Origin of the sequence: Paraburkholderia sp. BR10923, from assembly GCF_040948765.1 — a bacterium.
Classification (GTDB): Bacteria; Pseudomonadota; Gammaproteobacteria; order Burkholderiales; family Burkholderiaceae; genus Paraburkholderia; species Paraburkholderia youngii.
In genome coordinates this window covers 57,087-171,577 of record NZ_JBFPKO010000007.1, presented here as the reverse complement: position 1 = coordinate 171,577, position 114,491 = coordinate 57,087, and the positions used below count along the sequence as shown (strand labels likewise).

Annotated in this window: 99 protein-coding genes (1 of these 99 only partly in view); 60 read left to right on the top strand and 39 right to left on the bottom strand. The window is 64.9% G+C overall.

Features of this window, described 5'->3' with window-relative positions; genetic code table 11:
• Positions 1–1,023, bottom strand: the 5' portion of a protein-coding gene (locus AB3X94_RS15395; RefSeq protein WP_368611991.1) for an ammonium transporter. 165 nt of this gene lie to the left of the window's left edge; the window shows 1,023 of its 1,188 coding nt (coding positions 1–1,023); it begins with the start codon at positions 1,021–1,023; the stop codon falls past the left edge of the window.
• 422 nt (positions 1,024–1,445) lie between these two features.
• Here AB3X94_RS15395 and AB3X94_RS15390 point away from each other — a divergent pair, with 422 nt between their 5' ends.
• Positions 1,446–3,212: an ATP-binding protein gene (locus tag AB3X94_RS15390; RefSeq protein WP_368611990.1), complete on the top strand. Its 1,767-nt coding sequence runs from the start codon at positions 1,446–1,448 to the stop codon at positions 3,210–3,212.
• A gap of 45 nt (positions 3,213–3,257) precedes the next feature.
• Here the strand turns inward: AB3X94_RS15390 and AB3X94_RS15385 are convergent, their stop codons facing one another.
• Together AB3X94_RS15385 and AB3X94_RS15380 are read right to left on the bottom strand one after the other, a co-directional pair.
• Positions 3,258–3,578, bottom strand: coding sequence for a hypothetical protein (locus AB3X94_RS15385; protein ID WP_176108940.1), 321 nt, complete (start codon positions 3,576–3,578; stop codon positions 3,258–3,260).
• Positions 3,579–3,719: 141 nt separating this feature from the next.
• Positions 3,720–5,309: a winged helix-turn-helix domain-containing tetratricopeptide repeat protein gene (locus AB3X94_RS15380; protein WP_368611989.1), complete on the bottom strand. Its 1,590-nt coding sequence runs from the start codon at positions 5,307–5,309 to the stop codon at positions 3,720–3,722.
• 182 nt (positions 5,310–5,491) lie between these two features.
• Between AB3X94_RS15380 and AB3X94_RS15375 the strand changes: the two genes are divergently transcribed.
• The 3 genes from AB3X94_RS15375 to AB3X94_RS15365 are packed head-to-tail and all read left to right on the top strand — an operon-like array spanning position 5,492 to position 7,200.
• On the top strand, positions 5,492–6,247 hold the full coding sequence (locus tag AB3X94_RS15375) for an SDR family oxidoreductase (protein ID WP_368590699.1): 756 nt from the start codon (positions 5,492–5,494) through the stop codon (positions 6,245–6,247).
• Positions 6,248–6,298: 51 nt separating this feature from the next.
• Positions 6,299–6,778 (top strand): carboxymuconolactone decarboxylase family protein, encoded by a 480-nt coding sequence (locus AB3X94_RS15370; protein ID WP_368611988.1) that lies wholly within the window; start codon positions 6,299–6,301, stop codon positions 6,776–6,778.
• Between the two features lie 23 nt (positions 6,779–6,801).
• The gene (locus AB3X94_RS15365) at positions 6,802–7,200 is read left to right on the top strand and encodes a cupin domain-containing protein (protein WP_368611987.1); all 399 of its coding nucleotides are present in this window, start codon (positions 6,802–6,804) and stop codon (positions 7,198–7,200) included.
• Positions 7,201–7,230: 30 nt separating this feature from the next.
• Here the strand turns inward: AB3X94_RS15365 and AB3X94_RS15360 are convergent, their stop codons facing one another.
• Positions 7,231–7,380 (bottom strand): hypothetical protein, encoded by a 150-nt coding sequence (locus AB3X94_RS15360; protein WP_368611986.1) that lies wholly within the window; start codon positions 7,378–7,380, stop codon positions 7,231–7,233.
• Between the two features lie 144 nt (positions 7,381–7,524).
• On the opposite strand from AB3X94_RS15360, the gene AB3X94_RS15355 reads away from it, so the two are divergent.
• From AB3X94_RS15355 to AB3X94_RS15340, 4 genes are all read left to right on the top strand, one after another.
• Positions 7,525–7,989 carry a hypothetical protein gene (locus tag AB3X94_RS15355; RefSeq protein WP_176108936.1) on the top strand — a complete coding sequence of 155 codons (465 nt, stop codon included), beginning with the start codon at positions 7,525–7,527 and terminating at the stop codon, positions 7,987–7,989.
• 93 nt (positions 7,990–8,082) lie between these two features.
• Positions 8,083–8,532: an Rrf2 family transcriptional regulator gene (locus tag AB3X94_RS15350; RefSeq protein WP_176108935.1), complete on the top strand. Its 450-nt coding sequence runs from the start codon at positions 8,083–8,085 to the stop codon at positions 8,530–8,532.
• Between the two features lie 97 nt (positions 8,533–8,629).
• Positions 8,630–9,277 (top strand): NAD(P)-dependent oxidoreductase, encoded by a 648-nt coding sequence (locus AB3X94_RS15345; protein ID WP_368611985.1) that lies wholly within the window; start codon positions 8,630–8,632, stop codon positions 9,275–9,277.
• A 118-nt stretch (positions 9,278–9,395) separates the two neighbouring features.
• Positions 9,396–12,176, top strand: coding sequence for a mechanosensitive ion channel domain-containing protein (locus AB3X94_RS15340; protein WP_368611984.1), 2,781 nt, complete (start codon positions 9,396–9,398; stop codon positions 12,174–12,176).
• Positions 12,177–12,298: 122 nt separating this feature from the next.
• Here AB3X94_RS15340 and AB3X94_RS15335 read toward each other — a convergent pair whose 3' ends face one another.
• A complete protein-coding gene (locus AB3X94_RS15335; RefSeq protein WP_368611983.1) occupies positions 12,299–12,967 on the bottom strand; it encodes a cysteine dioxygenase in 669 nt (222 codons plus the stop codon).
• A gap of 138 nt (positions 12,968–13,105) precedes the next feature.
• On the opposite strand from AB3X94_RS15335, the gene AB3X94_RS15330 reads away from it, so the two are divergent.
• Both AB3X94_RS15330 and AB3X94_RS15325 read left to right on the top strand, forming a co-directional pair.
• On the top strand, positions 13,106–13,579 hold the full coding sequence (locus AB3X94_RS15330; protein WP_013089133.1) for an Lrp/AsnC family transcriptional regulator: 474 nt from the start codon (positions 13,106–13,108) through the stop codon (positions 13,577–13,579).
• A gap of 173 nt (positions 13,580–13,752) precedes the next feature.
• Positions 13,753–13,962, top strand: coding sequence for a hypothetical protein (locus tag AB3X94_RS15325; protein ID WP_176108931.1), 210 nt, complete (start codon positions 13,753–13,755; stop codon positions 13,960–13,962).
• Between the two features lie 20 nt (positions 13,963–13,982).
• Here AB3X94_RS15325 and AB3X94_RS15320 read toward each other — a convergent pair whose 3' ends face one another.
• A complete protein-coding gene (locus AB3X94_RS15320; protein ID WP_368611982.1) occupies positions 13,983–16,505 on the bottom strand; it encodes an FUSC family membrane protein in 2,523 nt (840 codons plus the stop codon).
• A gap of 214 nt (positions 16,506–16,719) precedes the next feature.
• Between AB3X94_RS15320 and recC the strand changes: the two genes are divergently transcribed.
• Genes recC through AB3X94_RS15305 form a run of 3 tightly spaced genes read left to right on the top strand, consistent with a single transcriptional unit; the run spans position 16,720 to position 25,930 of the window.
• Positions 16,720–20,112 (top strand): exodeoxyribonuclease V subunit gamma, encoded by a 3,393-nt coding sequence (gene recC / locus AB3X94_RS15315; RefSeq protein WP_368611981.1) that lies wholly within the window; start codon positions 16,720–16,722, stop codon positions 20,110–20,112.
• Complete coding sequence (gene recB, locus AB3X94_RS15310; protein ID WP_368611980.1) at positions 20,109–23,834, top strand: exodeoxyribonuclease V subunit beta; 3,726 nt, start codon at positions 20,109–20,111, stop codon at positions 23,832–23,834. The genes recC and recB overlap by 4 nt, the downstream gene beginning before the upstream one ends.
• Complete coding sequence (locus AB3X94_RS15305) at positions 23,831–25,930, top strand: AAA family ATPase (RefSeq protein ID WP_176108927.1); 2,100 nt, start codon at positions 23,831–23,833, stop codon at positions 25,928–25,930. The genes recB and AB3X94_RS15305 overlap by 4 nt, the downstream gene beginning before the upstream one ends.
• A gap of 54 nt (positions 25,931–25,984) precedes the next feature.
• On the opposite strand, the gene AB3X94_RS15300 is transcribed toward AB3X94_RS15305, so the two are convergent.
• A complete protein-coding gene (locus tag AB3X94_RS15300) occupies positions 25,985–26,626 on the bottom strand; it encodes a VC0807 family protein (protein ID WP_368611979.1) in 642 nt (213 codons plus the stop codon).
• 191 nt (positions 26,627–26,817) lie between these two features.
• Here AB3X94_RS15300 and arfB point away from each other — a divergent pair, with 191 nt between their 5' ends.
• Positions 26,818–27,222 (top strand): alternative ribosome rescue aminoacyl-tRNA hydrolase ArfB, encoded by a 405-nt coding sequence (gene arfB, locus AB3X94_RS15295; protein WP_013089140.1) that lies wholly within the window; start codon positions 26,818–26,820, stop codon positions 27,220–27,222.
• A 12-nt stretch (positions 27,223–27,234) separates the two neighbouring features.
• Here the strand turns inward: arfB and AB3X94_RS15290 are convergent, their stop codons facing one another.
• A complete protein-coding gene (locus AB3X94_RS15290) occupies positions 27,235–28,530 on the bottom strand; it encodes an EAL domain-containing protein (protein ID WP_368612091.1) in 1,296 nt (431 codons plus the stop codon).
• Positions 28,531–29,154: 624 nt separating this feature from the next.
• Here AB3X94_RS15290 and AB3X94_RS15285 point away from each other — a divergent pair.
• Complete coding sequence (locus AB3X94_RS15285; protein WP_176108925.1) at positions 29,155–29,445, top strand: putative quinol monooxygenase; 291 nt, start codon at positions 29,155–29,157, stop codon at positions 29,443–29,445.
• Positions 29,446–29,528: 83 nt separating this feature from the next.
• Here AB3X94_RS15285 and AB3X94_RS15280 read toward each other — a convergent pair whose 3' ends face one another.
• From AB3X94_RS15280 to AB3X94_RS15270, 3 genes are all read right to left on the bottom strand, one after another.
• Entirely contained in the window at positions 29,529–29,786 is a 258-nt protein-coding gene (locus AB3X94_RS15280; RefSeq protein WP_368611978.1) for a DNA-binding protein, read from the bottom strand.
• A gap of 235 nt (positions 29,787–30,021) precedes the next feature.
• The gene (locus AB3X94_RS15275) at positions 30,022–30,261 is read right to left on the bottom strand and encodes a hypothetical protein (RefSeq protein ID WP_018432260.1); all 240 of its coding nucleotides are present in this window, start codon (positions 30,259–30,261) and stop codon (positions 30,022–30,024) included.
• 173 nt (positions 30,262–30,434) lie between these two features.
• Positions 30,435–31,073 (bottom strand): YdcF family protein, encoded by a 639-nt coding sequence (locus AB3X94_RS15270; protein ID WP_176110607.1) that lies wholly within the window; start codon positions 31,071–31,073, stop codon positions 30,435–30,437.
• 346 nt (positions 31,074–31,419) lie between these two features.
• Between AB3X94_RS15270 and AB3X94_RS15265 the strand changes: the two genes are divergently transcribed.
• Entirely contained in the window at positions 31,420–31,743 is a 324-nt protein-coding gene (locus AB3X94_RS15265) for a hypothetical protein (protein ID WP_176108923.1), read from the top strand.
• 369 nt (positions 31,744–32,112) lie between these two features.
• On the opposite strand, the gene AB3X94_RS15260 is transcribed toward AB3X94_RS15265, so the two are convergent.
• Both AB3X94_RS15260 and AB3X94_RS15255 read right to left on the bottom strand, forming a co-directional pair.
• Positions 32,113–32,364, bottom strand: coding sequence for a hypothetical protein (locus AB3X94_RS15260; protein WP_176108922.1), 252 nt, complete (start codon positions 32,362–32,364; stop codon positions 32,113–32,115).
• 322 nt (positions 32,365–32,686) lie between these two features.
• Positions 32,687–33,088 (bottom strand): transposase, encoded by a 402-nt coding sequence (locus AB3X94_RS15255; protein ID WP_013089147.1) that lies wholly within the window; start codon positions 33,086–33,088, stop codon positions 32,687–32,689.
• A gap of 406 nt (positions 33,089–33,494) precedes the next feature.
• Between AB3X94_RS15255 and AB3X94_RS15250 the strand changes: the two genes are divergently transcribed.
• The 9 genes from AB3X94_RS15250 (at position 33,495) to truB (ending at position 46,243) form a co-directional block, all read left to right on the top strand.
• On the top strand, positions 33,495–34,397 hold the full coding sequence (locus AB3X94_RS15250; RefSeq protein ID WP_176108921.1) for a LysR family transcriptional regulator: 903 nt from the start codon (positions 33,495–33,497) through the stop codon (positions 34,395–34,397).
• A gap of 186 nt (positions 34,398–34,583) precedes the next feature.
• Entirely contained in the window at positions 34,584–35,804 is a 1,221-nt protein-coding gene (locus AB3X94_RS15245) for a pyridoxal phosphate-dependent aminotransferase (protein ID WP_368611977.1), read from the top strand.
• 376 nt (positions 35,805–36,180) lie between these two features.
• Positions 36,181–37,233: an SMC-Scp complex subunit ScpB gene (scpB, locus tag AB3X94_RS15240; RefSeq protein ID WP_368611976.1), complete on the top strand. Its 1,053-nt coding sequence runs from the start codon at positions 36,181–36,183 to the stop codon at positions 37,231–37,233.
• Positions 37,234–37,296: 63 nt separating this feature from the next.
• Positions 37,297–39,066, top strand: a complete 1,770-nt coding sequence (gene rluB, locus AB3X94_RS15235; protein WP_176108918.1) for a 23S rRNA pseudouridine(2605) synthase RluB — start codon at positions 37,297–37,299, stop codon at positions 39,064–39,066.
• Positions 39,067–39,690: 624 nt separating this feature from the next.
• Positions 39,691–40,149, top strand: coding sequence for a ribosome maturation factor RimP (rimP, locus tag AB3X94_RS15230; protein WP_006052964.1), 459 nt, complete (start codon positions 39,691–39,693; stop codon positions 40,147–40,149).
• A complete protein-coding gene (gene nusA / locus AB3X94_RS15225) occupies positions 40,146–41,621 on the top strand; it encodes a transcription termination factor NusA (protein ID WP_176108917.1) in 1,476 nt (491 codons plus the stop codon). Before rimP ends, nusA begins: the two co-directional genes overlap by 4 nt.
• 94 nt (positions 41,622–41,715) lie before the next feature.
• A complete protein-coding gene (infB, locus tag AB3X94_RS15220; RefSeq protein ID WP_368611975.1) occupies positions 41,716–44,643 on the top strand; it encodes a translation initiation factor IF-2 in 2,928 nt (975 codons plus the stop codon).
• Positions 44,644–44,863: 220 nt separating this feature from the next.
• Positions 44,864–45,229, top strand: coding sequence for a 30S ribosome-binding factor RbfA (gene rbfA / locus AB3X94_RS15215; protein ID WP_008922231.1), 366 nt, complete (start codon positions 44,864–44,866; stop codon positions 45,227–45,229).
• Between the two features lie 78 nt (positions 45,230–45,307).
• Positions 45,308–46,243, top strand: coding sequence for a tRNA pseudouridine(55) synthase TruB (gene truB / locus AB3X94_RS15210; RefSeq protein ID WP_368611974.1), 936 nt, complete (start codon positions 45,308–45,310; stop codon positions 46,241–46,243).
• 122 nt (positions 46,244–46,365) lie between these two features.
• Here truB and AB3X94_RS15205 read toward each other — a convergent pair whose 3' ends face one another.
• From AB3X94_RS15205 to AB3X94_RS15190, 4 genes are all read right to left on the bottom strand, one after another.
• Complete coding sequence (locus AB3X94_RS15205) at positions 46,366–47,928, bottom strand: DHA2 family efflux MFS transporter permease subunit (RefSeq protein ID WP_368611973.1); 1,563 nt, start codon at positions 47,926–47,928, stop codon at positions 46,366–46,368.
• A 34-nt stretch (positions 47,929–47,962) separates the two neighbouring features.
• Entirely contained in the window at positions 47,963–49,204 is a 1,242-nt protein-coding gene (locus tag AB3X94_RS15200) for an EmrA/EmrK family multidrug efflux transporter periplasmic adaptor subunit (protein WP_176108913.1), read from the bottom strand.
• Positions 49,205–49,287: 83 nt separating this feature from the next.
• A complete protein-coding gene (locus tag AB3X94_RS15195; protein ID WP_176108912.1) occupies positions 49,288–50,808 on the bottom strand; it encodes an efflux transporter outer membrane subunit in 1,521 nt (506 codons plus the stop codon).
• A gap of 52 nt (positions 50,809–50,860) precedes the next feature.
• A complete protein-coding gene (locus AB3X94_RS15190) occupies positions 50,861–51,376 on the bottom strand; it encodes a MarR family winged helix-turn-helix transcriptional regulator (protein WP_176108911.1) in 516 nt (171 codons plus the stop codon).
• Positions 51,377–51,702: 326 nt separating this feature from the next.
• Here AB3X94_RS15190 and typA point away from each other — a divergent pair, with 326 nt between their 5' ends.
• The 6 genes from typA to AB3X94_RS15160 all read left to right on the top strand — a co-directional run bounded on the left by typA (position 51,703) and on the right by AB3X94_RS15160 (position 61,534).
• Positions 51,703–53,532 (top strand): translational GTPase TypA, encoded by a 1,830-nt coding sequence (gene typA, locus AB3X94_RS15185; RefSeq protein ID WP_176108910.1) that lies wholly within the window; start codon positions 51,703–51,705, stop codon positions 53,530–53,532.
• Between the two features lie 405 nt (positions 53,533–53,937).
• On the top strand, positions 53,938–56,799 hold the full coding sequence (locus tag AB3X94_RS15180; RefSeq protein WP_368611972.1) for a 2-oxoglutarate dehydrogenase E1 component: 2,862 nt from the start codon (positions 53,938–53,940) through the stop codon (positions 56,797–56,799).
• A 141-nt stretch (positions 56,800–56,940) separates the two neighbouring features.
• Positions 56,941–58,221 carry a 2-oxoglutarate dehydrogenase complex dihydrolipoyllysine-residue succinyltransferase gene (gene odhB / locus AB3X94_RS15175; RefSeq protein WP_176108908.1) on the top strand — a complete coding sequence of 427 codons (1,281 nt, stop codon included), beginning with the start codon at positions 56,941–56,943 and terminating at the stop codon, positions 58,219–58,221.
• Positions 58,222–58,360: 139 nt separating this feature from the next.
• Positions 58,361–59,791, top strand: coding sequence for a dihydrolipoyl dehydrogenase (gene lpdA, locus AB3X94_RS15170; protein ID WP_368611971.1), 1,431 nt, complete (start codon positions 58,361–58,363; stop codon positions 59,789–59,791).
• A gap of 88 nt (positions 59,792–59,879) precedes the next feature.
• The gene (gene zapE / locus AB3X94_RS15165) at positions 59,880–60,977 is read left to right on the top strand and encodes a cell division protein ZapE (protein ID WP_176108906.1); all 1,098 of its coding nucleotides are present in this window, start codon (positions 59,880–59,882) and stop codon (positions 60,975–60,977) included.
• Between the two features lie 98 nt (positions 60,978–61,075).
• Positions 61,076–61,534, top strand: a complete 459-nt coding sequence (locus AB3X94_RS15160; protein WP_368611970.1) for a transposase — start codon at positions 61,076–61,078, stop codon at positions 61,532–61,534.
• 162 nt (positions 61,535–61,696) lie between these two features.
• Here AB3X94_RS15160 and AB3X94_RS15155 read toward each other — a convergent pair whose 3' ends face one another.
• Entirely contained in the window at positions 61,697–62,182 is a 486-nt protein-coding gene (locus AB3X94_RS15155) for a DUF2147 domain-containing protein (protein WP_176108904.1), read from the bottom strand.
• 342 nt (positions 62,183–62,524) lie between these two features.
• Here AB3X94_RS15155 and AB3X94_RS15150 point away from each other — a divergent pair, with 342 nt between their 5' ends.
• Positions 62,525–63,241: a DUF2968 domain-containing protein gene (locus tag AB3X94_RS15150; protein ID WP_176108903.1), complete on the top strand. Its 717-nt coding sequence runs from the start codon at positions 62,525–62,527 to the stop codon at positions 63,239–63,241.
• A gap of 227 nt (positions 63,242–63,468) precedes the next feature.
• On the opposite strand, the gene AB3X94_RS15145 is transcribed toward AB3X94_RS15150, so the two are convergent.
• Complete coding sequence (locus AB3X94_RS15145; protein ID WP_176108902.1) at positions 63,469–63,660, bottom strand: hypothetical protein; 192 nt, start codon at positions 63,658–63,660, stop codon at positions 63,469–63,471.
• Between the two features lie 215 nt (positions 63,661–63,875).
• On the opposite strand from AB3X94_RS15145, the gene AB3X94_RS15140 reads away from it, so the two are divergent.
• Positions 63,876–64,103, top strand: a complete 228-nt coding sequence (locus AB3X94_RS15140; RefSeq protein WP_368611969.1) for a hypothetical protein — start codon at positions 63,876–63,878, stop codon at positions 64,101–64,103.
• 30 nt (positions 64,104–64,133) lie between these two features.
• Here AB3X94_RS15140 and hfq read toward each other — a convergent pair whose 3' ends face one another.
• Positions 64,134–64,607 (bottom strand): RNA chaperone Hfq, encoded by a 474-nt coding sequence (hfq, locus tag AB3X94_RS15135; protein ID WP_176108900.1) that lies wholly within the window; start codon positions 64,605–64,607, stop codon positions 64,134–64,136.
• A gap of 466 nt (positions 64,608–65,073) precedes the next feature.
• Here hfq and AB3X94_RS15130 point away from each other — a divergent pair, with 466 nt between their 5' ends.
• The 5 genes from AB3X94_RS15130 (at position 65,074) to AB3X94_RS15110 (ending at position 68,878) form a co-directional block, all read left to right on the top strand.
• Positions 65,074–65,211: a hypothetical protein gene (locus AB3X94_RS15130; protein ID WP_368611968.1), complete on the top strand. Its 138-nt coding sequence runs from the start codon at positions 65,074–65,076 to the stop codon at positions 65,209–65,211.
• Between the two features lie 26 nt (positions 65,212–65,237).
• Complete coding sequence (locus AB3X94_RS15125) at positions 65,238–65,798, top strand: sigma-70 family RNA polymerase sigma factor (RefSeq protein WP_176108898.1); 561 nt, start codon at positions 65,238–65,240, stop codon at positions 65,796–65,798.
• Positions 65,798–66,706 carry an anti-sigma factor gene (locus AB3X94_RS15120; RefSeq protein WP_176108897.1) on the top strand — a complete coding sequence of 303 codons (909 nt, stop codon included), beginning with the start codon at positions 65,798–65,800 and terminating at the stop codon, positions 66,704–66,706. The genes AB3X94_RS15125 and AB3X94_RS15120 overlap by 1 nt, the downstream gene beginning before the upstream one ends.
• A gap of 99 nt (positions 66,707–66,805) precedes the next feature.
• Positions 66,806–68,383, top strand: a complete 1,578-nt coding sequence (locus AB3X94_RS15115; RefSeq protein ID WP_368611967.1) for an FAD-binding protein — start codon at positions 66,806–66,808, stop codon at positions 68,381–68,383.
• A 63-nt stretch (positions 68,384–68,446) separates the two neighbouring features.
• Positions 68,447–68,878 carry a hypothetical protein gene (locus AB3X94_RS15110; RefSeq protein WP_368611966.1) on the top strand — a complete coding sequence of 144 codons (432 nt, stop codon included), beginning with the start codon at positions 68,447–68,449 and terminating at the stop codon, positions 68,876–68,878.
• Between the two features lie 7 nt (positions 68,879–68,885).
• On the opposite strand, the gene AB3X94_RS15105 is transcribed toward AB3X94_RS15110, so the two are convergent.
• The 9 genes from AB3X94_RS15105 to AB3X94_RS15065 form a co-directional block, all read right to left on the bottom strand.
• The gene (locus tag AB3X94_RS15105; RefSeq protein WP_368611965.1) at positions 68,886–69,851 is read right to left on the bottom strand and encodes a DUF1571 domain-containing protein; all 966 of its coding nucleotides are present in this window, start codon (positions 69,849–69,851) and stop codon (positions 68,886–68,888) included.
• Positions 69,852–69,948: 97 nt separating this feature from the next.
• Positions 69,949–71,751, bottom strand: coding sequence for an AMP-binding protein (locus AB3X94_RS15100; RefSeq protein ID WP_368611964.1), 1,803 nt, complete (start codon positions 71,749–71,751; stop codon positions 69,949–69,951).
• 35 nt (positions 71,752–71,786) lie between these two features.
• Complete coding sequence (locus tag AB3X94_RS15095; protein ID WP_368611963.1) at positions 71,787–73,088, bottom strand: acetyl-CoA C-acetyltransferase; 1,302 nt, start codon at positions 73,086–73,088, stop codon at positions 71,787–71,789.
• A gap of 76 nt (positions 73,089–73,164) precedes the next feature.
• Entirely contained in the window at positions 73,165–74,100 is a 936-nt protein-coding gene (locus AB3X94_RS15090) for a MaoC/PaaZ C-terminal domain-containing protein (protein ID WP_368611962.1), read from the bottom strand.
• A 14-nt stretch (positions 74,101–74,114) separates the two neighbouring features.
• Entirely contained in the window at positions 74,115–75,536 is a 1,422-nt protein-coding gene (locus AB3X94_RS15085) for a 3-oxoacyl-ACP reductase (RefSeq protein ID WP_176108890.1), read from the bottom strand.
• 146 nt (positions 75,537–75,682) lie between these two features.
• Entirely contained in the window at positions 75,683–78,181 is a 2,499-nt protein-coding gene (locus AB3X94_RS15080) for an acyl-CoA dehydrogenase (protein ID WP_368611961.1), read from the bottom strand.
• Between the two features lie 125 nt (positions 78,182–78,306).
• A complete protein-coding gene (locus AB3X94_RS15075; RefSeq protein ID WP_368611960.1) occupies positions 78,307–79,098 on the bottom strand; it encodes a TetR/AcrR family transcriptional regulator in 792 nt (263 codons plus the stop codon).
• 278 nt (positions 79,099–79,376) lie between these two features.
• On the bottom strand, positions 79,377–80,630 hold the full coding sequence (locus AB3X94_RS15070) for an MFS transporter (protein ID WP_176108887.1): 1,254 nt from the start codon (positions 80,628–80,630) through the stop codon (positions 79,377–79,379).
• Between the two features lie 303 nt (positions 80,631–80,933).
• Positions 80,934–81,836, bottom strand: coding sequence for a YihY/virulence factor BrkB family protein (locus AB3X94_RS15065; protein ID WP_368611959.1), 903 nt, complete (start codon positions 81,834–81,836; stop codon positions 80,934–80,936).
• A 178-nt stretch (positions 81,837–82,014) separates the two neighbouring features.
• Between AB3X94_RS15065 and AB3X94_RS15060 the strand changes: the two genes are divergently transcribed.
• Both AB3X94_RS15060 and AB3X94_RS15055 read left to right on the top strand, forming a co-directional pair.
• Entirely contained in the window at positions 82,015–83,424 is a 1,410-nt protein-coding gene (locus AB3X94_RS15060; RefSeq protein ID WP_368611958.1) for a 3-deoxy-D-arabino-heptulosonate 7-phosphate synthase, read from the top strand.
• A 67-nt stretch (positions 83,425–83,491) separates the two neighbouring features.
• Positions 83,492–83,737: a hypothetical protein gene (locus AB3X94_RS15055; protein WP_176108884.1), complete on the top strand. Its 246-nt coding sequence runs from the start codon at positions 83,492–83,494 to the stop codon at positions 83,735–83,737.
• Positions 83,738–83,771: 34 nt separating this feature from the next.
• Here the strand turns inward: AB3X94_RS15055 and AB3X94_RS15050 are convergent, their stop codons facing one another.
• Together AB3X94_RS15050 and AB3X94_RS15045 are read right to left on the bottom strand one after the other, a co-directional pair.
• Positions 83,772–84,185, bottom strand: a complete 414-nt coding sequence (locus AB3X94_RS15050; protein WP_176108883.1) for a hypothetical protein — start codon at positions 84,183–84,185, stop codon at positions 83,772–83,774.
• 27 nt (positions 84,186–84,212) lie between these two features.
• A complete protein-coding gene (locus AB3X94_RS15045) occupies positions 84,213–84,623 on the bottom strand; it encodes a DUF6566 family protein (protein ID WP_368611957.1) in 411 nt (136 codons plus the stop codon).
• A 227-nt stretch (positions 84,624–84,850) separates the two neighbouring features.
• Between AB3X94_RS15045 and AB3X94_RS15040 the strand changes: the two genes are divergently transcribed.
• Positions 84,851–85,225: a phage holin family protein gene (locus AB3X94_RS15040; RefSeq protein ID WP_176108881.1), complete on the top strand. Its 375-nt coding sequence runs from the start codon at positions 84,851–84,853 to the stop codon at positions 85,223–85,225.
• Positions 85,222–85,524 (top strand): hypothetical protein, encoded by a 303-nt coding sequence (locus tag AB3X94_RS15035; protein ID WP_368611956.1) that lies wholly within the window; start codon positions 85,222–85,224, stop codon positions 85,522–85,524. The genes AB3X94_RS15040 and AB3X94_RS15035 overlap by 4 nt, the downstream gene beginning before the upstream one ends.
• A 4-nt stretch (positions 85,525–85,528) precedes the next feature.
• On the opposite strand, the gene AB3X94_RS15030 is transcribed toward AB3X94_RS15035, so the two are convergent.
• On the bottom strand, positions 85,529–86,518 hold the full coding sequence (locus tag AB3X94_RS15030) for an aliphatic sulfonate ABC transporter substrate-binding protein (protein ID WP_368611955.1): 990 nt from the start codon (positions 86,516–86,518) through the stop codon (positions 85,529–85,531).
• 262 nt (positions 86,519–86,780) lie between these two features.
• On the opposite strand from AB3X94_RS15030, the gene AB3X94_RS15025 reads away from it, so the two are divergent.
• Positions 86,781–87,146 (top strand): response regulator, encoded by a 366-nt coding sequence (locus AB3X94_RS15025; RefSeq protein ID WP_368611954.1) that lies wholly within the window; start codon positions 86,781–86,783, stop codon positions 87,144–87,146.
• A gap of 70 nt (positions 87,147–87,216) precedes the next feature.
• Positions 87,217–87,405 (top strand): hypothetical protein, encoded by a 189-nt coding sequence (locus tag AB3X94_RS15020; protein WP_176108878.1) that lies wholly within the window; start codon positions 87,217–87,219, stop codon positions 87,403–87,405.
• Between the two features lie 200 nt (positions 87,406–87,605).
• On the opposite strand, the gene AB3X94_RS15015 is transcribed toward AB3X94_RS15020, so the two are convergent.
• Together AB3X94_RS15015 and AB3X94_RS15010 are read right to left on the bottom strand one after the other, a co-directional pair.
• Positions 87,606–87,908 (bottom strand): DUF4148 domain-containing protein, encoded by a 303-nt coding sequence (locus tag AB3X94_RS15015; protein WP_176108877.1) that lies wholly within the window; start codon positions 87,906–87,908, stop codon positions 87,606–87,608.
• A gap of 163 nt (positions 87,909–88,071) precedes the next feature.
• On the bottom strand, positions 88,072–88,836 hold the full coding sequence (locus tag AB3X94_RS15010; protein WP_368611953.1) for an SDR family oxidoreductase: 765 nt from the start codon (positions 88,834–88,836) through the stop codon (positions 88,072–88,074).
• A 138-nt stretch (positions 88,837–88,974) separates the two neighbouring features.
• On the opposite strand from AB3X94_RS15010, the gene AB3X94_RS15005 reads away from it, so the two are divergent.
• The 4 genes from AB3X94_RS15005 to AB3X94_RS14990 all read left to right on the top strand — a co-directional run bounded on the left by AB3X94_RS15005 (position 88,975) and on the right by AB3X94_RS14990 (position 92,500).
• Positions 88,975–89,883, top strand: a complete 909-nt coding sequence (locus AB3X94_RS15005) for a LysR family transcriptional regulator (protein ID WP_184225618.1) — start codon at positions 88,975–88,977, stop codon at positions 89,881–89,883.
• A gap of 229 nt (positions 89,884–90,112) precedes the next feature.
• Entirely contained in the window at positions 90,113–91,183 is a 1,071-nt protein-coding gene (gene pstS / locus AB3X94_RS15000; RefSeq protein ID WP_368611952.1) for a phosphate ABC transporter substrate-binding protein PstS, read from the top strand.
• 113 nt (positions 91,184–91,296) lie between these two features.
• Complete coding sequence (locus tag AB3X94_RS14995) at positions 91,297–91,944, top strand: hypothetical protein (RefSeq protein WP_368611951.1); 648 nt, start codon at positions 91,297–91,299, stop codon at positions 91,942–91,944.
• A 127-nt stretch (positions 91,945–92,071) separates the two neighbouring features.
• Positions 92,072–92,500, top strand: coding sequence for a YciI family protein (locus AB3X94_RS14990; protein ID WP_176108872.1), 429 nt, complete (start codon positions 92,072–92,074; stop codon positions 92,498–92,500).
• 74 nt (positions 92,501–92,574) lie between these two features.
• Here the strand turns inward: AB3X94_RS14990 and AB3X94_RS14985 are convergent, their stop codons facing one another.
• The gene (locus AB3X94_RS14985; RefSeq protein WP_176108871.1) at positions 92,575–93,306 is read right to left on the bottom strand and encodes a heme-binding protein; all 732 of its coding nucleotides are present in this window, start codon (positions 93,304–93,306) and stop codon (positions 92,575–92,577) included.
• A gap of 296 nt (positions 93,307–93,602) precedes the next feature.
• Between AB3X94_RS14985 and AB3X94_RS14980 the strand changes: the two genes are divergently transcribed.
• The 4 genes from AB3X94_RS14980 (at position 93,603) to AB3X94_RS14965 (ending at position 96,063) form a co-directional block, all read left to right on the top strand.
• Positions 93,603–93,998, top strand: coding sequence for a tautomerase (locus AB3X94_RS14980; RefSeq protein ID WP_176108870.1), 396 nt, complete (start codon positions 93,603–93,605; stop codon positions 93,996–93,998).
• Positions 93,999–94,061: 63 nt separating this feature from the next.
• The gene (locus tag AB3X94_RS14975; protein ID WP_368611950.1) at positions 94,062–94,994 is read left to right on the top strand and encodes a hypothetical protein; all 933 of its coding nucleotides are present in this window, start codon (positions 94,062–94,064) and stop codon (positions 94,992–94,994) included.
• A 145-nt stretch (positions 94,995–95,139) separates the two neighbouring features.
• On the top strand, positions 95,140–95,568 hold the full coding sequence (locus AB3X94_RS14970; RefSeq protein WP_176108868.1) for a nuclear transport factor 2 family protein: 429 nt from the start codon (positions 95,140–95,142) through the stop codon (positions 95,566–95,568).
• A 93-nt stretch (positions 95,569–95,661) separates the two neighbouring features.
• The gene (locus AB3X94_RS14965) at positions 95,662–96,063 is read left to right on the top strand and encodes a GFA family protein (RefSeq protein WP_368611949.1); all 402 of its coding nucleotides are present in this window, start codon (positions 95,662–95,664) and stop codon (positions 96,061–96,063) included.
• A gap of 8 nt (positions 96,064–96,071) precedes the next feature.
• Here the strand turns inward: AB3X94_RS14965 and AB3X94_RS14960 are convergent, their stop codons facing one another.
• Positions 96,072–97,067 carry an alpha/beta hydrolase family protein gene (locus AB3X94_RS14960; protein WP_368611948.1) on the bottom strand — a complete coding sequence of 332 codons (996 nt, stop codon included), beginning with the start codon at positions 97,065–97,067 and terminating at the stop codon, positions 96,072–96,074.
• 267 nt (positions 97,068–97,334) lie between these two features.
• Between AB3X94_RS14960 and AB3X94_RS14955 the strand changes: the two genes are divergently transcribed.
• The 8 genes from AB3X94_RS14955 (at position 97,335) to AB3X94_RS14920 (ending at position 109,305) form a co-directional block, all read left to right on the top strand.
• Positions 97,335–98,447 carry an AI-2E family transporter gene (locus AB3X94_RS14955; protein WP_368611947.1) on the top strand — a complete coding sequence of 371 codons (1,113 nt, stop codon included), beginning with the start codon at positions 97,335–97,337 and terminating at the stop codon, positions 98,445–98,447.
• Between the two features lie 17 nt (positions 98,448–98,464).
• On the top strand, positions 98,465–100,015 hold the full coding sequence (locus AB3X94_RS14950; RefSeq protein ID WP_368611946.1) for an efflux transporter outer membrane subunit: 1,551 nt from the start codon (positions 98,465–98,467) through the stop codon (positions 100,013–100,015).
• On the top strand, positions 100,012–101,148 hold the full coding sequence (locus AB3X94_RS14945) for an HlyD family secretion protein (protein WP_176108864.1): 1,137 nt from the start codon (positions 100,012–100,014) through the stop codon (positions 101,146–101,148). Before AB3X94_RS14950 ends, AB3X94_RS14945 begins: the two co-directional genes overlap by 4 nt.
• Before the next feature lie 7 nt (positions 101,149–101,155).
• The gene (locus AB3X94_RS14940; protein WP_368611945.1) at positions 101,156–102,169 is read left to right on the top strand and encodes a DUF2955 domain-containing protein; all 1,014 of its coding nucleotides are present in this window, start codon (positions 101,156–101,158) and stop codon (positions 102,167–102,169) included.
• Positions 102,170–102,413: 244 nt separating this feature from the next.
• Positions 102,414–105,104: an AAA family ATPase gene (locus AB3X94_RS14935; RefSeq protein WP_368611944.1), complete on the top strand. Its 2,691-nt coding sequence runs from the start codon at positions 102,414–102,416 to the stop codon at positions 105,102–105,104.
• A 134-nt stretch (positions 105,105–105,238) separates the two neighbouring features.
• Positions 105,239–106,021, top strand: coding sequence for a TrkA family potassium uptake protein (locus AB3X94_RS14930; RefSeq protein ID WP_368611943.1), 783 nt, complete (start codon positions 105,239–105,241; stop codon positions 106,019–106,021).
• Positions 106,022–106,035: 14 nt separating this feature from the next.
• Entirely contained in the window at positions 106,036–107,772 is a 1,737-nt protein-coding gene (locus tag AB3X94_RS14925; protein WP_176108861.1) for a SulP family inorganic anion transporter, read from the top strand.
• A 78-nt stretch (positions 107,773–107,850) separates the two neighbouring features.
• A complete protein-coding gene (locus AB3X94_RS14920; RefSeq protein WP_176108860.1) occupies positions 107,851–109,305 on the top strand; it encodes a DUF2252 domain-containing protein in 1,455 nt (484 codons plus the stop codon).
• Between the two features lie 39 nt (positions 109,306–109,344).
• On the opposite strand, the gene AB3X94_RS14915 is transcribed toward AB3X94_RS14920, so the two are convergent.
• From AB3X94_RS14915 to AB3X94_RS14905, 3 genes are read right to left on the bottom strand one after another with little or no spacing between them, the layout of a single operon-like run.
• Positions 109,345–109,812 carry a DUF4440 domain-containing protein gene (locus tag AB3X94_RS14915; RefSeq protein ID WP_176108859.1) on the bottom strand — a complete coding sequence of 156 codons (468 nt, stop codon included), beginning with the start codon at positions 109,810–109,812 and terminating at the stop codon, positions 109,345–109,347.
• Between the two features lie 54 nt (positions 109,813–109,866).
• Positions 109,867–111,963: a glycogen debranching protein GlgX gene (glgX, locus tag AB3X94_RS14910; RefSeq protein WP_368611942.1), complete on the bottom strand. Its 2,097-nt coding sequence runs from the start codon at positions 111,961–111,963 to the stop codon at positions 109,867–109,869.
• Positions 111,953–114,448, bottom strand: coding sequence for a glycogen/starch/alpha-glucan phosphorylase (locus tag AB3X94_RS14905; protein WP_368611941.1), 2,496 nt, complete (start codon positions 114,446–114,448; stop codon positions 111,953–111,955). The genes glgX and AB3X94_RS14905 overlap by 11 nt, the downstream gene beginning before the upstream one ends.
• Positions 114,449–114,491: the final 43 nt, after the last annotated feature.

Below are 114,491 nucleotides of genomic sequence, written 5' to 3'. Positions count from 1 at the left end.
GAACGACACACCGCCCAGCCCGCCGAGCGCGTGAGCGCCGAAGATGCCGGCCGCGATGCCGCCCCATGCGCCGCACAGGCCGTGCAGCGGCCACACGCCGAGCACGTCGTCGATGCGCCAGCGGTTCTGCACGCAGGTGAACATATAGACGAACAGCACGCCGGCGATGCCGCCCGTGACCAGCGCGCCGAGCGGATGCATGATGTCCGAGCCCGCGCACACCGCGACGAGCCCGGCGAGCGGGCCGTTGTACGTGAAGCCCGGGTCGTTGCGGCCCGCGAACCACGCGCTCAGCGTGCCGCCGACCATCGCCATCAGCGAGTTGACCGCGACGAGGCCGCTGATCTTGTCGAGGGTCTGCGAGCTCATCACGTTGAAGCCGAACCAGCCGACCGTCAGCACCCATGCGCCGAGCGCGAGAAACGGAATGTTCGACGGCGGATGCGCGGCGATGCCGCCGTCGCGGTGATAGCGGCCGTGGCGCGCGCCGAGCAGCAGCACGGCCGGCAGCGCGACCCAGCCGCCGAACGCGTGCACCACCACCGAACCCGCGAAGTCATGGAACGGCGCGCCGAACGCGTGCGTGAGCCAGTCCTGAATGCCGAAACGGTCGTTCCATGCGATGCCTTCGAAGAACGGATAGACGAAGCCGACCAGCACGAACGTCGCGAACAACTGCGGGTTGAACTTGGAGCGCTCGGCGATGCCGCCCGACACGATCGCGGGGATCGCGGCGGCGAACGTCAGCAGGAAGAAAAAGCGCACGAGCGCATAGCCGTTATGCTGGGCGAGCGTCGCGGCGCCGTCGAAAAACTGCACGCCGTATGCGATCGTGTAGCCGATGAAGAAGTACGCGATCGTCGACACCGCGAAGTCCACCAGAATCTTGACCAGTGCATTGACCTGGTTCTTCTTGCGCACGGTGCCGAGCTCCAGGAAGGCGAATCCTGCGTGCATCGCCAGCACCATGGCGGCGCCGATCAAAAGAAACTCGGTATCGGCGCCGTATTTCAGACTTTCCATCGATATGTCCCGCTTGTGCCAAAAAAAGTGCGCTATGTGAGCAAGAAGCGGGCCATAGTTGTGCTGGCCGCGTCGGCCCGGTGCAATCGGGCACCGGGATGGGAATCTGGATGGTTTCGAGCGATGCGCCGTCCGAGCGCGCCATGCACCCGAACAGAGAGGCGAGGCACAGCGAAAGTGCATAAATCGTCACGGCTACGCGGGATGCCCCAGAAAAGCGCGAAATATTCGATTTAAATTACATCTTTATTCGGAATCCTGACGCAACGAGATGCTGTCGATGCCCAATCCTGGCGCGCAATCGACCAGCGGGGGTACGGTGGTCGACGGGTTCGTGTCCCTCTTTCTTTTCCCACGCAAACGCCGACATAATGTGCCGACTCCGTGCACGATCCGCCGGCCAACCCCTCCCCTGGGCCCGCATGAGACTGACCACTAAAGGCCTGTTGCTGATCGCGATTCCGGCCGTTTTCGAACTCGCGCTGCTCACTGGCGTCGTTAAGGCGCAGGCCGATGCGACGATGGCCGAGCGTCGGGCGATGCATACCGAGGAGGTGCTGCGCCAGAGCACGGCGATTCTCGATCCGGTGCTGTCCGAATCGGTCGCGCTGCGCGGCGCGGTACTTGCCAACGACATACGCTTCACGACCCCGATCGCAGTATGGATGGACGTCGACCGGCGCATCGACGAACTCGTCGATCTCGTCGGCGACAATCCCGCGCAAGTCGAGCGCGTGGTCGAGGTGCGCCAGGCGGTGCAGGCATACCGCCAGTGGTCCGACCGCATCCAGGACATGCTGCGCGCCGGGCGGCGCGCCGAGATTCTCGCGCGCTTCCACGATCTCGCCCAGGCCGACGTGCTCGATCATTTCCGCTTGCAGGTGAGCGCGTTCCAGGCCGAGGAGCGCCGTCTCGACATGTCGCGCTCGAATGCCGTCGCCGCCGTGCGCGAGCGCGAACAAACGCTGATCGTCGCGGCCGCGTTGGGCTCGCTGCTGTTCGTCGCGCTCGCCATCGGGATGTTCACGCGCGGCGTGCGCGGCCGGCTCGCGCTGCTGTCCGACAACGCGGCCAGGCTTGCCGGCAACGAACCGCTCGCGCCGCTCGGCGCGGGTCGCGATGAAATCGCGCGGCTCGATCTGACCTTGCACGAGACGAGCCGCCGTCTGCTCGAAGCCGAGCGCATCGAGGCGCGTTTTCACGCGGACCTCGAACGCCGCGCCGCCGAGCTTGCCCGCATCAACGAGACGCTGCGCCAGCAGACTCAGGAAAACGAAATGTTCATCTACAGCGTGTCGCACGATCTGCGCGCGCCGCTGGTGAACCTGCAGGGATTTTCGAAAGAGCTGATTCGCGCCTGCGACGAGTTGCGCGACGCGGCGCGCGGCTCGTCGCTCGCGACCAGCACGCGCGAGCGGATCGAGCGGATCGTCGACGAGGACATTGGCGAGGCGCTCCACTATCTGCAGACCGCGGTGATGCGCGCGTCGCACATCATCGACGCGCTGCTGCGGCTGTCGCGCGTCGGGCGTGTCGAGTACAGGCGCCAGAAGGTCAATGTGCGCGACATCGTGCAGCGCGTCGTCGATGCGATGCAGGGGTCGATCCGCGTGCGGCGCGCGCGCGTGACGGTCGGCGAACTGCCCGCGGTATGGGGCGATCCGACCGCGCTCGAGCAGATCTTCGCGAACCTGATCGGCAACGCAGTCAACTATCTGGACCCGGCGCGCGAGGGCCGCGTCGAAATCGGCACGACGCCCGCGCCGCCGGGCGTGCATTCGCTGCGAATCTTCTACGTGCGCGACAACGGCCTCGGCATCCCGGCGATCGCGCTGCCGCGGCTGTTCACCGCGTTCCAGCGCCTGCACGGCAACGCGGCGGCCGGCGAGGGCATTGGCCTCGCGCTCGTGCGGCGGATGGTCGAGCGACACGGCGGGCGAGTGTGGGCGGAATCGAAGGAAGGGGTGGGCACGACGTTCTATCTGTCGCTGCCAGAGGCGGCGGGCGCCGCGGGCTCGGAACCGGCCGCGGCTGGCGCGCCAGCGCTCGTCGTGGCGGCTCCGGCTCCGGCTTCGGCGGCGCGCGGTGCGCGCGAGAGCGCGCAGGGCGCCGCGGGGGCAGGCTTTAGCGCCGGCAGTGGGTTGCCCGCGCCTTCGATCGATGCGGTGCGAGGAATCACTACGCGGTAGGGGCGCTCGATCGTGCGTGCGGTGCGGGTGGCGCCCGCCCGTTCCTCAACCGGCGAAAATCCGTCGCGGCTTCAGCAGTCTCCGGCCGCGCACCGACCAGTAGCAACTGCATGCCAGCAGCACGGCGATGCCGGCGGACGACTCGGCCGGCGTTGGCCGAACGCCGGCGATCCCTTCGACGGCAAACAGGCCGTTCGTGACACCCAGCAGCGCCGCCCACAGCGCGCACGCGGCCTGCATCAGCAGACGGGTTCCCTTCATATGCCGGGCGCGGGAGTCGTGCGACCAGGTGGGCGGCCGGCGCGCACAGAAGACGATCACCATCAGCATGATGACGAGGGTGACGATCCAGTCGATCAGTTTCATCGAAACAGCACTCCCTAAAAGCAGCCGCGACTATAGGGAGGTGTTTCGTCTACAACCGTCGGAAGATTCTGAAATGTGGGGGAGCGTTGAACGATGTCGAGGCGAGCGCCTCTGCATGCAGACGCCCGCTGCAGGATTGCATCAATCCTCGCAGGGTTCAGAATCGAATCCCGCCTTGGCCAAGCCTTCCGTGAAGACGGCAAGGTTTTCGTCGCGCCGGATCGGCATCCAGTCGGTCAAGTTGCCGAGGCGCAAGTCGGGAATCAGCTCGCGTAAGCGAATCGCAGCTCGTCGAGCTTCCGCTGGTTTGCCGAGCCAGGCCTGACTCGCGGCGAGCGTCGCGTAGGCCAGGCCGAAACTCGGTAAATCCCGGATGGCTTTCTCGGCCCACAGAGCGGCTTCGACGAAGTTGCCCATGAACAAATGCGCAGCCGACAAGCCGAACTGCATCCGATAACGCTCTGGATCCAACGGGCTCAATTGCATCGCATGGGTAAATTGCCTGATCGCCTGTTCAGTTTCGCCATGCCACAAGCGGAGAAATGCGCCGAGAAACCACGCGGCGGCAAGATTGGGATTCAATTCGAGCGCCCGATCCAACAACGCGATACCTTCAGGCAGATCGCCGGCCAGATGCGATAGCGCATGACCGCTGCGCGCGAGAGCGACGGCGTCGTATTTTCCCAACTCCACGGCACGACGCGCCCACTGGGCGCCTTCCGCCATTTCTCTTGGGCGATCGTGCATCCAGCCATTGACCTTGCGCCAGCAATGACACCAGGCCGCCATCGCGTACGCCGATGCAAGCTCAGGGTCGCACGCAAATGCGCGCTGAAATAACGGCAACGCTTCGTCGATCGCTTCGCGGCTGCCTTGATGAAGCTGCGCCATGCCACGCAGGTAGTAGTCGTACGCACGCAGACTTTCGGTCGGTTTGAACCGTGCGCGAGCGATCTCGGCCTGTTCGACCTGCGGCGCAATCGCGCCGACCACACTGTCGGCGATCTGGTCCTGGAACTCGAAAATATTGTCGAGCACGCCTTCGAAGCGGCCAGCCCAATGGGTCGCGCCGGTGCCCGCATCGACGAGCTGGCCGGTGATGCGAACGCGGCCCTGTGCCTGCCGCCAACTGCCTTCGAGCACATAGCGCACGCCGAGCTCTCGCCCGATCTGCTTCACATCCACGTTGCGATGCTTGTAAGTGAAGCTCGAGTTGCGCGCGACGACGAACAACCAGCGGTATCGCGACAGCGCAGTGATGACGTCCTCGATCACACCGTCGGCCAGGTAGTCCTGCTCCGGGTCACCGCTGAGATTGACGAAAGGCAGGACGGCGATGGAAGGCTTGCTGGCCTGCGCCGCATCCGGCGATGACGTCTCGGTTGGCGTCGATGTTTTCTCGCTGGCCTGGTCCGATGCCGGATGTTCGATGACGTCGGCGACAAATCGGAATCCTTTGCGCGCCACGGTTTTGATCACCCGCTGCTGCTGACCGTCATCGCCGACCGCGCTGCGCGCGGCGTTTACGTGGCTGGCCATGGTGGATTCGGAAATCACGCGTCCGTCCCACACCGCATTGATCAGCTCATCCCGGCCCACGACCCGGTTGCGATGGCTCGCCAGATAAACCAGCAGATCGAACACTTTCGGCGTCGTGGCGACCTCCTGCGAAGCGCGGCGCAAGTCGCGACGCTCCAGGTCCAGCGTGCAGTCAGCGAAAACCCATTGCATTGGGGACTCCAGGACGAGAAAGCCGCCAGGTATGCGCTACCCGGCGCGCTGATGAAGCGTATGGAGGAATTCTGGACGGAAATACAAGGCGCAGACAAAGCGGCGCCGGCGGCTGGAAATGATACTGCACCCATCGGATCAAGCAGCAAGCGCTTCGTCAACCGAACCGGAGGGAGTGGAACATGAAAGTGGTCGTCATTGGTGGCAGCGGACTGATCGGCTCGAACGTGGTGCGGCGGCTTCGCCGCGATGGTCACGACGTGGTGGCCGCATCCCCGTCGACCGGGGTGGACTTGATGACGGGCGACGGGTTGGCGAAAGCGCTCGAAGGCGCGCATGTCGTCGTCGATGTCGCCAACGCGCCGTCCTTCGAGGACGAGGCCGTGATGAGCTTCTTCCAGACGGCGGGCCGCAACCTGTTGGCCGCCGAACACGCGGCGGGCGTCGAGCACCATCTTGCTCTGTCCGTCGTGGGCACCGAACGCCTGCAGCAAAGCGGGTATTTTCGCGCCAAGGCTGCGCAGGAGACGCTGGTCAAGGCGTCGCCCGTTCCGTACACGCTGCTGCGTGCCACCCAGTTCTTCGAATTCGTCGGCGGCATCATCGAGGCCAGCGCCCAGCGAGGCGAGGTGCGCCTTTCGCCCGCGCTGATCCAGCCGGTCGCCGCCGACGACGTCTGCGCAGTGCTCGCCGATCTTGCGGCGGGAATGCCGCTGAACGACATGACCGAACTCGCCGGTCCGGACCGCTTCCCACTCGACGAACTCGCCCGCAAGTTCCTCGCCGCGCACAACGATCCACGCACGGTGATCGCCGATGTCCACGCTCGCTATTTCGGCGCAGAGCTGGACGACCGCACCCTGGTCGCCGGCGGCGGTCATCGCATCGGCCCGACGCGCTTCCACACTTGGCTCAGCCGCTCCGTCGCGAAGGACTGAACCGCATTCCCGCAACGTTTCTCCTTTCTCCAACCGCACCAAGGACATGCCATGACCCAGCGCATCGACTACCAGCAGCAATCCCCGGAACTGTTCAAGAAGTTCGTCGAGTTCAGCCTCGTGCTCAAGAAGTCCGCAATCGAGGAAACCATCCGCCATCTCGTCGACATCCGCGCGTCGCAGCTCAACGGCTGCTCGTTCTGCGTCGACATGCACGTGAAGGAGGCCACGATCCATGACGAGCGTCCGTTGCGCCTTCATCACGTGGCCGTGTGGCGCGAGTCCAATCTGTTCACGCCTCGCGAGCGTGCCGCTCTAGCCTGGACCGAGGCGCTGACCCAGATTTCGCCGCTGGGTGTGAGCGATGAAATCTACGATCGCGTGCGGACCCAGTTCTCGGAGAAGGAGTTGTCCGACCTGACCTTCCAGGTGATGTCGATCAACGCGTGGAATCGGGTCAACATTGGCTTTCGCATCCCGCCGGGCATCTACGACAAAGCCTTTGGCGTCGACCAGTCGGGCCTCGCCTGAACGACGCGCAACGGAGCACCGTCATGCATATTTCCAGATGGCTGATCGCATCGCTGCTGCTCGCAGCGGGCGCCGCACACGCGCACGAGCCGCCGCAAGCGCAAGTTGCGCCGCTGATGACCAGGGCGCTGGAAGACTATCCGGGCAAGGAAGTCACGGTGCTCTCGGTCGAGTATCCGCCCGGCAGTGCGGACCCGGTACATCGGCACGATGCACACGGCTTCATCTATGTGCTGGAAGGCTCGATCGTGATGGGCGTGCGCGGCGGCCAGACCGTCACGCTGAAGCCGGGGCAAACCTTCTACGAAGGGCCGAACGACGTGCACACGGTCGGGCGCAATGCCAGCAAGACCAAGCCGGCTAAATTCCTGGTTTTTCTGCTGAAGGATGCCGGCGCACCGATACTGACGCCGGCGAATTAACTGGCTCGGTGATATTCGCGCCACGGCGATTCAGGCGAGCAGCGGCTTGGCGAAACGCCGAACGCTGCTTTCTTCGCTTACGCAGCGAAGTCGGTCGATGAAGACAGCTGTTTCCACGCTTCCGTTTCCTGGCCCGGCGATGATCGCATTGGTCGACGCGGGGTTGTGGTTCAGTTGCATGGCCTTGCGGCGAACCGCACCCGAGGTTTCGTCGTAATCGTCGATGGCTCGCCGGGGTGACTCGAAGCGGCCGCGCGGCGCAACGGCGGTATCATGGGCACATCTTCGCAAGTGCGAGCCGCTCGGTGCGGCTCCTTTCTGATCATGATTTCATCTGTTTCCTCATCCTTATTGCGCCGCGCGGCGGTCGTGGTCTTCGTGTTCGGCGCGCTGGCCGCGTGCCAGAAAAACGACGCTTCGGCCGGCCAGGTCGCGGGCAAGCTCAACGACGCCGCGCAGCTTGCCGGTCAGAAGCTCGATCAGGCCGCGAGCTACGTCGGCCAACAGGTCACCGCGACCAAGGACGCCGCACAGCAGAACCTCGACTCGGCCTCCGCGCCGTCGATCAGGATCGACCCGGCCGCGCTCGCGTCGAGCGCGCAGGCCAACCTGCAGAACGCGGCGAGCGCGGCCAACGCACAGCTCGGCAGGGCCGCGTCGATCACGGGCCAGGGCCTCGAAACGGCGGGACGCAAGCTGCAGGCGTGGTCGGCGCAGAATGCGAGCTCGTCGGCTTCGTCGAGCGCATCGGCCGAGTCCGCCGACGCGCAGAAGCAGATGGACAAATGATCCGCGCGCGGTTCGATCCGGCTTTCGCCGTTTGACTTTAGAGGTATATGTAATTACGATGGTTACACATTGTCGTTGCGGGACGGATCTGCCGTGAACACGAGTAGCCGGTTTGCCTTTGCCGTGCATGTGCTCGCATTGCTGTCGTTACAGGGCGGCGTGCCGTTGTCGTCGGAGATGATCGCGGGCAGCGTGAACACGAATCCCGCGCTGATCCGCCGGCTTCTGGCCATGCTCTCGGAGGCCGGCCTCACCACGTCGCAGATGGGAGCCGGTGGCGGCGCGTTGCTCGCGCGGCGGCCGGAACAGATCACGCTGCTAGACGTCTATCGCGCAGTGGAGGACGCGCAGTTGTTCGCGTTGCATCGCGAGGAGCCGAATCCCGCGTGCATGGTGGGGCGCAATATCCAGAGCGTGTTGAGCGGGATCATCGGCGAAGCGCAGCAGGCGATGGAAGCGGCGCTGGCCGCACGCACGCTCGCTGATGCGACCGCCGACGTGGTCCGCTCGGAGAAGCATCGCGAGCGCAAGCGCCGGGCTTGACGGTGACTAACCAATGAACGGGGTGAGAGCCCCGTTTTTTTCTCGTTATATGTAACTATCAGTGTTACATATAAAACAACCTGAGGAGTACGCTGATATGAGCAAGCAACTGAAGATCGCCTTGTTTGGCGCGACCGGCATGATCGGCTCGCGGATTGCCGCGGAAGCCGCGCGTCGCGGGCATCAGGTGACGGCACTGGTGCGCGATCCGGCGCGCGTGCCGGACGGCGTTGCGAATCTGCATGCGGCGCAGGCCGATCTGCTCGACGCCGCGAGCGTCGGCGCGGCGGTGCGCGGTCAGGACGTGGTCGCGAGCGCGTATGCGCCGCCGCAAGGCGATCTCGCCAAGCTGTCGCAAGCCACGCGCGCGCTGGTCGAAGGGGTGCGCGCGGCGGGGCTGAAGCGCGTCGTCGTGGTAGGCGGCGCGGGCTCGCTCGAAGTCGCGCCGGGCAAGCACCTGGTCGATACCGACAGTTTTCCGCAGGCGTACAAGGGCATTGCGCTCGCGCATCGCGACGCCTTGGACTACTACCGCGGCGTGACCGATCTCGACTGGACGTTCTTCGCGCCGGCCGCGCTGATCGCGCCGGGCGAGCGCACCGGCCAGTTCCGCACGGGCGCGAACACGCTGATCGCGGATGCGGACGGCAACAGCCGCATTTCGGCCGAAGACTACGCGATCGCGTTCGTCAACGAACTGGAGCAGGGCCGCTTCGTCCGCCAGATCGCGACGGTCGCGTACTGACGACCGGCGCATCGAATTCGCCGGCCGCGCAAGCGTACTAACATTCGGTTACGCATGTTCGGGCGCGCCGGGCGTAACTGCGGCTACACTGGCGTCTGCCGTTTTCTCACGGATTGCCATGCAGTCATGCCCGTCGCGGCGTGAGTCCGAGGCTGCGCCGTCTGGCGGCGGGCAGCAGCCGGCGATTCTCACCGCCCCTCATCTCTCCTCCGATCGCGCCACTCGCGGCACTGCCAGCGGCGACGCCCACCCGCGCGAGAGCGCATATGTGCCGGGTTGGTTGACCGCGCTCGTGTGCGCCACGCTGATTCTGTGCCTCGGCGCGCTGCCGCGCATCGCGCAGGCCGCCGGCCCCGCGGTCGGCGGCGGCACGCCGGTGATCCCGGCATTGCAGAGCCTGATCAACAGCGCGACGGTGAACGCGACGCCCGCGTCCGCGGCCTCGGGTGCGTCGGTGCCCGAGGCGGCGTCGGCGCCGTCGCCCGCGAACCAGGCGGAGCTTGCGCGCTCGCTCGACAGCGTGATCGCCACGCTCGATAACGACCGCCAGCGCAGCGCACTCGTCGCCCAGCTGAAGAAGCTGCGCGACGTATCGCAAAGCGCCGCGCAAACCGTCGGGCCGCCTTCGCCAGCGGCCGCGCAACCTAGCCCGGGCCTGCTCGGCGCGATCGCATCGGGCATCGCGTCGTTCGAATCCGACGTGCATCAGGGCCGCACGCCAGTGCGCTACTGGAGCGGGCGCGTGACCGCTGCCGGCAATGAGCTGTACACGATCGTCTCCGGCCAGGGGCGCGAGGGTCTCGGCTCGATCCTGCTGGCGATGCTGGGGATGCTGGCCGGCTGGGGCGCCTGTGCCGGCGCGCTGATCTATCTGCAGCATCGGCTGCACCGGCGCTTCGGAGTCGAGCTGGTGCTGCGGCCCAATCCCACCACGCGCGAGCTGCTGATCTTCGCGTTGCGCCGCGTCGGTCCGTGGATCATCGCGTTCATCGCGGCGCTACTGTTCATGCGCGCGATGCCCGATGCGCTCGGCCGCACGCTCGGCATGGTGGTCGCGTATGCGATCGTCGCGGGCGCGGTGTTTTCCGCGATCTGCCTGATCATGTTCTCGCTGTTCGGCTCGGGCCACCGGCGCGTCGCGGTGCGATTGCTGATCGATCATGCGCGCCGCGTGCTGTTCGTGATCGGCGTGTGCGGTGCGCTCGGCGACGCGGCCGTCAATTACGACGTCGAGCATCAGATCGGCACCAACCTCGCCGCGCTGATTTCGACCGCGGCCAACATGACGGCCGCCGTGCTGACCGGCTATTTCGCGCTCGCTTTCCGCCGGCCGGTCGCGCACCTGATCCGCAACCGGCCGTACGAACAGCGCAACGACCACAGGGCGGCGACCGATGCGTTCGAGGTGCTTGCCGCGATGTGGCACGTGCCGGTGCTGGTGCTGGCGGCCGCGTCGGTGGTCGCGACGCTGGGCGGCTCCGGCTCCAGCGAAAACGTGCTGCAGATCTCGATCGTGACCGCGCTGCTGCTGGTGCTGGCGTTTTTCCTGTCGGCGATCGTGCTGCGCATGACGCGCCCTCGCAGTGCCCGCGCACGGCGCCGCTCGCCATATCTGACGCGCCTGTTGCGCTTTTGCGGCACCTTGCTGACCTTGTTCATCTGGCTGTTTTTCTTCGAATTCGCGGCGCGGCTGTGGGACGTGTCGCTGGCCGAGGTGATCGAGAGGAACGTGGCGGCGCGCGGTATCGCGCATGCGATGACGGCGATCGTCGCCACCGTTTTTATTGCGTGGCTGCTGTGGATTCTAGTCGACACCGCGATCACCGAAACGCTCAATCCGGGCAGCCCGCGCAACAAGGCGCGCAGTCCGAGCACGCGCGCCCGCACGATGTTGCCGCTGGTGCGCAACGTGTTGCTCGTGTCGATCATGACGATCGGCGGCATCGTCACCGCGGCGAACCTCGGCATCAACGTGACGCCGCTGCTCGCCGGCGCGGGCGTGATCGGTCTGGCGATCGGCTTCGGGGCGCAGTCGCTGGTGACCGACCTGATCACCGGGCTCTTCATCATCATCGAGGACACGATCTCGGTCGGCGACTGGATCGACGTCGATGGCGGCCATGCGGGCACGGTCGAACATCTGTCGATCCGCACCGTGCGGCTGCGCGACGGGCAGGGCGCGATCCACGCGATTCCGTTCTCGCAGATCAAGATCGTGAAGAACCTGTCGCGCGATTTCGCGTATGCGGTGTTCGAGGTGCGCATGTCGTTCTCGACCGATGTCGACGAGATCACGCAGCTGATCCGCGAAGTCGGCGCGGAGCTGATGGCGGACTTCCGCTACCGGCGCGAGATGCTCGGGCCGATCGAGGTGTGGGGTCTCGACCGCTTCGATCCGAACTGGATGGTCGTCAAAGGGCAGATCAAGACGCGGCCGCTGCAGCAATGGAGCGTCGCGCGGGCGTTCAATTTAAGGCTCAAGCGCAAGATGGACGAGGCGGGCATCGAGATTCCGGTCGCGCAGATGCGGGTGTACACGTCGTCGAAGGATAGCGACGGCGAGCCGTTGCGCGACGATGAGATGACCGGGTTCGTCGCGCCTGTGGATGCGGGTGCCGACGCGCACCAGCGGGCGCGCGACGGCGCGCACGGCAAAGACCATCAAAGGGCGCATGAACCCGCGCGCGAACGAACCCGCGAAGCGGCGCACGAGCATCTGCGCGAAGCGGAGTATGAAGTGGGCGCCGTCGGCCCGTCGGCGCGCGCATCGACACATGTGCCGCTTGCGCCCGCGCGTGACGTGTCGCACGAACCGCGTCCGGCGCCGCCGCCGACCGGACAGACCGCGCCGATTCCGCCGCAAATTCCGACGGCGGGCGATGTCGGCGGGAAGAGTTGAGGCGGGGGCTTGTTGGCGACCGTGCGAGGACGGTCGCGTGCTTGTGTGCTCGCATGACTTCGTAGTCGCGCGAACGCGTCACATCACGTCACGTCACGTGTCGTCGTGACGTGCAACCGTTGTTAAACCATCTCCGCGGCGTCGGCCGTGCGCACGATGTCGTTCACGTGCGTGCCGATCCGCGCGCCTTCGACGCCATAGATATGCAGCGACACCGCCGGCGCATCACTGCTGTTGCCGAGCCGATGAATCGCGGCACGGCCGCCGCGCACGTACGACACCGCGCCGCGTTTGCGTGTCTGAATGCGCAGCGCACTCGCGCATTGCTGCGCGTCGTCCCATTCGAAGACCGTTTCGCTCAGCTTGCCCTCGACCACCGCGTAACCGCACCACGTGTGATGCGCATGCACGGGGCTCGCCTGGCCGGGCTGCCAGACCAGCGCGGCGATCGCATAGCGGCCTTGCGGATCGGCGACGAGCAGATGGCGCCGATAGGTGTCGGCGGAGCCTTCGCGTTGTATCGGTGCGAGCAGCGCCGGATCGGCGGCCGCCTCGGCGAGCGCGAGCCGCATGCTGCGCGCGAAGAACGTCGAATGCGACGGTTCCGGAAATTTCGCGCAGGCTTCGAACATCGCGTCGAGCGTGTCGCACAGGCGCTCGAGCGGTGTGCGCATCATATCGCGCAGCGTGTGCGCAGATAACGCGGCCGCTTCGAGTCGGGCCGGGTCCGGCAGCGACTTCAGGTAGTCGGGAAGGTGCTCGAAAGCGGTGGCGCGAAGGTCGTCGCTCATGGTGTTGATGCAGCTCGGGCGCTGCTGGTCGGCAATTTTCGGTATCGATATTTATACCGGTTTGCCCGGAGAAACAGTTTCCATATAATTTCCTCGACCGTCAGAAAAGTAGAATAATTTCCTATGAGAGGTGGGGGTATGGGTATGGACATCATCGATCGGAAGCTGCTCGAATTGCTGCAGGCGGACGCGACGATGCCGATCGCCGAACTCGCGCAGCGCGTGAATCTGTCACAGACGCCTTGCTGGAAGCGGCTTCAGCGCCTGAAGGAGGCGGGCGTGATTCGCGCGCAAGTGGCGCTGTGCGACGCGCGCAAGCTCGGCGTCGGAACCACGGTGTTCGTGGCGGTGCGCACGAACCAGCACACGGAGACATGGGCCGCCGCGTTCACGCAGGCGGTGCGCGATATTCCGGAAGTGGTCGAGGTCTACCGGATGAGCGGCGAGACCGACTATCTGCTGCGCGTGGTGGTCTCCGATATCGACGACTACGACCGGATCTACAAGCAGTTGATCACGGCCGTGCCGCTGTACGACGTGAGTTCGAGCTTCGCGATGGAGCAGATCAAGTATTCGACGGCGTTGCCGGTGCGTTCGTCGGCGGTAACGTGATGCTCGTGTAGCATCCGTGAGTGCCAGGAGCGCCGCTTGCTGTTTCGATAGCAAACGCGCCACGGCGCATCCATACCGAACCCGTCGGCTGCAAGCCGCGTGCAAGCTCACTGGGCGTAGAATGCCGCCTTCTCCGACCCATCCGCGACTGCTACGCGAACCGAGCCCGCTTCATGACCAGACCGCCGCGCAAGAAGAACCCGACCTTTGGCATCGCCGTCTTTATCGTGGTGGCGATTCTGCTCGTGATCGCAACGCTGATCTACAACGCGATCCGTCAAAAGCACGAGTTCGAGAGCCAGCCCACGCAGGTGCCGCCGGTGGCCTCGGAGGCGGCCGCGGCAGTCAACGCACTGAAACCGGCGAGCGGCGCAGCGCAATAACGCCCGCGCGCCTCGCAGCTTCACTCCTCCGGCAACCGGATGATGCTCGCGTCCTTGCGAATCTGCGCGGACGCCGCGAGCATCTGCTTGCATTGATGCGCGAGCAGCTTCGTGTCGTGCACCGCATCGGCCGTATAGTCCGGCGATTTCTCCGTGTTGACGACCATCGCATCGAGTTCGCGACTCATCAGTTTGATCTGCTCGCTCTGCTCGGCGGGCAACGCGGTGCCTGCTTCGGCGGCGCTCAGGTTGTCGCGCACGAGGCTCAATGCGCGCTGCAGCGGCTGTAGCGAGATGTCCTCGACCTGTTGCTGCTGTTGCGCGGAGGTGCGCAGCAGCGGCGCGGCGGCCGTGATCTGCGACGCGAGCACGTGGCTGCGCACCAGCAGACCGTTCAACTCCGGCACGAACTTCTGCGCGGACTTCGGTTCGAGCATCATGCGCTGGAACGCCTGGCCGAGATTCGCGAACGCAACGTGAACGTTCTTGCGCGCGAGCCGATAGCGGTAATCGCGATCGAGCGCGGTCGCCGCCGCGGCAGCGGCGGCCGATGTGCCGCTTGCCGGGCGCGCGGTCGGATTGCGGATCGTGGTGGTGCCTTGGGCTGCGTCGGCCGCGTTCGCCTCTGCACTAGCGTCGGCGAGCGGCGGTGCACGGCTCGCGCGCTCCGCGCGGCGCGCACCGGCGCCACTCTCCACTTCGGCATCGGCTTCGGCTCCAGCGACAGCGAGCGCCGGCCCGCCAAAGCCGAGCGCCGGGTCCGCCATCGCGGCCGCCGGCGCGCGCGCGCCCGCTTCGGTCACGGCCGCGACCACCGCGGCGGCCGGCTTGCCGCTCCACCACCAGCTCGCTTCGAGATACTGCCGCGTCGCGCTGATCATGTTGTTGACGAGCTTGCCCATCAAGCGGTACTCCCAGTACGGGAACAGGTGGCTCGCCGCGATCGCGATCGCGCAGCCGACCACGGTGTCGATCGCGCGCTCGCCGATGATGCGCAGACTGCCCGGCGCAAGCAGATGGAACAGCAGCAGCACATACGACGACGTGAACACGACGCTCGCCGTGTAGTTGAACAGCAGCAGGCTGTAGCTCATCACCATCGACGCGAACATCACGACCATCAGGATGTGCGGCTCCTTCACGAAGATGATCAGCGCGATGCTCGCCGCGCAGCCGATCAGCGTGCCGATGATCCGCTGCCCGTTGCGCTGCTTGGTCAGCGAGTAGCCGGGCTTCAGGATGATGACGGTGGTCATCACGATCCAGTACGCGTTGGTCAGCGGCAGCAGGCGGCCGAGCCAGAAGCCCACGGCGACCGCGATCGTCACGCGCAATGCATGGCGAAAGCTCGGCGAGGCCATGGTCAGATTCGAGAAGATCTGCCCGAACGGCACGCGCCGGCTCGTCACGAAGCGGCTCAGCGCCTGATCGATGCGCAGTTCCGTTTCGGTCGGACTCGGCTCGGTGGTGAGGCTGCGGCGCATCTTGTCGATCAGCCGCGTGGCGCTCCAGATGCGGCGGAAATTCGACGACACCGCCGAATATGCCTCCGGGTTCTGGGTCGGCAGTTCCTGCTTGCGCATCAGCTCGATTTCATACTCGATCGCGCGCAACTCGGCCTTCACGTTCACGCGCTTGCGCGGCGCCTGGTTCTGCAGCACCGCGAGGCCGATCTCCTCGAGATCTTCGGCAGCCTTGCGGATCAGATCGCGATAGAACACCAGCAGGTCGGAGCCGCCGAACGTGCTGCGCACGAGCGTGTAATCGGTTTGCGCGCCGACGAACAGCTCGTGCAGATCGACGGTATTGATGAACAGGTTGTACAGCATCGCGCGGCGGGGTTCGAGCTTGCCGCGTTTGAGCCTGGGCAGGTTGCGCAGCACGATGTCGCGCGCGGCGTCCTGGCGCTCTACCGCGGAGATCTGCTTGTCGACGAGGTTGCGGTAGCACTCGTCGAGGTCGTTGTCGAGATCGTAGAACGCGGCGCGCGCAAGCAGATAGTCCGCACACGCGAACACACTTTCGGCGAGCGCCTGCTGCTCGATCCGATGCACCATCCAGCGGCTCACGAGGGTCGACCAATACGTGTACCAGAGGCCGCCGAGCAGTATCCACGACGCATTGACGAGCGCCTGCAGCGGCGTGAAGTGCTCCTCCAGCGTCATGATCATCATGAACAGCGTCGCGAAGCTGATCTGCGGCCAGCGGTTGCCGTACACGACGATCAGCGACAGCACGAACGTAAGCGGCACGACCGTGCACCACAGCGCGATCGGATTGACGGTGGCGAGGCCGGTGGCGAGCGCGGACAGAAAGCCGATCACCGAGCAGGCCAGCATCTCGTTGTGCTTGTACTTGAGCGGGCCCGGCATGTCGACGACGCAGGCGCCGAGCGCGCCAGTCGCGATCGTGAAGCCGAGTTCATGATTGTGAAACACGATCAGGCACAGGATGGCCGGTAACGACACGCCGACCGCGATGCGCAGGCCGCCATAAAAGTACTGGCTATAAAGGAATTTTCTTATTTCGACCGAATAGCGCATCGACTACCTGAATCCATTCATCGAGAAAACCGCAGTTGGAAAGACAGCGCGAAACTGCCGTCGAGTCTAACTGATTTTGCGCGCGTTCTGACCTCGCCCATTCGGCCAGGTTATGCCCTGGGGGATCGGTTTGTTATGCTGTCGCTTCAATGTCCGCCGCGGCTCCCGAGCATCACTCGCGGGCCATCAGCGTGCCCAATGTGATCTGGAATTCATGCTTCAGCTCTTCTACTCGAACCGCTACGAAACGCTGGTGGGCGCGCTGCTCGACGACCTCGCGCAAGCGCCGTCCGACCCTTGGACTGCCCGTCCCGTGATCGTGCCGAGCGCGGCCGTGCGCCGGCGGCTCGAACTCGATATCGCCGCGCGCCAGGGCATTTGCGCGAACGTGAACTTTGGTTATCTCGCGCAATGGCTGTGGGCGCAGATCGGCGGCGTGATCGAGGTGCCGAAGCATTCGCCGTTCGCGCCGGACCGCCTCGTGTGGCGCTGCTACCGGCTGCTCGACGACACGGACGAGGCGCTGCCGTGGAATGCGTCGCCGCGTTTGCGCACCTATCTCGATGCGGCCGACGCGTCGATGCGCTACGAACTCGCGCGGCGCGTCGCGACCGTGCTCGACCACTATCTGACCTATCGCCCCGAATGGCTGCTGCAGTGGCAGAAGGGCGGCTCGATCTTCGCGAGTGGCGCGGCAGACGAAACGGGTCCGCGTCTGACCGGCGCGAGCGATGCCGCCCGCGAAGACGAGCGCTGGCAAGCGGCGCTGTGGCGCGCGGTGCTCGCCGAGCTCGCGCAAGCCGGCGGTCATGCGCAAACATCCGCGGCCGCGCTGCCGCCCGCGTATCGGTTTCTCGATGAATTCGGCGCGCTCGATCTCGAGGCAATCTCGAACGCGCGATGGCCCGAGGCGGTCAGCGTGTTCGCGCTGCCGACCATGCCGCCGCTGCATATCGCATTGCTGCGCGCGCTGTCGCGCTGGATCGACGTGCGTCTGTATGTGATGAACCCATGCCGCGAGTTCTGGTTCGACGTGGTCAGCGAAGGGCGCGTGCAGGCGCTCGACGCGGCGGGGCAGCTCGACTATCAGGAAGTCGGTCATCCGCTGCTCGCCGAATGGGGACGGCAGACTCAGGCGCAGTTGCATATGCTGCATGAGCTGACCGAAAGCGCGGCATCGGCCGAGACCGGCGACTTCACCGAGAATCCCGAGCCGAGCTGGCTCGCCGCCGTGCAGAACGGCATCCTCGATCTGCGCAATGAAGCCGATGCCGACGAGTTGCCTATCGAGCGCGGTATCGAGGTACACGTTTGCCATAGCCTGTCCCGACAGCTCGAAGTGCTGCACGATCGCCTGCTCGGCTGGTTCGACGAGTTCGACGATCTGCAGCCGTCCGACGTGCTGGTCGCGGTGTCCGATCTGGCGGCGGCCGGTCCGCTGATCGATGCGGTGTTCGGCACCACGCCCGCCGGCGACACCCGCCGCATTCCGTACCGGATCACCGGCTTGCCGCCGTCGCAGGCCAATCCGGTCGCGCGTCTGTTGCTCGACTGGCTCGCGCTGCCCGAGCGCAGCGTCGGCGCGCCGGATCTGATCGAATGGCTGCGTGTCGATGCGGTCGCGGTGCGTTACGGCATCGACGCGAATTCGCTCGAAGCCGCGCAGGAATGGCTCGCGGCCGCCGGCGCGCGGCGCGGGCTCGCGCCGCTCGAACCGGTCGGCGAGCATGTCCCGGTCGCGCGTCATACGTTCGCCGATGCGCTGACGCGCCTGTACCTCGGCTATGCGATGCCGGCCGGCGGCGAGCCGGTCGATGCGTGGCTGCCGGTCGAAGGCGCGGACGGTTCGGATGCCGAATTGCTCGGCCGTCTGTCGCGCTTCGTCGACGATATCGACAGCTTCGCGGCGAGCTGCGCGATCGAGCGCACGCCCGCCGGCTGGTCGCAGCTGCTGCTCGAAACGCTCGGGCAGTGCTTCGACGGCGGCGTCGAGTTCGCCGATTCGCTCGCGGCCGTGCGCGACGCGCTCGATGCGATGAGCGCTGCGATGCAGGCCGGCGCGCATGATGTGTTGCTGCCGGCCTCGGTGGTGCGCACCGCGCTCACCGAAGCGCTCGACGACCCCGCGCGTGGCGGCGTGCCGTGGGGCAGCGTGACGTTTTCTTCGCTGACGAGTCTGCGCGGTTTGCCGTTCCGTGTGGTCTGTCTGCTCGGCATGGACGACGGCGTGCTGCCGTCGCTCGCGCGCGCCGACGAATTCGATCTGATGGCTGCGTTCGGCAAGGCCGGCGACCGTCAGCGCCGCGACGACGAGCGCAATCTGTTCCTCGATCTGCTGCTCGCCGCGCGCGAGCGGCTCTTCATCGCGTACACGGGCCGCAGCATTCGCGATAACGCGCCGCTGCCGCCGGCCGCGCTCGTCGACGAACTGCTCGATCATCTCGCGCAGGTGTCGGCGGGCGAGGACGCGAGTCCGGCCGAGGTCGACAGCGCGCGGCGCGAGTTCATCGTCGAACATCCGTTGCAGGCGTTCGCGTCGGACTATTTTGCGGCGAAGCCCGATCTGTTCACCTACGACGCCGATCGCGCCGAGCTGGCCACATTGCTCGCCGAACCGCAGCATGCCGCCGCCGCGCCGTTCTTCGATCAACCGCTGCCGCCGGAAGATATGCACGAGGTGCAGTTCGACGACTTCGTGCGTTTCTGGCGTCATCCGGCGCGCGCGCTGTTGCGCGACCGGCTCGGCATTGCGTTGTCGGATGCGCAGGGCGAGCTGCTCGATACCGAGCCGTTCGATCTCGACTATGCGGGCCGCGACGCGCTCGCCGAGCGCCTGCTGCCGGTGCTGCTCGACGCCGACACCGCAGACGAGGTGATGTACAGCCGCGTGCAGCGCGTCGCCGAGGCGAGCCCCGAGTTGCCGGGCGGCGCGACCGGCGCGGTGTGGCGCGCACGCGAACTGTCCGCGCTGCGGCAGTTGGCGCAAAGCGTGCGGCGCGAAGTGGCCGCCGGTGTCGAGCGCTTGCCGTTCGTGCTCGACATCATGCCGCGCTGGCCGCAAGACGGTGATCGCACCGACAGCGCCAATTCGCTGTTCGGCGACTACGACGCGCTGCTGCGCGAGTCCGCCGAAACGCCGCTGCAAATGCGCGGCACGTTGAACCTGCTGACCGGAACGGGACAAGTGATCTTTCGTTATGCCAAAGCCAGCGCGCGCGACTATCTGTCCGCGTGGCTCGCGCATCTGGTCTATTGCGCGGCGCAGCCGGACGGTCCGCGCCGCACCGTGTGGCACGGCAGCGGCGAGAGCTTCGAGCTCGCGCCCGTCGCGGCGCCGCTCGACGAACTCGCGCCGTTGGCGGCGCTCTTCAATGCCGGCCGCCGGCTGCCGCTGCGCTTCTTTCCGAAGAGCGCATGGGCGAGAGTCAGCGAAAGCGAATCGGCGGCACAGGGCGTATGGATCAACGACCGTGTACGCGGCGAATCCGACGACCCCGCGTTACGCATCGCGCTGCGCGGCACGCCGCTCACGCTCGCCGAACCGTTCGGCAGCCTCGCCGCGATCGTCTTCAAGCCACTGATCCAGCATGTGCGGAGCGCCTCATGAGCGAAGCGCTGCGCCATCAAAACCTCGTCGCCGCCGAGCTCGACGTGTTCGCGTGTCCGCTCGACGGCGTGAATCAGATCGAAGCGTCGGCGGGCACCGGCAAGACGTGGAACATCTGCGCGCTGTACGTGCGGCTGCTGCTCGAAAAGAACCTGAACGCCGATCAGATTCTCGTCGTCACGTTCACGAAGGCCGCGACCGCGGAGTTGCACGAGCGCATTCGCGGCCGTCTCGCGGAACTGCATCGCGCGATCGAGATGGACGACGACGGCGACGATCCGTTCATCCGCCGGCTATTCGAAACGACGCTCGCGCCGCAGAACGGTATCGAGCGCGAGGCCGCGTTGAAGGTCGTGCGCCGTGCGCTGCGCACCTTCGATCAGGCCGCGATCCACACGATCCATGCGTTCTGTCAGCGCGCGTTGCAGGAAGCGCCGTTCGCCGCCGCGATGCCGTTCGCGTTCGAGATGGAAGCCGACGACGCGGCGCTGCGCTTCGAACTCGCCGCCGACTTCTGGCGCGAGCAGGTCGAGCCGGTTGCGCATGCGCATCCGGCGTTCGCCGCGTGGCTGGTGGCGAGGCGCGCCGGTCCCGCGTCGCTCGACGAACAGTTGGCGCGACGCCTGAAAAAGCCGCTCGCGCAATTGCGCTGGGGCAGCATCGACGCGGACGGCGCCAGCGCCGATCCGCAGGCCGGCTTCGATGTCGCGTGCGCGATCTGGCAGGCCGAGCGCGACGCGATCGTCGCGCTGCTAGCGGAGGCCCAGGAGCACCTGAGCAAGAGCACGCACAAGCCCGATCACGTCAGCGCCGCGATCGCCGCGTGGACCGACTACTTCGCGCGGGGCGACTGCCATGCGCCGCCGCCGCGCGCGGCATTGAAGCTGACGGCGTCGGCGTTGAAGAAGGCGACCAAGGTCAAGTTCGAGCCGCCCGCGCATCCGTTCTTCGAGCATGCCGAAGCGCTGGCCGCGGCCGTGGTCGCCGCCGAGGCCGCGCAGCGCGCGCGCTGGCTCGGGCTCGTGCAGACATGGCTCGACTTCGCGCCGGCCGAGCTGGTGACGCGCAAGCGCACGCGCCGCGTCGTGTCGTTCGACGATCTGCTCGCGAATCTGTATCGCGCGCTGGCCGCGCATCCGTGGCTCGCCGACGCGTTGCGCAACCGCTATCCGGCCGCGCTGATCGACGAGTTCCAGGACACCGATCCGCTGCAATTCGCGATCTTCAGCCGCATCTTCGCGCCGGCCGGGCCGCTGTTCCTCGTCGGCGATCCGAAGCAGGCGATCTACAGCTTCCGTGCGGCGGATCTGCATACGTACCTTGCGGCGCGCGAGGCGGCGTCCGCGTGCTACACGCTCGCGGTCAACCAGCGCTCGACCGCACCGATCGTCGACGCGTGCAACCGGATCTTCGAAGCGAACCCTCGAGCGTTCGTGCTCGACGGGCTCGACTATCAGCCGGTGCGTGCGGGCGAGCGGCGGCGTGCCCCATTTGCCGATCCGGACGCGGCCGGCGGCGATTTCCGCATCTGGACGTTGCCGCGAGGCGAGACCGCATTGAGCAAACGCGACGCGCAGCGCGCGGCGAGCGAAGCGTGCGCGGCCGAGATCGTGCGGCTGTTGCGAGGGGCGCGTGCAGGCGTCGTGACGATTGGCGACAAGCCGCTCGCGCCGGGCGATATCGCAGTGCTCGTGCAGACGCACAAGCAGGGCAGCCTCGTCAAACGCGTGCTCGCGGCATGGGGCGTCGGCAGCGTGGAGCTTGCGCAGGCGTCGGTGTTCGCGACGCTGGATGCCGAGCAGATCGAGCGCGTGCTGGCCGCCATCGACACGCCCGGCGATCTGCGGCGTCTACGCGCCGCGCTCGCCACCGACTGGCTCGGGCTCGACGCCGCCGCGCTGTGGCGTCTTACGCAGGTCGCCGAGGCGCCAGCGCCTGAGGCCTTTGACGAACCCGCGCCAACACTCGATCCCGCCGACGCGATGGGCTGGGTCGAACGTTTTTCGCGCTACCGGATGCTGTGGCACGAACGCGGCTTCGCCGTGATGTGGCGCACGCTGATGCGCGAGCTGCGCGTTGCGCAGCGGCTCGTCGCGGGTGTCGACGGCGAGCGCCGGCTGACCAACGTGAACCATCTCGCCGAGCTCGTACAGGCGCGCGCGGCCACCCAGCCCGGCATCGCGCCGACCTTGCGCTGGCTCGCCGCGCAGCGCGAGCAGGGCGGCGGGGAAGAGGCGCAACTGCGGCTCGAGTCGGATCGCAATCTCGTGCAGATTGTCACGGTCCATAAATCGAAGGGACTCGAATACGCGGTCGTGTTCTGTCCGTTCCTGAACGATGGTGGCTTGCGCGAGCCGCCGTCGTCGGGCTTACCCGATGCGCGCGAGTATCACGACGACAGCGGCGACGCGGTGCTGCACTACGGTTGCGACGAACAGGAAGCCGAGCGCGCGTCGCGCTACGCGGTGCGCGAGCAGGCGGCGGAACGCGCGCGGCTCGTCTATGTGGCGCTCACGCGCGCGGTGTATCGCTGCTACCTGGTCGCGGGCACCTATCTGTCTTCGCGCTCGACCAAGGAGTCGCGCCGCAGCGTGCTGAACTGGCTCGTCGGCGGCAGCGGCCATACGTTCGACGCATGGCTCGCCGAGCCGCCCGATGAAGCCGCGCTCGCGGCGAGCTGGCATGCACTCGCGGGCGGACCGGTCACGGTGCGGGCGCTGCCCGAGGTGACGCGTTGCGTGCCGCTCGAAAGTCTGCAGGACCAGGGCGCACATCTGCACGCGCGCGCGAATCGGCGGCCGTTGCGCGATCAGTGGCGTATGGCGAGTTTCAGCGGCCTGATCGCGTCCGGCGCGAGGAACGGGGAGGCGCACGCGCATGCGCCGCAGGAAGACGTGCGGCCCGATCACGATGAGATCGCCGACGCGCTACAGGCCGCGCCGTTGCTCGCACCGGTCGCCGCGACCAACGCCCCGGCGCATGCCGACGACGACATCCTCGCGTTCCCGCGCGGTGCGGCGGCTGGCGATTGCCTGCATCGGATGTTCGAGCTCGCCGATTTCAGCGACGCGCGCAGCTGGCCCGATGCGATCCGCGGCGCGCTGCGCGAGCGACCGGCGCCGGCCGCGCCCGAGCTCGCCGCGCGCTTGCCCGCGATGATGCATCGGCTGATCGCCGACGTCGTCTCGACCGAACTGGTGCCGGGCATGACGCTCGCGCGGCTTGATCCGCGCCGGCGCCTGAACGAACTCGAATTTCTGTTCGCGGCGCCGTCGCTTGATTTTCCGGCGTTGCGCGAGCTGCTGATCGAATACGGCTATCCCGACGTCGCGCTGGAGCCGGGCGTGCTGCGTGGATACATCAAAGGATTTATCGACATGATCGTCGAGCACGACGGCCGCTTCTGGATCGTCGACTGGAAATCGAACCATCTCGGCGACACCGTGGCCGATTACGCGGCTGCGCCGCTCGAAGCGGCGATGGCGAGCCACGCGTATCACCTGCAGGCGCTGCTATATACGGTCGCGTTGCATCGCTATCTGAAGACGCGCGTGCGCGACTATGCGTACGACACGCATATCGGCGGCTATCTGTATCTGTTCGTTCGCGGCGTGCGGCCGGACTGGCGCGATGTCGACGGCGCCGCCGGCGTGCATAGGCGGCGCGCACCGTTCGAACTGGTGGCGCTGCTCGACGCGGCGATGATCGGAGGTGGCGCATGAGTACGCGCGGCACGCTTGACGAGCGCGCGGCCGCGCCGCTCGGGCTCGAAGACATCGGCGTCAACCTGCCCGCGCCGGCCGATTTCAGCATCGCGCTGGCCGAAGGGTTCGCGCGTCGGATCGGCATGCTGGCGCGGCGCAGTGGTGCATCGACCGAGGTGGTGAAATGGGCCGCGCGCGGCGCCTTCGCGGCGAGCCGTGCGACCGCCGAAGGGCACGTGTGCGTGCCGCTCGCGGCGCTTGCGCGCCGCTTCGACGCATCGAGCGCCGAGGTGCGCGCGGCGCTGCTCGCGAGCGGCATGGCAAGCGATGGCGCAGCGGACGCGGCCGGCGCGGCGGGCGCGGCGGCGTTGCGGCCGCTCGTGATCGACGCGCAGGGGCGTCTTTATCTCGCGCGCTACTACGACTACGAACGGCGCCTGGCGCACGCTCTGGTCGCACAGGCGACGGCCGACGCGAACACTGCGAATGTCAACGCCGACTCCGCGCCCACCGCGTTGCGCGAACGCCTGCTGCGCTACTTCGGCCCGCCGAAAGACGACGAAGTCGACTGGCAGCGCGTCGCGGCCGTGATGGCGCTGTCGGGGCGGCTGACGATCGTCAGCGGAGGTCCGGGCACCGGCAAGACCACGACCGTGGTCGGCGTGCTCGCGTGTCTGCTCGATGCGCGCGCCGATCTGCGCATTGCGCTCGCGGCGCCGACCGGCAAGGCGGCGCAACGGATGCAGGAAGCATTGCTCGCGCGTGCGGGCGAGCTGCCGGCAGAACTCGCCGAGCGTTTGCCGCAGACGTCGTACACGCTGCATCGATTGCTGGGCTCGGGGCCGGGCGGACGCTTTCGGCATCATCGCGATAATCCGTTGCCGTATGACGTGGTCGTGATCGACGAGGCGTCGATGATCGACGTCGCGATGGCCACGCATCTGCTCGACGCGATCGGGCCGCAAACGCGGCTCGTGATGCTCGGTGACAAGGACCAGCTCGCCGCGGTCGAAGCCGGCGCGGTGTTCGCCGAACTCAGCGCGCGGCCGGCGTTGAGCGCGAGCGGATTGCGACGGGTCGCGCAGGCGCTCGACATCGACGAGGCGCGGCTCGCGCGGGCTTTGCCGCGTGCGTCGCGTCAGGACGATGAAGCGCCGGTGGATGATTTTTTTGTGCCACCCGAGGCGCTGCACACGTTCGAGCCGGATGCATCGGGCGATCTGTTCGCCGGTGTCGCGACGGCGGCGGCTGACGAAGAGGCCGGTCGCGATATGCAATTGGCGAACGAACGCAATCCGCTCGCGGACTGCGTCGTCTGGCTCGAGCGCAACTACCGGTTCGGCCTCGAGTCGCCGATCGGGCGTTTGTCGGTTGCGATTCGCAACGGCTCAGCGAGCGCGGCGCTCGACGTATTGCGGACCGACCCGACCGAGGACTGCGCCGCGGCGCTGCATGAGGACGCGCACACGACGCTGGCCGAGCGCACCGTCACGCGACTTGCCGCCGGCTTCGCGCCGTACGCCGATGCACTTGCGGCGGCGCTCGCCACCGAGACGCCCGATCCATTGCCGCTGTTCGACGCGCTCAACCGCTTCCGCATCCTCTGTGCGACGCGGCTCGGACCGCGCGGCGTCGATCAGGTCAATGCGGCGATGGCGGCCCAGGTGCGCCGTGCTGCGGGCGTCACGCTCGCGGTCGGCGCGCAGTGGTTTGCTGGACGTCCGGTGATGGTTACGCGCAACGACTACGCGCTGGGGCTGTTCAATGGCGACATCGGCATTGCGTTGCCGGGTGCGGGCGGCGCGCTGCGCGTGTACTTCCGCGCCGGCGACGGCGGGGTGCGCGCGGTGTCGCCAGCCGCGCTGCCGCCGCACGACACCGCGTTCGCGCTGACGGTCCACAAGTCGCAAGGTTCGGAGTTCGAGCACGCGGTGCTGGTGCTGCCGTCGGCGTTCAGCCGGGTGTTGTCGCGTGAGCTCGTGTACACGGCGATTACTCGCGCGCGCGAACGCGTCGAGGTGATCGGCGCGCGGGCCGTGCTCGCGCAGGCGATCGCGACGCCGACGCAGCGTGATTCGGGGCTGGCCGCGCGAATCGCGGAGGCGTCGCGTTGATCGCGCGAGCGCGGGCGGAACACGCGGAGTGGGGGCCCAAAGTGCGAGCGCCGCTCAACCGGCCATGCCGCTCGCCCGCTCGATGGCCTCGACGCGGCTGCGCATCGTCTTGCGATACCACAGCGTCCATAGCGCGAGTCCCGCGTAGATACCGTAGCCGATAAAGGGCGACACGACGAGGAAGCGTTCGATCGGCCACGTCAGCGCCATCCACGCGCGTAGCGCGGTTTCGGCGGTCAGGCCGACGCCCCACACGAGCGTCATGGTTCGCATCGCGGGGGCGAGACCGGGGCGTTCGCGCCACAGCGCCTCGAAATGCGCGGCGCCGCCTTCCATTTCGCGCGCGACCGTCGCGCGCGCGAGGTAGAAGATCAGCGGACGGCGCATCGGCAGCGACAGCAGAAACACGACGCCGACCGCGCCGGACACCAGCGACTCGCGCAACAGCAGCATGCGCGGACTGCCGCCGAGCGCCATGGCCGCCACCGACAACACGATGCCCGCAACCACCATCACGCTGAGCGCATCGACGCGTCTGAAACGCGCGAGCTCGGCAGCGCTCCAGATGAGTGGCGGCACGGCGGACGCGATCAGCGCGCCGGTCTCGCCTACCCGCGGTAACGCGAGCCGGTAGGCCAGCCACGGCAGCAGAAAGTTGACCGCCAGTTCGAGCACGAAACCGGGACGGATTTTCATTTGAATTTACGCCGTAAGCGAAAGAGCCAGTATCGATGAACCGGTCGCGCCGACGCAAATGGTTTTTTTCGTAACGCGATCGCAAGCCGGCGCCGCCGAGCACTGCACCTGGCGCTCTGGCGTGCTCCGGCGGCCTCGGGCATCTCGCGCCGAGCGCTTGTACACTGATGCATCTCTCTTCCCGACCGCCCATGACATCCCGCTACCCGATCCCGCCCAACGAAATCGAATTGACCGCCGTGCGCGCGCAAGGGGCGGGTGGGCAGAACGTCAACAAGGTATCCAGCGCGATTCATCTGCGTTTCGACGTGCGCGCCTCGTCGCTGCCGGAAGTGCTGAAAATGCGTCTGCTCGCGCTGTCCGACCATCGGCTCACGCGCGACGGCGTCGTGGTCATCAAGGCGCAGGAGCATCGAACCCAGGAGATGAACCGCGCGGCGGCGCTCGCGCGGCTCGATGAACTGATCGAAAGTGTCAGCGTGACCCGCAAGCATCGGGTCGCGACGCGGCCGACCCGGGCGTCGAACCTGCGACGGCTCGACAGCAAGGCGAAGCGCAGCGAGGTGAAGTCGGGGCGCGGCCGCGTGCACGAGTAGCGGCGCGGGTCGCTAACGCTTTGCGCCGCGTCTGCCAGTGCGCACATCCGGCGGCGATGCCTCCGGCACGAAGTCGACGCACAGCACGTTCGTGCCGTCGCGCTCGAACGCGATCGCCGCGGTGTAGCAGTCCTGACCATCGGCGAGCGAATAGTGCGGCCCCATCATCGCGACGCGGCCCGGCGCCGCGAGCGCGTGCCGGAAATACGCACGACGCGACCAGTTGCTGCGCGTCTCCGTATAGAGCGGTGCGAGCCGCTTCGGGGGCGGCGAGACCGAGGCGGCCGTCACCGAAGGCCGGGTCTGCTCCCCGTGGCCGTCGGTGAGGAATACACGGCGCGCTTCGGGCAGATGCCAAACCTTTTGCGCAGCCTGTTCGAGGTTGCCGGTCGCCTTGTAGGTGTCGGCGGCGGCCAGCACCGCTTCCGCGAAGCCCTCGAAGCCGAGCCGCTGGTGGCCGGCGTGCGCGCGCTCGTAGTCGGCGAACTTGCTCCAGATCGACTCGACGAGCGCGGGCACCTTCGTGCAGGCGGCCCGCACGCTGCTCTTCGGCTGGCCGAACCAGAAGCCCTGCACGAAATCGACGTCGGCCTGCATCAGGATCATCAGCTCCTCATCGGTTTCGACGCCTTCGGCGAGCACCAGCGTGCCCGACTGATGCAGCATCGCGATCAGATGGCTGATCATCGATTCGTCGCCCTCGCGCTTGCCCGCGCGCGCAACGAGCGAACGGTCGAGCTTGACGATGTCGGGGCGGAAGCGCCACACGCGGTCGAAGTTCGAGAAGCCGGTGCCGAAGTCGTCGATCGCGATCAGGAAATCGCGCGGCTGCGACGCGGCGAGCATGCTGGCGACGGCGGATTCATCGTCGGCGGGTTGCTCGAGCACTTCGATCACGATGCGCTCCTGCGGCAGCCCGAAATGCGCGGACAACTCGTCGATGAACGCGCGCTGCGGCCAGCCGGTCTCGAATACCTGCGGGCGCGTGTTCAAAAACAGCCACCCGGTGCTGATGCCTTGCTCCATGAAGTTCGCCACGTGCAGGCAGCGCGCGATGCGGTCGAGTTCGCGCGCTTCGGCGGCCGAGCGCGTGCCGGAGAACAGTACTTCGGGCGAGACGGGCAGGCCGACCGGATCGAACGCGCGCAACAGCCCCTCGTAGCCGACCACGCACTGATGCGTGACCGACAGCACCGGCTGGAACACGCTGTGCAATGTCAATGCGCGCCAGGTCGCGGTCCAGCCCGACTCGCCGCGGACCAGGTGCGGGAGCACGCCGCTCACGGTCAATTCGCTGACGGATGGCATAGAAGCGGGCATCAGAGCTGACATGGGATTGTTGCGGCAAGGGGTGAAGGGGCTCGCAAACCCATTCGGCGCGCAGCGTTCGCACACCCGAAGCGTCGCCGGGACGTCAGGAATGCGTCCCGCGAACACGGAGGGCAGTACCAGCTACGCTGGACTCCGGCGAATTGGTCAAAATGAGTCTAGCAGTTTGCAGCGCGCATCAATGTGCGGGTTATCACAAAGGCATAAGCGCGAAAATAGTCCGCAAAACGGCTGCCAACGGCCGTGCGGCAACCCGTTGCGGTCATGCGCCGGAGCGTTTCGCGCGCTTGCCACGCGTGAAACCGATTCTCAATCGCAATCAGTTGCCGTACCACGCCGAGGGTAGCAGGGCGCCCAGTGGTCGCCCGCCAAACTCCAGGCGCCGACGGTGCACCCATGTTAGCGCCGGTGCGGTGGCTGATGTGGCGGTTCGGGCGGCGGGCTTCGCACTGCTTCGCCGCGCGGATTCTGGCTTGACGCGACGGTGGTCCGGCGTGGCGGGCGGAGGCGAGGTTCATGCGTCGCCAGGCTGGTTAGCGCCGTCGTCGGCAGGTTCGGCGACCGGCGGGTATGCTGCTGGTTTTCTTAAGGAGGAGATCAGGCATGGCGGAAATCGCGGTGGTCGCAATTTCGGTGGCGAAACCGGGGCACGAGGAGCTGTTGCGCGAGGCGCTCGAAGGCATCGTCGGGCCGACGCGCAAAGAAGCGGGTGTGCTGCAGTATGACTTGCACCGCGACGTGCAGGAGCCGCGCCGGTTCGTGTTTGTCGAGCGATGGGAAAGCCAGGACGCGCTCGCGGCGCATGCGAAATCCGCGCATATCCAGGCTTATAAGAAAGCGGCCGCGGATTGGATCGAGCACGCGGAGATTCGCGTAGTGTCGAAGATCGCCTGAGTCCGGGTGCGGGCGTCAGCGGCGCGCGGACAACACGCCGGCCAGGTGCGGCGGCACCGCGGCCGCCGGCGCGCCGTCAGCGATTAGTGAGTTGCTTGCGGGACATCGAGAATCAGGATGATGGTCCAGTCGGCGTCGCCGTCATGGTGATACTGACGCTCCGCGACGATGAACGGCTGCTGCTTGCCCGCCGGGCCGAGAAACAGCACGTCGCCTTCCATCGGCAGGCATTCGACGGGCGGCAGCGCGAGGTACGCTTCCTGACCGACACGCGGCATCAGTTTTTCGATCTTGCGAGATGCTGCTTCGGTCCATTCGATATCAAGCTGGATGTTGCTCATGCTGTCCTCCGCACCAGGGTGCGCACGGGTTAGGGGATGCCGGCGGCTCGCCGGTCGGTGCGCGACTTTAGCATACAGAATGCTGTGCGCCGGAGGCTTCGCCAGACCGGTGTGCGTTCGGAGTGCCTCGTCGGCAGCGAGCCGATCACGCAAATAAAAAAGCCGAAACCGGCGCTGCCGGCTTCGGCTTTTTCACCTTCACGACGAGGCCGCGAGGCGAGATCCGCGAAGTCGCTCAGGTACCCGACGTGTCCGCACCCTTCTTCGGATGATGCGGAGCCATCTTGTGATGCTTGGCCGGGGCGGCGGGTGCGCTTTCCATCGACTGCTCGCGGTTTTGCAAAGCTTGCGCACGCTGCTCGACGTCGGCGGCCTTGGCCGGATCGGTGCTCGTCGTGATGCCCTGGTCCTGCGCGTAAGCTGCGCCGGCCGCGGCACACAGGGAAACCAGGATCGCCATGGACACTTTCTTCATCGTTACCTCCATAGAGTGGTGGTGGACCCGAGTATTGCCCGTCCAGTGGGAAAGACAACTCATTCTATCGAGCAAACTCCGCTGCAGCCGATGGCTTTGTAACCGCGCTCAACATTTGTTACGTTTTGTAATGACTTCATCGATCTGCGAGAGCGGTCGGCCTACATCGTTCGTCAGAACCAGCCGATCGCGCGATACAGGTGAAACTGCGCGAGGCCGATGAGCTCATGCAACGCTATCTCCGCCGCCACGAGATTACCGAAGCGCGGCAGCACGCCGAGCCGCACGCGCCGCGCGCTCGAAATCTGCGGCTGTGGCTCGACGCCGAAACGGCGAAAGTCGAGCAGCGCACGCGGCATGTGATACGCGGAAGTGACGAGTATCAACGTGTCGTAATGTGATTGGCCGACAATGACCGAGACGTTGCGCGCGTTCTCGTAGGTCGTGCGGCTGCTTTTCTCGAGCACGATGTCCGAGCGCGGCACCTGCTGACGCAGTAGATAGGGCAGGTAGGTGTCGGCTTCCGTCGCGCTGTGCCGCTGAGGATTGCCGCCGCTCACGATCACCTGGCAGACGATCGCCGTGCGCTTGCAGGCCGCGTAATTCAGGGCGCTGACTTCGATGCGCGAAAGCACGTCACGCGGTGGCACCAGCACGTGGTCGTGGTCGTAGACCGTGCCGCCGCCGAGCAGGATGATCGCGGTGCGTGGCGCGAAGGTGGCGGCCTCGGCGCTCTGTCGTTGCGGCTGCGCGAGATCGAGCAGTGGCGCGCTCAGCCAGCCGGCCGCGAGCAGCCAGAACAGCGCGATCATGCAGACGATGAGCGGCCGTCGCGCACGTTTCCATAGCACGATTGCTGCAAAAAAAAGCGCTAATAAAGTGAATAGAATCAATTTAAATGGGGTAACGTATGTCTTTCGGGATAAATCCACGGGCCTGCCATCGCGCCGCGGCGGTTGCATCGTCGGTTCGGGGAGAGAACGCTAACATGCCGTTCTGACGGGGGTTCCGAAAACGAGACCAGGCAGCATCTGGCGGAAATCCGCTGTCGAACAGGCGGCGAGCTTCTGACCAGGAGCGGGTGCTACGCGCGTCGCCGGTGGCGCAGCGACGCGTGGGCATGAATGTGTCATAGCTGCACTTTAAGAAAGAAGTGAGATGACCACGTATTCCAACGAAGCGGTACTTGAAGCGCTGCGGCGAGCGCAATATCGCCAGGTTCCCTGGGCCAGAAGGCCGGGTGTCTTCCAATATCTTCGCGCGCTGGGGCTGATGGACACCGTTCGTCAGCGAACCGTCGCACCGGCGCCGGGCTTTCATGCCCCCGTCGACATCGCCGTGCTCACCGAACGCGGCAAAGCGGAGTTTGTGCGGCTCGAGCACGACGAGCGTCTGCTCACATGGACAGCGCAACGCATGAATGATTACGTTCTCGGCGCGGCCGAAACGCAGTCCGCGGCGACAGCCGAAGTCAGGCCTTAGTTCAAGGTTCATCGCTTATCTGAATCACTGTCCGCCCGGGCCTGTCACCCCCACGGCGGGCGGTCTCTACCGTCGGCCGGTCGCTGTGCGCGTCCGCGGGCGACTCTCGGCTTCCCCATCGACGATGCGGCGACGCGTTCCGCGCCGGCCGTTTGCCGTTGCGCGCCTGTCATGCCATCAACGCCACGGGGGCGAAAAAAAGCCCGTATCACGAGGATACGGGCATACCGGAATTACTACTGCCACGCTGTGCTAATGGCGTTGAGTCAGACTGGTGCCGCGTCCGGTGGTTCCCCGCTCGTGCATACGCAATGCGAGAGACTTGGTGCCGCGTCGCCCGACGCGCCATCCGCGCGGCGACACACGACATCAACGCCGTCGCTGTTCCGCGCGCGGCGCATCGGGCCGTGCCCGCACATTGCTGGCGATATCGCCGCGCAGATCGCCTCGCGGCGTGGGCGGCGTGAAGTCGCGATTGTGGGCCTCGCTTTGCTGCCACGCTTCCAGCGTAGCCTGACGGTCCGGGCGCCAGTTCCACCCTTGCGGGCGTTGTTGGGCAAATGCCGGCGCGGCCATCGATGAAATCACAATGCCGCACAACAGCAGTGACATTGGTTTCATTCCAAAATCCCCCTCAACCTCGAGCCCGTCGCGACTCAAGGCCTGTTTGCATAGGTATTAAGTTATGCCGGGGTAAGAAAGGGTGCTGTAATTAATAGTAAATGGATGTTTCACCAGGAGCTGTCGGGGCAGTTTGTTAGTCTGAGGCAGACCGCAACGATCACTCCGTGCGGATGGCGCACCGAAAGCGGGCGCGAAACCAGGGAGCGTCCCGCGGCGACCGTCAAATGCTGGCGGGTCGTGGCGTGCACGCAATCGAGAATAAGGCGGCTGGATAAAAAACCGGGCGCCCGCAGGCGCCCGGTGACAACGTAGTTTCGCGTCAGGCCATCTTGACCGGCGCGCGCCACGATTCCGGATTGGTCCAGAACGCGCCGCGCATACGGTCGCGGCTCGGGGGTGCCGGCGGTTTCGCGGCCGTTGCGCCGATCCTGCCGCGCAACGAGATTTCACGGCCGCTGGTGCCGAGCCGCTTCACAATTTCAGCGAGCGTGCCATCGGCCTGCCACTCGTCGAAACGCCGGCGGCAAGTCGGCGGGGACGGATAGCGGCCCGGCAGCTTGGACCAGCCTTCGCCCGTCGACAACACCCAAAGTACGGCGTTGACCACCGCCCGAGCTTCCACGCGCGGTCGACCGCGCCGTTCGCTGCGCGCCGGCTCGGCACAGAACAAAGCCTCGACCAGCGCCCACTCGTTATCTCTCAAATCGTCGAACAGCATCATGTATCACCTCAGCGAAGCTAACTCCGGTGCGCTGCCCCGCGCCGCGCACTCTTCATACACTCGATAGGCGAGTGCCAAAGGGGACGGGCTTGCCACGGATTGCCATTTCAGTCGGAAATCATGGCGCCGACCCTGCGCGTCTCATAACGCACGAAGTGTGCCAATTTGATATCGATTGCCTGAAAGCCCTGTGGCGGCGGGCCAACGCGGGCGCCAACCAGGGCCGTATATGAATCCAAAAAGCCCATCTCGCAAATCGGGACAATCACCAATCTTGTGCAGATGGGCCCGGCCAGCGGGCGTTCGCGCCTTTTTGCTGCATCGCGGCGACCGTTGTGACTGGCGCTGTGCAGCGCGGATTTAACCTACAATGCGCATTAAATTGCCTTATTGATGAGGTCAGCAAATGAATGTCACGCTGCGACAGCTCAGGGTTTTCATCGAGGTGGCGCGTTTGCAAAGCTTCAGTCGGGCCGGCGATGAAATCGGCCTCACACAGTCGGCGGTCAGTCGCTGCGTGCGCGAGCTCGAAGGCGAAATCGGCCTGAAGCTCATCGATCGCACGACGCGCGAAGTGCAACTCACCGACGTCGGCGGCAATCTGGTGTCGAGCGTGTCGCGGCTGCTGTCGGATCTCGACGACGCGTTGCGCGAGATCCGCGAAATCGGCGAGCAGCGCCGTGGACGCGTGGTGGTCGCGGCGAGCCCGACCGTCGCGTGCCGGCTGATGCCGCGTGTGGTCGCGTCGTGCGGGCAGCAGTTTCCTTATGTGACGCTTAGTCTGCGCGACGACGTGCAAAGCGACGTGGTGCGCAAGGTGAAGTCGGGTGAAGTGGACTTCGGCGTGATCATCGGTCCGTTCTCCGACGACGACCTGCTCAGCGAGACGCTGATGACCGACTCGTTCTGCATCGTGTCGCGTGACGATCACCGGCTCGCCGCGCGCAAACAGGTTTCGTGGAAGGACCTCGACGGCGAGCAACTCGTGATGCTCGACTATGCGTCCGGCAGCCGCCCACTCATCGACGCCGTGATGCAGGCGCAGGGCGTGAACGCCACCGTGGTGCAGGAACTCGGCCATTCGGCGACGGTGTTCGGGCTCGTCGAGGCGGGCGTCGGCATCAGCGTGCTGCCGTGGCTCGCGCTGCCGCTGCCGGCGGGGGCGTCGCTGGTCGCGCGCCCGCTGGTGCCGCGCGCGGAGCGCCGCGTCGAACTGGTGCGGCGGCGCGACCGGTCGCTGTCGCCCGCGGCCGAGGCGGTGTGGAATCTGATCCGGCAGTTGCCCGGGCGGGCCGAGGAGTTGAATTAACGGGCGGGATCGTGTGCGGACTGTCCGACTGGTGGAGGCGGTGGACCTGTGGGCCTGGCCCGCCGCCCAACCGGCGTCTGCTTCGCCGCTGTCCGGTCACCCGGCGCGCTAAACTACCGCCGTCATCGCGCACGCCTTCGCGGTTGCGCCCAGAGCCTCTTATCCTTCACCCTCGCGGAAGCCTCGATGAGCGAATTGGACCTGCCCGTGCCCTCTACTCCGAATGCGCGCGACGCCGTGCGCGCGCTGCGTCCATCGCAAATCCGGGAAGTCGCGAACGCCGGTTTCGGCGTCGGCGACGTGCTGCCGTTCTGGTTCGGCGAGTCCGACCGCGTCACACCCGCATTCATCCGCGACGCCGCGAGCACCGCGCTCGCCGCCGGCGCGACGTTTTACACACACAATCTCGGCATCGCGCCGTTGCGCGCGGCGCTCGCGGGCTACGTCAGCGAGCTGCATGGCGCAACGTCACTGGGGCACATCGCGGTTACGAGCGCGGGCGTCAACGCGCTGATGCTCGCCGCGCAACTGGTGGTCGGCGCCGGTGACCGGGTCGTTGCGGTGACACCGCTATGGCCGAATCTGGTCGAGATTCCGAAGATTCTCGGCGCGCAGGTCGAAACCGTCGCGCTCGGCTACGGTGAACGCGGTTGGGCGCTCGACGTCGGGCAATTGCTTGCCGCGCTGACACCCGACACGAAGATGCTGATGATCAACTCGCCGAACAATCCGACCGGCTGGGTGATGAATCGCGACGACCAGCGCACCGTGCTCGAACACTGTCGGCGGCACGGAATCTGGATCGTCGCGGACGAGGTCTACGAGCGGCTCTACTATCCCGGTGATGACGCGGCGCAGGCGGCCGGCGCACGCACGGCGCCTTCGTTTCTCGATCTCGCGACGCGCGACGAACGCGTGATCTGCGTGAATTCGTTTTCGAAAGCCTGGCTGATGACCGGGTGGCGGCTTGGCTGGATCGTCGCCCCGACCGCCTTGATGGATGACCTGGCGAAGCTGGTCGAGTACAACACGTCATGCGCGCCGTCGTTCGTGCAGCAGGCGGGCATCGCGGCGCTCGAACAGGGCGAGCGCTTTACGCAGGAGCTGGTGCGCGACCTGAGGAGCTCGCGTGATCATCTGGTGCGCGCGCTCTCGACAGTTCCCGGCGTCGACGTGAAGGCTCCGCTGGGTGCGATGTATCTGTTCTTCGCGATGCCGGGCTCGACGCGCAGTCTCGATTTGTGCAAGGCGATGGTGCGCGAGGTCGGACTCGGCGTGGCACCGGGCAGCGCGTTCGGGCCACAAGGCGAGGGGTTCGTGCGCTGGTGCTATGCGTGCGATACGGCGCGGCTCGATGCGGGCGTCGAGCGCTTGGTGCGGTTTCTGGCGCGCCGCGCCGGCGCGTGAGCGCATGGCGTCGCGCGTCCGTCGCGTATTGACCTGGCGCGCCGCAAGCGGCGAAAGGCCGCGAGTCGTGGAAATCTTCTCACTGGCGACCCGGTCCCGGCGAGCGCGGGCACACCGGTCGCCGCCGCGGCAGAAGATGCACGGAGGATCGCGGCTTTACGCCCCGGTCGTTTTTGCGTAATATGGCGCTCAGTTCACGCGAATCCTTTCAGGAATATCGCCGCTCCGTCCGGCTGGGTCTGGCTCGATAAGTCTGTTCGCCACCCCCCGGTGCGTGCTCCCATCAATATGACCGATCAGAATCGGGCGAGCGCGTCTTCAGTTCCACATCGTCTGTTTGATCCGGTTCTTTGACCACAGGGTCTGACCTAGCTGCATGAATACCCAAGAGGCGAAGATCGTCCTCGAGACTGCCTTGATCTGCGCGCAGGAGCCGTTAAAGCTCGGCGAATTGCGCAAGCTCTTTGCCGACGGCGTGTCGGCAGACACTGTTCGGACTTTGCTCGAAGACCTGAAGCGGGATTGGTCCGGGCGCGGTGTGGAGTTGGTCGGGCTGGCGTCGGGCTGGCGGTTTCAAAGCAAGCCCGCGATGCGTTCGTATCTGGATCGACTGCATCCGGAAAAACCGCCGAAATATTCGCGCGCGGTGCTCGAAACGCTCGCGATCATTGCCTACCGGCAACCGGTGACGCGGGGCGATATCGAAGAAATTCGCGGTGTGACGGTGAATACGCAGGTCGTCAAGCAGCTCGAGGATCGCGGCTGGATCGAGGTGATCGGTCATCGCGACGTGCCGGGGCGTCCAGCGCTGTATGCGACCACGCGTCAGTTCCTCGACGACCTTGGCCTAACAGCGCTCGACGAATTGCCGCCGCTGGCCGATCCGTCCGCGCAACTGAACGCGGATCTGCTGGGTCAGCACGCAATCGAATTTGCCGAAGGCGACGCGCATAGCGTGCCGCAGCCAGATCAGGATGCAGGACTCGACACGGCGGGTGACGCGGGCGAGCCGGCTTCGCCGGAAGCGGGGCAGCAGTCGGCGTCGGGATTTGCAGCAGCGCCGCCCGAGACCGTAGCCGCGTCGACGTTCGAGTCGGAGCCCCGTGCAGAAGCGACTGGGCAGTCCGGCACGACGAATGCGTCAAGTGCATCAGACGCGTCGAGCGCGCCGCACGGCACGCAACAACAGCCCGAACCGGCACCCACGGCAACGCAGACCAGCGTCGCCGGTTCGGCACAGCATCAAGATCCGGTCACCCCGACCGATCCGGCAACACCCGCGCACGACTCGGGCGTGACTCGCAATACGGAGCACGCCGCCGAGCCGAACCCGATCGAGGCGGCGCACGACGGTCCCGAGGATCGCCGCGATGCCGCGCAGGACTCAGGTTTTCTGACCGACGACGAAACCGAGTCGCGCAGCGCCTGACGTAACCGAACTTTTTTGCCGCGCCCGCAACGGGCGCGCGCGACCTGACATTTTGAGGTTGTTTTGACACATACCCATGACACCGATTCGTCCGAATCCGAGCGCCCCGTGCCGTCGGCGCGGACCGACGAACGCACTACGCAAGCGTCGGCAGGCGAGGGCGAGCGCCCGGCTCACGGCGCGGAAGCAGAGGGCGAAGAGCGCCCCCGCCGCGGTCTGCGTCGCGGGCCGCGCAGCCTGATCGCGCGACGCCGCGCCGGCGCGAAGACGAAGGCAGCCGAGGGCGCGCCGGTCGTCGCCGAAACACCGCCGGACGGCGAGGTTGGCGCCCAGGCGCGTGCGCCGCGCAAGGACGCGGGCGCGAAACAGGGCGGACGTCGCAATGCCGGCGGCGCGGCGAAGCGCGAGGGCGCGCCGCGCGAAGGCCAGCGCGAGCGTCAGCCGCGCGAAGGTCAACGTGAGGGCCAGCGCCAGAATCGACGCGGCGCCGATGCGGCCCCGGCTACCGAATCGGCTCAGGACGATCTGTTCTCGTACGTGACGTCGCCTGCATTCGATGCCGACAACACCACGACTGGCGGCGTACGCGCGCCGATGCTGCGCCGTGGCAAGGCAGCGGGCCCGAAGCGGGTGTTGTCGCCCGATGACGACGCGCCGAAGCTGCATAAGGTGCTCGCCGAGGCGGGCATGGGCTCGCGCCGCGACATGGAAGAGCTGATCATCGCCGGCCGCGTGTCGGTGAACGGCGAGCCGGCGCACATCGGCCAGCGCATCATGCCGACCGATCAGGTCCGCATCAACGGCAAGCCGGTCAAGCGCAAGCTCGCCAGCAAGCCGCCGCGCGTGCTGCTGTACCACAAACCGACCGGCGAAATCGTCAGCCACGCGGACCCGGAAGGCCGTCCATCGGTGTTCGACAAGCTGCCGCCGATGAAAACCGCCAAGTGGGTTGCGGTCGGGCGTCTCGACTTCAACACCGAAGGTCTGCTGATGCTGACCACATCGGGCGATCTCGCGAACCGCTTCATGCATCCGCGCTATAGCGTCGAGCGCGAATATGCGGTGCGTGTCGTCGGCGAACTGGCCGAGGGTATGCGCCAGAAACTGCTGCACGGCGTCGAACTCGAGGACGGCCCGGCGAACTTCCTGCGCATCCGCGATGGCGGCGGCGAAGGCACTAATCACTGGTACCACGTCGCGCTCGCCGAAGGGCGGAATCGCGAAGTGCGCCGCATGTTCGAGGCGGCCGGCCTGATGGTCAGCCGGCTGATCCGCACGCGTCATGGCCCGATCTCGCTGCCGCGTGGTCTGAAGCGCGGCCGCTGGGAAGAGCTCGAGGACAATCAGGTGCGCGCGCTGATGGCCTCGGTCGGCCTGAAGGCGCCGACCGAGGAACGCGGTGGCCGCAATGCGGCGCCGGAGCGTCGTCAGCCGGATCCGATGCAGACGTCGATGGGCTTCATCAGCCGCGAGCCAGTGCTGATGTCGCATAGCCGCTTCGAGCAGCAGCCGCGCGGCCAGGGCCGCCGCGGCGCGGCGGGCGGCGGCTTCGGCGCGGGCATGGGGAGCGGCGCTGGTTTCGGTGCCGGCGCAGGCAATCGTGGCAGCGGGGGGCAGCGCGGCCGCGACGTCGACGGCAATCGCGCGCCGTCGCCCAACGGCAATCGTGCGCGCACGGGCGGCAAGCGTGCCGGCCCGGCCGGCAACAGCGGCGGCAATCGCGGACCGGGTGGCAATCGTGGCGGCAACACCAACCGCGCCGGTGGTAACGCGGGTCCGGGTGGCGCGAATCGTGGTGGTGGCACGGCGCGCGGTCGCTCGCGGGGCCGTTAAGCGGGACGCTGTACCGATGCGGTCATACCCTTCGGTGCAGTTCGTACGACCTGCAAGGCTACGGCCGCTTCAGACGGCTCGTTCGGCAAACGCGACGCACGTCAATGCGGAGTGCTTGCCGGACGAGCCGTTTTTTGTTCTTGCCGATTTGATGCCGCCTCTCGTTTGCTGCGTTCAAGCGAGCGGCTTTCCGATCCGTCAAACTTCGTGCGAGACGGCGCCGAATACCATAAGCACGATTCACCGCAACGCGCTGGCGTAACCTGCCCGGCTCCCTTTCCGCACGGCTCGCGCGACCTTGCAAAACCCCGGATTTGCCGCCACATTGTCGAAAGATTCCTATCAAATCAAGTGGAAATGCGCATCGCCCGTCGTTCTGCGGATTGCCTTTGGGCCGAAAAATGGCTACAATCGCGAAGTCGCTGGGCGTACGGTTTCATGTGCGGCTCAGGTGCGACCACCGGCAATAAGATGATGGGCGTTCAGCCCATTTTTTTTTGCCGCTCAGTTCATCGTGGTTCGGCATCTCGGGTTCGCACCAACGTGCGCCGGCTTGGCGCGCGGCCCGCATTGGTTGTTTGCAGAAGAGGCGAGGCTCGCTGCGCGAACATCTAAGAGGGCACTGTGCAACTGACGGAACTGATTGAAACCACGGTCGTGGGACTCGGCTACGAGCTCGTCGATCTCGAGCGCACCGGGCGCGGCATGTTGTGTATCTATATCGACCAGCCAGCCGGCATCGCAATCGAAGACTGCGAGAAAGTCACGCGTCAGCTCCAGCACGTTCTGACGGTCGAAAATATCGATTACGAGCGGCTCGAAGTTTCGTCGCCCGGTCTCGACCGCCCGCTGAAAAAACTGGCGGATTTTGAACGTTTCGCGGGCAGCGAAGCGGTTATCACACTGAAAAAGCCATTGGACGGTCGGAAATCGTACCGGGGTATTTTGCATGCTCCGCAGGGCGAGACGATCGGTCTGGAATTTGAAGGAAAAGAAGGCGCCGCGATGCTCGATTTCACGCTCGCGGACATGGACAAGGCGCGCCTTGTTCCGAAAGTTGACTTTAGGAGCCGCAAACAATGAGTCGCGAAGTGTTGATGCTGGTGGATGCGCTGGCACGCGAGAAGAATGTCGACAAGGACGTGGTATTTGCCGCGCTCGAAGCGGCTCTCGCTTCGGCCTCCAAGAAACTCTTCGAAGAAGATGCGGATATCCGCGTCCACATCGACCGTGAAAGCGGCGAGCACGAAACGTTTCGCCGCTGGAAAGTGGTGCCGGACGAAGCCGGTCTGCAGGAGCCGGATCAGGAAATCCTGCTGTTCGAGGCGCGCGAGCAGCAGCCCGACATCCAGCTCGACGAGTTCATCGAGGAGCCGGTACCGTCGATCGAATTCGGCCGTATCGGCGCGCAGGCCGCCAAGCAGGTGATCCTGCAGAAGGTGCGCGATGCCGAGCGCGAGCAGATCCTGAACGACTTCCTCGAGCGCGGCGAACACATCATGACCGGCTCGGTGAAGCGCCTCGACAAGGGCAACTTCATCGTCGAGTCGGGCCGCGTCGAAGCGCTGCTGCGCCGCGACCAGCTGATCCCGAAGGAAAACCTTCGCGTGGGCGACCGCGTGCGCGCGTATATCGCGAAGGTCGACCGCACCGCGCGTGGTCCGCAGATCGAGCTGTCGCGTACGGCGCCGGAATTCCTGATGAAGCTGTTCGAGATGGAAGTGCCGGAAATCGAGCAGGGCCTGCTCGAGATAAAGGCGGCGGCTCGCGATCCGGGCGTGCGCGCGAAGATCGGCGTGGTCGCTTATGACAAGCGCATCGATCCGATCGGCACCTGCGTCGGTATTCGCGGCTCGCGTGTGCAGGCAGTGCGCAACGAGCTCGGTGGCGAAAACGTCGACATCGTGCTATGGTCGGAAGACCCCGCCCAGTTCGTGATCGGCGCGCTCGCGCCGGCAGCCGTGCAGTCGATCGTCGTCGATGAAGAAAGGCATTCGATGGACGTCGTCGTCGACGAGAACGAACTCGCGGTCGCGATCGGCCGCAGCGGCCAGAACGTGCGACTTGCCAGCGAGCTCACCGGCTGGCAGATCAACATCATGACGCCGGACGAATCTGCGCAGAAGCAGAATCAGGAGCGCGGCGTCCTGCGTGACCTGTTCATGGCGCGTCTCGATGTCGACGAGGAAGTCGCCGACATCCTGATCGACGAAGGCTTCACGAGCCTGGAAGAGATCGCCTACGTGCCGCTCAACGAAATGCTCGAAATCGAGGCATTCGACGAAGACACCGTCCACGAACTGCGCAACCGCTCGCGCGACGCGCTGTTGACAATGGCGATCGCGAACGAAGAAAAGGTCGAGAATGTAGCGCTCGACCTGAAGAGCCTGGACGGCATGGACGCCGACCTGCTCGCGAAACTGGCCGAACATCAGATCCAGACGCGCGACGAACTCGCCGAGCTGGCCGTGGATGAACTGGTCGAGATGACTGGGATGGGAGAGGATGCCGCTAAGGCGTTGATCATGAAAGCACGTGAACACTGGTTCCAGTGAGAAATGACCATGGCGCACTGAATTGAACGCGGCCGCGAGGCCGCATGACCCGATGCTAACCGCAAGGAATCGGTCCTTGCATTAAGAGGAATGAATGGCGAGTAACAACGTAGCCCAATTTGCCGCGGAACTGAAAATGCCTGCTGGCGTGCTGCTCGAGCAGCTGCAGGCAGCGGGCGTCCAGAAAGCGAGCGAAGACGACAACCTGTCCGAGGCGGACAAGGCGCGTCTGCTCGATCACTTGCGCAAGTCGCATGGCTCGAACGATGCCGACAAGCGCAAGATCACGCTGACGCGCCGGCATACGTCGGAGATCAAGCAGTCCGATGCGACGGGCAAAGCTCGCACCATTCAGGTCGAGGTGCGCAAGAAGCGCACGTTCGTCCGCCGCGACGAGACCGTCGCGGAAGGCGGGGATGCATCGAATCATGTGGCCGAAAGCGCGGACGTCGAAGATCTCGAACTGCAGCGTCGTGAGGAAGAAGCACGTCACGAAGCCGAGCTGCTGGAAAAGCAGGCGCAGGAGCTAAAGGCGCGTCAGGAGCAACTCGAGCGCGAAGAGGCCGAGCGTCAGGCGCGCGAGCAGGCTGCGGAAGCCGAGCGTCAGCGCGCGGAAGAAGAAGCGAAGAAGCGCGCAACGGCTGCGGCCGAGGCGGCGGCTCGAGAGAAGGCTCAGCAGGCGGCGGCGCAAGCCGCTGCGCCGGTTGCCGCGAAGGCAAGCGTTCAGGACGACGAACGCGCGGCAGCGGAACGCGCCGCGCAACGTGAAGCTGCGAAGAAGGCGGAAGACGCTGCGCGCGTGGCTGCCGAAAAGGCGCGCGCCGAACAGGAGGAAATCGCCAAGCGCCGTGCCGCGGCCGAAGCCGAAGCGCGCGCGATTCGCGAAATGATGAACACGCCGCGCAAGGCGCAGGTGAAGGCGCCGGAACCGGCACCGAAGCCCGTTGAGCCGGCCAAGGGGGCCGAAGCCAAGGGTACGCTGCACAAGCCGGCGCGTCCGGCTGGCGAAGCACCGGCTCGCCCGGCAGCCAGGAAGCCGGCAGCCGCGGCTCCGGCACCCGCAAGCGCTCCGTCCACGGGCGACAAGAAGAAGCCCGGCGCCGGCGGCAAGGGCGGCGGCAACTGGCAGGACGACGCAGCGAAGCGCCGCGGCATCAAGACGCGCGGCGATTCGAGCGGCGGCGTCGATCGCGGCTGGCGCGGCGGTCCGAAGGGTCGTGGCAAGCATCAGGAGCAGACCACCACGTTCCAGGCGCCGACCGAACCGATCGTGCGTGAAGTGCACGTGCCGGAAACCATCACGGTGGCGGATCTCGCGCACAAGATGGCGGTGAAGGCTTCGGAAGTCATCAAGGTGATGATGAAGCTCGGCCAGATGGTCACGATCAACCAGATGCTGGACCAGGAAACGGCGATGATCATCGTCGAGGAACTAGGCCACCGTGCGCTCGCGGCGAAGCTGGACGATCCGGAAGCCATGCTGGTCGAAGGCGAAGCGAGCGATGCCGAAGCGCTGCCGCGTCCGCCGGTCGTTACCGTGATGGGTCACGTCGACCACGGCAAGACCTCGCTGCTCGACTACATCCGCCGCGCTAAGGTTGCGGCAGGCGAAGCGGGCGGTATTACGCAGCACATCGGCGCTTACCACGTGGACACGCCGCGCGGCGTGATCACGTTCCTCGACACGCCGGGTCACGAAGCCTTTACGGCAATGCGTGCCCGCGGTGCGAAGGCGACCGACATCGTGATTCTGGTGGTGGCCGCCGACGACGGCGTGATGCCGCAGACAAAGGAAGCTATCTCCCACGCGAAGGCTGGCGGCGTGCCACTCGTCGTCGCGATCAACAAGATTGACAAGCCGGAAGCGAATCCGGAGCGCGTGAAGCAGGAACTCGTCACGGAAGGCGTCGTGCCGGAAGAGTACGGCGGCGACTCGCCGTTCGTGCCGGTGTCGGCAAAGACCGGCGCGGGCATCGACGATCTGCTCGAAAACGTGCTGCTGCAGGCCGAAGTGCTGGAATTGAAGGCACCGGTCGAATCGCCGGCCAAGGGGCTCGTGATCGAAGCGAAGCTCGACAAGGGTAAGGGCCCGGTTGCAACGATCCTCGTCCAGTCGGGTACGCTGAACCGTGGCGACGTCGTGCTGGCAGGCAGCGCCTACGGTCGCGTGCGGGCCATGCTCGACGAAACCGGCAAGCCGACCAAGTCGGCGGGTCCGTCGATCCCGGTCGAAATCCAGGGTCTGTCGGAAGTGCCGCAGGCAGGCGAAGAAGTGATCGTGATGCCGGACGAGCGCAAGGCGCGTGAAGTAGCGCTGTTCCGTCAGGGTAAGTTCCGCGACGTCAAGCTCGCCAAGCAGCAGGCCGCGAAGCTCGAGACCATGCTCGAGCAGATGGGCGAAGGCGAAGTGCAGTACATGCCGCTCATCGTCAAGGCCGACGTGCAGGGTTCGCAGGAAGCGCTGGTGCAGTCGCTGCAGAAACTCTCCACCGACGAAGTGCGCGTGCAGATCGTGCATGGCGCGGTCGGCGGCATCAGCGAGTCGGACGTCAACCTCGCGACGGCGTCGAAGGCGGTCATCATCGGCTTCAACACCCGCGCGGATGCGCAGGCTCGCAAGCTCGCGGAAGCCAATGGCGTCGATATCCGCTACTACAACATCATCTACGACGCCGTGGATGACGTGAAGGCGGCGATGTCGGGCATGCTGGCGCCGGAGAAGCGCGAAGTCGTGACGGGCACGGTCGAAGTGCGCCAGGTCTTCAAGGTACCGAAGGTCGGCACGGTGGCGGGCTGTATGGTCACGGACGGTTTCGTCAAGCGCTCGTCGTCGGTGCGCGTGCTGCGCAACCACGTCGTCATCTTCACGGGCGAGCTCGATTCGCTCAAGCGCTTCAAGGACGATGTGAAGGAAGTCCGTCAGGGCTTCGAGTGCGGTATGTCGATCAAGAACTTCAACGATATCGTCGAAGGCGATCAGTTCGAAGTCTTCGAGGTCACCGAAGTCGCGCGTACGCTGTAATCCACGCGACACGGCACAACGGGCGGAACGGGCTTGACGCCCGCTCCGCCCGTTGTTTTTGAGTCCGCTGCGTCGAGTTTGTCGCTGGCTTCGTTGCCGCGTTCGTCGCAAATGGACTCTCACTGGCCGCGGCGAGCGCGACGCCGTCGTATCGAACGGATAACGAACACGGCTCGCGCGAACCAATTTTTGCATCCGTTATAGCGGAGCACTTAACACCATGCCTAAGAAACGTACTACTCCCAATCGCAACGTGCAGATCGCCGATCAGATCCAGCGCGACCTGGCCGAGCTGCTGCGCGAGGTCAAGGATCCGCGCATCGGCATCGTCACGTTTCAGAGCGTCGAGCTGACACCCGACTACGCGCACGCGAAGGTCTACTTCACGACGCTGACGGGCGACCCGCAGCAGACGCTCGAAGCGCTGACGCACGCGGCCGGCCATCTGCGCAATCTGCTGTTCAAGCGCCTGCATATCCATACGGTGCCGACGCTGCATTTCCACTACGACAAGACGATCGAGCGCGCCGTGGAGATGTCGCGGTTGATCGACGAGGCAAATTCCACGCGCGCGAAAGACGACTGAGCGTCTGCCATGCCGTCGCGTTCCATGTAGCGCGCGGCGCCGTTTTTCATGTTTCCCGAACGTTCTGCCTCCCTGGACATGACCGCACCTCAACGCCCCCGCGTGCCTCGTCGCGCGCTCGACGGCGTGCTGCTCCTCGACAAGCCGCTCGGCCTGTCGAGCAACGACGCGCTGGTTCGCGCGAAACGTCTCTATCTGGCGAAAAAGGCGGGCCACACCGGCACGCTCGATCCGCTCGCTACCGGCTTGCTGCCGCTGTGTTTCGGCGAGGCGACCAAGTTTTCGCAAGACCTGCTCGAAGCCGACAAGACCTACGAGGCCACGATGCGCCTCGGCATCCGCACAACCACCGGCGATGCCGAGGGCGAGGCGCTCGACATCCGCGCCGTCGACTGCGACGAAGCGGCGGTGCGGGCGGCCTTGCCGAGATTCATCGGCGAGATCGTTCAGGTTCCGCCGATGTACTCGGCGCTCAAGCGCGACGGCAAGCCGCTGTATGAGTACGCGCGCGCCGGCCAAACGGTCGAGCGCGAAGGGCGGCACGTGACGATTCACGCGCTCGAGCCGATTGCGTGCGCGCTGCCGGATGTCACGTTTCGCGTGACGTGCAGCAAGGGCACGTACGTGCGCACGCTTGCCGAGGATATCGGCGAGGCGCTCGGCTGCGGCGCGCATCTGGTCGCGCTGCGCCGTACGGGCGTCGGCGCGCTGACGCTCGATCATTCGGTCACGCTCGACGCGTTGAGCGACGCGACCCTACCCGAACGCGACGCATGGCTGCAACCGGTCGACGCGTTGCTGTCGACGTTCCCGCAGGTCACGCTGAACGACGACGACACGCGTCGCTTCTTGCACGGCCAGCGCCTGAAGCTTTCGTCGTTGACGATCGCCGCCGATGCCGTGAATGCCCCGCGCGTGAGGGTGTACTCGGCGCAAGGGCGGCTTCTGGGGGTCGCGAAACCGGGCGAAGGCGTGCTCGCACCCGAACGTCTGGTCATGACGACGGAGAGCTAGGGGCCGCCGTTTTGCCAGCACGGCGCGGACAATAAAAAAGCGGGAACGCCATCGTGCGATCCCGCTTTTTTATGCCCTACAGTGGAGCGGGTCGAACTCAAGCAACACCGCGAACAACCCACTCAATGCGCCGCAGCCGCCGCCGCCCCCGAGTGACCGCCCGCCCGTTCCGGCCGCGTGATCCAGATCAGCGCGATCAGCGCGACAAAAATACCGGCCGAAATGAAGAACAGATCGTTCACGCCGAGCTGCGCGGCCTGCTGCGTGACCATGGTATTGAAGAGACCATAGGTCTGCTGTTGATCCAGGCCCGCTGCGCCCATCTGATGAATCGACTGACCAAACACCGGGTTGTAAGCGTTCGCCTGCTCGGTCAGTTGTGCGTGATGCATGATCGTGCGGTGATCCCACGCGGTCTGGAAAATCGACGTGCCGATACCGCCGCACATGATCCGCACGAAGTTCGACAGCCCCGAGGCCGCCGGAATCCGATGGCCCGGCAAGCCCGACAGCGTGATCGACACGAGCGGAATGAAGAAGCCGGCCATGCCGATTCCCTGAATCAGCGTCGGCAGCATCAGTGAGTACGTATCGACGCCCGTCGTATAGCGCGAGCGCATCCAGAAACACAGCGCGAAAATCAGGAACGACAGCGTCGCGATATAGCGCGGATCGGTGCGCGGCAACACCTTGCCGGTGATCGGGGACAACAGGGTCGCGAACACGCCGACGGGCGCCATCACGAGTCCCGCTTCGGTCGCGGTGTAGCCGAGATCGGTCTGCAGCCACAGCGGCAACAGCACGAGATTGCCGAAGTAAAGCCCATAGCCGATCGACAACGCGATCGTGCCGCCGGTGAAGTTGCGCCGGCTGAACAGCGACAGGTCAACCACCGGATGCTCGGCCGTCAGCTCCCACACGATGAAAAACGCGAGCGCGATCACCGCGACGAGCGCGAGCACGACGATCGTCGTCGACGAGAACCAGTCGAGGTCCTTGCCCTTGTCGAGCATGACCTGAAGCGAGCCGACCCAGACGATCAGAAGACCGAGGCCGACGCCGTCGATTGGCGCCTTCTTGATCACCGAGTCGCGGTTACGGAAGATCATCCACGTCGCGGCGGCCGCGACCGCGCCGACCGGAATGTTGACGTAGAAGATCCACGGCCACGAGATGTTGTCGGAAATCCAGCCGCCGAGAATCGGACCGGCAACCGGCGCGATCAGCGTTGTCATCGCCCACATCGATAGCGCCATTGGCGCCTTCGCGCGCGGATAGCTCGCGAGCAGCAGCGTTTGCGACAGCGGGATCATCGGGCCGGCCACCGCGCCTTGCAGCACGCGCGACGCGAGCAGGAACGGCAGGTTCGGCGACAGCCCGCACATCCATGACGACAGCACGAACAGCACGATGGACGCCATGAACAGCCGCACCTGGCCGATGCGGTCGGTGAGCCAGCCGGTCAGCGGTACCGAGATCGCGTTGGCCACCGCGAACGACGTGATCACCCAAGTGCCCTGGTCGGACGACACGCCGAGGTCGCCGGAAATCGACGGGATCGACACGTTGGCGATCGACGTGTCCAGCACGTTCATGAACACGGCGAGCGACACCGCGATGGTGCCGATCACCAGTTGCGCGCCCTCGAGCGGCGGGTGAGGGACTTGCGCCTGAGCCTGAGCCATTAAAAGAGCCTTCTAGGAATCGTCGGGCGGAGCGTTAGCTCTTATGGGCTGCCGGTTTCGTGGCGGCCGCGGCGCTCGCCGCGGTCGACTTCTGCGCGCCGCCGTTCGCGTTCTGGCCAGCGTTTTCCGCGATGATGCGCGCGATTTCCGCGTCGGCTTCCGCGCCGTACTTGTCGAAGACGTTGGTCTGGTAAGCCGTGGACGGCGCCTGACCGAGCTGGCCGCCGGTGTCGTCCTTGATGTTCACGTCAGCCTGCATCGACAGGCCGATGCGCAGCGGATGCTTCTCCAGTTCCTGCGGATCGAGCGAAATACGCACCGGCAGACGCTGCACGACCTTGATCCAGTTGCCGGTCGCGTTCTGCGCTGGCAGCAGCGAGAACGCCGAGCCCGTGCCGGCCGAGAAGCCGATCACCTTGCCGTGATAGGGCACCGACGAGCCGTAGACGTCGGCCGTCAGCTCGACCGGCTGGCCGATGCGCATGTGCTTCAGTTGCACTTCCTTGAAGTTCGCGTCGACCCACACGTCGTGCAGCGGCACGATCGCCATCAGCGGCGTGCCCGGCGATACGCGCTGGCCGACCTGCACCGAGCGTTTCGCGACATAGCCGGTGACCGGCGCGGGCAGCGTATTGCGAGCGTGGTTCAGGTACGCGTCGCGCAGCTTCGCGGCGGCGGCCTGCACGTTCGGGTGATTGGCGATCGTGGTGTTCGCGGTCAGCGCGCGGTTGGCCGCGAGTTGCTGTTTGGCGGCGTCGAGCGCGGCTTGTGCGCTCTTCACGGCGTCGCGTGCGTGCGAGATTTCTTCCTGCGATACAGCGCCGGTCTGCGCCACCGTCATCCGGCGCTTCAGGTCGTCCTGGGCTCGCGACAGGTCGGCCTGGCTCGCTGCGACCCGCGCTTCGTACTGGCTGTCGTCGGCGAACAGGCCACGCACCTGGCGCACCACCTGCGCAAGATTGGCCTCGGCCTGTTCGAGCGCGACGCGCGCGTCGGCCGGGTCGAGCACGACGAGCGGGTCGCCGGCCTTGACGACCTGGGTGTCGTCCGCATTGACCGCAATCACGGTGCCCGTGACCTGCGGCGTGATCTGCACGACGTTGCCGCTCACGTAGGCGTCGTCGGTGTCTTCATGGAAGCGTGCGTCGAGGAAGTAGTACAGGCCGTACGCGACCGCGGCAATCAGGATCACGATGACGAGCAGCGTCATCATGCGCTTGCGTTTGCCGTTGTTGGCCGCTTGCGGTGGAGTGGCGGGCTGCTGGGGGGTGCTCATTGATGTGCTCCGGGTTCTTTTGAACGTCGTCGTTTATTCGGGTGTTCGTGTGTATGCGTGTGGGTTGCCGCGGGCGGTCTCGCTCAGTTCGCGGCGGTGCGCGTGGCGTGGTTCGCGGCGTTGGCCGATGCGGGAGCATCGGTCGGCACGACGAGACCGGTCTGGGTCGCGTCGAAGCCGCCGCCCAGTGCCTTGATCAGGCCGATCTGCAGACTGCGGCGGCGCATCTGCAGACCGGTGACCGTCTGCTCGGCGGCGAGGCGGTTGTCGTCCGCGGTCAGCACCTGCAGTTGCGGCGACAGCCCGGCCTTATAGCGGATCACGGCCAGCTGGTACGCCTTGCTCGACGCCTCGAGCGCGCGCTGGGCGTCGCCTTCCTGGCGGTCGATCGAGCGGATCGACGACACCTGCGTGGACACGTCCTGCAGCGCGTTGATCAGCGTCTGGTTGTAGTTCGCGACGTCGCCCTCGAAGTCGGCGTAGCGGCCCTTCAACTGCGCACGCAACGCGCCGGCGTCGAAGAGTGGCAGATGGATCGCTGGGCCGAACTGGATCTGACGGCTCGACGAGGTCAGGAAACGGCCCCAGCCGAAGGCGTCGAAGCCGAAGCCGGCCGCGAGATTCACGTCCGGAAAGAACTCGGCTTTCGCTTCCTTGACGTCGTGCATCGCGGCCTCGACCTGCCAGCGCGCGGCGACGATGTCCGCGCGACGCGCCACGAGGTCGGCCGGGATGTTGTCCGGCAGCGCGACCACGTTGCCGCCGGTGAGCACCGGCTTGTCGATCTGCAGGCCACGGTCCGGGCCTTTGCCGAGCAGCGCGCCCAACTGGTAGCGCACGACGGTGATCTGGCCGTCGAGGTCGGTCAGGTTCGACTGGCTCGTCGCGATGTTGCCGGCGGCGGTCTGCTTCTCGACGTTGGTGTCGAGACCGGCCGTCACGCGGTTATCCGTGATACGGCCGACGTCCTGGCGGTTCGCGATTTCACGCGCGGCGATGTCGCGGAACGCGTACAGCTGCGCGAGCTGATTGTAGGTGCTCGCGACCGACGCGGCGAGCGTCACGCGCGCCTGCTGCATGTCGGCTTCGGCGGCTTTCTGCTGCGACACGGCCTGGCCGAGGCGCTGACGATTCTTGCCCCACAGGTCGAGATCCCACGACGCGCTCGCGAGCACGTTGTTCTCGCTAAACCAGGTGCCGCCGAACGGAGGCGGGAAGAGGGCGTTCGCCGAGTACAGTTCGCGGGTCCACGAATAGCTTAGTTCGGCCTTCGGGAACAGCGCCGAGCGCGAGCTTTCGATATACGACGAAGCCTTCGCGAGCCGCGCCTGCGCCTGGGCGATCGACGGGCTGCCCTCGAGCGCCTCCGCGATCAGCTTCGGCAGTTGCGGGTCCCCGAACTGGTTGGCCCAGTCGAGCGATGGCCACTGGCCGCCCTCGTTGGGCAGACTCTGCGTCGACTCATACTGCGTCGGCGAGGCGATCTGCTTGTCGCTCTTGACGCCGAAGTAGTTCGCGCAGCCTGTGAGGGCGAGCGCCGTCACCGCCGCGGCGACAGCAGCCCGGCTCGACAGCGCGGGCGCGGACAGGGAAAGGGATTTCATCGCTCGACTCTTCTTTGAGTGGAATGTATTGATGGACGCAGCAAGCAAGCTATTACGATTTGTTATCGGGATGGCTTGAGGCATCGCGGGAAAGTCCCGTGTGTTCGCCGGAATTGGCGAGCACGCGGCGCAGCATGCTCTTCAGGAAGCCCACTTCCTCCGGGGTGAACCCGTTCAGCAGGGTATCGAGCACGCCGTTGAAAATTGCCGGCATGCGGGCCGCGATCGCATTGCCTTCCGGCGTCAAGGCGAGGCGCACGACGCGCCGGTCTTCGTTGCTGCGCACCCGCGTGAGCAGGCCGCGCTTTTCGAGCCGGTCGATCAGGCGCGTGACGGCGCTTGCGTCGATACCATATTCACGCGCCAACTCGGCCGCGAGCAGGCATTTGCCGCTCGCCACCATGAACAGGATGCTGCCTTGCTGGCTAGTGATGCCGAGCTCGGCCATGCTGCGCTGCGTAACCAGATTGTGCAGAGTCGATTTCACCCGCGAGATCAGATAACCGACGCTTTCGCCGAGTTGATACTCGCTGAGATCCGGCGTGGGTTCGTTGGACGGCTCCGTCATGATTCTCGTGCGATTGCAATGGTTGACTAGGCATTAGTATAGCTGGCTGTTGATTGACACGACAAGCGTAAATACAGCTTAGGCAAGGATTATTTCCTGCTCAAGTCAGATGCCGTACGGATCGACGTAGGGCGCGGGCGACGCGGTATTCGCGAAGTCAGCGGGGACGCGGAGGGCGTACGGTCTATCGGGGAATACCAGAAAGGATCATCCGCGCGTGCTATAATTTTGGGTTCCCAAAAGTGCGCTTTGGGCTTGTTGTCGTGGTTTGGCTCGTCAACCAGCAGCATAAGCAAGCGGCGCACTCAACCGTCTTCAGGTTTCCTATGACCCGCGCCCTACGCAACATCGCCATCATCGCTCACGTCGACCACGGCAAGACCACGCTCGTCGATCAGCTCCTCCGTCAGACCGCCACGTTCCGCGAGAACCAGCAGATCGCCGAGCGCGTGATGGACTCGAACGACATCGAAAAAGAGCGCGGCATCACGATCCTGTCGAAAAACTGCGCGGTGGAGTACGAAGGCACGCACATCAATATTGTCGACACGCCGGGGCACGCCGACTTCGGCGGCGAAGTGGAGCGCGTGCTGTCGATGGTCGACTCGGTGCTGCTGCTCGTCGACGCGGTGGAAGGCCCGATGCCGCAAACCCGCTTTGTCACGAAGAAGGCGCTCGCGCTCGGCCTGAAGCCGATCGTCGTGATCAACAAGGTCGACCGTCCGGGCGCGCGGGTCGACTGGGTGATCAACCAGACCTTCGACCTGTTCGACAAGCTCGGCGCGAGCGAAGAGCAGCTCGACTTCCCGATCGTCTACGCATCGGGGCTGAACGGCTATGCGGGTCTTACGCCTGACGTGCGCGACGGCGACATGCGTCCGCTGTTCGAGGCAATCCTTCAGCACGTGCCGGTGCGCCCGGCCGACCCGGAAGGTCCGCTGCAACTGCAGATCACGTCGCTCGACTACTCGTCGTACGTCGGCCGTATCGGCATTGGCCGTATCACGCGCGGCCGCATCAAGCCGGGCATGGCCGTCGCGGTGCGCTCGGGCCCTGAAGGCGAAATCCTCAATCGCAAGATCAACCAGGTGCTGTCGTTCAAGGGTCTCGATCGCGTGCAGGTCGATTCGGCTGAAGCGGGTGACATCGTGCTGATCAACGGTATCGAGGAAGTGGGCATCGGCGTGACGATCTGTTCGCCGGAGCAGCCGGAAGCGCTGCCGATGATCACCGTCGACGAACCCACGCTGACGATGAACTTCCTCGTCAACTCGTCGCCGCTCGCGGGCCGCGAAGGCAAGTTCGTCACGAGCCGTCAGATTCGCGATCGCCTGATGAAAGAGCTGAACCACAACGTCGCGCTGCGCGTGCGCGATACCGGCGACGAAACCACATTCGAAGTGGCAGGCCGCGGTGAGCTGCACCTGACCATTCTGGTCGAAAACATGCGCCGCGAAGGCTACGAGCTGGCCGTGTCGCGTCCGCGTGTCGTGATGCAGGAAATCAACGGCGAGAAGCACGAGCCGTACGAAAACCTGACCGTCGACATGGAGGACACCCACCAGGGCGGCGTGATGGAAGAACTCGGCCGCCGCAAGGGCGAAATGCTCGACATGGCGTCGGACGGCCGTGGCCGCACGCGTCTCGAGTACCGTATTTCGGCACGTGGTCTGATCGGCTTCCAGTCGGAATTCCTCACGCTGACGCGCGGCACGGGTCTGATGAGCCACACGTTCGATTCATACCAGCCGGTCAAGGAAGGCGCGGTCGGCGAGCGTCGCAACGGCGTGCTGATCTCGCAGGACGACGGCGCGGCAGTCGCGTACGCACTGTGGAAGCTGCAGGATCGCGGCCGCATGTTCGTGTCGCCGGGCGAGGCGCTGTATGAAGGCATGATCATCGGCATTCACAGCCGCGACAACGACCTCGTCGTGAACCCGATCAAGGGCAAGCAACTCACCAACGTGCGCGCGTCGGGCACCGATGAAGCCGTGCGTCTCGTGCCGCCGGTTCAGCTGTCGCTCGAATACGCGGTCGAGTTCATCGACGACGACGAACTGGTCGAAGTCACGCCGAAGTCGATCCGTCTGCGCAAGCGCTACCTGAAGGAACATGAGCGCCGCAGCGCGAGCCGCAACAAGGTTGCCGGCGAATAAGCGGGTTTCGAATCCGTTTGGATAGCAGGGAACGGAAGCCACCTTCGGGTGGCTTTTTCGTTTTCGGCGCACCGACACTTGTGGCGCTGCATCATGCCCGGCACTTTCCGGGCGGCACAGGTGTAGACACCTATTGCGCAATTCGCCTTCTCATTTTCTACAGAACACTATTGCGCGCTGTGAAGAAGCACCCCGTCATCCGCGAAACGCCCGCCATCACTGGCTTTGCCGCGTGTGCTGTCCGCTATCTGGGCTATTCGTTCTGTGCTATGCTCCCGGGTGCAAAGTTTTAGGTCCTTCCAAGCAAGACTTGATTCGCGCAATCCGCTAAACGGTCAGGCCGTGTCGCGGAAGGTTCTGTAACCCGCTATTTCTCGAGAAACTCGAAGAAAGGTGAGCGTAAAAATGATGAAGCAATTCCAGTCGAACTCTTATCTGTTCGGCGGCAATGCTCCGTACGTTGAAGAAATGTACGAAGCGTATCTCGATAATCCGGCGTCAGTGCCCGAGACCTGGCGCAGCTATTTCGATGCGTTGCAGAACGTGCCTGCATCGGATGGCAGCAACGCCAACGACGTGGCCCACGGCCCGATCGTCGAATCGTTTGCACAGCGCGCCAAGGCCAATGCCTTCCTGCCGCGCGCAACTACCGGCGGCGAAGATCTCGCAACCGCCCGCAAACAGGTTTACGTCCAGTCCCTCATCGGCGCATATCGCTTCCTCGGCTCGCAATGGGCCAATCTCGATCCTCTGAAGCGCCGCGAACGTCCCGCGATCCCCGAACTTGAACCCGCGTTCTACGACTTCACCGAAGCCGACATGGACCAGGAGTTCAGCGCAACGAATCTGTACTTCGGCTTCGAGCGCGCGACGCTGCGCGAGATCGTCAAAGCCCTGCGCGACACGTACTGCGGCACGATCGGCGCCGAGTACATGTACATCAGCGATCCGGAACAGAAGCGCTGGTGGAAGGAACGCCTCGAATCGATCCGTTCGACGCCGAACTTCAGCAACGACAAAAAGAAGCACATCCTGAACCGCCTGACGGCCGCCGAAGGCCTCGAGCGTTTCCTGCACACCAAGTACGTCGGCCAGAAGCGCTTCTCGCTCGAAGGCGGCGAGAGCTTCATCGCGGCGATGGACGAAGTCGTGCGTCACGGCGGTCTGCGCGGCGTTCAGGAAATCGTCATCGCGATGGCTCACCGTGGCCGTCTGAACGTGCTGGTCAACACGCTCGGCAAGATGCCGGCCGACCTGTTCGCTGAATTCGAAGGCAAGCACGTCGACGATCTGCCGGCCGGCGACGTGAAGTACCACAAGGGCTTCTCGTCGGACGTCGCGACCGAAGGCGGTCCGGTTCACCTGTCGCTCGCGTTCAACCCGTCGCACCTCGAAATCGTCAACCCGGTGGTCGAGGGCTCGGCGAAGGCGCGTATGGACCGCCGCGGCGACGAAAACGGCGTCCAGGTGCTGCCGGTGCAGATCCACGGCGACGCGGCGTTCGCAGGCCAGGGCGTCGTGATGGAAACGCTGAACCTTGCGCAAACGCGCGGTTATGGCACGCACGGCACGCTGCACATCGTCATCAACAACCAGATCGGCTTCACGACGTCGGACCCGCGCGATTCGCGCTCCACGTTGTACTGCTCGGACGTCGTCAAGATGATCGAAGCGCCGGTGCTGCACGTGAACGGTGACGATCCCGAAGCGGTCGTGCTGGCCATCCAGATGGCGATCGACTTCCGCATGCAGTTCCACAAGGACGTCGTCGTCGACATCGTCTGCTTCCGCAAGCTCGGCCACAACGAGCAGGACACCCCGGCGGTCACGCAGCCGCTGATGTACAAGACGATCTCGAAGCACCCGGGCACGCGCGCGCTGTACGCTGAAAAGCTCGTGCAGCAGGGCGTCATCAAGGCCGACGAAGGCGATGAATTCGTCAAGGCCTACCGCAAGGCGATGGACGAAGGCCATCACACGATCGACCCGGTGCTCTCGAACTACAAGAGCAAGTACGCGGTGGACTGGGTTCCGTTCCTGAACCGCAAGTGGACCGACGCGGCCGACACGGCCGTGCCGCTCGCGGAACTGAAGCGCCTCGCCGAGCGCATCACCACGATTCCGGAAAACTTCAAGGTTCACCCGCTCGTCGAGCGCGTGATCAACGACCGTCGCGCCATGGGCCGCGGCGAAGCGAAGCTCGACTGGGGCATGGGCGAGCACCTCGCGTTCGCATCGCTGGTCGCATCCGGTTACGCGGTTCGTCTGACCGGTCAGGATTCGGGCCGCGGCACGTTCACGCACCGTCATGCGGTGCTGCACGACCAGAACCGCGAGCGCTGGAACGACGGCACCTACGTGCCGCTGCAGAACATCGCCGAAGGTCAGGCGAAGTTCACGGTGATCGACTCGGTGCTGTCGGAAGAAGCGGTGCTCGGCTTCGAATACGGTTACTCAACCGCTGAACCGAACACGTTCGTCGCGTGGGAAGCGCAGTTCGGCGACTTCGTGAACGGCGCGCAGGTCGTAATCGACCAGTTCATCTCGTCGGGCGAAGTGAAGTGGGGCCGCGTGTCGGGCCTGACGATGCTGCTGCCGCATGGCTACGAAGGCCAGGGTCCGGAGCACTCGTCGGCGCGTATCGAGCGTTTCCTGCAACTGTGCGCAGACCACAACATGCAGGTCGTACAGCCGACCACGCCGGCGCAGATCTTCCACCTGCTGCGTCGCCAGATGATCCGTCTGTTCCGCAAGCCGCTGATCGTCGCAACGCCGAAGTCGCTGCTGCGTCACAAGGAAGCCGTGTCGGATCTGTCGGAACTCGCGAAGGGTTCGTTCCAGCCGGTGATCGGCGAAGTGGACGAAACCATCGACGCGAAGAAGGTCAAGCGCGTGCTGGTCTGCTCGGGCCGCGTGTACTACGACCTGGTCGCGCATCGCCGCGAAGCGAAGGTGAACGACGTCGCGATCGTCCGTATCGAACAGCTGTATCCGTTCGCTCACAAGCAGTTCGAAGCGGAAATGAAGAAGCACGACAACGCAACGGAAGTGGTGTGGGTGCAGGACGAGCCGCAGAATCAGGGCCCGTGGTTCTACATCGAGCACCATCTGAAGGAAGGCATGAAGGAAGGGCAGAAGCTGGCGTACAGCGGCCGTCCGGCTTCGGCTTCGCCTGCGGTGGGCTACTACGCGAAGCACTACGAGCAGCAGAAGGCGCTGGTCGAAGGCGCTTTCGGCCGCCTCAAGAGCGCGTCGATCGCCAAGTAAAGAAACAGACGAGCCCGGGAGAACGCAGTGCGTTTTCCCGCGCCGCGCCGAACGATCCCATGAGATTCAGGCGCGGCGCTCGTGGTTCGCAGGCGGTCGCGATGAAGCGCCGTCACCCGATACGTATTCAGGATACTCATAATGGCTATTGTTGAAGTCAAGGTTCCCCAGCTCTCCGAGTCGGTCTCGGAAGCGACCATGCTGCAGTGGAAGAAGAAGCCCGGCGAGGCTGTCGCTCAGGACGAAATCCTCATCGAAATCGAGACCGACAAGGTCGTGCTCGAAGTGCCGGCTCCGGCAGCAGGCGTGCTCGCGCAAGTCATCTCGAACGACGGCGACACGGTCACGGCGGACCAGGTGATCGCGAAGATCGACACCGAAGGCACCGCAGGCGCCGCCGCTGTCGAAGCCGAAGTGAAGCCGGCTCCGGTCGCCGCAGCGGCTCCCGCGCCGGCGGCTCAGTCGACAACTGCGGCTGCCGCCGCAACGGGCTCGAACACCGCAGCTTCGCCGGCTGCCGGCAAGCTGATGGCCGAAAAGGGTCTGGCCGCTGGCGACGTCGCCGGCACCGGCCGCGACGGCCGCATCACCAAGGGCGACGTGCTGACCGCAGGCGCTCCGGCTGCCAAGGCTGCACCGGCTCCGGCTGCCGCACCGAAGGCTGCGAAGCCGTCGCTGCCGGACGTCAAGGCTCCAGCATCGGCCGACCAGTGGTTGAAGGACCGTCCGGAACAGCGCGTGCCGATGTCGCGTCTGCGTGCGCGTATCGCCGAGCGTCTGCTCGAGTCGCAGCAAACCAACGCCATCCTCACGACGTTCAACGAAGTGAACATGGCGCCGGTCATGGATCTGCGCAACAAGTACAAGGACAAGTTCGAGAAGGAACACGGCGTGAAGCTCGGCTTCATGTCGTTCTTCGTGAAGGCGGCTGTTCATGCGCTGAAGAAGTTCCCGCTCGTGAACGCGTCGATCGACGGTAACGACATCGTCTATCACGGCTACTTCGACATCGGTATCGCGGTCGGTTCGCCGCGCGGTCTGGTGGTGCCGATCCTGCGCAATGCAGATCAGCTGAGCCTCGCCGACATCGAGAAGAAGATCGCCGAATTCGGCCAGAAGGCGAAGGACGGCAAGCTGTCGATCGAAGAAATGACCGGCGGTACGTTCTCGATCTCGAACGGCGGCGTGTTCGGCTCGATGCTGTCGACCCCGATCATCAACCCGCCGCAGTCCGCGATTCTCGGCGTGCACGCCACCAAGGAACGCGCTGTGGTCGAAAACGGCCAGATCGTGATCCGCCCGATGAACTACCTCGCGCTGTCGTACGACCACCGGATCATCGACGGCCGCGAAGCCGTGCTGTCGCTGGTCGCGATGAAGGACGCGCTGGAAGATCCGGCACGTCTGCTGCTCGACCTGTAAGCGCCCGCTCGGACCGCGCCGGCTTGTGAATCCGCAAACCGGCGCCATCTAGTCAGTACGTATCTCGCATTCCGCAGTACAGGAACGGCGCGCGCCACCTTGGGTGGTCCGGCGCCGTTCCGCTATCAAAGGGATTGTCATGTCCAAAGAATTTGACGTCGTCGTGATCGGCGCAGGCCCTGGCGGTTACATCGCCGCCATCCGCGCAGCGCAGCTCGGCAAGACCGTCGCATGTATCGAAAAGTGGAAGAACCCGGCCGGCGCGCTGAAGCTTGGCGGCACCTGCCTGAACGTCGGCTGCATTCCGTCGAAGGCGCTGCTCGCGTCGTCGGAAGAGTTTGAAAACGCGTCGCATCACCTCGCCGACCACGGCATCTCGGTGGATAACGTCTCGGTCGATATCTCGAAGATGATGGCCCGCAAGGACGGCATCGTCGAGAAGATGACCAAGGGCATCGAATTCCTGTTCCGCAAGAACAAGATCACGTGGCTCAAGGGCCACGGCAAGTTCACCGGCAAGACCGACGCCGGCGTGCAGATCGAAGTGAGCGGCGAGGGTGAAACCGAAGTCGTCACCGCGAAGAACGTGATCATCGCGACGGGTTCGAAGGCGCGTCATCTGCCGGGCATCCCGGTCGACAACAAGCTGATCGCCGACAACGAAGGCGCACTGTCGTTCGACACGGCACCGAAGAAGCTCGCCGTGATCGGCGCAGGCGTGATCGGTCTGGAGCTCGGCTCGGTGTGGCGCCGTCTCGGCGCTGACGTGACCGTGCTCGAAGCGCTGCCGGAGTTCCTCGGCGCGGCTGACCAGGCGCTGTCGAAGGAAGCGGCCAAGCAGTTCAAGAAGCAGGGTCTCGACATCCACGTCGGCGTGAAGGTCGGCGAAGTGAAGACGGGCGCGAACGGCGTGACGATCGCCTACACGGACAAGGACGGCAACGCGCAGACGCTCGAAGCCGACCGCCTGATCGTGTCGGTCGGCCGCGTGCCGAACACCGACAACCTCGGCCTCGAATCGATCGGCCTGAAGGCCAACGAGCGCGGCTTCATCGACGTCGACGACCACTGCGCGACGCCTGTGCCGAACGTGTACGCGATCGGCGACGTGGTGCGTGGCCCGATGCTCGCGCACAAGGCTGAAGACGAAGGCGTGATGGTCGCGGAAGTGATCGACGGCCAGAAGCCGCACATCGATTACAACTGCGTTCCGTGGGTGATCTACACCGAGCCGGAAATCGCATGGGTCGGCAAGACCGAGCAGCAGCTGAAGGCCGAGGGCCGCGAGATCAAGACGGGCCAGTTCCCGTTCATGGCGAACGGCCGCGCGCTCGGCATCAACAAGGCGGACGGTTTCGTCAAGATGATCGCCGACGCGAAGACCGACGAGCTGCTCGGCGTGCACATCATCTCGGCGGACGCATCGGACCTGATCGCGGAAGCCGTGGTGGCGATGGAGTTCAAGGCGGCGTCGGAAGACATCGGCCGGATTTGCCATCCGCACCCGTCGCTGTCGGAAGTCATGCGTGAAGCGGCACTCGCCGTCGACAAGCGCGCGCTGAACATGTAAGCGCGCACGCCTGGCCGAAACGCAACCTTGGCATCACCAAAGGCGGGCGGGGTTCACTCCCTCCCGCCTTTCTTTTTGCAGCAACACGATGAACGTCACCGAATACTACGAAAAAGAACTGCAGACGCGCGGTTATCAATCCGATCCGGCGCAGCGCGCGGCGGTCGACCGCCTGCAGCGGTGCTATGAAGAGTGGACCGAATACAAGGCGCGCCGCTCGAACGCGTTCAGGAAGTTGATCATTCACCCGGATCTGCCGCGCGGCGTGTACATGTGGGGCGGCGTGGGCCGCGGCAAGAGCTTCCTGATGGACAGCTTCTACATGATCGTGCCGTTGCATCGCAAAACCCGTCTGCACTTCCATGAGTTTATGCGTGAAGTGCATCGCGAGCTCGAAGAACTCAAGGGCCGCGCCGATCCGCTCGACGAACTCGCGCGTCGCATCGCGAAGCGCTATCGGCTGATCTGCTTCGACGAATTCCACGTGTCGGACATCGCCGACGCGATGATCCTGTATCGCCTGCTCGACAAGCTGTTCGAGAACGGCGTGCAGTTCGTGATGACGTCCAACTACGCGCCCGACACGCTGTATCCGGACGGCCTGCATCGCGACCGCATGCTGCCCGCGATCGAGCTGATCAAGCAGAAGCTCGACGTGGTCAACGTCGATGCGGGGATCGACTATCGCCAGCGCACGCTGGCCCAGGTCGAGGTCTATCACACGCCACTGGACGCCGCTGCCGGCAAGGCGCTGCGCGACGCTTTCGCGCGCCTCGCCGCGGTGCCCGACGAAAGTCCGCTGCTGCATATCGAGAAGCGCGAGCTGAAGGCGCTGCGCCGCGCGGACGGCGTCGTCTGGTTCGACTTCGCGACGCTGTGCGGCGGGCCGCGCTCGCAGAACGACTACCTCGAACTCGCGACCCGGTTTCACGCGGTGATCCTGTCGGACGTGCCGCAGATGTCGGTGCGCATGGCGTCGGAAGCGCGCCGCTTTACGTGGCTCATCGACGTGTTCTACGACCACAAGGTCAAGCTGCTGATGTCGGCCGCGGTGCCGCCGGAGGAGTTGTACGTCGATGGCCCGATGGCCAACGAATTCACGCGGACGGTGTCGCGAATCGTCGAGATGCAGTCGAAGGAGTATCTCGATACACCTCGCCGGATCGTCGACACGTCTCTAACCTGAGCATCGGCGTACGACAGTTTTTAGGAATCGGAGTGGTCTTATATTCCGCGCGCGGGTGACTGGCTATCTTTTGTCGTTGTTCTGACAAAGGAGGAAGCATGAACTCGTACCGCGAAATCACCGATGAAGAATGGCAGCGCGTTGCGCCACTGCTGCCCGAACTCCGGCCGCGTACCGAAATGCGTGGCCGTCCGCTTGCCAATACCCGCTCAGTGCTCAACGGCGTGCTTTGGGTCATGTATAGCGGCGCCACCTGGTCCACCATGCCGCGCCGCTACCCGTCGTATCAGACCTGTCATCGCCGCTTCAAGTCCTGGTACCAATCGGGCGTGCTCAAACACGTCACGGAACAACTGCTCGGTACCGCGAGCGAAGATCTCTGCAGATTGATGGAAGCGCGTATGCGCACGCACGCGAGCGCGCAGCACAAGCGCGCCGCGGCCCGCCGCGCAGCCGCGGCGTTCCGTGTTCCGCCCGCCGTGTATGACCAGGTATCCGCCAAGTCGGTGCCGCCGACGCCGTCAGGTTACGCTGCATCGTTCAAGCAGGCAGCATGACCCTCGCAAACAACTTGCCCCAATGAAGAACGGCCGCGCGATTGTTGATCGCCGGCCGCTTTTTTATGCTGTGCCTGCTGGGGCTGAGCGCGCCATCGTTGCGGCATGAGGCGCTCATTCAGGCAATGTGCGAGGCGCCGTACATGGGCCCCACGTCGAAGCTCACTGCTGCCGGATCCACGTCTGCGAGCGGCCGAGCAGCGCGACGCCAATATAGCCTCGCACCACGAGCTTGTTGCCGCCGTCTTCGAGATGCATCTTGCACTTGTAGACCTTGCCGTTTTCAGGATCGAGAATCTGGCCATGATCCCACGCGTCGCCATCCTTCTTCATGCTGTTGATGATGGTCATGCCGAGGATCGGTTGGTCCTTGCGCGCGTCGGTGCATGCACTACAGCGGCGATCCGGCTGGTCGTTCGCGCCGAGACCCTTGATGACCTTGCCGTTCAATTCGCCATTGGCGTCTTGTGTGATCTGCACGAGCGCTTTCGGCTGGCCCGTATGATCGTCGATGGTTTGCCACGTGCCGATCGGTGTCTCAGTCTGTGCCATCGCGGTCACGGCGCTGGCGAGCAGGGCGCCGGCGAGCGCGGCGTGACGGGCGGTGCGCAGCGCATGCGCGCGCACACGTTGAGTGAATCGAGTCATTACCTTCCTCCTTGATATGAGACGGCGCGATCGTGGTCGCGCGGCATTATGGGCCGTTTGCATCGCCAGCGCAGAATACGCGAAAGTGCATGCGCCGTTTGATAGAGGAGCTTCTAATCGGCACGCGGTACTTCGGAGGTGTGTCATTCAGCTATCGCAAAAGCCTCCCGTTGATGCGCATCAACGACCGCTTTCGCGACGAAAAGATCGAGGCTGTAGTACCGCGCCGCCAAGGGAGCAAACGCGCAACTGCCATATTTTCGACGAAGAGCCCGGAACTCGCAAAATTGAGTAATAATTCCCCGTTTTCTACTAAAACAAGATCTGTTCAACAGGTGTCACATGGACCGAAAGTCAAAGCTACGAAAGATTGCTCTGGCCGCATGCATCGTAATGGGGGCCCTCCAGGGCGCGAATGCACAGGCTCTGCAGAACAGTGATGCGAGCGGTACGATCGTGTCCCAGCCGGGTCCCACGAGCGCGCCGACCGACACGTCGCAGGGCGGCCAGACAGAGACCACTGCGCTGACGCCGGATGAAAGCCGGCAATCCGCCACCGGGAACGTGGCTGAATTGCAGCAGATGATCCACGGCTCGGATCTGAGCGAATTGCGCACCACGTATAACGGCAGCTATGGCGCGAGCCTGCTGTTCTACGGCAAGGAGATGACCTACTACGTCGCGCTGTTCCAACAGAAAAACTTCTGGCGCGTGATCAAGACGCAGGACGCCGGGCGCGCCGAGCTGATCTACAAGGATTTCGCGCGGCAGACGATGCAGTTGTCGGACGTTGAGATCCGCCGTACGCAACTCGAAGCGCAGAAGGCGTTCACGCAGCGCCTGGTCGCGTTGTCGCAGGAACGCGCGAGCCGGCTACAGGCCGACCTCGACGTCGCGCGTCAGCAGCAGAGCATCGTCGCGAGCCAGCAGGAGCAGAAGCGCGCCGAGGCGACCGAACTGGCGCAGCAGAAGGCGGCCGCGCAGGATCAGTTGCGCGTCGCGCAGCGTCAGGTCCGCAACCTGCAGCGTCAGCTCGAGAGCGGCTTGCCGCTGCATTGAGCACGACGATGTGAGCTTCGGTGGAGGGGCGGGACGACGCGCAATTCGATGCGCCGTCCGGCCCGTCCCCAGACGTTACCGTCGTTAAGTCTGATGGGTGCTTTCCGCACCTGCCAACCCGCGCCTCGCACCCTGGCCGCCGGGCTTTTCGGCATTTCCACTCGACATTGTTCGCAAGCCACGATGACTCGCTGCCGCGCCGTCGTGCGACCCAAGACGGCGCGACTTCAATGCCGCTTGCGCGTCTCCGCCTGAGTCTTGCGCATCCGCTCGCGAAACGGCTCCGTCACATCGACGGCGATCGGATCGCTGGCGGGAAAGCTTTCCATCAGCGCTTCATCGAGCCGCGTGTCGGCGGACGTCGGCGGTGTCCGGCGCGTGCGCGCAGGCCGGGAGGCATGCTGGCTTTTGCTGGTCATGGCGCGCTCCATCGGTAGAGGATCAATGATTCAGCATAGCGCATTGCGGCTATCGACGAACGTCGGCCGAATCGCGCAGGCGCGTCGTTCGAAACCGGCCCGCATCGATTCGTTCTCCGAGTGTCCCGGCCGCGCTTGAGCCGCGCTTCAGCCGCGCTTGAGCCGCGCGTTAGCGGCAAGCGACACCTCCATCGATCCATCAGACAGCGAACCACATGAACGGGAAAAAACCGGCGGCTACGCGACGAGTGCTCGCAGCCCACGTCGCGGACGCCGAACTGGAACATCTGGATTGGGCGACGCGGCAACCGGCGCTGCACCTGTTCGACGCCGGCTACTGGCGGCGCCGCGTGCTGGCGGTCAAGGGGAGTTTCGAGCTGACCGAGCGGCAGCTGACCCAACTGGAGAAAATTCTGCAGCGCCTCGGTCTGTCAGCGGACTAGCGAGGCGCGGGCGTTACCGCTTCTTCGTATTTATTCCTGATTGCCGCCGGGGCTGCCGCTGCCGTGGTTGCCGCCATGATTGCCGCCTTCGCCGCCGGTGCCGAATAGACGCCGCCTCCGCGTGACAACGACCGGGCCCTCGGAGTTGCCGCTGCGCTCGCCCGGCGCGCGTTCCGCCGCCGGCGCGCCATACGGTTCACGCCCCTCGCGCGGCTCGCGATGTTCGCGCGAACCATGCGGACCGCGCGCGCCATGTTCGCCATGCGACGTTCGGCCCGTGCGCGGCGCCGGCCGCGTGCCGGTATCGAGCTGGATCGTGGAGATCGCGCGCTTGTAGATGCCTTGCAGGCCAACCGGCGTGCGCAGCATCACCAGGTACTGATCGAACGACTCGATGCATCCGGTCAGGCGGATGCCGTTGACCAGATAAATCTCGACGCGCTTTCGTTCCTTGCGCGCGGCGTTCATGAAGTCGTTTTGCGGATGCGATTCTGCGGAAGCCATGGACAATTCAGGTTAGATAGACGGTGGTTCGCCGCGATTCTACCCTTTCTGTTCCAGGCGGGGCAGTACGCGTCGACAGGGCGAACTTCGTCCACTATAACGGCTTGTGAGCCCATAAGCATCCGATACCGCGAGACTGTAACGTTGCGTTACGAATCTGCTGGTCAATGGCGTCTTCTTCCGGTCTCTCCAGGCATTGCCGGCAAGGTTGGCGGAAAAGGAAGAACATAGGGGTGTGCTGCACGAGCACCTGCGGCGGCGTCGAAGCGCCCGAAAAAACCTAAAAATTCCGGAGAAAGCAGCGCAACCGCAGCGCAGCGACACGGCGCCACGACCGCGGTGGGAATAAACCGCGCGGTCGCAGCGTTAAGTCCAGTATGGCAGCACCGCACTGCGCGGCCTGCCGCCCACCGCCCGCCGCGCCCGTCGGTCGATCGTGCGCAGGGCATCCGTGAGGAGATTCAACATGATGAAAGCATCCCGTATTCTGTCAGCGCTCTTCGTCCTGCTCGCGCTCGCGTGCGGCTCCCATGCTCACGCGGCCGACACCGACAACGCCGCGTCGAGCTCGAGCGGCAACAGCAACAGCAGCGGCGGCTACTAAAGCCGCGACCGGGCCTGGCACACCGGGTGACATTCGAATCGGAAGTGATCGCGTGGCTGCCCCAGCTGCGCCGCTATGCGCGCGCACTGACGGGCGACCGCGCCTGGGCCGACGATCTCGTTCAGGATACGGCGGAGCGCGCGCTTGCGCGCTGGTCGGCATTCCGGCCGAACAGCAACCTGCGCGCGTGGTTGCTGACGATCCTGCGGCATCTGTACATAGACCAACTGCGCGGGCGGCGCGAGATCGCCGTCGACGAGGAAAGCGCGCCGTGGCGCAATCTCGAGGCGCCGCACGGCGAGGTCGACGGTCTGGTACTGCGCGACGTGCAGCGCGCGCTGTACTGCCTGCCACTCGAGCAGCGTGAAGTGCTGCTGCTGGTGTGCGTGGAGGAGTTGTCGTACCAGGAGGCATCGAGTGCGTTGGGGGTGCCGATCGGTACAGTGATGTCGCGGCTGTCGCGGGCGCGCGAGCATATGCGCGCGTTGCTGTGCGAGGAGCCACCGGGGCCAATGCACGGACCGCAGCCCCGTGCGCCGCGGACGGCGCACAAAGTAGCGCCGCTGAAAGTGGTGAGAAACCGATAATGAACAACGATAACCCCGAATCCGGATTGCCCGACGAGCCCGATCTGCGCTCGCTGTCGGCCTATGTCGACGGCGAATTGACGGATGAGCAGCGCGCCGCGGTCGAAACTCAGCTTCGCCAGCATCCGCAGGCCGCCGCGCGCGTCGCGGCGTGGCGCGCGCAGAAGGCGGCGCTGCGGGCGCTGTGCGGCGTGCCGGGCAGCGATGCATGGCAAGCGCAAGCGGGGCACGGGGCCGACTTTGAGCAGCAAGCCGCTGAATCGGGCGAGCGACGCTACACAGGCAGCCAGCGCGCGGAGGCGGAGGAGCCGGCTTTTATCGTGGTGCGGCGTGCGCGGCCGTGGTGGCAGCGCGCGGGTCTCGCCGCCTGCTGGCTCGCGGCCGGCGCCGGGCTCGCGCTGGTGCTCGGCCCGCTCGCGCCGCGGCTGAGCGGCGGCGCGTGGAGCGGCTTCGGCGGCCAGCCGGCCGGTTTTGCGCAGCGCGCGGATGTCGCGTACGCGGTGTACTCGCCGGAGCGGCGTCATCCGGTCGAAGTCGCGGCGAGCGAAGAGGAGCATCTGATCGCGTGGCTGTCGAAGCGGCTGAATCGTCCGCTGTCGGTGCCGTCGCTGCAGGAGTATGGTTATTCGCTGGTGGGCGGCCGGCTGCTGCCCGGCGAGGCCGGGCCGGCCGCGCAGTTCATGTACGAGAACCAGGACGGCGCGCGCCTGACGCTGTACGTGACCGGCGTCACGCGCGACGAAACCGAGTTCCGCCTGTTTCGCGACGGCAACCGCCGAACCTTCTACTGGATCAGCGACCGCATGGGCTACGCGCTGTCCGGCGCGATCGCGGAAGGCAAGCTACGCGAGATCGCGATCGACGTGTGCAGCGAGCTAGGTGGCAAGCCTGAGACGTGGCAGCAGTAGCGGGCGGTAGCGTGTCGTAAAGGCCGTCGGCGGTCACGCACGCATTGCTGCCCCACGCGAGACCGCACCCTCGGCTTACCCGACCGACAAGGAGACGCCTTGCCCCAGACGCTGCCGCCCAACCTGAGCGCCGCGCAGTTCGACCGTGCGCTTGCCGGCTGGCGCGCGATCGTCGGGGACGCGCACGTGCTGAGTTCCGACGCCGGCCTCGCCGTCTATATCGATCCGTTCGCGCCCGGCGAGCCGGGTGCGTTCGCCGCGAGCGCCGCGGTGCTGCCCGCGTCGGTCGATGAAATCCGCGCGGTGCTGCGCATCGCCAATCAGTACCGGATTCCACTGTGGACGGTGTCGACCGGGCGCAACTTCGCGTACGGCGGCGCCGCGCCGCGTCTGACCGGCTCGGTGGTGCTCGACTTGCAGCGCATGAACCGCATTCTCGAAGTCAACGAAACGCTCGCCTATGCGCTCGTCGAGCCCGGCGTCAGCTATTTTGATCTATACGCGCATCTGCGCGACAAGGGCTACAAGCTGTGGGTCGATCCACCGGCCGCCGGCTGGGGCAGCGTGGTCGGCAATACGCTCGAGCGCGGCTTCGGCTATACCGACTACGGCGACCACGCGGCCGCGCAATGCGGGATGGAGGTGATGCTCGCCAACGGCGACCTGCTGCGCACCGGCATGGGCGGCGTCGAGATCGGCACTGCGTGGCAGCTGTATCAGCCGGGCTACGGGCCGTCGTTCGATGCGCTGTTCATGCAGTCGAACTACGGCATCGTGACCAAGCTCGGCGTGTGGCTGATGCCCGCACCGCCCGCGTATCTGCTCGGCGAAATCCAGTTTCGCCGCGAGGCCGATCTGGAGGCGATCGTCGAGACTCTGCGGCCGTTGCGGCTCGACGGCACGATCCGCAATCACGCGGTGATCGAGGGCGGCTTGCGGCGCGCGGCGGGCCTGTCGCCACGCCGGCAGTGGTACGTCGGCGCGGGCGCGATGCCCGAGAGCGCGGTGCAGGCGATGCTCGACAAACTCGGCGTCGGCCGCTGGAACCTTCATTTCGCGCTATACGGCACGCCCGAGCTGATCGACGCGCGCTACGCGCTGATCGAACGCGCGTTCGCGCGGGTGCCGGATGCGCGGCTCGCGGCGGCGCGTTATGCGGGCGACGCGCAGCCGAGCGGCGGCGGCGACCGCAACATGGCCGGCATCCCCGCGATGACCGCGTTTCGCATGCTCGACTGGCGTGGCGGCGCGGGTGCGCACGTCGACTTCGCGCCGATCTGTCCGGCGACCGGACGCGACGCGATGCGTCAGTACACGATGGTGAAAGCACGCGCCGCCGAATACGGCTTCGACTACTACGGCGGCTTCACGGCAGGTACGCGGCATCTGCATCACATTTTCGCGGCGATTTTCGACCGCAACGACGCGAACCAGGTGGAGCAGGGCGGCGAACTGCTGCGCTCGCTGATGAGCGACGCGCGCGCGGCCGGCTACGGCGAATACCGCGCGCATCTCGCGTATATGGATTTCGCGGCCGCGCAATACAGCTTCAACGACGGTGCGTCGCTGCGCTTCGCGGAAACGCTGAAGGATGCGCTCGACCCGAACGGCATTCTCGCGCCGGGCAAGCAGGGCATCTGGCCGGCGGCGTGGCGCGACCGGCGAGGCTATACGTGAACTAGCGCGCGAACAGGCGCATGAACAACGCGTGAACAACGAGTGAATGGAACGTACACGCCAATGGATCGACGCACTTTCATGCTCACCGGTGCATGGCTCGCGACGGCAGCGGGCGGCGCATGGCCGTGGCTCGCGCGAGCCGCCGCGTGCGCCGACGATGCGCGCGCGTTCGCGATCGTCGACTCGACGCTCGAATGCGGCGCGTCGTTCGCGCGCTATGCCGCGCACCTGCGGTTGCCGACCTTCGAAACCGGCGACGATGGCGGCGCGCTGTGGTTCACCACCCTCGCACCCCTGCTAGACGACGGCCGGCCCCCGCACGCGATGCCCGCGCTGATCGGCTTCACTCGCGCGTCCGACTACTTCGTGCTGCAACACCTCGCGCTGCGCACCGGACGCTTCGTCGAGCATCGTCACGAAGCGCGCGAGGGGCTGCTTGCGCAACCCGCCCACGTGGCCTTCGCGCTGACGCCGCGCAGCGGGCACGGCTAGAACCCGGCTAGAACTTATAGTCCTTGTTGCTCGGATCGAAGGTCGAATCGTCGAACGTCTTCGGCGTGATGCTCTCGAACACGATCTGCTCGAAAATCTTGCCGTCGTTGTCGTAAGACTCGATGGTGCGAAAGAACGGATGCCGCAAATCGAGCCCGAGCGTTTCCTTTTTCGCGTAGAACTGCGGCTGGCCGACCGGTGTTTCGAACGTGAACGCGACGACGCGCACGTCGTCGATGGTCTTCACTTCGATCTGCACCGAACGCGGCAAGCCGGTCTGGCTGTATTTTTTCCCTTCATTCAGGTATTGGTCGGCCACGTACTCGGTGCCGAGATCGCGCACGCTGTGATTCGATTGCGAGCGTGCGAGCGCGCCGGTCAGCGACGTCCACAACGGCATCACGTTCATGATGCCGCCGAGGTGGCCGAACGTTTCGTCGCTGCGTTTCGACTCGTCGTAGATGATTTCCTGGCCCGCGTGCGCGCCGTCGGGCAACCACTTCGCGTAGATGCGCAGCGGGTCGTGCGCGACGCGCACGAGCATGTGATCGGGCTTGTCGGGCCAGATGCCGCGAATGCGTTCGGAGCGCGACATCGTGAACTCGTACGACGGGTAGCCGTTCGGCCCTTCCTTGATATAGCGCGGCAGCGTCAGCGGATCGAGCGATTTGAACAGCGCGACCAGTTGCGCGTCGTCGAGTTTTTCGAGCGTGCCGCTTTGCTGCGCGGCGCGCAGCCATTTGACCTGCTGGTCGAGCGTCAGCTTGCCGACCTGCGCGGGCGGCGTGGTGGGCGGCTTGACGGCGCTCGCGGTGTCGAGCGGGGGCGGACGGTCGTCGTTCTGCGCGAACGCCATCGGTCCCGAAAGCAGGGCGAGCATGACGAGCAGCGCACCCGGCAGCATGCGGGGTCCCAAGCGGGGTCGCAAGCGGGGTCGCAGACGATGCGAACGGGCGGACATGCGGTGCTTCATGAATTTCTCCAGAAAGTGACGCGGCCGCTCATGCAACATGCAAGGCAATAACGCAAAGCAACAAAGCCATAACGCATTGAAGCAATGCTTATTCCCGTCAGGCAGACCCCTGTTTCGCGAGTTCCTCGTCGCGCAACGCACGGCGCAGAATTTTCCCGACATTGGTTTGCGGCAGCTCGTCGCGAAACTCCACGAGCTTCGGCACCTTGTAGCCAGTCAGATTCTTACGGCAGTACGCGATCACCTGCTCGGCGGTCAGTGTCGGCGTGCGCCGCACGATGAACACCTTCACGCGCTCGCCCTGCGCGGGATCGGGCACGCCGATCGCCGCCACTTCGCGCACGTCCGGATGCGCGGCGATCACATCCTCGATTTCGTTCGGATACACGTTGAAGCCCGACACGAGGATCATGTCCTTCTTGCGATCGATCAGACGGATAAAGCCGCGCGAGTCCATTACGCCGATGTCGCCGGTTGCGAGCCAGCCGTCGTCGTCGATCACCTTCGCGGTTTCGTCGGGGCGGTTCCAGTAGCCCTTCATCACCTGCGGGCCCTTCACGCACAGCTCGCCCGCCTCGCCGATATTGGCCCAGCTGCCGTCGTCTTTCCTGAAGCGCACCTGCGTGGACGGCGCGGGCAAGCCGATCGAGCCTTCGAAGTCGCGCAAATCGACCGGATTCATCGACACGATCGGCGAGCACTCGGTCAGCCCGTAGCCTTCGACGATCGGCTTGCCCGTCACCGCCTTGAAGCGCTCCGCGACGCTCTTCTGCGTCGCCATGCCGCCCGCCATCGCGAGCTTCAGGTCCGAGAAGTCGCGTCGGCAGAATTCCTCGTTGTCGAGGAACGCGTTATAGAGCGTGTTGACCGCGGTCATGCCGGTGAATTTTTCGTGACGCAGGATCATCATCACGCGCTTCATGTCGCGCGGATTCGCGATCAGGATGTTGCGCCCGCCGAGCCCCATGAAGATCAGCGCGTTCACGGTCAGCGAGTAGATGTGATAGAGCGGCAGCGGCGTGAGCACCGTTTCTCCTTCGCCGGACAGTTGCCCCGCGGCCCACGCCTTCGCCTGCAACAGATTGGCGATGATGTTCCGGTGCGTGAGCATCGCGCCTTTCGCGACGCCGGTCGTGCCGCCCGTGTATTGCAGGAACGCGATGTCTTCGTGGCCCGCGCGCACCGGCGTGTGCGGCCGCGCGTAACCGATCGAAAGCGCTTTCAGCAGCGGCACCGCCTGCGGCAGCGTGTAGGCGGGCACCATCTTTTTCACGTGACGCAGCATGAAATTGAGCAGGTGGCCCTTCAGATTCACGCCGTCGGCGAGCAGATCGCCGAGGCCGGTCACGATCACGTTGCGCACCCTGGTGCCGGGCAAGGCGTCTTCGAGCGTCTTCGCGAAGTTTTCGAACACGACGATCGTCTGCGCGCCGCTGTCCTTTAGCTGGTGCGCGAGTTCGCGCACCGTATAGAGCGGATTCACGTTGACGACTACGGCCCCCGCCTTGATCGCGCCGAACAGTGCGACCGGATACTGGAACGTGTTAGGCAGCATGATCGCGACGCGCTCGCCAGGCTCCACGCCGATGCTTTGCAGGTAGGCCGCGAACGCGCTCGCCTTGCGGGCCAGCTCGCCGTACGTCAGGCTCGCGCCGACGCTGACGTACGCGACGCGCTCGCGGAACTGCGCGGTGCATTCGTCGAAGAACTGATCGAGCGATTCGTATTGCGTGACGTCGATGTCGCGCGGCACGTCGTCCGGGTAGGACGCATACCAGATGCCGTCGGTGTTCGGCGCGGGGTTTGGCGCCGGGCTTGGCGCCGGATTTGGCACCGGGCTTGGCACCTGTGTGCCGCCTGGATCCGGCACGTGCTGCGGCGCCTGGGTGGGCTCGATCATCGGTTGCTCCTGAGATGTTGGTATCCGCTGCCGCGCTAGCGTTCCAGAATCGCGACGACCCCCTGGCCGCCCGCCGCGCAGATCGAGATCAGCCCGCGTGCGCCGCCAGCCGGTTTGTCGAGTTGCGCCAGCATCTTCGCGAGCGCGGCGACGATACGTCCGCCCGTCGCCGCAAACGGATGGCCGGTCGCGAGCGAACCGCCGTTCACGTTGAGCTTGGTGCGATCGATCGACCCGAGCGGGCCGGCGAGGCCAAGCTGCGTGCGGCAATATTCGTCATCCTGCCATGCCGCGAGCGTGCACAACACCTGGGCCGCGAACGCTTCATGGATTTCATAGAAATCGAAGTCCTGCAACGCGAGGCCGGCGCGCGCGAGCATGCGCGGCACCGCGTAGGCGGGCGCCATCAACAGGCCTTCCTGCTTGTCGAAAAAGTCGACCGCCGCGGTTTCCGACCAGCTCAGATACGCGAGCACCGGCAAGCCGCGCTCGGCCGCCCATGCTTCGCTCGCGAGCAGTACCGCGGATGCGCCGTCGGTCAGCGGCGTCGAGTTGCCGGCGGTCAGCGTGCCGGCGTCGCGGTCGAACACCGGCTTCAGGTTCGACAGCTTTTCGAGCGACAGGTCGGCGCGCAGGTTGTTGTCGCGCGCGAGGCCTTTGTACGGCGTCATCAGATCGTTGACGAAGCCGCGCGCGTACGCATCGGCGAGCTTGCGATGGCTCTCGTACGCGAGCACGTCCTGCGCCTCGCGCGAGATGTTCCAGCGCTTGGCCATCAGCTCGCAATGCTCGCCCATCGACAGCCCCGTGCGCGGCTCGACGTTGCGCGGCAACAGCGGCTTGAAGAACATGCCGGGCCGCAGCCTGCTGAGCGCGGCAACACGTTGCCCGGTGCTCTTGCCGCGATTCGCTTCTAGCAGGATCTTGCGCATCCGCTCGTTGACGCCGATCGGCGCATCGGACGCGGTATCGACGCCGCCCGCGATGCCCGCGTCGATCTGCCCGAGCGCGATCTTATTGGCGACGAGGAGCGCCGCTTCGAGGCCGGTGCCGCAGGCCTGCTGCACGTCGTAGGCGGGGGTTTCCTTCGCGAGCGTGGTGGACAGCACGGACTCGCGCGTCAGATTGAAGTCGCGCGAATGCTTGATCACCGCGCCCGCCGCGACTTCGCCGAGACGCACGCCGTGCAGGTCGTAGCGATCGACCAGCCCTTGCAGCGTGAAGGTCAGCATGTCCTGATTCGATGCGCTCGCGTACGCGGTGTTCGAGCGCGCAAACGGAATCCGGTTGCCCCCGATGACGGCGACGCGGCGCACGGCGGGTTGCGGGTGGGACATGCTCGGCTCCTTGGGTCGTACCCAGATTATTGGTGGAAGCAAACGATGCAAACGCTACGAACGGCGCGCTCGCGGCTCACAGCAGCCGCCACTGCATGCGCGCGCGCAAATGCGGCTTGACCCCGGCGATATCGCGCACCTCGAGATCGCGCTCGATCAGCGAAGGCGAGGCGCTCCACAGCGACGCTTCGCCGGGCAGCAGCATCGGCAGCTTGAACTCGGCGGCGAGCGTCGCTTCGGCGAGCGGCTTCGGCGGCTGCAGCGACGACGCGGCGCGCGCAAGCGTCCACATGCCATGCGCGATCGCGCGTGGAAAGCCGAACGCCTTCGCCGACAACGCGCTGAGGTGGATCGGGTTGTAGTCGCCGGACACGCTCGCGTAGTCGCGGCCCAGTTGCGGCGCGAGCTGCCAGCGCGCGATCCGTTGCAGCGCGTCGGGGCCGAGCGTCAGCGCTTCGAGCGGGTGGCCGAGCGCCGGCACCGCGCGCTTCAGATAGATGCTGTCGCCGTCCCACACCGCCTCGCCGCGTCGATAGATGCGCGTATGCACGACGAACGCCTGGCCCTTGTCGTGACGCAACAGCGCGCCGAATTCGACCTCGATGCGCAATAGATCCTTGTAGGCGAGCGGCCGGCGCAGCCGCACGTGATTGGCCAGATGCACGAGACCGAGCGCGGGCCACGGAAACGCGGGGTCGGTCAGCATCAGCAGATGCAGCGGAAACGCGAGCAGATGCGGGTAGGTGAGCGGCACGCCGTGCTCGGGAATGAAGCCGCACACGCGCGCATAGCGCCACGCGGGGCCGGGCTCGAGCACGACCGCGGGGCGCACGAGCCGCAACGGCGGCAGCCGCGTGTCGCGACCGCGCTTGACGATGCCGGTCAGCGCGCGCCCGTACAGCTTCGCCGGCGCGGGCAGCGTTTCGACCACGACGGTTTTCGGCCGCGCGCCGTCGCCGCCCGGCGCGGGTGCGAGCTGACGGCTGCCGAACGGATCACGCGGTTCGTCCATAGCCATGCTCCCGTTCAGGCGCCAATCAGGCTTTGACCGCACACGCGCACGACCTGGCCCGTCACGCCGGCCGAGCCCGGATGCGCGAGCCACGCGATGGTTTGCGCGACGTCGACGGGCTGGCCGCCCTGGCTCATCGAGTTCATGCGGCGGCCGGCCTCGCGGAGCGCGAGCGGAATCTTCGCGGTCATCTGCGTTTCGATGAAGCCGGGCGCGACCGCGTTGATCGTGATGCCGCGCGCGCGCAGTTGCGGCGCCATGCTCTCTACGCGGCCGATCACGCCGGCCTTCGAGGTCGCATAGTTGGTCTGGCCGGCATTGCCCGCGATGCCGCTGATCGACGACACCGCGACGATGCGCCCGCCATCACGCAGGATGCCGCCCGCGAGCAGCGCGTCGTCGATGCGCTCCTGCGCGCTCAGATTGATGTCGATCACGCTTTGCCACGCGGCGTCGGTCATCCTCGCGATGGTCTTGTCCTTCGTGATGCCGGCGTTGTGCACGACGATGTCGACGCCGAGCTCATCGAGCGCCGCTGCGATCTGCGCGGGTGCTTCGGGCGCGGCGATGTCGAACGAGAGCGCGCTGCCGTTCAGCTGACGCGTCGTCGCATCGAGCGCGTCGCGCGCGGACGGAATGTCGACGCCGATCACATGCGCGCCCTCGGCCGCAAGCACGCTCGCGATAGCAGCGCCGATGCCGCGCGCGGCGCCCGTGACGAGCGCACGCTTCCCGGCGAGCGGCTGGCGCCAGTCGAACGCGGGTGCGTGGGGCGGCGGCGCTTCGTTGCGGCTGCCCGCGATCCGCACCACCTGACCCGACACATAGGCCGAGCGCGGCGACAGGAAGAAACGCAGCGTCGCGTCGATGGCGCTTTCCGAGCCGTCCTCGACGTACACGAGATTCGCGGTGATGCCGCGACGCGCTTCCTTGCCGAGCGAACGCACGAGCCCTTCGAGCGCGCGCTGGGCGGTCCACTGACGCGGGCTCGTGCAGGCCTCGGGCGGCCGCCCCAGCACGACGATGCGCCCGCACTTGCCGAGCGAGCGCAGCGTGTCGTGGAAAAAGCCGTGCAGCGGTTGGAACTGGCTGCTGTCGTCGATACCGCTCGCGTCGAACAGCAGCGCGGCGAGCTTGCCCGGCGCACCGGCTTCGGCCGGCTCGAAGCGGCCGGTCATCAGGCCGTGGCGAGTGGCGAGCGGCACCCACAGCCCGGCGCTCTCGTGCGCGACGCTCGTCATGCCGATGCTGGCAATCAGACTCGCGAGCGCGTCGAACAGGCGCGGCTCGCGGCCCGCGCCGATCGCGATCAGACCGTCGAACTCGGGCCGGTCCGCGCGGTAGCGCCGCAGCACCTCGGGCTTCGGCAGGCCGAGCGAGCGCGCGAGACGGCCGCCGAACGGCGAGTTGACGAACTTCAGGTAGGAGTCGTTCATGTTATCGGTTGCTCCACTGGACGCGCTTCGGGCAGCCCCATCGATGTTTCAGGGGCGCCGGACGTGTGTCAGTGTGCCTTGAGTTGCGTGACTCGGGTACGGTTTGCCGCGCCGCATCGGTAGTTTTTTCTGCGTGAGCGCGCGCGTCAGGCCGCGAGATCCAGCGCCTTTTCGAGCGCCTGCTTGCGCTGTTGCAAGCTCGCGAGCAGGTCGAAATCGGCCGGGAAATCGTCGACCTTGACGACCTGCGCGCCGTAGCGCGCGTAGTCGTCGAGCACGCGCCGCTCGTCGGCGTCGATCAGGCCCTGGCGTTGCGCCGCATCGGTCCATGCGGCGAGCTGCGGCAGGCTTTGCGGCAGCGGATCGAGCAGGCCCTGTTTGACCGCGTCGCGCAGCTTGTGCTCGATTAGCGTGAACTGCGGATTCAGCGCGAACACGAGCTCGCCGTAGCCGAGCGCGTCGACGTCGGGATGCGGCACGTAAGAATCGGCGACGAGCCGCTCGCGCGCGGCGCCGGGCGTCTGCATCAGTTCGGCGATCTCGCTGCCGAGGCGGTCCGACGGCTCGCGATGCGGCAGGCCGAACGGGAACGCAAGCACGCGCACGAGCGTCGCGGCGAGCCGGTTCGGATAGTTCGCGAGCACGCCGTCGAGCGCATGCTGCGCCTTGTACAGCGCATCTTCGACGCCCCAGCGCACGAGCGGCAGGTCGTCCCGCTGACGCCCGTCGTCCTCGAAACGCTTCAGCGTGGCCGAGATCAGGAACAGTTGCGACAGCACGTCGCCGAGGCGTCCCGAGATGCGTTCACGGCGCTTCAGATCGCCGCCCAGCATCAGCATCGACACGTCGGCGAGCAGCGCGAATACGGTCGACAGGCGCGTCGCCGCGCGGTAGTACGCCTGCAGCGGCGCATACGCGCGGCGTGGCTTCGCGATCAGCACGCCGCCGGTCAGCCCATACACGGCGCTGCGTAGCACGGTCGATACCGTGAAGTTCACGTGACCGAAGAAGGCCGCGTCGAATTCGCGCAAGGCCTTCGCGCGATCGGGCTCGCGCGTCGCCGTCATTTCCTTCAGCACGTACGGGTGGCAGCGGATCGCGCCCTGGCCGAAGATGATCAGGCAGCGCGTCAGAATGTTCGCGCCTTCGACGGTGACCGAGATCGGCATCTGCTGATACGCGCGCGCCAGAAAATTCGACGGCCCCATGCAAATACCCTTGCCGGCGACGACGTCCATGCCGTCGTTGATGACGCTGCGCGCGCGCTCGGTGATGTGATATTTGGCGATCGCCGAAATGACCGACGGCTTTTCGCCGAGATCGACCGCCAGCGCGGACAGGCGGCGTGCGGCGTCCATCACGTACAGGTTGCCGCCCATGCGGCCGAGCGCTTCCTGCACGCCCTCGAACTTGCCGACGGCGGCGCGGAACTGGCGGCGAATCGCCGCGTACGCGCCGGTGCTGCGGACCGCGACCTTCGCCATCCCGACATTCGACGACGGCAGCGAGATCGCGCGGCCTGCCGCCAGACACTCCATCAGCATGCGCCAGCCGTTGCCGACCTGCGCGCGTCCGCCGATCACCCAGTCGAGCGGAATGAACACGTCCTTGCCCGAGTTCGGGCCGTTCTGGAACACCGCGTTCAACGGCCAGTGACGGCGGCCGATATTCACGCCAGGGTGGTTGGTCGGAATCAGCGCGCAGGTGATGCCGGGTTCGTCGTTCGCGCCGAGCAGATGGTCGGGATCGAGCGCGCGGAACGCGAGGCCGAGCACGGTCGCGATCGGCCCGAGCGTGATGTAGCGCTTGTCCCACGTGACGCGAAAGCCGAGCGTCTCGCGACCCTCGTGCATGCCGTTGCAGACGATGCCGACATCGGGAATCGCAGCGGCGTCGGAACCGGCATACGGGCTCGTCAGCGCGAAGCAGGGGATTTCCTCGCCGCGCGCGAGACGCGGCAGATAGTGGTTCTTCTGCGCGTCGGTGCCGTAGCGCATCAGCAGCTCGGCGGGGCCGAGCGAGTTCGGCACCATCACCGAGACGGCGGCGGCCGTGCAGCGCGTCGCGAGCTTCATGATCACCTGCGAATGCGCGTACGCGGAGAACTGTTTGCCGCCGTACTGCTTCGGAATGATCATGCCGAGAAAGCCGTGCTGCTTGATGAACTGCCACGTTTGCGGCGACAGGTCCTGCCAGACCATCGTGGTTTCCCAGTCGTTCGCGAGGTCGCACAGCTGCTCGCATTCGACGTCGAGAAACGCCTGTTCTTCGGCGCTGAGCGTGGCAGGGCCGTAGCCGAGCAGCGTGTCCCAGTGCGGGCGGCCCGAGAACAGCTCGGCGTCCCACCACACCGTGCCGGCTTCGATCGCGTCGCGCTCGGTCGGCGACATCTCAGGCAGGATCTTGCGGAACGTGTCGAGCACCGGTTTCGCGAGCCATGCGCGGCGCAGCGGCTTGATCGTCAGCACGAGGGCGGGGAGCACGAACACGATCGCGAGCAGGGTCGTCAGTAGCGGGCCAGCCGCGCCGCTCAGGTACGCGGCCGCGACCCAGACGATCAGCGCCGCGAGCCACCACGAGGCGCGCGCCTGAACGTAGACGAGAGCGAATGCGGCGACGACGAGCGCCAGGATGAACCACGGCATGATGCTTCCTCCTCTGTCGATGCTGCGGGCGAGTGCGTCCCACGGGCGCGGACCGCTCGCGCTCTGCTGATTTCCTCGCTGCCTTTTCTGTGGTGATGCAATCGCCGGGCCACCTGTGAGCCGCGCTACGCGTCACATGCCGCGGCGCACGCAGCCGCCTCGCCGCCGGTGTCTCGGTGCGCGCTAGCTAACGTGCCGAGCGCGCCGTGGTCGTCGGTCGCATCGCCGAGCACCGCCGCGAATGCGGCCAGTTGCGTGGCGTCCGGCAGCGGCGCCTTCAGCGTGGCGACGATCAGCGACGCGAGGCGTGCGATCAGCTGCAGATCGTTCATCGGCTTGCCTTGCGAGAACTCGCCAATCAGGCTGTCGGTATCGGTGCCGGCGAGCACGCCCGACAGCGCGCCGATCGCGAAGTGCAGCCGCCAGCCGAGCTCCTCGCGCGGCAGATGCGGCAGCGCGCGCTGGAACGCGTCGAAGAAGCGCATCGCCACCGACTCGTAATGCGCGTTCAGAAAGTCGCGGATGAACGACGACGGATCGGTGTACGCACGCCCGAGCAGGCGCAGGAACGCTTTGCCGCCGACACGCGGATCGCGCGACAGACGCAGAGCCGGAATGAACATCGCGCCGAGCACGTGCTCGCAGCTCAGGCGCGCGCCGAGCATCGCGTCGAAGCGGTCGATGAGCTTTACGCGCTCCTCGTTCAGCGGATCGAGCCGGCGCGACAGCATCGAATGAATCAGCGATTCCTTGTGGCCGAAGTGATAGTTGACCGCCGCGAGATTGACTTCGGCGCGCGAAGTGATCTGGCGCAGCGATAGCGCCTCATAACCGCATTCGATGAACAGCGTCTCCGCGGCGTCGAGAATGCGTGACTTCGTATCGCCGGCATGCCGGCCCGTGGTGCGAACTGCCATGTTGCGTCTCCCAGTTGCCGGCGCCGCCGGCTCGCAAACACGCGATTCAAATTGATATTTGAAACAATCGTTTTTTGCAGGATAAAAAGGGAGGGACGGTGCGAGCAAGCAGCGGGCTCGACTAACTCCTCTAGAAGATCTGACGAAAGCGGTGCTTGCGAAGCGCGGCTCGTGATACCGCGTCGGAAATGGAAAGGCCGTTCCGGGCGAATCGGCACGGCCTCGTATTGCGTTGCGATTTGATGGGCGCCAGGCGTTCATTCGAACGCCCGAAGCGGTTATATGCGCTGTCCTCCGACCGCGCCGCCCGTCGATCCCGCGCCGACGATCTCGCGCGCGGACTGCGTCATGTCGATGCCGCGGCGTTCGCGGCTGAACGGAATCAGCGCGCAAATCACGATCGCGACGATGCCGATTACGACCGCCATCACGAGCGCGTAGTTGTTGTCGTGCATCTCGGCGATCTTCGATTGCATCGGACCGTTGACCGACGCGATCAGATTGCCCAGCTGGTACACGAGACCGGGGAAGGTCGCGCGGATTTCATCGGGCGAGATTTCGTTCAGGTGCACCGGAATCACGCCCCACGCGCCTTGCACCGAGATCTGCATCAGGAATGCGCCGAGCGCGAGCAGAAACGGCGTGGTCGAGAACGCCCATACCGGCAGCACCGGCAGCGCGATCAGCGCGGCGATGAAGATCGCGCGCTTGCGGCCGATCTTCTCCGATGCCCAGCCGAAGAACAGGCCCCCGCAGATCGCGCCGATGTTCAGGACGATCGTGATCCACGACACCGTGTGCGGATCGAACTTGAGCTGGACGCGCAGGAAAGTCGGATACAGATCCTGCGAGCCGTGCGAGAAGAAGTTGAACGCGGTCATCAGGATGATCGCGTAGATCGACAGGCCGATGTTCTGCTTGAGCGTCGCGACGAGGCCCGGACGTACCTTCTTTTCGAGCGTCTGGAACGCGGGCGACTCCGGCACGTGCGCGCGAATGTACAGCACGAGCAGCGCCGGCAGCACGCCGACGAAGAACATGCCGCGCCAGCCGATGTATTGATAGAACACGCCGAACACGATCGACGCGAGCAGATAGCCGCTCGGATAACCGGCCTGCAGCAGACCCGAGACGATGCCGCGCGATTTCGGCGGCACGGTTTCCATGGTCAGCGCGCCGCCGACACCCCATTCGCCGCCCATCGCGATACCGAACAGCGCGCGCAGCACGAGCAGCGTCATCAGGTTGGGCGACAGACCGGACAGCAGTTCGAGCAACGAGAAGCACCCGATGTTGACCATCAGCGTCGGACGGCGGCCGTATTTGTCGGCGAGCCAGCCGAAAATCAATGCGCCGAGCGGGCGCATCATCAGGGTCAGCATGATCGCAACCGCGACCGACGGAATGTCCGTATTGAATTCCTGTGCGATATCTTTCAATACGAACACCATCAGAAAGAAATCGAATGCGTCGAGCGTCCAGCCTAGATAGGCGGCGATCGTGACGTTTCTCTGTTCCCGAGTCCAGCTCATTGATTGTCCTCCTGAGTATTCACAAATCCGCGTTTGATCGCGGCCGGAACCGCAGCCCTTGCGCCTTATGGCAAGCGCTTCCCGGCGAGTGTACGCCGAGCATTAAGCGTTTGCATGGTTGAGGCCGTTTTCTCCGTGTTAATGCGCACAGCAATATTCGTGCTGAATTCGTCATGCATTACTAATGTCGGGCAAATGTAATTGTCGGTTTATTGGCGGCGTTTTTGTAATATTTATCTGGATTTTTCGCGAGCCAATTTTTTATAGAGTGTATGGGAATGCCGTTTTGTGCGCGGAACGGTTTCATGCTCGCCGAAGCCCGGGATGAGCGGGCGAGGCCGCATCCCGGCACAGCGACGCGGTGACTTCCGCGCCGAACAGGAACACCGCCGCGCAGAAGTACAGCCACATCATCAGCACCGCGAGCGAGCCGGCCGCGCCGAACACGCCCGCCGTGCCCGCATGCACGAGATAGAAGCTGAACAGATGCCGGCCCGCCGTGAACAGCAGGCTCGCGATGCTGCCGCCCACGAGCGCGGGGCGCAACGGCACCGCCGCGTCGGGCAGCCACTTGATCAGCGCGCCGAGCCCGACGGCCAGAATGACGAAACCGAGTAACGATTGCAGGACGTCGGCAACGATGCCCAGCGCAGAATTGCCGAACAGCGCACCGCCGAGGGTCTGAATCGCCGCATCGACGACGAGCGACACGACCAGCAGAAAGCTGAGCCCGATAAGCAGACCGATCGATACGAGCCGCGCGCGCACCAGCAGCGCCAGCCCGGCAATGCCTTTGCGCGGATGCGCGGCAAACACGATGTCGAGCGCGGTATTCAACGATGAAAACGTGGCCGACGCGCCGACCAGCAGCAGCGCGATCGAGAACGCCGCGGCGACGCCGCTGCCGCCCGCGTAGTGCGCGTGGGCGACGATGTCCTGCATCGCGTGCGCCGCGTCGTTGCCGACCAGCTGCCGCGCCTGCTCGAAAAGCCGCCCCTGCGCGGCATCGCGGCCGAAGATCCAGCCGATGACCGCGAGCACGAGCAGCAGCGTGGGCGCTAGCGAGAACGCCGAATAGAACGCGATGCTGGCGCCGAGCATCGCGCATCGGTCCGACAGAAAGCGGCTGGCGGCGTCGCTCGCGACGTTGATCGTGTGGCGCCAGCGAGCGGGTCTCGCTGCGGTTTTCGGTTGCGGTGCTGACATGCTGTCCTCGGCTTGCGGCAGCGCGCGAACGCTCGCCTCGCGCTGCCGCGACGATAAAGTGTCTCCGTCGAGCGCTGATGCAGCACGACGCGCGCCAGCCGCGAGCGGCCCGTGCCGGTCCGCGCGCCGCACCGAACCTTCAGGTAAAGTTATTTCGCCAACTTATCGACATATCGCTATGTCCGTGACGCCATCGCCTTCGTTGCTCGACGAGATGCTCGACGCTGTCGTGCGCCGCTATCGCCTGCCGGCGCTCGCGGCCGTCTGCGCGCCGACGCCGCAAGCGAGTCCCGCCACCGTGCTCGCGCTCGCGATCGAGCAGGCTCGCGAGGCGAACGCGCGTGGCGAAGCGCCGGATGCGGCGAACCGGCGCTTCTTCGTCGAGGCGCTGGCGCGCATGATCCGCGAGGCGCTGCGCGAGGAAGCCGGCGACCCGGTGTTTCAGGCGATGCTGCTACGGCATCGCAGCGCGGTGGTGCGGGAGTACGCGTCGCTGGCCGCGCACGCGAGCGTCGATCGCCGGCTGATCTACGCGGCCGTCAATGCGATCGCGCATCCGGCCAAACAGCAGCGGCTGCTCCCCGGTCCGCAACGCGACGCGCTGGCGCGTCTGCACGCGCTCGCGGTCGCCGAAGCGTGGCCCGAACTGGCCGAAGCCGTGCAAACTTGCATCGATACGCCGCAAATCGCGCACGACGCGGCGCTGCAACGCGGCCTCGCGCAATTGCTGGAGAGTGCCGCGCTGCAGCGCTTACGGCGCCTTGACGCGCTGACGTCCGACGAGCGCGTGCGCCACTACCAGACGCTGTGGGATCGTCAGGGGCCGCGCCCCGGAAGCTCGACCGCGGTCGAGCGAGGCTTGAGTTCGAAGCAGCGCGGCGCCGCGGTCGAAGCGTTGGCCGCCGATGCACTCGACGCGCTCGCGCAGCGCCTCAATGACGCTCAGGGAGCGGTCGCCACCTACCGCGTCGTGAACTCGATGCGCGTGCCGGCCGCGATACCCGCGAGCCATGAGCGCGCCAAAACCGAATGGGATGTGGTGCTGCTGCGCCAGGCACAGCCCCCGGCCGACGCAGCGGCGTGGGACGTATGCCTGCTCGTCGAAGCGAAGGCATCGGTCGACGCGGCCACCACCGATCTGCCGCGGCTCGTGCGCGGACTGACGCTGCTGGCGCACGCGGAGCCGCACACCGTCTACTCGTTTCGCACGCAGCAGGGGACGGTGCATTTGAGCGGCGCGTCGCTTGCCGCGCTGACGAGCGACGCAACCGGTCTTCGCAGCACCGTGCTCTATTGCTGTGACGCTCCCGTCGAAGCGGCGCCGCGCGTGCTGAGTCCCGCGAGCCGGATGCAGCTGCTGTCGGCCCAGGCCAGCCTCGATTTCGCACGTGCGCTGGCGGACGGACGCGACGCCGACTGCGCGGATCTCGAACCGGTGTGGCATCAGTTGCTCGAATCGCCGAGATGGCGGACGGTGCTCGACCAGTACGCGACGCTGCGCGAAGTTCGGGAATTAATGGTTCATCCTGACGACTTGCGGGCCGCGGTCGGCATCGCGGACGCAAGACGGTTGAGCGCGGCGCGCTAGGCCTCTGATGAAGAGGTGGCGCGCGCATTGCTCGTGGCGATAGATCTACGAGCAAAAAGGAGTGGTGATGGAATCACTGTCGAAGCGACTGTCGGACACGCAGGTGCAGGTTGCCAGCAAGATCTACCAATTTCGCTCGCCGCAGGAGGCGGACCGTTTCGAGCAATGTCTGCGCGGCGGCGATGCGAGCCGCTGCGTCGCGGACGTTCCGCCCGAGACCGCAACCGATGCCTATCCGCCGGGGACTCCCAAAGGTTCGGGCGCGGGCATCACGATCGGGCCGCCGCCAGGCGGGCTCGATAGCGACGATTAACGCGGTTGCGACATGCGCGCGTGCGGCTCACGCGTCAGCGCACCGGCTCCAGCATCACCGTGAGCGTTCCTCGCTCGCTTTGCACCCCTGCCGCGAGATCGATCCGGTGCGGTGTCAGCGCGGCGATCGCTCGCTGCAGCCTTGGGGCGAATGTCGTGGCGAAGCGGGCGAGCGCCGCTTCGCGTGCCGCGCCTTCATCGTTGGCGACGTCGCGCAGCTCGTCGAGCGGCAAGCCGACGAACAGATCGAGCGGGTAGGGCGGCACTCGCGGTTCCATCGCGATGTCCGGACCGGCCGGCACACGAATGCGTAATCCGGGCTGCAAATGCTCGTGCAGTTCGGCGAGAACTTCGTAATCGGCGTCGGCGGGAAGAGCGCTTCTGGCTTCTTCCCGCAGGAACGGCTCGACACCTTCCAGTCGCGCCAGTTCTTCATCGCTCAGTAGCATGTGAGTTTCCTCCGAATCGGGCCGTGCTTATCGCTCGTCGTCGCGGCGCGGCCGCGACGCCGACAGGGTGGCGGCGTGCTCGCCCAGAGTCCGGTCGATCAGATAGCGACCCTGTTCGATGCCGGCGCGCAACGCTTCCTCCTCGGTGAGCCATTCCGGCGTCACGGGCTCCGCGTTGGCCAGATTGGCCGGTATCTCCATCGGTCGACCGTCGCGGGAAATTGACACGTCGGCGATCCAGGCGCCTCGCGAGTTCCGATGCGTGGTCACCGTGATCAGCGCGCCGCGGTGCGCGTCATGCATCGCGTGGTGGGAGCCGCGCTCGTCGCGCGCGGCCGGCATCGCGCGTCCGTCCGCGGTAGCCATATCGGAGCCGGTCTCGCCGATGCCGGAGCCGGCGGTGTGGTCAGTGTGATCGGTTGGGGGGAGCGGGGTCATGCTGTCCTCGGCGAGCGAATTGATCTCCCCTGTTCGAGCAAGCTCTGTGCCGCCAACGCGAACGCGTGAAGGCATCCATCCGGCTACGGGCACGCGGCGTGCGATCGCGTTCAGCGCGGGCCCGGCTCTTGCGCTGCGTTCAACGCGGGTGTCGCTACGCTCTGTCGGCCGAGGAGCGAAGTCTTTGCTTACCGCGGTCGGCGCAAATGAATCGTGAGGAGGACGGAATGTCAATCCATGCGAAGGTCACGAGGTGGCGCAACGTCGGGCGATTCTGCGTCGAGCGCGTCACCGACTATAGCGAACTGTTCGCGCTGGAAATCGAGGAGACGCGAAAGCGCCTGGTACGCGAGTTGAGCGCACTCGTGGCGTTGGCGGTCGCGGGGCTGTTCACGCTGTCCTTCATTTGCATCGCGATCATCGCCACCGCGTGGCAGACGCCTTACTTTCTTGCGGTGGTGTGGGGCGTGGCTGCCGCTTGGCTGCTCGTGTGCATCGTGTCCTTACTGGTCTTGCGGGCGCAAAAACCGGCGCAATCGCTTCACGTGCTCAAGGCCGAGATTCACTCCGATCTCGACGCTCTCAGGGAGTCGCTCAAATGAGTCAGCCACGTCACGCAAACGAGCTTGCCCGGCTCACCATTCTGGAACGCATGGAGGCATCGCGAACCGCCCTGGTAGTGGCGAACCGGACTGCCGCGTTGCCCGCGGCGCGCGCGGCGTCGCGCTTCCCGGTCAGGACGGTGCTCGCGTCGCTCGCCGAGGCGCCGCATGTCGCGTTGCTGCTCGCCTTGGTCGTCGGCGGCATCGTGCTGGGGCCGCGCCGTACGCTGTCGATCGCGGGCCGCTCCGGTGCCGCGGCGTGGATTGCCCGCAATGTGCGGCGCTCCATCGCGCAGTGATCGTTCACGCGCCGACCGACTTCGCCTGTTTCGCCGCGAAGTCCCAGTACAGCGCCTGCTTCGTCTCGACCGGCGCGGGCAGCAGTCCCGCGCGATAGAACGCGTCGGCGATCGTCTGCTGCTCGCTGAAGTTCGGCGGCGCGAGCGCTCGCACCAGATAGCTGCGCCGGGCGTTGGCGCGTTCGATCGTCGGCGCGTCGAGTCCCCACACCGGCGCGAGCGTGTTGGCCGCGTCGAGCGGATTAGCGCGCAACCAGTCGCCGGCCGTCTTCAACTGCTCGAACACGGTCTCGATGATTTGCGGATGCGCGTCGGCGTAGGTGCGCGACGCGAGGTAGTAGCGCTGATAGGACGCAAGGCCCGTGCCGTCGCTCAGTATGCGCACGTCGCCGTCGCGCTCGACCGACGCTACATAGGGATCCCAGGTGATCCAGACATCGACGCTGCCGCGCTCGAACGCGGCGCGGCCATCGGCCGGACTGAGGTAGTTCACGCCGACGTCGGCGGGCTCGAGCCCCGCGCGCGCGAGCGCCGCAAGCAGCAGATAGTGGCTGCCCGCCGCCTTCGTCACCGCAATGCGGCGGCCCTTCAGATCGGCCAGCGTGCGCAGCGTGCCGTCCTTCTTCACGATGATCGCTTGCGCGCCCGGCGATGGCGCTTCCTGCGCGACATAGACGAAGCGCGCATGCGCGGCCTGGGCGAAGATCGGCACGGTGTCGGCGACATCGGCGCTGAAGTCGACGGCATCGACGTTGAGCGCTTCGGTCAGCGGCAGTCCGCTCGCGAACTCATTCCAGGAGATGCGCACGTTGAGCGGCGCGAGCGCTTTTTCCAGCGATCCGCGTGACTTCAGCAACGTGATGAGCGTAGAAGACTTCTGATAGCCGATGCGCAGCGCGACAGGCGCGGTCTGCGAGAAGCCGCGCGGAGCACTGGCGGCCAGCAGTGATGCCACTGCGAAGCGGGTGAATGCGCGCCGTGTTATTTGCGTCATGATGTGGGCGTCCTGTCGAGCGGTGAAAACGGGGAAATCGAGCGATCGTAACAACCCGATGTCATCGCGCTAACCGACGGATTCAGCTATCGATCGCAGTGATCGTCATATGCGGCAAGCCACAACGCTTTTCGCGACTTCGCGATCCGTATAATGCCGTCCAGTTGCCTGCAAGCGTGCTCGCGTCAAGGCTGGCTCGGCTGTCCGGTGCCCATGAATTACGGACAAGGACAGGGGCTTCCGGGCGCTGCGCATCGTTCTGGTGGACGACAACGTCGACGCGTTGCACGTTCTGTGCGTACTGCTCGACCTGGAGGGTTATCGCGTGTCCGCGGTCGACAACGGTCGCGCGGCCATCGACCTGATCACGCGAACGAGGCCGGAGCTTGCCATCGTCGACGTGGCGATGCCCGTGATGGACGGCTTCGAGGTGGCACGCAGAATTCGCGCGAACCCCGAGCTGAACGGCACGATACTCGTCGCGCTGACCGGCTATTCGTCGGACACGGACCGCAGCCAGACGCTTGCCGCGGGCTTCGATCATCATCTGAGCAAGCCGTTGTCGCTGGAAAAGCTGCGGGACGTGCTGGCGGATTCGGCGGAGCGGCTGGTTGGCGGCGCTCGGTGACCCGGCGGAGCCTGCGCAACTCTTCCAGCCTGCTAGACTGGAAATTGCCCTGCAAGCTACGGAGGGAGATATGACGACCGTCTACGTCGTAAAGACCGGCGAGAAGTTCCTCTGCACCGCGGAGGATGGCGACATCGGCATGGCGCCCGAGATCAAGGAGGCCACGTCGTTTCGCTCGTACGAGGAAGCGAATAAAGTCGCGACCGAGAACGCCGATCCCGGATACGAAATCCTGACCGTCGACGTTAATAAACGTTGATATGTGTTAGCTGGTCGCGCCCAGGCGCTCAGCGAAAGAGGATCAGCAATTCATCGGGCGCCATGCAATATGGCGCCCGGTGCGGGTGCGTGCGAAATTCGGCAAATGTTCCAAAAGCAAGCGCGTAAAGCACGACGCTCCATGCCGTCCCAGGCAGGGACGGCATTTTCTGCATCGTCGAGCCGGTCAGACGAGCAAGCTCAAGATCCGCCAAAGAACACCGGCTTCATCCCAGTCGCGCCGGCCGGATGGCCCATCTGCTGCGTACCGCTGGTCGCAGGGCCATAGCCGCTGCTCTGACCTGCGGCAGGGGCGGTGGTGGTCGGCATATAGGTAGGAAAGTCGACGGTATTCGCATTGGCCGGATTGAAGCCGGCTTGTTCGAGTTGCGCGATCTCTGCCTGGACTTGTGCGTGCGTCAGCGTGCTTTCGGTCTGTGCCGCCGATGCAATTGGCAAAGCCATGACAGCGACCGCGCAAACTGTGTGGACTAACGTCTTCATGATGGCCCACCTCCTTGTTAATTACTCCAGCTGACTCGCGCTTCGCTTTTCGCGGTCAGCTGATCAAAGATTAGGTGAGGAACCGTACAGTGTTCGTTTATTTTTTATGGTAACGGGCTCGTCGATCAGCCGACGCTGATCGACGTTCGCGCCCGAACGCAGCTCAGGTACGCGTAATCGAAGCCCCACCGTCGACCAACGAAGCCGTACCCGTCACGAAGGACGAATCGTCGGAAGCGAGGTACAGCGCCGAGCGGGCAATCTCTTCTGGCCTCGCGACCCGCTTGAGCGCATGCAGCCCGGTCACGAACGTCTGCGATTCAGCGGTATCGTTCATGCCGCGATACATCTCCGTGTCGACCGCGCCCGGCAGAATCGCGTTGACGCGCACGCCTTGCGCACCGTATTCGGCCGCGAGCGCTTGCGTCAGTCCGATCAGCCCGGCTTTGCTCGCCGCATAGGCGGCCGTTCCCGGGAAGGCGAACGAGTAGCCGACGAAGGTCGACGTGAAGATGATCGATCCGCCGCCTTGCTTGATCATTTCAGGAATCTGATGCTTGGCGCCGATGAACGCGCTGGTCAGGTTGGTGGCCAGCGTCGCTGTCCAGCCTGCTTCCGACACGCCGGTCGACGGTCCCATCTCACCGAGCGTCCCCGCATTGTTGTACGCGATGTCGAGACGGCCGAAACGGCTGACGGCGAGTGCGACCAGCGCTTTCGCGAATTCTTCGGATTGCACGTCCGCTGCCAGCGGGACAGCCGTACCGCCGTCGCGAGCGATCTCGCTGACCAGCGTGTCGAGTTCGGCTTCGCGGCGTGCGGCCACCACAACCTTCGCGCCTTCCGCGGCGAACAACTTTGCGGCAGCGCGACCAATGCCCGCGCTGGCGCCGGTGACGATAGCGACTTTTCCTGTCAAGCGTTGCATGTTGAATCTCCGGTTTGATCAGCGGCCGATGCCCACTGCGTCGGCTCGTTGAGAAGCACTATAAGATTCCGTTCTTGAGACAGAAAGACCAAAAACATGGCGGTATCATTCAGGTTTTATGAATGATCGGAGCGCCATATGGACCGGCTGCGTGCGTTTGAGGTTTTCGTAACGGTCGTCACCCGGGGCAGCTTTGCGCGCGCGGCCGATGCGCTCGAAACTTCCCCCGCGAACGTGACCCGCTATGTGAATGACCTGGAGGCGCACCTCGGCGCGCGACTGCTGAATCGCACCTCACGCAGATTGTCTCTGACCGAGGCCGGTGAAACGCTTTATTCGCGCTGCAAGGCCATTCTCGAAGACGTTGCCGAAACGGAAGGACTCGTGTCGACAACGTCGATCGAACCGCGTGGACGGCTGCGTATCAATGCACCGGTCAGCTTCGGCATCCAGCATCTCGCGCCGCTGTGGCCACGGTTCATGCAGCAATATCCCGACGTCGAACTCGACATCACGCTGATAGACCGCGTCGTCGATATCGTCGAAGAGGGCTTCGATCTCGCCATTCGCATCTCGCGCGCCGGCACGGTCGATCACGCGGCCCGCAAACTGGCGACGTCGACAAACATCCTGTGTGCATCGCCCGATTACCTGAAACGTTCGGGATATCCGGAAACGCCGCTGGATCTGCTCGGACATCGATGTATCGGCTATACGTATGCGGCCACGGCGGACGTCTGGCAACTGATCGACAAAGACGGTAAAACGCATGCTGTCGAGGTGAACTGCCAGATGCACACCAATAACGGCGACACCGCGCGCGCGGCGGCGCTCGCGGGGCACGGCGTGATCTGGCAGCCGACGTTTCTGATCGGCGAGGACCTCCGCGCGGGCCGGCTGCTGCGGGTATTGCCTGAATACCGCTTGCCGGATATCGATGTGCTCGCGCTGTATCCGAGCCGTCGCCACGTGAGCGCAAAAGTTCGTGCGGCAATCGATTTTCTGGTCAACGCGTTCTCGGGCGTGCCGCCGTGGGACAAGACGTGAAGGGATGGGGTTGGCAACTCCCGACACCGGGTGCCTGCAAAAGCGGCGGCGGGCGCCGGCCGTGGCGCGTTCGATAGCATGATTCAACTGGAATTCGGCCAGGCACCGTTCTTTAATGTGCGATATGGCGCGTAATGCAGGAGAGCCACACCCCGGATGAAAGCTGCACATTGAATCGCCGGCACGGTCGCCCTCCAACGAGCTCACGCACTGCAGGTCTGGATCAGCGATGTCCCGGAACAAGAACCGACGGGAGACATTGGTGAGAACACTGGGCGCCATCAGCGCTGGTCTGATTTGCTGTTCATGCGCGGCCGCTGCCTACGCGGCCGACATTAAAGGAGCCGGCAGCACGTTCGCCGCTCCTCTCTACACCCGCTGGGCCGCCGACTACCAGAAGTCGGGTGGAAGCAGGGTGATCTATCAGGGCACGGGTTCGTCCGATGGGCTCAAGCAGGTGATCGCCCGGGAAGTCGACTTTGCTGGCTCGGACGCGCCACTGAGCGACGATCAACTGACCCGCAACGGCCTGCGGCAGTTTCCAGTCGTGATCGGCGGCGTGGTGCCCGTCGTGAACCTTCCGGGGCTCAAAGCCGGCGAAGTGATGCTGACCGGGCCGGTCATCGCCGATATCTTTCTCGGCAAGGTTCAGTTCTGGGACGACCCGGCAATCGTGCGGTTGAACCCGAAGATCAAGATGCCGAATTACCCGATCGCCGTGGTGCGTCGCCAGGATGGCTCGGGCACGACGCTGATCTGGACTCACTACCTCGCGCAGGTCAGTCCCGAATGGAAGCGCAGGGTCGGCGAAGGCACTAGCGTGCGATGGCCGCTCGGCATCGGCGGCAAAGGCAACGAGGGCATTGCCACGTACGTCGGCTATCTGCCCGGCGCGATAGGCTATGTCGCGTGGGATTTCACGAAACAGAACCGCTTGAAGTACGTGGCCATGACCAATGCGGCGGGCAATGTCGTGCAGCCCGGCGCCGCCACCTTCAACGCAGCGGCGGCGAGCGCCGACTGGTCGGGTTCCCTGTCGCAGGTGCTGACCAACCAGCCGGGCAAGGACGCCTGGCCGGTCATGGGCGCGACCTATGTGTTGCTACCCGCGACGCCGAACCAGCCGGGCCACGACAAAGCCACGTTGAAGTTTTTCGAATGGGCGTTAAGCCACGGCGGACCGACGGTCAACGCACTGGACTACGTAGCGCTGCCGGACCTGGTCGTGACGAAGATCCGCTCACAATGGGCCGCCGATACCGGCGAAAAGCCGGTGCGCAAAGTGCTCGCGGTGCCGTGAGCCGAACTGCGCTTGGTGTCGCCGCGATGGCTAGCCTGAGCTGTGACGCGCGGTCATGTCGCCGGTGGCGAGGGTTTGGCGACGTGTCCGGGGCGTGCATAGAGGGACCTACGATGTACGCGAACTCGACGAAAGGGGGGCGTCAGGACGAGTGGGGTGAGCTTGTCCTGATCGTGATGAAGACCAGCCTGGCGGTGGCGCACGAGCTGGAATTGACGCCCGACGCCGTTCTCGACTGTGCCGCGAGGCATCTGCGCTTCGATGATTTCCGGTGTTTCGCAGCGGCGATGCTGGGTGCGGCGCGCGCGCAAGCGTGGTGTCGCCATCGCGACGCCGGTCCATCAGTGCAGGCGTCACACATCAAGACCCTTGCTGCGCGCGTCGATATCGACAGGAACGTGCTCGCCTTCATGCCGGCGCTGTGCACAGCCGAAGCTCCGGACCACACGGAAGCGCCTGCTCACGCCTATGAAAAAGTCGTCGCGGCCCTTCAGCAGTTGAAAGAAGACGTGCAACGCGTCTTTTCGCGCGGCAGCAGTGCTTTCAGCCGTGCGGACATCGAAGGCGCATCCGGCTTCGCAAAGGCGCTCGAGGCGATCGTGCCGGCCGACGATGCCAACGCCTTCGAGCGCGCGTTCGCCGCGGTTTTGCAGGTGCGGTTTTCATCGCAACCCCAACTCGTGCCTGGCGATGCGGAGCCCGCGATGCGGGTTCAGGGTATCGATGTCAATGCTCAAGGCAGCCATACGCCTTTACCCTGATCGAGAAGCGTTCTGTAAATCGGAGCAGGCGTGTCTTGCGCATGTCGATTTCTCTCGCGATGATTCGTCGTAGTCACTGGGGGCGCCGTTGCCTTCAGATATTTTCGTCTTCAAAGGGAAAACCCAAATGCGCGTCATGGTCATCATCAAGGCGACCCCCGAATCGGAAGCGGGGCAAATGCCGAGTACGGAACTCCTCACGGCGATGGGGCAGTACAACGAGCAACTGGTCAAGGCCGGCATCATGCAAGGCGGCGACGGGCTGAAGCCGAGCTCGGCCGGCGCTCGTGTGCGGTTCTCAGGGAAGGACCGCACCGTCATCGACGGCCCGTTTGCGGAAACCAAGGAATTGATTGCCGGGTACTGGTTGTGGCAGGTTGAATCGATGGACGAAGCGATCGAATGGGTCAAGCGCTGCCCGAATCCGATGATGAGTGATTCGGAGATCGAGATTCGCCCGTTATTTGAGCCGGCGGACTTTGGCGAAGCCTTTACGCCCGAGCTTCAGGAAGAGGAAAACCGTCTGCGCAAGCAAATCGACGGACAGATGCGCTGACGATTCTCACCCCATCGGCGTGCGGGCTTCCGGTCCGTTGTCCGGAAGCCCGATTCCATGGGTGATGATTGCCGTCAATGCGAAGGTATCTGCTCGATTTTGGCGGCGCTCAGGTCGCTCGGGAAGCAATGCGGATGCTCGAAGCCCATCGGAGATCCGCTCGTCGAGTAGACGATGTTATCCGTGTTGTTCGGGCCTTGGCCGGCGGGTACACTGCCGAGCCCCGCGAGCTTGCGCATGCGATACGCGATCGCATGATCGGCGCAGGCGCTATCGCCGCTCACGCCTAATCCTCCGATGACTTTCCCTCCCGCATAAAGTGCGACGCCGCCGCCGAAGGTAATGACGCCGCCAAGCGTGTGTCCGATGCCGCTGCCCTGTTCGAGGAAGCGCGCGTCAAAAGGATTCGAATTGTTCAGTCCATAAAGCGAGCCGCCCGGTTGCGTGGCCGCGTAGAGGTTTGCCGTGGATAGCGCGAGTGCATCGTTGCTAAAGCCGTTCGCGGTATAAGCCTTCGCGATGGCGATGGCCCGACTGCCAGGCCAGGCATCTCCGGTCACGATCACCGAACAGAGATGTCCCTGGCGATCGACGATGGCCGCCCACATCCGGTTGGGTTTGAAGATCCCGCCGTTGCCATCGGGCAGGTTCACGACCGTATGCAACTGCTTTTCCACCAATGCGACCGTACCTTGAGGCAGCGTGCATCGGGCTTGTGGGACGTCATCGTCGCCAGACGCGCGACTTTCGTGTGAAAAGGACGCAATGCAAAACGCTGCGACAGCGAGGGTAAGCATCTTACGCATGAGGATTCTCCTGACGATCGATTTGACAGCAGGCACGCTGCGGGCGAGAAGGTGCGCAAACAGTAGGACAGCAAATGAAATAAACGATTGATTGTTGTTGAATGCGGGCGCGAGTTCATGAGAGCGAACTCGTGTAAATAGTGAAGACCATCATGCAAAGGTGAATAGCCAAAACAGAGTCCCCCTCAGCCACGCGGCACGTCAGAAACGTCATATCGATTGCGATGGTTTTGATCGATTTGATGGTGCGGCATATAGTTGGCGCGTGCGAATAACTTTCCTCGGAGATCGACGCGATGCCTTATCTGCAACTTGATGTAAACGATCACTACTCTGTCGAGAGTAAAAGACTGCTCGCAGCGAAAATGAGTGAGACGTATGCCCGAATGATGTCGGTCGATGTCAGGCGAATCAGCGTAGCCATACGAGAACTCGGTCCGGGCAGCGTGTGGCGCATTGAGGAGGAGAGCGGGGAGCCAGTGCCTGTCGCGTTGATGATGCTCGATATCAGAAGAGGGCGGCCGCCGGAGTTACGCATGGAGTTGGCCAAAGCACTTTGCTCGCTCTGCATCGAGATTCTGGGCTTGCGCGAAGATCGGCTCAACGTCGAATTCACTCAGCACTCGGGCGATGAGATGTATCACCCGGCGCTCGGAGGTTATAGTCCGGAGTGGGAGCCGGGCCAGCGATGAGTGTTCGCAGGATCGTATCTACGCCCGTTGCGCGACAACCTGATTCGAAGTAGGAGAAGGACCATGAGCAGGCTTGCTACATCGCTGGCAGAGAATCGGCGGATGCGATCGCGGTGGATCGTCCTGATCGCCACGGTGTTCTGCTTCTTGTGCCACAGCGTCGTCGCGCAAGCGGACGACAGCGCGGCTCGCCTGCGCGAGAAATATCAAGGTCTGACGCAGCAACTCGCGCACAACCAGTTTCATCGACTGCTGTACCTCGAATCGCAGGAGTTGCCGTCGGCGCTCAAGGGCGATATCTACGGCGTGCTCAACCATCCTTTCGCGATAGTGAGCGGCGCGCTCAGCGACCCGACTCAAGGCCCGGCCAACTGGTGCGACGTGCTGATCCTGCATCAGAACACCAAATACTGCCACGCGTCCACTAGCGACAGCGGTACGGTCCTCACCGTGAACATCGGCAAGAAGACCGAGGAAGCTCTTTCGTCGTCGTACCGCGTGCAATTCAACTTTCGCCCGGTAGCGAGCACCCCTGATTATTTTCGCGTCGAGCTCTCCGCGGCCACGGGTCCGCTGAGCACGAAAGACTACCGTATCGTGCTGGAAGCGATCCCGGTCGGCGATAACCGCACCTTTATTCACCTGACCTACGCATACGGATACGGCACCGCGGGACGGATTGCGATGAAAACCTATCTGGCGACGATCGGCAGCGACAAAGTCGGCTTTTCCCTGACGCCCGATTCGTCGGCGAGCGAGCCGCAATACATCGGCGGCGTGCGCGGCCTGGTCGAACGCAATACGATGCGCTATTTCCTCGCCATCGATGCCTATCTTGGCGCGCTTGCCAGCCCGCCCAACGCCCGTCTCGACAAACGTCTGACCGACTGGTTCGATGCGACCGAGCAGTATCCGCGGCAATTGCACGAGGTCAGCCGCGCCGACTATCTGCAGATGAAGCACAACGAGTATCAACGTCAGCAGACCGCCCAGTGACGTGCGCGTGATCTGGTCAATGCAACGGCATATCGCGTTGAAGATTTTTTCCGCCTGGATGTCGATCCGGTGGTGCGTCGATCGTCGTTACCTGGCAAGACAATCGGTCAGGAACCCCTCGTAGTCCCACTCAGGAGCACACACTGTGAACAAACTCGACAATCCGATCCTGCAAGTTCTGGAAGGCTACAAGGCCGCGGTATGGGCCAAAGACGTGGACTCGTTCGTCGCGCTCTACGACCGCGACGCTGTGGTGTTCGACATGTGGGGTACATGGTCGTACAACGGTATCGCATCGTGGCGCGCGATGGCGGACGGCTGGTTCGGTTCGCTGGGTGCGGAACGGGTGATCGTGGATTTCAGCGACGCGCACACGATGGTTGCCGCGGACCTTGCCGTCGTTCACGCCTTCGCGACATACAAAGCCGTCGACGCCGGCGGCGTGGAACTGCGTGCGATGGACAATCGCCTGACCATGACGCTGAGGCAGCAGGCCGACGGATGGAAGATCGTCCACCAGCACACTTCTTCCCCGATCGAGGCCGGCACGGCGCAGGTCATTTTCAGGCGCTAGCGGTTTGCCGGTTCGACATCGCGCTTCGACTCGCGAATAATCATGGCTGCGCGATTTTCCAATTAGCGATGTACCTTCTGTCTAAAGGCAGCCATGAAACCATTGCTTGCCGGCCGATGCCTTTGCGGCGCCGTCCATTACTCGGTAAGAGACGAATTCGTCTATGCGTTGAACTGCCACTGTTCGAACTGTCGGCGCGCAACCGGCTCGGCGTTCAAACCCTTCGCGGGGATCGAGCGCGACAAGCTGCGCATCACGGAGGGCGAAGACAGCCTGTTGATCTTCGGTGATGAGCAGGCGTCGCACGATGTGCGCTGCAAAAAATGTGGAAGCCTGATGTTCTCAGTAGTTCGTAACGGTGAATACGTTCACGTCACGCTCGGAACCCTCACGGACTCGCCTTCCATCTCTCCCACTGCCCACATTTTCGTGGGTTCCAAGGCGCCGTGGTATTCGATCACTGATCAAATGTCCCAACACGACGAATTCGGCTAACTCTTTTCCTATCGCAGCATCGCCTCGAAAGACCGTACCACCTCGGCATTGAATCGTTGATGGAACGCCGCCCGGTCGAAGCCCGGCGCGCTGTCGCAGATCTGCGGGCGCAGCCGCGCAAGACGCGTATCGCAGGGCGGCAGGAAGTCATAGTGGCCTGCGTTAGCCACCAGACGATAATCGGCAGCGCGGGGCAGGTCGTCCCGCACCGGCTCGTCGTACCACGGATGCGGCTGATGACGATCGTCGGCGGCGCTCCACAGTTGGACCGCAGCGCGCACGCGGCCCAAGCCCGCGCGGCCAAACGCGAAGCCGAACGAAGGCGCGGCGATAACAACGGCTTTGATGCGCGCATCGTGGACCCAGACACCGGCCGGAACATGCGCGCCGAAATGAACGTCGACGCTCGCCTGCCGCAAAGCTTCGCACAGGTCATGATCCGGGTGGACTTCGCAAAACGGGGCGATTTTCGACAGATCCGGGATGCCGCCCGCGGCCACGAGCACGGTGAAGCCGCCGTTGGAAAAGCCGAATGCGCCGATGCGGTCTGCATCGAGCCGCTCGCGCTCCGGCCAGTCGTCGAGCATGTAGTCCACCAGCCGATCAAGCTGCGCGGGCCGGCGCCAGAGTTCCAGCACGTGGCTCTGATCATCGAAGGTATCGCCGGCGTGACTGACCGCCGCCGCGACGAAGCCCGCGCGAGCCAGCGCGAGAGCCGTGTCGTAATGAGCGCCGTACCAGCCGCCGCCGCCGTGCGACAACACCACCAGCGGCAGGTGATCGCCCGCGATCGGAGCGTCGACGGCGACGGTCTGGGTAGCACCGCCCAACGCGTGCGGTGTGGCCGGCGCGTCGGTAGGGTACCAGATTCCGGCAGCGAGCGGCGGCTCGGCGCCGTTCGGTATGTCGACCTTCTGAAAGCCGACCCCGGCGGCGCGGGCTGGCGCGCCAACCAAGCCCAGCAGAACGGCGACGATAAGCATCAATCTCACGGTGCTCTCCATGATCGTCGTCGGCGGGCGGAACGCCGGACGGTTCAAAGCTATGAGACCAAAGTCCAATTGAATATTCGAGGTGCGGGTTCAATAGTAGTGAAACGCCGCGTTCTGTCGACGACAAGGCCGGCGCGATTCTCTTCCTGAAGATGCCGGAATTGCAGGCAGGCCTTGGTATTGGCGTCAAAAACGTTCCAGTGGGTTCGAGTTTTTGCGTTGCTGGCATATCACGGTGTCGCCGCGCAACCGCGCCGCGACCTGGCCCGGGAGGAACCTATGCTGCTCACACCGCTTTCACAACGCACGCCTGCGAGAGAGATGCTCGATGTGCTGATCCGCGCCGGACTCATTGCGATCCTGGCCGTGTTCTGCTTTCGGATCTTCGCGCCGTTTCTTAACCTGATGGCCTGGTCGGTGATTCTGGCGATCACGCTGTATCCGCTGCAGGTCCGTCTGCGCCATACGCTCGGCGGCAAGGATGGTCTGATCGCCACGCTGATCATCCTCGTCGCGTTTGCCGTGATTCTGGTGCCCACGTATGCGTTGGGTCTCGCGGTCGCCGATTCGATCGAGAAATCGATAGCCATTGCGAAGAGCGGTAGCTTCCAGATTCCGCCTCCGGCCGAGTCGGTGGAGAATTGGCCGCTGGTCGGCCAGCGTGTGTACGACTTCTGGCAACAGGCATCGACGGATCTGACCGGCCTTGCACAAAGGTTCGCACCGCAGCTGAAGGAGGCCGGCCTCGCCGTGCTGGCAACGGTGACGGGCCTCGGCGCCGGACTGGTGATATTTTTTGTCGCGCTGATCATCGCGGGAATCCTGATGGCCCACGGTGAGAAGGGCTACCACAGCGCGGTGCAGATCGCCTCGCGCATTTCGGGTCCCGAGAACGGGGTTCAGATCGCCGATCTTTGCACGGCGACGATTCGCGCGGTGGCCCAAGGTGTGGTGGGCATCGCGTTTATCCAGATGCTGCTGATCGGCATCGGTTTCGTCGTGAAGGGGATACCCGGCGCGGGGCTGCTCGCGCTGGCCGTGCTGCTGCTCGGCATCATGCAATTGCCGGCCACGCTGATCACCATTCCGGTGATCGCCTTCGTGATCGTCACGGACGGCGTGAGCACCGCAAACATCATCTTCGCGGTGTATGTGTTCGTCGCGGGCCTCGCCGACAACGTGCTCAAACCCTTGATGCTGGGCCGCGGCGTTGCAGTGCCGATGCCCGTCGTGCTGATCGGAGCGCTCGGCGGCATGGTGACGGGCGGCGTGATCGGGCTATTCGTCGGGCCCGTGATGCTGGCCGTCGGCTATCAGCTGTTCTGGCGCTGGGTCCGTGACCAGCCGCAACCCACGCAAACCGCGCAGATCCACGAACAGAAGCAGACCTGAAGCGCGAGGATGGCTCCGTGTCACCGTTCACGCGTCCGTACGGGATCGCAGCGCTCTTTGGGGCGCTCGGCCTGAGCGGATGCATGCGGGTGGGTCCGGACTTCAAGCCGCAGCACGAAGCGTGGAGCGAGCACTGGAGCAGTGGTTCGATCACGCAGGTCACGCAGCAAAGCGCACAGCCGGACGTGCGCCAATGGTGGCTGATTTTCGGCGACCAGAATCTCGAACGTCTGATCGCGGAAGCCGACGCGAACAACGGCGACCTGAAGATCGCCGGACTGCGCGTTCTCGAGGCGCGCGCACAGCTCGGCATCGCGCTCGCGGGACGCTATCCGCAGGTGCAGCAGGCAAGTGCCGAGGTACTCGCGTCGGCGCGCAAGCGCTCCGGGGGCTCCAATCCGCGCTCGGGTGCGTTCGTGCAGTACGGCGCGGGTTTCGCCATCGGCTGGGAGCTGGATTTCTGGGGGCGTTTCAGCCGCGCGATCGAATCGGCCGACGCCGCGTTCTTCGCCGCGCAAGCGAACCGCGACGATGCGCTGGTTCTGTTGCACGCCCAGGTCGCGGATACCTATTTCACGCTGCGGGTCGCACAGGCGCGGCTACGTATCGCGCGCGAGAACGCCCAATTGCAGAAACGCAGCTACGACATCGCGCAAAAGCTCTTCAAGGCCGGCGAATCCGATGAACTCGACTTCCAGCAGGCGAAGACGCAGTACCTGGGGACACTGAGCAGCATCCCCGATCTCGAAAGCCAGATCGTGCTGGCGCGTCATGCGCTGTCGGCGCTGATCGGGCGAGCGCCTGGGCCGCTGCCGGAACTCGACGTGCAGGCGGGCAAGGAAGGCGTGGTGCCGCTAGTCGATCATGCGGTGCTGCAAGACGTGCCGGCCGATCTGCTGTTGCGCCGCCCCGACGTTCGCGCGGCCGAGTATCAGATGGCTTCGCAGTCGGCGCTGATCGGCGTCGCTAAAGCGGATCTGTACCCGTCCGTATCGTTGCTCGGCACGCTGACGTGGAGTGCCAGTTCGCTCGCGGGCGCACCGAGCACACTGCTCTTTGCCGCGGGCCCGAGCGTCACGTGGAACGTGTTCGATTACGGCAGGATCACGAACAACGTGCGCGTCCAGGACGCGCGGCTGCAAGAGTTGACGGTCGCTTATCAGAACACGGTGCGCGAGGCGGCGCGCGAGGCCGACGATGCCGCGACCGCGCTGATCGCCGCGTTGCAGCGCGACACCATTCTGAATGACGCGCAAGGCGCGGCGCGGCGCTCGCTGACGCTCGCCAATACGATCTATCGGGAAGGGTATTCGGACTTCCAGCGGGTGCTCGATGCGCAGCGCGCGCTGTTTGCGCAGCAGGACGCGTACGTGGTCAATCGCAGCAATGCGCTCGGCAGTGTGATCGCGCTTTACAAGGCGCTCGGAGGCGGTTGGGAGACCGAACAGCCGCTCGTCGATGCGGCGACGCGCACGCAGATGCGGCAACGCACGGATTGGGGCGACCTGCTCGACGAAACGGCGCCGGCTTCCGGTACGCCGGGGCAGGCCGAAGGGGCGTCACGATGAGCGATACCCAGGATACCCGCGAGCCTCCAACCGCCGCCGCGCCGAAGTCGTCGACGCCCGCCGCCGACCCTTCGGGCAGGGCGGTCAAAGTGGTGGTCTGTCTGATCGTACTGAGCCTGATCTGGTATCTGCTCGCCGACCGTTTCACGCCGTATACGCAGCAGGCGCGCATTCAGGCCTATGTCGTGCCCGTTGCCGCCGAGGTGTCGGGACGCGTGACCCGGGTGTTCGTCCACAACAACCAGGATGTCAACGCCGGGGACGTGCTGTTCGAAGTCGACAGCGAGCCATACCGCATTGCCGCTGACCGCGCGCGCGCCGATCTGGAGTCCACGCGCCGTCAGGTCGGTGCCGGCACGGCCGGCATCGAGTCGGCTCTCGCGGCGTTGCGGGCCGCCGTCGCGAACGAGGTCAAGGCGCGCCAGGACAGCGACCGACTCGAGCGGCTCTATCGCGAAGACGAGGGCACCGTGTCGCTGCGACGTCTCGAGGTCGCGCGGGCGACGCATGCACAGGCGCTAAGCCAGGTCGACGGAGCGCGTGCCGAAGTCGAGCGCGCGCGGGAGCAACAGGGCGGACACGAGGCGGAAAACGCGCAGTTGCGCAGCGCAGCCAGCGCATTGGAGAAGGCCGAACTCGATCTCGCCAACGCGCGGATCAGGGCGCGTTCGAGCGGCGTCGTAACCGATCTGCGCACGGAAGTCGGTCAGTTCGCGGCGGCGGGCAATCCGGTGATGACGCTGATCGCGATCCGCGACGTGTGGGTTAGCGCCGACATGACGGAGAACAATCTGGGCCATCTGAAACCTGGCACACGCGTCGAGATCGCATTGGACGTGCTGCCCGGTGAAGTATTCGACGGGCGAGTCCGCAGTGTCGGCTATGGCGTGAGCGTGGGACAGCCCACGCCGGCCGGCAGCCTGCCCACCGTGCAGAATAGCCGCGACTGGCTGCGTCCCGCGCAACGTTTTCCGGTGATCGTCGAATTCGACGACAGCGAACGCGCCCGTCTGCGTGATCTGCGGGTGGGCGGGCAGGCCGAAGTGATGGCGTTTCCGACCCAGGGCAATCCGCTCAATCCGCTGGGACACGCGTTCATCCGGCTGATGAGCTGGCTTTCCTATGTCTATTGAGAAGCCCATGCAGCTCGTGATCCAGCGCCTCGGTTATCGCGCGATACGTGTTGCTCTCGGAACGGCCACCGCTGTTGCGGTCAGCTTCGGACTCGATTTTCCGATCCCGGTCGTCGCGCCGGTATTTACGGTTTTTTTGCTGGCCACGCAGAATCGTCCGCTGTCGTTGAAGGCCGGCGTGATTCTGTCGCTGGTCGTCGCATCGACCACCGGCAGCGGCTTGCTGCTGGTTCCGTTGCTGCGTCATTACGCGCTGGCCGGCGTGATGATCGTCGGCCTGATGTTGTTCTTCGCGTTTCGTTATGGACTGCGCGGCGGCAACAATCTCGTCGCCACTTTTCTGGTCGCGGGACTGACGATGATTTCCGCCGCGGGCACGGCCGACTTCGAGCTGGCCTTGACAGTAGTCGGCGCACTGGCGAAGGGGCTGCTGCTGGCCGTGCTGGTGTCGACGCTTGCGCACAGCCTGTTTCCCGAGCGGACGGACGCACGAGAACAGCCTGCCGCGGCAGCGATGGCGCAAGACAAGGCGGCCTATATCGCGCTGCGAGCCGCGCTCGTCGTGATGCCGGCTTATCTGCTCGCGATGACCGATCCGGCGAATTACATGCCGATCATCATGAAGTCCGTGAGCCTCGGCAGACAAACCTGCACGACCTCGGCTCGCGGCGCCGCGCGCGATCTGATCGGCTCGACGCTGCTCGGCGGTCTGCTCGCGATCGCCTTCTGGTTTGCGCTGAGGCTGTTCGTGCATCTGTGGATGTTCTTTCTGTGGATGCTGCTGTTCGGCCTGCTGATGGGACGCAAACTGTACGGCCTGCAACCGACGCGTTGCTCGCCGGGCTTCTGGCTGAATAGTCTCGTGACGATGATCATTCTGCTCGGGCAATCGGTGCAGGACAGCGTGGCGGGCAAGGACGTCTACACCGCGTTTGCCGTGCGAATGGGGCTCTTTCTGGCCGTCACGGTCTACGCATGTTTGATGCTTCTGCTTTTCGAGCAACACCGCCGGGTGGAGTGAGGTGGTGCGTCATGCCGCAAAGCCGACCCGGTGATCGGCGTGGTCTTCACCGGCTTGATCGTGGCCGCCGCTGTACGTGGTGTGCAGGAAGCCGCGCATCGGGCGCAAAGGATCGGATAGCGAGGTAAGGTATCGCGTGCGGGCAAAGTCCGGCCGTGCGATGTCGACGTCGCCGTCGCCGGGAAGGCGGGCTGGCGCGCGGTATGCTTTCCTCGAAGTCTTGACGCAATGGAGACGACACACAATGGCACGCTTGCTTTGCGATATCTGCGGTGTCCGGCCGGCGACGGTGCGGCTTGCCGTACTTCAGAACAATCAGCGTCAGGTGCTCGACGTCTGTGATTTTCACTACGCGCAACTGACCCGCCATCAACGCTCTATCTCGCCGCTCGAAGCGCTGTTTCGCGCGCAGGCATCGGCCCAGGAGCCGTCCGCTGCCGATCCGCATGCCGCGCAGCAGCCCGTCGAAGGCGGCGAATCGTTCAGCATCGAGCGGCATTTCAGCGACGTCGCGATGGAGATGCTGCAGCGCGCCGCTGAAACCGCGGCGCAGTTCGGCCGTCGCGAGGTCGATACCGAACACCTGCTATACGTGCTGGCCGACCATGCGGCCGTCGAAGCGATCCTCGCTTCGCTCGGTGTGAAGGGGATCGATTTGCGCGCCTATATCGACGCGAACGCAGAGAAGCGCGAACCCGCCGCACCGAGCCCGCACGAGCCGATGGGCGTCTCGCCGCGGCTGAAGAGCGCGCTCGATCGCGCGTTCCTGGCTTCCCGCCAACTGGGTCACAGCTCGGTCGGCGCCGAACATCTGCTGATCGGTCTGGCCGAAGTGCCGGAGAGCTTTGCGGGGCAACTGCTAGGCCGGCTCGGCGTTCAAGCGCCGGCGCTGCGCCAGCAGACGCTGCGCGCGGCCGGCGTGCAGAAGCCAGCGGCGCCGCGCCAGCCGTCGCGCACGCCGCAGCTCGACAAGCACAGCCGCGACCTCACGGTCCTGGCGCGCGAAGGCCGGCTCGACCCCGTGATCGGACGGTCAAGCGAAATCGAAACGATGGTCGAAGTGCTCGCGCGCCGGCGCAAGAACAACCCGGTGCTGATCGGCGAGCCCGGCGTCGGCAAAACGGCGGTCGTCGAAGGGCTGGCACAGCGGATGGTCAACGGTGACGTGCCGGAGTCGCTGCGCAACAAGCGGCTCGTCGAGCTCAACGTGAATTCGATGGTCGCGGGCGCGAAGTACCGGGGCGAATTCGAAGAGCGCGTGAAGCAGGTGATCGACGAAGTGCTGGAAAACCAGGACTCGCTGGTGCTGTTCGTCGATGAAGTGCATACGATCGTCGGCGCGGGGCAGGGCGGTGGCGAAGGCGGTCTCGACATCGCCAACGTGTTCAAGCCGCCGATGGCGCGCGGCGAACTCAATCTGATCGGTGCAACGACGCTCGCCGAATATCAGAAGTACATCGAAAAGGATGCGGCGCTCGAGCGGCGCTTTCAGCCGGTGCTGATCGCCGAGCCGTCGGTCGTGCAGACCATCAACATTCTGCGCGGACTGCGCGACAGGCTGGAGGCGCATCACAAGGTGACGATCCAGGACGATGCGATCGTCGGCGCGGCGGAGTTGTCGGATCGCTATATCTCCGGGCGCTTTCTGCCCGACAAGGCGATCGACCTGATCGATCAGGCCGCGGCGCGTGTCAATCTGTCGTCGACATCGCGGCCTGCCGCCGTGCTCGAACTCGAAGCGGAAATCGGTCAATTGCGCCGCGAGCAGGACTATGCGGCATCGCGCAAGCAATTCGATCGCGCGCATGCGCTCGGCGGCGAGATCACCGCGAAGGAAGAGCAGCTGCGCGAGTCAACCGACGCGTGGAAGAAGAGTGTCGGCACCCACACATCGCATGTGAGTATCGGGCAGGTCGCCGAAATCGTCGCGCGGCTCACGGGCATTCCCGTCGCGCAGTTGACGGCCGAGGAAAAGGAGCGGCTCCTGAATATGGAGCAGCGCTTGCATCAGCGCGTGATCGGCCAGGATGAAGCCGTCGTGGCCGTCAGCGATGCCGTGCGGCGCGCGCGTGCCGGCTTGCAGGCGCGGCACCGGCCCACCGCCGTGTTTCTGTTCCTGGGGCCGACCGGTGTCGGCAAAACCGAGCTGGCGAAAGCGCTCGCCGAAGTCGTGTTCGGCGACGAGGATGCGATGCTGCGCTTCGACATGAGCGAATACATGGAGCGCCATACCGTCGCGCGTTTGATCGGTTCGCCGCCCGGATACGTTGGCTACGAAGAGGGCGGGCAGCTGACCGAACGGGTGCGGCGCAGACCGTACAGCGTGATCCTGCTCGACGAAATCGAAAAGGCGCATCCCGACGTGTACAACGTGCTGCTGCAGGTTTTCGACGATGGACGCCTGACGGACGGCAAAGGGCGCGTCGTCGATTTCAGCAATACGCTGATCATCGCGACGAGCAATCTCGCGTCCGACGTGATCACCGGACAGAACCGCACGGGGCCGGGATTTTTCAGCCAGGCGGGCTCCGTCAGCGTGGAAAGCGGCGTAATGAACGTGCTGCGGCAGCATTTCAGGCCGGAGTTCCTCAACCGGATCGACGACATCATCGTGTTCAAGTCGCTGGGCCGCGACGAGACGCGTCATATCGTGCGGATTCTGCTGGAGCAGGTGCGACGCATTGCCAGCAGTCAGGACATCGAGCTGAGCTTCGACGACTCGCTCATCGACCATCTCGCGACCGAGGGCTATCGGCCCGAGTTCGGCGCGCGCGAACTGCGCCGGCAGATTCAGCAGCGCGTCGAAAATCCGTTGGCGAAAGCGCTGATCAATGGCGAAATCGGTGAAGGGATGCGAGTGGTTTGCCGCTACGACTCGCAGGAGCAGCGGGTGGTGTTCGAGCCCGTCTCCGAAGCAGGGGGAGCATTGCCGTAGAAGGCGATCAAGGCGCTTACAGAGCCTCTTTCATGGGGGCTCTTGACTATTGACTACCGGCGCAAAAAGGGGGAGCTTGTCTGCTTGGGTTGGGTTCGCTGTTGTCTCGATCGTTTCGACTATCCGAGGTGACCATGTGGATCTTCCGTGTAAATGAGCCTCGTCTTGGAGCCATCCGTATTCGCGAATGGCGCCGCCACGCACGCCACACGGTCGGCCTTCTCGTTCTGCTGCTCTGCAGTGCCGCCACCGGGCTGTTCATCCTGGATCAGTCCAATACCTCGTTCCCAAACAAAGTACTTACATCGGTGTGGAATGGGCTCAACCTCGTCACGACACTCGGCGCCTTTGGCGAATTCAATCGGCCTCAAAAGATCTTCATGCTGGTAGCCATGATCGCGACCATGCTGATCGGCGGATTCGCGGTTTCGAGGCTCACTGGCATACTATCCGGCGACGACGTGATGGCTTATCGGGAGAACAGGATCATGGAGCGCAAGCTCGACCAACTTGCCGATCATGTCGTGGTAGTGGGATTTCATTCGCTCGGTGAACTGGTCGCCGGGCGGCTGCGCGACGCCGGACATACGGTGCTCGTGCTCGTGGGCGATCAGGGGCAGGCCGAACGGGCGGCGGATCACGACTTTCAGGTCATGCTAGGTCCGCCCGGGGAATTCGACGACGTGCTTAAGCATGCGCGGCTGGACCGTGCCAAAGCGCTGGTCGTGACGACCCCCGACAGCAACAACAATCTGGCGATCACGCTGGCGGCGCATACGCTGAATGCGTCGCTCGCGATTGCAGTGCCCGGCGAAAACCCCTTGAGAAAGATGTTGTTCGAGAGCGCGGGGGCATCCAACGTGGTGATCGCGAACGAGATCATCGCGAACGCGCTGGTCGGCAAGCTCACGACCTGAGTGGAGGTGGACACATGAAACCAGCGGCTTCCACGCGCGCTCATCTGCATCACTCGCCGTTTCTGCAAGGGCTTTTGCCCTTCAATTCCTCTCAACTGCCGCGCGACATCATCGCCGGGCTCACGCTGGCGGCCCTCGGCATACCCGAGGTGATGGGGTACACGAAGATATCCGGCACGCCCACCGTCACGGGTCTTTATACGATCCTGTTGCCGCTGGTGGCGTTCGCGGTTCTGGGTGCTTCGCGTCAACTGGTAGTCGCGGCGGACTCCGCGACGGCCGCGATCCTCGCCGGTACCTTGACGACCGTGGCTGCATTGGGCAGCAAGGAATACATCGGGCTGACGAGCACGGTGGCCCTGACGGTCGCCGTGATGCTGGTGATCGCGCGTATCTTTCGGCTCGGCTTTCTGGCCGACTTTCTTTCACGAAGCGCGTTGATCGGCTTTCTGACGGGGGTAGGCGTGCAGGTCGCGGCGGGGGAACTCGCTGGGCTGCTCGGGCTCGCGAAGCAGGGGCATGGCCCCGTCATGCAACTGGTGAGCGTGGTTCAACGTGTGGCCGAAGCGAACTATCCGACCACGCTCCTTTCGCTTGCCGTACTCGCGGTGATCATCGGCTGCAAGCGTCTCGCGCCGCACGCGCCAGGCGCGCTGATCGCCGTGGTCGGCTCCATCGTGGCGAGCGGGGTGTTCAATTTCGCCGCACACGGCATCGCGGTGACGGGCGAAGTGCCCGGCGGACTGCCGTCGCTGTTCGTGCCGCCGCTGCACATGAGCGAGATCAACCAGGTACTGGCGACGGCGGCCTCGTGCTTCATCGTCATCATCGCGCAGAGCGCGGCGACGGCGCGTGCCTACGCGGCCCGCAACAACGAGAAGGGCGACGATAACGCCGACATCATCGGACTCGCGGCGGCGAACGCGGCCGCGGCGTTTACCGGCACCTTCGTCGTGAACGGCAGTCCGACCAAGACCGAGATCATCGACGATGCGGGAGGACGCACCCAGGTCGCCCATTTGAGCACCGCCGTGATCGTGCTGCTGGTGCTGCTGTTCCTCACGAGGCCGCTCAGCCTGATGCCTGCCGCCGTGCTGTCGGCAATCGTCTTCATGATCGGTGTGAAGCTGATCGACGTGAAGGGGATGGCCGAACTGTTTCGCATGCAGAAGGACGAATTCGTCGTTGCGTTGCTCGCGGCGGGCGTGGTCGTGTTCGTCGATGTGATGCACGGCATTCTCGCCGCCGTCGTGCTGTCGCTGATCGCGCATGCGCGGCATAGCTATCGGCTGCGCACGCGCGTGTTGACGCGCGGCCCCACCGGCCACTGGATTCCCCATCACGTCGAGCCGAATCTGCTCGCGGCGCCCGGCATCGTCATCTACCGGTTCGAGGCGGATCTGTTCTATGCGAACACGGGGCGCTTCACAGAGGAAGTGCTGAAAATCGTCAACGAAGCGGACGTTCCGTTGCGCTGGGTCGTGATCGACGCAACCGAGATCAGCAATATCGACTACACGGCCGGCAAGACCTTGCTCCAGCTGGGTGCGGAACTCGACCAGCGCGGCCTGGGTATCGCGGTGGTCGCGGTGCCGGCTGGCGTGCGGCACGAACTCGAGCGGTACAGGGCACTGCGGATGAGCGGCGCGCATCGCGAGATCTTCGAGACGGTCGATGCGGCGATCGACGCACTGCGCGATCTGTCGCCACCCGCGTGGGCGGCAGCCCCGGACGCCGACAAGCCGGGATAAAGCAAGGCAAAGTGAAGTGACGGGAAGGGAAGTGACATGACAAGGCCGCTTGATCCCGATTCGAACAAGGAGTGACGCGTGTCTGATTCCGCTGCTGAGAAGTCCATCCAACCCGCCACGGATCGCGCCGATCCGAAGACGCTGGCGGCACAGGAAGATCCGTCCATGCTGTTCGCCGGGCGTGGCTCGCTGGCCGCGCGCATGGAGCAGGGCAAGGCGGCGCGCAAGAAGGCGCCGCGCGCGGAGCTGGGAATCTGCAAGATCGTCGATCGCGATCCCATCGCTCTGCTCGATGCGTCCAACGTGGGCCGCGTGCCGGAGCTGATCCCGATCCGCTACGGTCGGATGGTCGCGAGTCCGTTCGCGTTCTATCGGGGTGCCGCGCCGCTGATGGCGCACGACCTGTCGAAACTGCCTCGTTCCAACGTGAGCGTGCAATTGGGCGGCGATGCGCATCTCGCTAATTTCGGGCTGTTCGCGAGTCCGGAACGGCGCATTCTTTTCGGCCCCAACGACTTCGACGAAACCCTGCCGGGTCCGTTCGACTGGGACGTGCGCAGGCTCGCCGCTTCGTTCGTGATTGCCGCGCGCGAACGAGGCTTTACGATTCGCGACCAGCGCGCCGTGGTACGCCGGCTCTGCGAGACCTTCCGGCAACGGCTCGCCGGATTGAGCAGCATGGACACGCTCGACGTCTGGTATTGCCAGTTCAAGGCAGCGAGCATGCTGGCGATTGCCGATTCGGTGGAGGAAAGACGGAAAGAACTGGCCGTCATCGAAAAGGCGAGGCAGCAATCATCACGTTCCGTGCTGACTCGCGCAACCGAGATGGTCAACGGCAAGCTGCGCATCAAGGACTCGCCCCCGCTCGTGTACCACGTCCCGCTCGAGAGCAAGCACGACCAGAAACAGTACCAAACGCTGGTACGGCGCTTTTTCGCCGACTATCGACTGACGCTTCCCGATGACAGGCGCGCACTGTTCGATCGCTATGAGCTGGTGGATATCGCCATTCGCGTGGTGGGCATCGGCTCGGTGGGAACACGTTGCTACGAGACGCTCTTCATGGCCGACGGAGAGTGCCCGCTGTTCCTGCAACTCAAGGAGGCGCGGGCTTCCGTGCTGGAGGAGTATCTGCCGCCGAGCCGCTATGCCAATCACGGCCAGCGCGTGGTGAACGGGCAGCGTCTGCTGCAGTCGGCCAGCGACATTTTCCTCGGCTGGTCGAAGATGCATCACACCGGCAACGACTTCTACGTGCGGCAATTGCGCGACATGAAGGGGGCGTTCGACTTCACCACGTTCGACGTCGAAGATCTGGGCGAATATGCGGTGTCCTGCGCTCACGCGCTGGCGCATTCGATGGCGAAAGCAGGCGACCCCGCATTGCTCAGCGGATATGTCGGCAAGTCGGAGGCATTCGACGAAGCCGTCGTGCAATTCGCGCTCGCTTATGCGGAGCAGAATGAGGCGGACTGGACGGTTTTGAAAGCGGCAGTCAAGGCGGGACGTATTCAGGCCATTCGTGAATGAGGTTCAAGTCCCAGCCTGATTTCTTCTCAATCGCATCGCCTAATTGCCTTCCGGCATTTTCGACGAATGATGGCTGGTAATCAGCCACTTGTGTCCGTTCCACGCGTAGGTGAACGTATAGCGCGCCTTGACGACCGAGCCGTCCGCGAACTTGAACGTATAGAGCCCCGAGTCGATCGCCGTATTGCATTCGATCATGATGTCGCGGAAGTCGATCGTGCCGACCGGTTTGTTTTCGAGGAAGCGTTTGAAATAGTCGAGCTTTTCGTCGGCGGTCAAACGCGGCTTGTTCGAGACGGTCGGCAGCAGGATCGAGTTCGGTGCGTAGTTCGCCACGACCTTCTGCGGGTCGCCGGTTTTCAGCGAGTCGTTCCAGCGATCGAACAGTGCGGAAATCTGCTTCTCCGAGGCCGGATGGCACGTTTCGGACCTCGCGAATGCGCTGCCATGCACCACGAGCGCAACCATCGCGAGGACGACGGACGGCCCATATACGCTGATTCTCATGATGCCCTCCGCGATCGACATTAGAGGACGACAGACCGGGTGATTTGGGTAACTTCAGCTCGCTTCTTCCAGGACCACGACACTGCGCGCTTCCACGCGGCATTGCTCGCTTTCGATGACGCCCTGCTGCGCAACTTGCACGATGTCATGCGGACTGTTGCGCGCGGTATCGACGATACGCCGCCAGTGCCGCGCGTCTGGCGCGGGCAATTCGACCGTGCGCGCGCAATCGCTCATGTTGAACACCATGTGCAGTGCCGCCTCGCCCGGCTTTTCGCCCCCCAGCGTGACGGCGAGAAGCCGCGCGCCGGCATCGTGCCAGCCGGGCTCGTTCAGGCGCTCGCCATGCCATGCCACATCCGGCCGCGTTTGCCCGGGCGCTGGCCGGCCGGTCAGGAAATTTTGCCGGCGCAAACTTGCGTGGCGCATGTGCAGCGCAATCAATTCACGCACGAAGCGCGACATCGCCGAGCCGGTTTCAGTGGGTGTCCAGTCGAACCAGCTGAGCGCGTTGTCCTGACAATAGGCGTTGTTGTTGCCGCGCTGGCTGCGCAGCACCTCGTCACCGGCGAGCATCATCGGCACGCCCTGGCTCAGGAACAGAATGGCCATCAGGTTGCGCGCCTGGCGCAGCCGCAGCGCGAGAATCGTCGGGTCGGAGGTCTCGCCCTCGGTCCCGCAGTTCCACGACAGGTTATTGGAGCTGCCGTCGCGATTCCCGTCGCCATTGACCTCGTTGAGTTTCGTCTCGTAGCTCACCAGATCGATCAGCGTGAAACCGTCGTGGCACGTGACGAAGTTGATGCTGTTGTCGGGCAGCCTGCCGCCGTCCGCATACAGGTCCGAACTGCCCGCGATGCAGGTGGCGACCTCCCCGATCAGGCCCGGGTCGCCGCGCACGAAACGGCGAATCACGTCCCGATAGCGGCCGTTCCACTCGGCCCACGCCATGCCGGGAAAGGCGCCGACCTGGTACATGCCGGCGGCGTCCCACGCTTCCGCGATCAACGGCACGTGCGCAAGCACACGCGAAGACTCCATCGCCCAGGGCAGCGGTGGATCGGCCATCAGCTCGCCGTGCTGGTCGCGCGCGAACACACTCGCCAGATCGAAGCGGAACCCGTCGACGCCCAGCTCCTCCACCCAGTATTCGAGGCAATGAACGATGAACGCCGTCACCAGCGGATGGTTGCAATTGACCGTGTTGCCGCAGCCGGTGTAGTCCCGATAGCGACGCCGGTCGGTCTCGTCGAGGTGGTAGAAAATATCGTTGACGAGGCCCTTGAAGTTGATGACGGGCCCCGTCTCGCCGGCTTCCGCCGTATGGTTGAACACGACGTCGAGCAGCACCGCGATGCCCGCGGCGTGCATCGCGTCGGTGAGCGCGCGAAACTCCTGCGGCGCGCGCGCGGGGTCCAGGCAGTAGCGAGGATGCGGGCTGTAGAAGCTATGCGTGCTGTAGCCCCAGTAGTTGATCAGGCCGAGAGCTGCCGTCCCTGGCGGAACGTCCTGCTCGTCGAAGGCCATCACCGGCAGCAGCTCGACGTGGGTCACGCCGAGTTGCGTGAGATACGGAATCTTCTCGATCAGGCCGGCGAAGGTGCCGGGATGCTGGACGCCGCTCGACGGATGACGCGTGAAGCCGCCCACGTGCAACTCGTAGATGATCGCGTTGTCGAGGCCGCGCGAGATACGGTTGGGGGGCGCGCGCAGCGGTTCCGTCACGATCGCGCGGTGCGTGGCGTGCGCGGCGGGGTTCGGGTTGCCGGCCCCACGCCGTGTCCACAGAACGTCGCTGACCGCGCGGGCATACGGATCGAGGAGTTCGCGTTCGGGATCGAACGCGAAGCCGCCGGACTGCGTATCGCGCGGACCATCCACTCGCCACGTGTAGTGCGTGCCGAACGGCAGTCCTTCCACCATCACATGCCAGAAGAAGAAGGTTCGATTCTCATCGGTACAGAGAGGGATGATCTGAAACGGCTCGGGGCTGTCCGCGGCCTCGTACAGCAATAGCTCGACGCGCGTCGCGTGGCGGCAGAAGATGCAGAAATTGATGCCCCCGGGCACCGCGCTGACGCCCGTCGGAAACCGCGAGCCGGGGCGAACCGCGTGAGCACGCAGCAATGCCGTTTCAGGGTCATTGGTCAAGGGTGATCCTTATCGGGCAGATCCTCCAGATCTTCTTGCAGTATTCGCCGATGGCCCGGTCGGAGGAGAACTTGCCCGAGCGCGCGGTGTTCAGGATCGACATGCGGGTCCAGCGCCGCGTGTCCTGCCAGGCGGCGCTGACGTCGTCCTGACGCGCCACGTAAGCGGCGTAATCGGCGAGCACGAGAAACGGGTCCGCGTGCAGCAGATTGTCGATGAGCGGGCGGAACATTTCACGGTCGCCGCGCGAGAACTGACCGTCGGCGATCAGTTGCAGTACTTCGCCCAGTTCCGCGTTGTCCTTCACATAGTCCGCGGGGTGATAACCCGCGCGCTTCACTCCTGCCACTTCGTCGGCGGTCAGGCCGAACAGGAAGAAGTTTTCGTCGCCGACTTCTTCGCGGATTTCGACGTTGGCGCCGTCGAGCGTGCCGATCGTCAGCGCGCCGTTCATCATGAACTTCATGTTGCCGGTGCCAGACGCCTCCTTGCCGGCCGTCGAAATCTGCTCGGACAGATCGGCGGCGGGGTACATGAAGTGGCCATTCTTCACGTTGAAGTCCGGATAGAACACGACCTTCAGCCGGCCGTTCACCACCGGGTCGTGATTCACGACTTCGGCAATGCCGTTGATCAAACGAATGATCAGCTTGGCCATCACATAGCCGGGCGCGGCCTTGCCGCCGAAGACGAAACAGCGCGGCGTCAGCGCGAGTTGCGGATCGCGCAGCAGGCGCCGGTACAGTGTGACGATCAGCAACGCGTTCAGATGCTGCCGCTTGTATTCGTGGATGCGCTTGACCTGCACGTCGAACAGCGCGGCAGTATCGACGCCGATGCCGGTGACGCGGCGGATATGCTCGGCGAGCACCGCCTTGTTCGACTGCTTCACGCTGCGCCAACGCTGCTGGAACGCGGCGTCGTCGGCATAGGCTTCGAGCTTGCGCAATCGCGCCAGATCCGTGACCCAGCCAGCGCCGACGGTCTCGTCGAGCAGCCGCGCGAGCCCCGGATTGCAAAGCAGCATGAAACGGCGCGGCGTGACGCCGTTCGTGACGTTGTGAAAGCGCTCGGGCCACAATTCGGCGAAGTCCCGCAGCACGGTTTGCTTGAGCAGCCCGGAATGCAGTTCGGCCACGCCGTTGATCGCGTGGGCGCCGACGGTCGCGAGATGCGCCATGCGCACGAGCTTGTCTCCGCGCTCGTCGATCAGCGACATGCGTGCGAGGCGCGCTTCATCGCCCGGAAAGCGTTGCCGGACCTCGTCGAGGAAACGCCGGTTGATCTCGTAGATGATTTCGAGCAGGCGCGGCAGCAGGTTGCGCATCAGCGGCAACCCCCAGGTTTCGAGCGCCTCGGGCAGCAGCGTGTGATTGGTGTACGCGAGCGCGCGCCGGGTGATGTCCCAGGCCTCGTCCCACGGCAGCTCCTTGTCGTCCACCAGCAGACGCATCAGCTCGGCGACCGCGATCGACGGGTGCGTGTCGTTCAGCTGCACGTTGAACAGATCCGCGAAGTGTCCGAGCGGTTCGCCCTTGATTTCGAGCAGGCGCAGCATGTCCTGCAGCGAGCACGACACGAAGAAGTATTGCTGCGCGAGCCGCAGGCGCTTGCCGATCTCGGGCTCGTCGTTCGGATACAGCACTTTCGACAGCGTCTCGGAGATGACCTTTTCGTTGACGGCCTCGTAATAGTCGCCGGCGTTGAAGTCTTGCAGGTCGAACGACTCGACCGCTTCGCTTTTCCACAGCCGCAAGGTGTTGCAGGTGTTGACGCGATAGCCCGGCATCGGGATGTCGCACGCTACGCCTTTGATCTGCCGCGTGGGGGTCCAGCGCACACGCAGGTGCCCGCGTGCATCGGTCTCGTTGTGCGTGCTGCCGCCGAAGCCGACGTAGTACGCCACCTCGGCGCGCACGATCTCCCACGGATTGCCTCTTTGCAGCCACTTGTCGGTGGTTTCGATCTGCCAGCCGTCGCGAATCAGCTGGTCGAAGATGCCGAATTCGTAGCGGATGCCATAGCCGATGGCCGGGATTTCCAGCGTCGCGAGCGAATCCAGATAGCAGGCCGCGAGCCGGCCCAGCCCGCCATTGCCGAGCCCCGGCTCCTCCTCGATCTCGAGCAGCGTATCGAGGTCGACGCCGAGCGAGGCCAGCGCTTCACGCGCGTTGGCCTCGATGTCGAGGTTGGCGAGGTTGTTGCCGAGTTGCGGGCCGATCAGGAATTCGGCGGAAAGATAGCAGGCTACGCGCGCATCGCTGACGGCGTAGGTCTGGACGGAGGCTGCCCAGCGCGCCAGCATGCGGTCGCGCACACTGTAGGCGAGCGCCATGTACCAGTCGTGCGGCGAAGCGATGGCCGGATAGCGGCCGAGCAGGCACAGCAGATTGTCGAGCACGCCGCGCTGCAGCGCGGCGGCGCTCAGGCCGGTGCGCGCCGCATCCATGCTTTGCGGCGTGGTCGTGGTGGGAGCGTCGTCCATGGAGCTTTCCCCCGGTGCGTGCTGCGCGTGAGGTTCAGAAGGG

What these genes read in the sequence shown, in the direction of transcription:
- AB3X94_RS15390 (WP_368611990.1), top strand. Translation starts at nt 1,446, where the DNA reads ATGAGACTGACCACTAAAGGCCTGTTGCTGATCGCGATTCCGGCCGTT.
- AB3X94_RS15385 (WP_176108940.1), bottom strand. Translation starts at nt 3,578, where the DNA reads ATGAAACTGATCGACTGGATCGTCACCCTCGTCATCATGCTGATGGTG.
- AB3X94_RS15380 (WP_368611989.1), bottom strand. Translation starts at nt 5,309, where the DNA reads ATGCAATGGGTTTTCGCTGACTGCACGCTGGACCTGGAGCGTCGCGAC.
- AB3X94_RS15375 (WP_368590699.1), top strand. Translation starts at nt 5,492, where the DNA reads ATGAAAGTGGTCGTCATTGGTGGCAGCGGACTGATCGGCTCGAACGTG.
- AB3X94_RS15370 (WP_368611988.1), top strand. Translation starts at nt 6,299, where the DNA reads ATGACCCAGCGCATCGACTACCAGCAGCAATCCCCGGAACTGTTCAAG.
- AB3X94_RS15365 (WP_368611987.1), top strand. Translation starts at nt 6,802, where the DNA reads ATGCATATTTCCAGATGGCTGATCGCATCGCTGCTGCTCGCAGCGGGC.
- AB3X94_RS15360 (WP_368611986.1), bottom strand. Translation starts at nt 7,380, where the DNA reads ATGCAACTGAACCACAACCCCGCGTCGACCAATGCGATCATCGCCGGG.
- AB3X94_RS15355 (WP_176108936.1), top strand. Translation starts at nt 7,525, where the DNA reads ATGATTTCATCTGTTTCCTCATCCTTATTGCGCCGCGCGGCGGTCGTG.
- AB3X94_RS15345 (WP_368611985.1), top strand. Translation starts at nt 8,630, where the DNA reads ATGAGCAAGCAACTGAAGATCGCCTTGTTTGGCGCGACCGGCATGATC.
- AB3X94_RS15340 (WP_368611984.1), top strand. Translation starts at nt 9,396, where the DNA reads ATGCAGTCATGCCCGTCGCGGCGTGAGTCCGAGGCTGCGCCGTCTGGC.
- AB3X94_RS15335 (WP_368611983.1), bottom strand. Translation starts at nt 12,967, where the DNA reads ATGAGCGACGACCTTCGCGCCACCGCTTTCGAGCACCTTCCCGACTAC.
- AB3X94_RS15330 (WP_013089133.1), top strand. Translation starts at nt 13,106, where the DNA reads ATGGGTATGGACATCATCGATCGGAAGCTGCTCGAATTGCTGCAGGCG.
- AB3X94_RS15325 (WP_176108931.1), top strand. Translation starts at nt 13,753, where the DNA reads ATGACCAGACCGCCGCGCAAGAAGAACCCGACCTTTGGCATCGCCGTC.
- AB3X94_RS15320 (WP_368611982.1), bottom strand. Translation starts at nt 16,505, where the DNA reads ATGCGCTATTCGGTCGAAATAAGAAAATTCCTTTATAGCCAGTACTTT.
- recC (WP_368611981.1), top strand. Translation starts at nt 16,720, where the DNA reads ATGCTTCAGCTCTTCTACTCGAACCGCTACGAAACGCTGGTGGGCGCG.
- recB (WP_368611980.1), top strand. Translation starts at nt 20,109, where the DNA reads ATGAGCGAAGCGCTGCGCCATCAAAACCTCGTCGCCGCCGAGCTCGAC.
- AB3X94_RS15305 (WP_176108927.1), top strand. Translation starts at nt 23,831, where the DNA reads ATGAGTACGCGCGGCACGCTTGACGAGCGCGCGGCCGCGCCGCTCGGG.
- AB3X94_RS15300 (WP_368611979.1), bottom strand. Translation starts at nt 26,626, where the DNA reads ATGAAAATCCGTCCCGGTTTCGTGCTCGAACTGGCGGTCAACTTTCTG.
- arfB (WP_013089140.1), top strand. Translation starts at nt 26,818, where the DNA reads ATGACATCCCGCTACCCGATCCCGCCCAACGAAATCGAATTGACCGCC.
- AB3X94_RS15290 (WP_368612091.1), bottom strand. Translation starts at nt 28,530, where the DNA reads ATGCCATCCGTCAGCGAATTGACCGTGAGCGGCGTGCTCCCGCACCTG.
- AB3X94_RS15285 (WP_176108925.1), top strand. Translation starts at nt 29,155, where the DNA reads ATGGCGGAAATCGCGGTGGTCGCAATTTCGGTGGCGAAACCGGGGCAC.
- AB3X94_RS15280 (WP_368611978.1), bottom strand. Translation starts at nt 29,786, where the DNA reads ATGAGCAACATCCAGCTTGATATCGAATGGACCGAAGCAGCATCTCGC.
- AB3X94_RS15275 (WP_018432260.1), bottom strand. Translation starts at nt 30,261, where the DNA reads ATGAAGAAAGTGTCCATGGCGATCCTGGTTTCCCTGTGTGCCGCGGCC.
- AB3X94_RS15270 (WP_176110607.1), bottom strand. Translation starts at nt 31,073, where the DNA reads ATGATCGCGCTGTTCTGGCTGCTCGCGGCCGGCTGGCTGAGCGCGCCA.
- AB3X94_RS15265 (WP_176108923.1), top strand. Translation starts at nt 31,420, where the DNA reads ATGACCACGTATTCCAACGAAGCGGTACTTGAAGCGCTGCGGCGAGCG.
- AB3X94_RS15260 (WP_176108922.1), bottom strand. Translation starts at nt 32,364, where the DNA reads ATGAAACCAATGTCACTGCTGTTGTGCGGCATTGTGATTTCATCGATG.
- AB3X94_RS15255 (WP_013089147.1), bottom strand. Translation starts at nt 33,088, where the DNA reads ATGATGCTGTTCGACGATTTGAGAGATAACGAGTGGGCGCTGGTCGAG.
- AB3X94_RS15250 (WP_176108921.1), top strand. Translation starts at nt 33,495, where the DNA reads ATGAATGTCACGCTGCGACAGCTCAGGGTTTTCATCGAGGTGGCGCGT.
- AB3X94_RS15245 (WP_368611977.1), top strand. Translation starts at nt 34,584, where the DNA reads ATGAGCGAATTGGACCTGCCCGTGCCCTCTACTCCGAATGCGCGCGAC.
- scpB (WP_368611976.1), top strand. Translation starts at nt 36,181, where the DNA reads ATGAATACCCAAGAGGCGAAGATCGTCCTCGAGACTGCCTTGATCTGC.
- nusA (WP_176108917.1), top strand. Translation starts at nt 40,146, where the DNA reads ATGAGTCGCGAAGTGTTGATGCTGGTGGATGCGCTGGCACGCGAGAAG.
- infB (WP_368611975.1), top strand. Translation starts at nt 41,716, where the DNA reads ATGGCGAGTAACAACGTAGCCCAATTTGCCGCGGAACTGAAAATGCCT.
- rbfA (WP_008922231.1), top strand. Translation starts at nt 44,864, where the DNA reads ATGCCTAAGAAACGTACTACTCCCAATCGCAACGTGCAGATCGCCGAT.
- truB (WP_368611974.1), top strand. Translation starts at nt 45,308, where the DNA reads ATGACCGCACCTCAACGCCCCCGCGTGCCTCGTCGCGCGCTCGACGGC.
- AB3X94_RS15205 (WP_368611973.1), bottom strand. Translation starts at nt 47,928, where the DNA reads ATGGCTCAGGCTCAGGCGCAAGTCCCTCACCCGCCGCTCGAGGGCGCG.
- AB3X94_RS15200 (WP_176108913.1), bottom strand. Translation starts at nt 49,204, where the DNA reads ATGAGCACCCCCCAGCAGCCCGCCACTCCACCGCAAGCGGCCAACAAC.
- AB3X94_RS15195 (WP_176108912.1), bottom strand. Translation starts at nt 50,808, where the DNA reads ATGAAATCCCTTTCCCTGTCCGCGCCCGCGCTGTCGAGCCGGGCTGCT.
- AB3X94_RS15190 (WP_176108911.1), bottom strand. Translation starts at nt 51,376, where the DNA reads ATGACGGAGCCGTCCAACGAACCCACGCCGGATCTCAGCGAGTATCAA.
- typA (WP_176108910.1), top strand. Translation starts at nt 51,703, where the DNA reads ATGACCCGCGCCCTACGCAACATCGCCATCATCGCTCACGTCGACCAC.
- AB3X94_RS15180 (WP_368611972.1), top strand. Translation starts at nt 53,938, where the DNA reads ATGATGAAGCAATTCCAGTCGAACTCTTATCTGTTCGGCGGCAATGCT.
- odhB (WP_176108908.1), top strand. Translation starts at nt 56,941, where the DNA reads ATGGCTATTGTTGAAGTCAAGGTTCCCCAGCTCTCCGAGTCGGTCTCG.
- lpdA (WP_368611971.1), top strand. Translation starts at nt 58,361, where the DNA reads ATGTCCAAAGAATTTGACGTCGTCGTGATCGGCGCAGGCCCTGGCGGT.
- zapE (WP_176108906.1), top strand. Translation starts at nt 59,880, where the DNA reads ATGAACGTCACCGAATACTACGAAAAAGAACTGCAGACGCGCGGTTAT.
- AB3X94_RS15160 (WP_368611970.1), top strand. Translation starts at nt 61,076, where the DNA reads ATGAACTCGTACCGCGAAATCACCGATGAAGAATGGCAGCGCGTTGCG.
- AB3X94_RS15155 (WP_176108904.1), bottom strand. Translation starts at nt 62,182, where the DNA reads ATGACTCGATTCACTCAACGTGTGCGCGCGCATGCGCTGCGCACCGCC.
- AB3X94_RS15150 (WP_176108903.1), top strand. Translation starts at nt 62,525, where the DNA reads ATGGACCGAAAGTCAAAGCTACGAAAGATTGCTCTGGCCGCATGCATC.
- AB3X94_RS15145 (WP_176108902.1), bottom strand. Translation starts at nt 63,660, where the DNA reads ATGACCAGCAAAAGCCAGCATGCCTCCCGGCCTGCGCGCACGCGCCGG.
- AB3X94_RS15140 (WP_368611969.1), top strand. Translation starts at nt 63,876, where the DNA reads ATGAACGGGAAAAAACCGGCGGCTACGCGACGAGTGCTCGCAGCCCAC.
- hfq (WP_176108900.1), bottom strand. Translation starts at nt 64,607, where the DNA reads ATGGCTTCCGCAGAATCGCATCCGCAAAACGACTTCATGAACGCCGCG.
- AB3X94_RS15130 (WP_368611968.1), top strand. Translation starts at nt 65,074, where the DNA reads ATGATGAAAGCATCCCGTATTCTGTCAGCGCTCTTCGTCCTGCTCGCG.
- AB3X94_RS15120 (WP_176108897.1), top strand. Translation starts at nt 65,798, where the DNA reads ATGAACAACGATAACCCCGAATCCGGATTGCCCGACGAGCCCGATCTG.
- AB3X94_RS15110 (WP_368611966.1), top strand. Translation starts at nt 68,447, where the DNA reads ATGGATCGACGCACTTTCATGCTCACCGGTGCATGGCTCGCGACGGCA.
- AB3X94_RS15105 (WP_368611965.1), bottom strand. Translation starts at nt 69,851, where the DNA reads ATGAAGCACCGCATGTCCGCCCGTTCGCATCGTCTGCGACCCCGCTTG.
- AB3X94_RS15100 (WP_368611964.1), bottom strand. Translation starts at nt 71,751, where the DNA reads ATGATCGAGCCCACCCAGGCGCCGCAGCACGTGCCGGATCCAGGCGGC.
- AB3X94_RS15095 (WP_368611963.1), bottom strand. Translation starts at nt 73,088, where the DNA reads ATGTCCCACCCGCAACCCGCCGTGCGCCGCGTCGCCGTCATCGGGGGC.
- AB3X94_RS15090 (WP_368611962.1), bottom strand. Translation starts at nt 74,100, where the DNA reads ATGGACGAACCGCGTGATCCGTTCGGCAGCCGTCAGCTCGCACCCGCG.
- AB3X94_RS15085 (WP_176108890.1), bottom strand. Translation starts at nt 75,536, where the DNA reads ATGAACGACTCCTACCTGAAGTTCGTCAACTCGCCGTTCGGCGGCCGT.
- AB3X94_RS15080 (WP_368611961.1), bottom strand. Translation starts at nt 78,181, where the DNA reads ATGCCGTGGTTCATCCTGGCGCTCGTCGTCGCCGCATTCGCTCTCGTC.
- AB3X94_RS15075 (WP_368611960.1), bottom strand. Translation starts at nt 79,098, where the DNA reads ATGGCAGTTCGCACCACGGGCCGGCATGCCGGCGATACGAAGTCACGC.
- AB3X94_RS15070 (WP_176108887.1), bottom strand. Translation starts at nt 80,630, where the DNA reads ATGAGCTGGACTCGGGAACAGAGAAACGTCACGATCGCCGCCTATCTA.
- AB3X94_RS15065 (WP_368611959.1), bottom strand. Translation starts at nt 81,836, where the DNA reads ATGTCAGCACCGCAACCGAAAACCGCAGCGAGACCCGCTCGCTGGCGC.
- AB3X94_RS15060 (WP_368611958.1), top strand. Translation starts at nt 82,015, where the DNA reads ATGTCCGTGACGCCATCGCCTTCGTTGCTCGACGAGATGCTCGACGCT.
- AB3X94_RS15055 (WP_176108884.1), top strand. Translation starts at nt 83,492, where the DNA reads ATGGAATCACTGTCGAAGCGACTGTCGGACACGCAGGTGCAGGTTGCC.
- AB3X94_RS15050 (WP_176108883.1), bottom strand. Translation starts at nt 84,185, where the DNA reads ATGCTACTGAGCGATGAAGAACTGGCGCGACTGGAAGGTGTCGAGCCG.
- AB3X94_RS15045 (WP_368611957.1), bottom strand. Translation starts at nt 84,623, where the DNA reads ATGACCCCGCTCCCCCCAACCGATCACACTGACCACACCGCCGGCTCC.
- AB3X94_RS15040 (WP_176108881.1), top strand. Translation starts at nt 84,851, where the DNA reads ATGTCAATCCATGCGAAGGTCACGAGGTGGCGCAACGTCGGGCGATTC.
- AB3X94_RS15035 (WP_368611956.1), top strand. Translation starts at nt 85,222, where the DNA reads ATGAGTCAGCCACGTCACGCAAACGAGCTTGCCCGGCTCACCATTCTG.
- AB3X94_RS15030 (WP_368611955.1), bottom strand. Translation starts at nt 86,518, where the DNA reads ATGACGCAAATAACACGGCGCGCATTCACCCGCTTCGCAGTGGCATCA.
- AB3X94_RS15020 (WP_176108878.1), top strand. Translation starts at nt 87,217, where the DNA reads ATGACGACCGTCTACGTCGTAAAGACCGGCGAGAAGTTCCTCTGCACC.
- AB3X94_RS15015 (WP_176108877.1), bottom strand. Translation starts at nt 87,908, where the DNA reads ATGAAGACGTTAGTCCACACAGTTTGCGCGGTCGCTGTCATGGCTTTG.
- AB3X94_RS15010 (WP_368611953.1), bottom strand. Translation starts at nt 88,836, where the DNA reads ATGCAACGCTTGACAGGAAAAGTCGCTATCGTCACCGGCGCCAGCGCG.
- AB3X94_RS15005 (WP_184225618.1), top strand. Translation starts at nt 88,975, where the DNA reads ATGGACCGGCTGCGTGCGTTTGAGGTTTTCGTAACGGTCGTCACCCGG.
- pstS (WP_368611952.1), top strand. Translation starts at nt 90,113, where the DNA reads ATGTCCCGGAACAAGAACCGACGGGAGACATTGGTGAGAACACTGGGC.
- AB3X94_RS14995 (WP_368611951.1), top strand. Translation starts at nt 91,297, where the DNA reads ATGTACGCGAACTCGACGAAAGGGGGGCGTCAGGACGAGTGGGGTGAG.
- AB3X94_RS14990 (WP_176108872.1), top strand. Translation starts at nt 92,072, where the DNA reads ATGCGCGTCATGGTCATCATCAAGGCGACCCCCGAATCGGAAGCGGGG.
- AB3X94_RS14985 (WP_176108871.1), bottom strand. Translation starts at nt 93,306, where the DNA reads ATGCGTAAGATGCTTACCCTCGCTGTCGCAGCGTTTTGCATTGCGTCC.
- AB3X94_RS14980 (WP_176108870.1), top strand. Translation starts at nt 93,603, where the DNA reads ATGCCTTATCTGCAACTTGATGTAAACGATCACTACTCTGTCGAGAGT.
- AB3X94_RS14975 (WP_368611950.1), top strand. Translation starts at nt 94,062, where the DNA reads ATGAGCAGGCTTGCTACATCGCTGGCAGAGAATCGGCGGATGCGATCG.
- AB3X94_RS14965 (WP_368611949.1), top strand. Translation starts at nt 95,662, where the DNA reads ATGAAACCATTGCTTGCCGGCCGATGCCTTTGCGGCGCCGTCCATTAC.
- AB3X94_RS14960 (WP_368611948.1), bottom strand. Translation starts at nt 97,067, where the DNA reads ATGGAGAGCACCGTGAGATTGATGCTTATCGTCGCCGTTCTGCTGGGC.
- AB3X94_RS14955 (WP_368611947.1), top strand. Translation starts at nt 97,335, where the DNA reads ATGCTGCTCACACCGCTTTCACAACGCACGCCTGCGAGAGAGATGCTC.
- AB3X94_RS14945 (WP_176108864.1), top strand. Translation starts at nt 100,012, where the DNA reads ATGAGCGATACCCAGGATACCCGCGAGCCTCCAACCGCCGCCGCGCCG.
- AB3X94_RS14940 (WP_368611945.1), top strand. Translation starts at nt 101,156, where the DNA reads ATGCAGCTCGTGATCCAGCGCCTCGGTTATCGCGCGATACGTGTTGCT.
- AB3X94_RS14935 (WP_368611944.1), top strand. Translation starts at nt 102,414, where the DNA reads ATGGCACGCTTGCTTTGCGATATCTGCGGTGTCCGGCCGGCGACGGTG.
- AB3X94_RS14930 (WP_368611943.1), top strand. Translation starts at nt 105,239, where the DNA reads ATGTGGATCTTCCGTGTAAATGAGCCTCGTCTTGGAGCCATCCGTATT.
- AB3X94_RS14925 (WP_176108861.1), top strand. Translation starts at nt 106,036, where the DNA reads ATGAAACCAGCGGCTTCCACGCGCGCTCATCTGCATCACTCGCCGTTT.
- AB3X94_RS14915 (WP_176108859.1), bottom strand. Translation starts at nt 109,812, where the DNA reads ATGAGAATCAGCGTATATGGGCCGTCCGTCGTCCTCGCGATGGTTGCG.
- AB3X94_RS14905 (WP_368611941.1), bottom strand. Translation starts at nt 114,448, where the DNA reads ATGGACGACGCTCCCACCACGACCACGCCGCAAAGCATGGATGCGGCG.